Annotated in this window: 91 protein-coding genes and 1 tRNA gene (1 of these 92 running past the window's edge); 69 read left to right on the forward strand and 23 right to left on the reverse strand. The window is 36.5% G+C overall.

Annotated elements, in window-relative coordinates:
- The first annotated feature begins 730 nt into the window (after positions 1-730).
- From GF867_RS03265 to GF867_RS03295, 7 genes are all read left to right on the forward strand, one after another.
- The gene (locus GF867_RS03265; protein WP_153831692.1) at positions 731-1,138 is read left to right on the forward strand and encodes a hypothetical protein; all 408 of its coding nucleotides are present in this window, start codon (positions 731-733) and stop codon (positions 1,136-1,138) included.
- Positions 1,139-1,327: 189 nt separating this feature from the next.
- Positions 1,328-2,236: a LacI family DNA-binding transcriptional regulator gene (locus GF867_RS03270; RefSeq protein WP_172973946.1), complete on the forward strand. Its 909-nt coding sequence runs from the start codon at positions 1,328-1,330 to the stop codon at positions 2,234-2,236.
- 469 nt (positions 2,237-2,705) lie between these two features.
- Positions 2,706-4,445, forward strand: coding sequence for a glycoside hydrolase family 13 protein (locus tag GF867_RS03275; protein ID WP_153831694.1), 1,740 nt, complete (start codon positions 2,706-2,708; stop codon positions 4,443-4,445).
- 12 nt (positions 4,446-4,457) lie between these two features.
- Positions 4,458-5,690, forward strand: coding sequence for an extracellular solute-binding protein (locus GF867_RS03280; RefSeq protein WP_153831695.1), 1,233 nt, complete (start codon positions 4,458-4,460; stop codon positions 5,688-5,690).
- 134 nt (positions 5,691-5,824) lie between these two features.
- A complete protein-coding gene (locus tag GF867_RS03285; protein WP_153831696.1) occupies positions 5,825-7,114 on the forward strand; it encodes a carbohydrate ABC transporter permease in 1,290 nt (429 codons plus the stop codon).
- 2 nt (positions 7,115-7,116) lie between these two features.
- Complete coding sequence (locus GF867_RS03290; protein ID WP_153831697.1) at positions 7,117-7,962, forward strand: sugar ABC transporter permease; 846 nt, start codon at positions 7,117-7,119, stop codon at positions 7,960-7,962.
- Between the two features lie 6 nt (positions 7,963-7,968).
- Positions 7,969-8,742 carry a hypothetical protein gene (locus tag GF867_RS03295; RefSeq protein WP_153831698.1) on the forward strand — a complete coding sequence of 258 codons (774 nt, stop codon included), beginning with the start codon at positions 7,969-7,971 and terminating at the stop codon, positions 8,740-8,742.
- Between the two features lie 154 nt (positions 8,743-8,896).
- On the opposite strand, the gene GF867_RS03300 is transcribed toward GF867_RS03295, so the two are convergent.
- The 3 genes from GF867_RS03300 to GF867_RS03310 all read right to left on the reverse strand — a co-directional run bounded on the left by GF867_RS03300 (position 8,897) and on the right by GF867_RS03310 (position 12,472).
- Positions 8,897-10,240, reverse strand: a complete 1,344-nt coding sequence (locus GF867_RS03300; RefSeq protein WP_153831699.1) for an MFS transporter — start codon at positions 10,238-10,240, stop codon at positions 8,897-8,899.
- Positions 10,241-10,330: 90 nt separating this feature from the next.
- Positions 10,331-10,675, reverse strand: a complete 345-nt coding sequence (locus GF867_RS03305; protein ID WP_172972623.1) for an iron-sulfur cluster biosynthesis family protein — start codon at positions 10,673-10,675, stop codon at positions 10,331-10,333.
- A 345-nt stretch (positions 10,676-11,020) separates the two neighbouring features.
- Positions 11,021-12,472, reverse strand: coding sequence for an NCS2 family permease (locus GF867_RS03310; protein ID WP_366927739.1), 1,452 nt, complete (start codon positions 12,470-12,472; stop codon positions 11,021-11,023).
- 210 nt (positions 12,473-12,682) lie between these two features.
- On the opposite strand from GF867_RS03310, the gene GF867_RS03315 reads away from it, so the two are divergent.
- The 4 genes from GF867_RS03315 (at position 12,683) to GF867_RS03330 (ending at position 17,293) form a co-directional block, all read left to right on the forward strand.
- On the forward strand, positions 12,683-13,417 hold the full coding sequence (locus GF867_RS03315) for a metallophosphoesterase family protein (RefSeq protein WP_153831701.1): 735 nt from the start codon (positions 12,683-12,685) through the stop codon (positions 13,415-13,417).
- Positions 13,418-13,427: 10 nt separating this feature from the next.
- Positions 13,428-15,617, forward strand: a complete 2,190-nt coding sequence (locus GF867_RS03320; protein ID WP_153831702.1) for a Tex family protein — start codon at positions 13,428-13,430, stop codon at positions 15,615-15,617.
- A 154-nt stretch (positions 15,618-15,771) separates the two neighbouring features.
- A tRNA-Leu gene (locus GF867_RS03325) sits at positions 15,772-15,854 on the forward strand.
- 182 nt (positions 15,855-16,036) lie between these two features.
- Entirely contained in the window at positions 16,037-17,293 is a 1,257-nt protein-coding gene (locus GF867_RS03330; RefSeq protein ID WP_153831703.1) for a hypothetical protein, read from the forward strand.
- 786 nt (positions 17,294-18,079) lie between these two features.
- On the opposite strand, the gene GF867_RS03335 is transcribed toward GF867_RS03330, so the two are convergent.
- Positions 18,080-18,655 (reverse strand): TetR/AcrR family transcriptional regulator, encoded by a 576-nt coding sequence (locus GF867_RS03335; RefSeq protein ID WP_153831704.1) that lies wholly within the window; start codon positions 18,653-18,655, stop codon positions 18,080-18,082.
- Between the two features lie 186 nt (positions 18,656-18,841).
- On the opposite strand from GF867_RS03335, the gene GF867_RS03340 reads away from it, so the two are divergent.
- The 4 genes from GF867_RS03340 to GF867_RS03355 all read left to right on the forward strand — a co-directional run bounded on the left by GF867_RS03340 (position 18,842) and on the right by GF867_RS03355 (position 27,398).
- Positions 18,842-20,041, forward strand: coding sequence for a class I SAM-dependent rRNA methyltransferase (locus GF867_RS03340; RefSeq protein ID WP_153831705.1), 1,200 nt, complete (start codon positions 18,842-18,844; stop codon positions 20,039-20,041).
- A 36-nt stretch (positions 20,042-20,077) separates the two neighbouring features.
- Positions 20,078-20,779 carry an ABC transporter ATP-binding protein gene (locus GF867_RS03345; RefSeq protein ID WP_311454034.1) on the forward strand — a complete coding sequence of 234 codons (702 nt, stop codon included), beginning with the start codon at positions 20,078-20,080 and terminating at the stop codon, positions 20,777-20,779.
- 27 nt (positions 20,780-20,806) lie between these two features.
- The gene (locus GF867_RS03350; protein ID WP_153831706.1) at positions 20,807-25,006 is read left to right on the forward strand and encodes an FtsX-like permease family protein; all 4,200 of its coding nucleotides are present in this window, start codon (positions 20,807-20,809) and stop codon (positions 25,004-25,006) included.
- A gap of 481 nt (positions 25,007-25,487) precedes the next feature.
- Positions 25,488-27,398 carry a serine hydrolase gene (locus GF867_RS03355; RefSeq protein WP_153831707.1) on the forward strand — a complete coding sequence of 637 codons (1,911 nt, stop codon included), beginning with the start codon at positions 25,488-25,490 and terminating at the stop codon, positions 27,396-27,398.
- A gap of 696 nt (positions 27,399-28,094) precedes the next feature.
- Here the strand turns inward: GF867_RS03355 and GF867_RS03360 are convergent.
- Positions 28,095-28,589: an FUSC family protein gene (locus GF867_RS03360; protein WP_172973947.1), complete on the reverse strand. Its 495-nt coding sequence runs from the start codon at positions 28,587-28,589 to the stop codon at positions 28,095-28,097.
- 198 nt (positions 28,590-28,787) lie between these two features.
- On the opposite strand from GF867_RS03360, the gene GF867_RS03365 reads away from it, so the two are divergent.
- The 10 genes from GF867_RS03365 (at position 28,788) to GF867_RS03410 (ending at position 41,749) form a co-directional block, all read left to right on the forward strand.
- Positions 28,788-29,309, forward strand: coding sequence for a hypothetical protein (locus GF867_RS03365; RefSeq protein WP_153831709.1), 522 nt, complete (start codon positions 28,788-28,790; stop codon positions 29,307-29,309).
- Positions 29,310-29,388: 79 nt separating this feature from the next.
- The gene (locus GF867_RS03370; RefSeq protein ID WP_246168121.1) at positions 29,389-30,138 is read left to right on the forward strand and encodes a glycoside hydrolase family 73 protein; all 750 of its coding nucleotides are present in this window, start codon (positions 29,389-29,391) and stop codon (positions 30,136-30,138) included.
- A gap of 116 nt (positions 30,139-30,254) precedes the next feature.
- On the forward strand, positions 30,255-31,391 hold the full coding sequence (locus tag GF867_RS03375; protein WP_153831710.1) for an ATP-grasp domain-containing protein: 1,137 nt from the start codon (positions 30,255-30,257) through the stop codon (positions 31,389-31,391).
- A 569-nt stretch (positions 31,392-31,960) separates the two neighbouring features.
- The gene (pcrA, locus tag GF867_RS03380; protein WP_153831855.1) at positions 31,961-34,258 is read left to right on the forward strand and encodes a DNA helicase PcrA; all 2,298 of its coding nucleotides are present in this window, start codon (positions 31,961-31,963) and stop codon (positions 34,256-34,258) included.
- 130 nt (positions 34,259-34,388) lie between these two features.
- Positions 34,389-36,416: an NAD-dependent DNA ligase LigA gene (gene ligA / locus GF867_RS03385; protein ID WP_153831711.1), complete on the forward strand. Its 2,028-nt coding sequence runs from the start codon at positions 34,389-34,391 to the stop codon at positions 36,414-36,416.
- A gap of 4 nt (positions 36,417-36,420) precedes the next feature.
- Positions 36,421-37,653, forward strand: a complete 1,233-nt coding sequence (locus tag GF867_RS03390) for a CamS family sex pheromone protein (RefSeq protein WP_153831712.1) — start codon at positions 36,421-36,423, stop codon at positions 37,651-37,653.
- Positions 37,654-37,702: 49 nt separating this feature from the next.
- Positions 37,703-38,002: an Asp-tRNA(Asn)/Glu-tRNA(Gln) amidotransferase subunit GatC gene (gene gatC / locus GF867_RS03395; protein ID WP_153831713.1), complete on the forward strand. Its 300-nt coding sequence runs from the start codon at positions 37,703-37,705 to the stop codon at positions 38,000-38,002.
- Between the two features lies 1 nt (position 38,003).
- Positions 38,004-39,467 (forward strand): Asp-tRNA(Asn)/Glu-tRNA(Gln) amidotransferase subunit GatA, encoded by a 1,464-nt coding sequence (gene gatA / locus GF867_RS03400; RefSeq protein WP_153831714.1) that lies wholly within the window; start codon positions 38,004-38,006, stop codon positions 39,465-39,467.
- 11 nt (positions 39,468-39,478) lie between these two features.
- On the forward strand, positions 39,479-40,909 hold the full coding sequence (gene gatB, locus GF867_RS03405; RefSeq protein ID WP_153831715.1) for an Asp-tRNA(Asn)/Glu-tRNA(Gln) amidotransferase subunit GatB: 1,431 nt from the start codon (positions 39,479-39,481) through the stop codon (positions 40,907-40,909).
- Between the two features lie 216 nt (positions 40,910-41,125).
- Positions 41,126-41,749, forward strand: coding sequence for a DUF1054 family protein (locus GF867_RS03410; protein WP_153831716.1), 624 nt, complete (start codon positions 41,126-41,128; stop codon positions 41,747-41,749).
- Between the two features lie 1,093 nt (positions 41,750-42,842).
- Here the strand turns inward: GF867_RS03410 and uvrC are convergent.
- Complete coding sequence (gene uvrC / locus GF867_RS03415) at positions 42,843-44,699, reverse strand: excinuclease ABC subunit UvrC (protein ID WP_153831717.1); 1,857 nt, start codon at positions 44,697-44,699, stop codon at positions 42,843-42,845.
- A 35-nt stretch (positions 44,700-44,734) separates the two neighbouring features.
- Complete coding sequence (locus tag GF867_RS03420) at positions 44,735-45,034, reverse strand: hypothetical protein (protein ID WP_185150152.1); 300 nt, start codon at positions 45,032-45,034, stop codon at positions 44,735-44,737.
- A 194-nt stretch (positions 45,035-45,228) separates the two neighbouring features.
- Between GF867_RS03420 and GF867_RS03425 the strand changes: the two genes are divergently transcribed.
- From GF867_RS03425 to GF867_RS03485, 13 genes are all read left to right on the forward strand, one after another.
- Positions 45,229-46,935, forward strand: coding sequence for a M3 family oligoendopeptidase (locus GF867_RS03425; protein ID WP_153831718.1), 1,707 nt, complete (start codon positions 45,229-45,231; stop codon positions 46,933-46,935).
- A 74-nt stretch (positions 46,936-47,009) separates the two neighbouring features.
- Positions 47,010-48,020, forward strand: coding sequence for a Gfo/Idh/MocA family protein (locus GF867_RS03430; RefSeq protein ID WP_153831719.1), 1,011 nt, complete (start codon positions 47,010-47,012; stop codon positions 48,018-48,020).
- Positions 48,021-48,058: 38 nt separating this feature from the next.
- Positions 48,059-49,351 carry a DEAD/DEAH box helicase gene (locus GF867_RS03435; protein ID WP_153831720.1) on the forward strand — a complete coding sequence of 431 codons (1,293 nt, stop codon included), beginning with the start codon at positions 48,059-48,061 and terminating at the stop codon, positions 49,349-49,351.
- Positions 49,352-49,462: 111 nt separating this feature from the next.
- Complete coding sequence (locus GF867_RS03440) at positions 49,463-50,602, forward strand: glycosyltransferase family 4 protein (protein WP_153831721.1); 1,140 nt, start codon at positions 49,463-49,465, stop codon at positions 50,600-50,602.
- Positions 50,603-51,038: 436 nt separating this feature from the next.
- Positions 51,039-51,611 (forward strand): dihydrolipoamide dehydrogenase, encoded by a 573-nt coding sequence (locus GF867_RS03445; protein WP_153831722.1) that lies wholly within the window; start codon positions 51,039-51,041, stop codon positions 51,609-51,611.
- A gap of 13 nt (positions 51,612-51,624) precedes the next feature.
- A complete protein-coding gene (gorA, locus tag GF867_RS03450; protein WP_153831723.1) occupies positions 51,625-52,971 on the forward strand; it encodes a glutathione-disulfide reductase in 1,347 nt (448 codons plus the stop codon).
- A gap of 112 nt (positions 52,972-53,083) precedes the next feature.
- Complete coding sequence (locus GF867_RS03455) at positions 53,084-53,329, forward strand: GlsB/YeaQ/YmgE family stress response membrane protein (RefSeq protein ID WP_153831724.1); 246 nt, start codon at positions 53,084-53,086, stop codon at positions 53,327-53,329.
- 211 nt (positions 53,330-53,540) lie between these two features.
- On the forward strand, positions 53,541-54,347 hold the full coding sequence (locus GF867_RS03460) for an acyl-[acyl-carrier-protein] thioesterase (RefSeq protein ID WP_153831725.1): 807 nt from the start codon (positions 53,541-53,543) through the stop codon (positions 54,345-54,347).
- 29 nt (positions 54,348-54,376) lie between these two features.
- Positions 54,377-55,132 (forward strand): type I methionyl aminopeptidase, encoded by a 756-nt coding sequence (map, locus tag GF867_RS03465; protein WP_153831726.1) that lies wholly within the window; start codon positions 54,377-54,379, stop codon positions 55,130-55,132.
- Between the two features lie 219 nt (positions 55,133-55,351).
- A complete protein-coding gene (gene pyrR / locus GF867_RS03470; RefSeq protein ID WP_153831727.1) occupies positions 55,352-55,858 on the forward strand; it encodes a bifunctional pyr operon transcriptional regulator/uracil phosphoribosyltransferase PyrR in 507 nt (168 codons plus the stop codon).
- Between the two features lie 113 nt (positions 55,859-55,971).
- Complete coding sequence (locus tag GF867_RS03475) at positions 55,972-56,883, forward strand: aspartate carbamoyltransferase catalytic subunit (RefSeq protein ID WP_153831728.1); 912 nt, start codon at positions 55,972-55,974, stop codon at positions 56,881-56,883.
- Complete coding sequence (gene pyrC, locus GF867_RS03480) at positions 56,858-58,123, forward strand: dihydroorotase (RefSeq protein ID WP_153831729.1); 1,266 nt, start codon at positions 56,858-56,860, stop codon at positions 58,121-58,123. The genes GF867_RS03475 and pyrC overlap by 26 nt, the downstream gene beginning before the upstream one ends.
- Before the next feature lie 16 nt (positions 58,124-58,139).
- Positions 58,140-59,069, forward strand: a complete 930-nt coding sequence (locus GF867_RS03485; RefSeq protein ID WP_153831730.1) for a dihydroorotate dehydrogenase — start codon at positions 58,140-58,142, stop codon at positions 59,067-59,069.
- Positions 59,070-60,118: 1,049 nt separating this feature from the next.
- Here GF867_RS03485 and galU read toward each other — a convergent pair.
- From galU to GF867_RS03510, 5 genes are read right to left on the reverse strand one after another with little or no spacing between them, the layout of a single operon-like run.
- Positions 60,119-61,060: a UTP--glucose-1-phosphate uridylyltransferase GalU gene (gene galU, locus GF867_RS03490; RefSeq protein WP_153831731.1), complete on the reverse strand. Its 942-nt coding sequence runs from the start codon at positions 61,058-61,060 to the stop codon at positions 60,119-60,121.
- Positions 61,061-61,108: 48 nt separating this feature from the next.
- Entirely contained in the window at positions 61,109-62,224 is a 1,116-nt protein-coding gene (locus tag GF867_RS14305; protein WP_366927740.1) for a glycosyltransferase family 4 protein, read from the reverse strand.
- Positions 62,225-62,259: 35 nt separating this feature from the next.
- Positions 62,260-62,526 (reverse strand): DUF805 domain-containing protein, encoded by a 267-nt coding sequence (locus GF867_RS03500; RefSeq protein WP_153831732.1) that lies wholly within the window; start codon positions 62,524-62,526, stop codon positions 62,260-62,262.
- A 30-nt stretch (positions 62,527-62,556) separates the two neighbouring features.
- Positions 62,557-63,798 carry an aminopeptidase gene (locus GF867_RS03505; RefSeq protein ID WP_153831733.1) on the reverse strand — a complete coding sequence of 414 codons (1,242 nt, stop codon included), beginning with the start codon at positions 63,796-63,798 and terminating at the stop codon, positions 62,557-62,559.
- Between the two features lie 31 nt (positions 63,799-63,829).
- Positions 63,830-64,282 (reverse strand): flavodoxin, encoded by a 453-nt coding sequence (locus GF867_RS03510; RefSeq protein WP_311454054.1) that lies wholly within the window; start codon positions 64,280-64,282, stop codon positions 63,830-63,832.
- A gap of 262 nt (positions 64,283-64,544) precedes the next feature.
- Between GF867_RS03510 and galE the strand changes: the two genes are divergently transcribed.
- From galE to GF867_RS03545, 7 genes are all read left to right on the forward strand, one after another.
- The gene (galE, locus tag GF867_RS03515; RefSeq protein WP_153831734.1) at positions 64,545-65,561 is read left to right on the forward strand and encodes a UDP-glucose 4-epimerase GalE; all 1,017 of its coding nucleotides are present in this window, start codon (positions 64,545-64,547) and stop codon (positions 65,559-65,561) included.
- Between the two features lie 106 nt (positions 65,562-65,667).
- On the forward strand, positions 65,668-66,555 hold the full coding sequence (locus GF867_RS03520; RefSeq protein WP_153831735.1) for an LCP family protein: 888 nt from the start codon (positions 65,668-65,670) through the stop codon (positions 66,553-66,555).
- A gap of 44 nt (positions 66,556-66,599) precedes the next feature.
- Positions 66,600-67,988 carry an LCP family glycopolymer transferase gene (locus GF867_RS03525; protein ID WP_153831736.1) on the forward strand — a complete coding sequence of 463 codons (1,389 nt, stop codon included), beginning with the start codon at positions 66,600-66,602 and terminating at the stop codon, positions 67,986-67,988.
- 210 nt (positions 67,989-68,198) lie between these two features.
- The gene (locus tag GF867_RS03530) at positions 68,199-69,605 is read left to right on the forward strand and encodes a lipopolysaccharide biosynthesis protein (RefSeq protein ID WP_153831737.1); all 1,407 of its coding nucleotides are present in this window, start codon (positions 68,199-68,201) and stop codon (positions 69,603-69,605) included.
- Positions 69,606-69,630: 25 nt separating this feature from the next.
- Positions 69,631-70,980: an O-antigen ligase family protein gene (locus GF867_RS03535; RefSeq protein WP_172973948.1), complete on the forward strand. Its 1,350-nt coding sequence runs from the start codon at positions 69,631-69,633 to the stop codon at positions 70,978-70,980.
- On the forward strand, positions 70,977-72,050 hold the full coding sequence (locus tag GF867_RS03540) for a YveK family protein (RefSeq protein WP_153831739.1): 1,074 nt from the start codon (positions 70,977-70,979) through the stop codon (positions 72,048-72,050). Before GF867_RS03535 ends, GF867_RS03540 begins: the two co-directional genes overlap by 4 nt.
- A 30-nt stretch (positions 72,051-72,080) precedes the next feature.
- Entirely contained in the window at positions 72,081-72,848 is a 768-nt protein-coding gene (locus GF867_RS03545) for a glycosyltransferase family 2 protein (protein WP_253940718.1), read from the forward strand.
- Between the two features lie 269 nt (positions 72,849-73,117).
- Here GF867_RS03545 and GF867_RS03550 read toward each other — a convergent pair whose 3' ends face one another.
- The 5 genes from GF867_RS03550 to GF867_RS03570 all read right to left on the reverse strand — a co-directional run bounded on the left by GF867_RS03550 (position 73,118) and on the right by GF867_RS03570 (position 77,377).
- A complete protein-coding gene (locus GF867_RS03550) occupies positions 73,118-74,437 on the reverse strand; it encodes a metallophosphoesterase (RefSeq protein ID WP_153831740.1) in 1,320 nt (439 codons plus the stop codon).
- Between the two features lie 637 nt (positions 74,438-75,074).
- Positions 75,075-75,764, reverse strand: coding sequence for a YjjG family noncanonical pyrimidine nucleotidase (locus GF867_RS03555; protein ID WP_153831741.1), 690 nt, complete (start codon positions 75,762-75,764; stop codon positions 75,075-75,077).
- Positions 75,765-75,841: 77 nt separating this feature from the next.
- Positions 75,842-76,072 (reverse strand): DUF1858 domain-containing protein, encoded by a 231-nt coding sequence (locus GF867_RS03560; protein ID WP_153831742.1) that lies wholly within the window; start codon positions 76,070-76,072, stop codon positions 75,842-75,844.
- 90 nt (positions 76,073-76,162) lie between these two features.
- Positions 76,163-76,606, reverse strand: coding sequence for a threonine/serine exporter family protein (locus tag GF867_RS03565; RefSeq protein ID WP_153831743.1), 444 nt, complete (start codon positions 76,604-76,606; stop codon positions 76,163-76,165).
- Entirely contained in the window at positions 76,607-77,377 is a 771-nt protein-coding gene (locus tag GF867_RS03570; RefSeq protein ID WP_153831744.1) for a threonine/serine exporter family protein, read from the reverse strand.
- Between the two features lie 213 nt (positions 77,378-77,590).
- Here GF867_RS03570 and GF867_RS03575 point away from each other — a divergent pair, with 213 nt between their 5' ends.
- From GF867_RS03575 to GF867_RS03590, 4 genes are read left to right on the forward strand one after another with little or no spacing between them, the layout of a single operon-like run.
- Positions 77,591-78,451 (forward strand): RecX family transcriptional regulator, encoded by an 861-nt coding sequence (locus GF867_RS03575; protein WP_153831745.1) that lies wholly within the window; start codon positions 77,591-77,593, stop codon positions 78,449-78,451.
- A 29-nt stretch (positions 78,452-78,480) separates the two neighbouring features.
- Positions 78,481-79,686 (forward strand): A/G-specific adenine glycosylase, encoded by a 1,206-nt coding sequence (gene mutY, locus GF867_RS03580; RefSeq protein ID WP_311454064.1) that lies wholly within the window; start codon positions 78,481-78,483, stop codon positions 79,684-79,686.
- Between the two features lie 54 nt (positions 79,687-79,740).
- On the forward strand, positions 79,741-81,462 hold the full coding sequence (locus tag GF867_RS03585) for an ABC transporter ATP-binding protein (RefSeq protein WP_153831746.1): 1,722 nt from the start codon (positions 79,741-79,743) through the stop codon (positions 81,460-81,462).
- Position 81,463: 1 nt separating this feature from the next.
- On the forward strand, positions 81,464-83,212 hold the full coding sequence (locus tag GF867_RS03590) for an ABC transporter ATP-binding protein (RefSeq protein ID WP_153831747.1): 1,749 nt from the start codon (positions 81,464-81,466) through the stop codon (positions 83,210-83,212).
- 542 nt (positions 83,213-83,754) lie between these two features.
- On the opposite strand, the gene GF867_RS03595 is transcribed toward GF867_RS03590, so the two are convergent.
- Positions 83,755-84,198: a DUF1307 domain-containing protein gene (locus GF867_RS03595; RefSeq protein WP_153831748.1), complete on the reverse strand. Its 444-nt coding sequence runs from the start codon at positions 84,196-84,198 to the stop codon at positions 83,755-83,757.
- A 195-nt stretch (positions 84,199-84,393) separates the two neighbouring features.
- Here GF867_RS03595 and ntdP point away from each other — a divergent pair, with 195 nt between their 5' ends.
- From ntdP to GF867_RS13805, 6 genes are all read left to right on the forward strand, one after another.
- Complete coding sequence (gene ntdP / locus GF867_RS03600) at positions 84,394-84,945, forward strand: nucleoside tri-diphosphate phosphatase (RefSeq protein WP_153831749.1); 552 nt, start codon at positions 84,394-84,396, stop codon at positions 84,943-84,945.
- Positions 84,946-85,263: 318 nt separating this feature from the next.
- Positions 85,264-87,219, forward strand: coding sequence for a type I pullulanase (pulA, locus tag GF867_RS03605; protein ID WP_153831750.1), 1,956 nt, complete (start codon positions 85,264-85,266; stop codon positions 87,217-87,219).
- Between the two features lie 321 nt (positions 87,220-87,540).
- On the forward strand, positions 87,541-89,349 hold the full coding sequence (gene glmS / locus GF867_RS03610) for a glutamine--fructose-6-phosphate transaminase (isomerizing) (protein ID WP_153831751.1): 1,809 nt from the start codon (positions 87,541-87,543) through the stop codon (positions 89,347-89,349).
- Between the two features lie 314 nt (positions 89,350-89,663).
- A complete protein-coding gene (locus GF867_RS13795; RefSeq protein ID WP_216650251.1) occupies positions 89,664-89,990 on the forward strand; it encodes a helix-turn-helix domain-containing protein in 327 nt (108 codons plus the stop codon).
- Between the two features lie 17 nt (positions 89,991-90,007).
- A complete protein-coding gene (locus tag GF867_RS13800; RefSeq protein WP_216650252.1) occupies positions 90,008-90,376 on the forward strand; it encodes a hypothetical protein in 369 nt (122 codons plus the stop codon).
- On the forward strand, positions 90,319-90,936 hold the full coding sequence (locus GF867_RS13805) for an IS3 family transposase (RefSeq protein WP_216650253.1): 618 nt from the start codon (positions 90,319-90,321) through the stop codon (positions 90,934-90,936). The genes GF867_RS13800 and GF867_RS13805 overlap by 58 nt, the downstream gene beginning before the upstream one ends.
- 96 nt (positions 90,937-91,032) lie before the next feature.
- Here GF867_RS13805 and carB read toward each other — a convergent pair whose 3' ends face one another.
- The 4 genes from carB to GF867_RS03635 all read right to left on the reverse strand — a co-directional run bounded on the left by carB (position 91,033) and on the right by GF867_RS03635 (position 99,716).
- Complete coding sequence (carB, locus tag GF867_RS03620; RefSeq protein WP_153831752.1) at positions 91,033-94,227, reverse strand: carbamoyl-phosphate synthase large subunit; 3,195 nt, start codon at positions 94,225-94,227, stop codon at positions 91,033-91,035.
- The gene (locus GF867_RS03625) at positions 94,227-95,315 is read right to left on the reverse strand and encodes a carbamoyl phosphate synthase small subunit (RefSeq protein ID WP_153831753.1); all 1,089 of its coding nucleotides are present in this window, start codon (positions 95,313-95,315) and stop codon (positions 94,227-94,229) included. Before GF867_RS03625 ends, carB begins: the two co-directional genes overlap by 1 nt.
- A gap of 1,397 nt (positions 95,316-96,712) precedes the next feature.
- Positions 96,713-97,525, reverse strand: a complete 813-nt coding sequence (gene thiD / locus GF867_RS03630) for a bifunctional hydroxymethylpyrimidine kinase/phosphomethylpyrimidine kinase (RefSeq protein WP_153831754.1) — start codon at positions 97,523-97,525, stop codon at positions 96,713-96,715.
- A gap of 178 nt (positions 97,526-97,703) precedes the next feature.
- Complete coding sequence (locus GF867_RS03635) at positions 97,704-99,716, reverse strand: DUF438 domain-containing protein (RefSeq protein WP_153831755.1); 2,013 nt, start codon at positions 99,714-99,716, stop codon at positions 97,704-97,706.
- Positions 99,717-100,138: 422 nt separating this feature from the next.
- Here GF867_RS03635 and GF867_RS03640 point away from each other — a divergent pair, with 422 nt between their 5' ends.
- The 3 genes from GF867_RS03640 to GF867_RS03650 all read left to right on the forward strand — a co-directional run bounded on the left by GF867_RS03640 (position 100,139) and on the right by GF867_RS03650 (position 103,161).
- On the forward strand, positions 100,139-101,128 hold the full coding sequence (locus GF867_RS03640; RefSeq protein ID WP_153831756.1) for a bile acid:sodium symporter family protein: 990 nt from the start codon (positions 100,139-100,141) through the stop codon (positions 101,126-101,128).
- 17 nt (positions 101,129-101,145) lie between these two features.
- The gene (locus GF867_RS03645) at positions 101,146-102,213 is read left to right on the forward strand and encodes an iron-containing alcohol dehydrogenase family protein (protein WP_153831757.1); all 1,068 of its coding nucleotides are present in this window, start codon (positions 101,146-101,148) and stop codon (positions 102,211-102,213) included.
- A 462-nt stretch (positions 102,214-102,675) separates the two neighbouring features.
- Positions 102,676-103,161 carry a redoxin family protein gene (locus tag GF867_RS03650; protein WP_153831758.1) on the forward strand — a complete coding sequence of 162 codons (486 nt, stop codon included), beginning with the start codon at positions 102,676-102,678 and terminating at the stop codon, positions 103,159-103,161.
- Between the two features lie 191 nt (positions 103,162-103,352).
- On the opposite strand, the gene GF867_RS03655 is transcribed toward GF867_RS03650, so the two are convergent.
- Entirely contained in the window at positions 103,353-104,225 is an 873-nt protein-coding gene (locus GF867_RS03655; RefSeq protein WP_153831759.1) for a MurR/RpiR family transcriptional regulator, read from the reverse strand.
- Between the two features lie 143 nt (positions 104,226-104,368).
- Between GF867_RS03655 and gnd the strand changes: the two genes are divergently transcribed.
- The 11 genes from gnd to GF867_RS03710 all read left to right on the forward strand — a co-directional run.
- Positions 104,369-105,271: a phosphogluconate dehydrogenase (NAD(+)-dependent, decarboxylating) gene (gnd, locus tag GF867_RS03660; RefSeq protein ID WP_366927741.1), complete on the forward strand. Its 903-nt coding sequence runs from the start codon at positions 104,369-104,371 to the stop codon at positions 105,269-105,271.
- Positions 105,272-105,275: 4 nt separating this feature from the next.
- Positions 105,276-106,280: a D-isomer specific 2-hydroxyacid dehydrogenase family protein gene (locus GF867_RS03665; protein WP_153831760.1), complete on the forward strand. Its 1,005-nt coding sequence runs from the start codon at positions 105,276-105,278 to the stop codon at positions 106,278-106,280.
- A gap of 12 nt (positions 106,281-106,292) precedes the next feature.
- Entirely contained in the window at positions 106,293-107,405 is a 1,113-nt protein-coding gene (locus GF867_RS03670; RefSeq protein WP_153831761.1) for an iron-containing alcohol dehydrogenase family protein, read from the forward strand.
- A complete protein-coding gene (locus GF867_RS03675; RefSeq protein ID WP_153831762.1) occupies positions 107,406-108,230 on the forward strand; it encodes a PTS mannose/fructose/sorbose/N-acetylgalactosamine transporter subunit IIC in 825 nt (274 codons plus the stop codon).
- 28 nt (positions 108,231-108,258) lie between these two features.
- A complete protein-coding gene (locus GF867_RS03680; RefSeq protein WP_153831763.1) occupies positions 108,259-109,116 on the forward strand; it encodes a PTS system mannose/fructose/sorbose family transporter subunit IID in 858 nt (285 codons plus the stop codon).
- Between the two features lie 32 nt (positions 109,117-109,148).
- A complete protein-coding gene (locus GF867_RS03685) occupies positions 109,149-109,655 on the forward strand; it encodes a PTS sugar transporter subunit IIB (RefSeq protein WP_153831764.1) in 507 nt (168 codons plus the stop codon).
- 24 nt (positions 109,656-109,679) lie between these two features.
- Positions 109,680-110,525, forward strand: coding sequence for a hypothetical protein (locus GF867_RS03690; protein ID WP_153831765.1), 846 nt, complete (start codon positions 109,680-109,682; stop codon positions 110,523-110,525).
- Positions 110,522-110,968, forward strand: a complete 447-nt coding sequence (locus tag GF867_RS03695; RefSeq protein ID WP_153831766.1) for a PTS sugar transporter subunit IIA — start codon at positions 110,522-110,524, stop codon at positions 110,966-110,968. Before GF867_RS03690 ends, GF867_RS03695 begins: the two co-directional genes overlap by 4 nt.
- 761 nt (positions 110,969-111,729) lie before the next feature.
- The gene (locus GF867_RS03700) at positions 111,730-113,886 is read left to right on the forward strand and encodes an alpha-galactosidase (RefSeq protein ID WP_153831767.1); all 2,157 of its coding nucleotides are present in this window, start codon (positions 111,730-111,732) and stop codon (positions 113,884-113,886) included.
- Between the two features lie 16 nt (positions 113,887-113,902).
- Positions 113,903-114,475 carry a sugar O-acetyltransferase gene (locus GF867_RS03705; RefSeq protein WP_153831768.1) on the forward strand — a complete coding sequence of 191 codons (573 nt, stop codon included), beginning with the start codon at positions 113,903-113,905 and terminating at the stop codon, positions 114,473-114,475.
- Positions 114,476-114,512: 37 nt separating this feature from the next.
- A protein-coding gene (locus tag GF867_RS03710; protein ID WP_153831769.1) for a glycoside hydrolase family 2 TIM barrel-domain containing protein crosses the window boundary here: on the forward strand, positions 114,513-115,343 show its 5' end (the start). It continues 2,178 nt past the right edge of the window; only the first 831 of its 3,009 coding nucleotides appear in the window; its start codon is at positions 114,513-114,515; its stop codon lies beyond the right edge, outside the window.

A 115,343-nucleotide genomic window follows, 5' to 3' on the forward strand; every position in this document is an offset into this window, starting at 1 on the left:
TAAAACAATCAAGCGAAGTGGTTTTGGTTATCGAAACTTTGAACATTTACGTGCGCGTGTCTTTCTAAGTCAAAAGTTACTCGCTAGATCTAACAAACCGATTCGCCCCTTATACTTTTCAGATGAAGTAACCGCAGCTTAATATCTAATGATTATTCGACTATAAGACTCCATGAAAAAAAGCCAAAGTGATGACTCACTTTGACTTTTTAGGTCACCAACACTCAAAATTTTACAGCCCATTAAACTAGGGAACTTCGGTCTCCTAGTTTTTTTTAGGATTAGGGAACATAAGTTTTATGTTGATTTACCGCTTTTCGTGCTTCGCTCAATCCAAGACGCTGGTTACTTTCAAAGCCTCACTGACGTTCGTATTTTGCTCAATTTCCTGTAAAGAGTAAATTAATAAGGTTTAGCTTCTTAGGTAACTAGTGATTCTAATTCAATGTTTAAATTCGCGAATTGGAAAACCAACACAGTGAGCTATTTGTAATACTGTTGAGAAATACAATAGGATACTTGGTCATGTGGAATAGAAATTATTAAGAAAGTAGATTGAATGATTTCATTTAAATTGGCTACTTCGAGTTTTAATCTAATCGAAGGAAATTAAGTGTAAGATTTACTAAAGCGAACAATTATCTTACTTTACTATTTGGGCCAATTATTTTAAGAAAATATGGATAAGTGATATGTTTAAGAAAATAAAATCTACTATAGGAGGAAGTTTATGGATCAACATAAAGAGATGCGAGAAGTTAAACAACACACTGAAAAAGTTTTAGCGTTAATAGAAGAAGCTCTGAAGAAACTAAATAGTGCCAGTAATTGGGGATTGTACGATATTCTCGGGGGAGGTATGATTTCAAGCGTTATTAAAAGGAATCGTATGAAAGATAGCAATCAGTTATTAAAGGAAATAGAAGATACGATGCGAAAACTTCAAGACGAATATGTTCATATCGAACTATCTTTACCCGATAAATTTTATTTAGATTTTAGCACTGAGTTCCTTGATGTTTGGTTTGATAATATCTGGACAGATCTCTCGGTCCAGAATAATCTAAAGAGAACGAGAGAGCAGCTAGAAAGACTAAGAGAGAAAATATTTGAACTAGACCGAGTTTTAAAAAAATGATATCCTTTTAGAACAATAAAAAAATTCGAACTCCGTTTCACTTAATGCTCATTAACTTACTTTAGATAGATTAATTTATAATTACTTGATATACTTTTGATGGAAACAAGCACATACTCGAACTGGCTCGCTCTATCTAATCAACTGATCGAATGACTAATGGGGGAATTTAAGATGAAAAGACCTACAATGAAGGATATTGCAGAAAAAGCAGGCGTTTCGACTGCTACTGTTTCATATGTATTAAATTATTCTGAAAAGCAAACGATTAGTCATGAGATGCGATTGAAGATTTTTCAAATAGCTAAGGAATTAAATTATGTCCCTAATATGAATGCAAAATCGCTTGCTAAGGCGAGTGTTCAGAACAGAACATTGGGCTTCGTATATGAAAAAAAATTGCTCGAATCAGCTGCCTCAAAATATGTATTTAGTTTATTTTTCTCGCAATTACAGCAAGAATTATCTGCAAAAGGGATCGAAGTTATTCCTTTACAAGTCAATAATTTTATCGAAGATGTCCAATTAATTCATGATAAGTATTTTGACTTTTTGTTGGTATTGAATTTTAACGAAGAGACCTCTGAGAAATTTACATCCAATTTCTACATTCCGATCCTTTTCTTCGGTGGCAATGTAGCCTTTGAGATTTTTAGGAGGCTTAAAATCGATTATGAGGCTATTTTTACGGCTTTTTTAAAGGATACTCAAACGGAAGAACAACTATTAGTGATTGATTCTAGTGTTGATAAAGGTGTGGTTTCTCAGGCACAAGCGCTTTTTAAAGAGGGCCATGTAATGGATAGTAGTGAAGACTATTTCCAATATATTAAGGAAAAAAATATAAAAGCAGTCTTGGTTTTGAATGAAATTACTGCTTTGCAACTTGAGAGAGAGTTTGCAGAAACTCAACTAACATTATATAGTTTAATTCATGATAGTGAACAGAAGCTGTTAAGGGATTCAACCAAAAAGATTCTAATCGATAATAAAGAAGTAATCAAAAATATTCAAGATACAATGGTCTTTTTTACAGATTGGAAAAGTAATATTTGGGAACATAATAAAAAAGTGATTGTTCCAGTCTTTTTGTCCTAGGATCATGATTACAAAATACGACTAAGCATTGTTAAGCTCAAACACAGTTTTCCAAATGGAGAACTGTGTTTATTTTTTTTTGAGACTATCAAAGAGTGCAGGGGGAGGATCCAAACAGTTAGAGTTAGTAACTGAAATGTATATTTTTGTGAAAACGTCTACTCAAAATATTGACATTCTCAAAAGACTTGATATAATAAAATCACTTAAGCGCATAAGTTGTTAAGCAAAGAGTAAATTATACAGGTAATTCTAATTTTTTTTGCCTTCAACTTAAACGCTTAAGTTAAATCGGATTAAAGAATTACGCTGAGAAAAATAATCGAATCTAATGATTTGGAGATGTTGTCAAAGCATCAGCCAATAACAAAAAAGGCCATTCATCGATTAGATAATGCAAGTTAACACATTAAACTTAACAAGGTTTAATATGATTCAATGAATTATTTGAAACAAGTGGAGGGATTTTATGGATAAACAGTCCATCTTACATAAGACAAAGAGTAGCTATGCTTATGCTTTTAATGAAAATAACATTCATCTCAGAATTCGTTCAAAACGAGATGACCTAACCAATGTTTATGTATTAATGAGTAGCGAGGAGGGATGGAAAGAAAATTCGAAAGGGCAGTGGATTTGGGGAAAAAGCAAAGTTCAAATGGTAAAGGAATTTTCTACCGAACTGTATGATTATTGGTTTCTAGAAGTGACGCCACCTGAATTAAAAATGCGCTATGGCTTTTTACTTCAAAAAGATGAAAAAGAAGAATTATTTATTGAACGAGGCTTTTTCTCGGTCGATGATGATTATATTCAAAATGATATCAATAGCTATTTTTCCTTCCCTTATCTTCATACTAAAGATGTGTTTAATCCACCAAGTTGGGTGAAAGATACCGTTTGGTATCAAATTTTCCCAGATCGTTTTAATAATGGCGATCTATCGAATGATGTGCTGGGTACAAACTCGTGGGAAAATACAACAGCTCCTGCAGTGGGTGAATATGAATTTTATGGAGGTGATCTAGAAGGGATCATTGAAAAAATACCTTATCTTGAAGAACTAGGGATCACAGGTATTTACTTAACGCCAATTTTCAAAGCGCCATCGTCACATAAATATGATACAGAAGATTATTACGAAATTGATTCGTCTTTTGGTGATAAAGAAACATTACGTCGTTTAGTTGATTTAGCACATGAAAAAGGCATCCGTATCATGTTAGATGCTGTGTTTAACCATATTGGCAAGAATTCTTATCAGTTTCAAGATGCCTGGCAAAAAAGAGAAAAATCGATCTATTATGACTGGTTTTTCTTTGATGGCGATCATTATTTGAATTTCTCGCCAAATATGCCTAAATTGAACACTAATAACCCAGAGGTCATTGCTTACTTAATTGATATTGCGACATATTGGATAAAAGAAACTAACATTGATGGTTGGCGTCTGGATGTTGCCAATGAAGTCGATCATGAATTTTGGAGACAATTTAGACGCGCAACTAAAGCAATTAAGCCTGACACTTACATATGCGGTGAAATTTGGCATGACAGCCAAGCCTGGTTAAATGGTGATCAATTTGATGGGGTAATGAATTATCCTCTTGCTAAGCCTATTCAAGAATGGATAGCTGCTGGAAGAATTGATGGGATTGATTTTGTTGAACAATTTGTGCATGCGTATACTCGCTATTCCAAGAATGTTAATGATGGCATGATGACCTTATTAGATAGTCATGATACACAGCGAATTATTAATTGTGCCGACTATGATCAGCAAAAAGTGGATATGTGCTTTGCACTATTATCTACTGTTCCTGGATCAATTTGTTTCTACTATGGTAGTGAAATCTATCTGCAAGGTGAGGATGATCCAGATAATCGCCGTCCGATGATTTGGGGAGAAGTAGCATCAGAAAGTAATTTAAAACAGCTAATTTCTCTAAGAAATGAATATTCAGCTATGGGTTCAAGTGGTGATTATGCATTTCTATACTATGATAATTCCACTGTTATGTTTAAAAAATATTCTCAAACTGAAACAATTTATTTCCTATTTAATACACAAGAAAGCCAACAAGTCGAACTACCGCATGAAATGAAGAACAAATCATATCTAAATCTTATGGACCAAACAAGGATTGAATTATCCGAAACAATCATGTTAGAGAATTATAGTTACTACATTTTATTAGAAAAATATTAGGAGGAATATAGAATGAAAAGTTTAAAGAAAATAGCTAAGTTTAGTGCTTTGACAGTAGGTATTTTGACTTTGGCAGCCTGTACGAATGAGGAGCCAACAGTAACTGAGACGAAGGAATTAACCATTTCAGTTGGGACAGATTACATCGATTATATAAATGAAGTAAAAAGTGCTTTCGAAAGTGAGCATGATGTAACGGTAAAAGTTGTTGAAAAAGATGCTTTTGAGCAAATGGATGCATTACCATTAGATGGACCATCTGATTTGGGACCAGATGTGACAATGTCACCCTTCGACCGAGTGGGACAAGGTGGAGCTCAAGGTTATTTAGCGCAAATTTCATTACCTGATGACGGACGTTTTACAGAAACCGATGAACAACAAGTTAGCTTTGATGGCAAAACTTATGGTCAACCAGCAATGGTAGAGTCTCTCGTTTTATATTATAACCGCGACTTAATATCTGAAGCACCGACTACTTTCGAAGAACTAGAAGAGTTAGCAAAAGATGATCAATACAAAGATGGCGATTACAATGTTGGATTTTTAGCGAAATGGACGGATTTATACTTCTCTTATGGCTTAATTGCTGGTAACGGTGGTTATGTATTTGGAGAGGATGGCAGTAATCCACAAGATATTGGACTAGATAATGAAGGTGCGATTGAGGGAATTACTTATGCAACCGAATGGTATCAAAATGTTTGGCCAGCAGGGATGTTAGATGTTACTGCAAACAGCAACTTAATTTTAGATTATTTTACAAGTGGCAAAACGGCAGCCATTATTAGTGGACCATGGGATGCGAATAACTTTAAAGAAGCAGGTTTAAATTATGGAGTAGCCAAAATACCAACCCTTCCAAACGGCAATGATTATGAATCATTTAGTGGTGGTAAAGCATGGGTTGTAAGTAATTTTTCTAAAAACAAAGAGTTATCCGAGCAATTTGTTACATATTTGACGAATAAAGAAAATCAGTTGAAATTATATGAGATGAGAAGTGACATTCCAGTCAACGTCGAAGCTCAAGCAGAAATTGCAAAATCTGATGATGAATTAACGAAAGCAGTCATTGAGCAATATGCTGTTTCACATCCAATGCCAAATATTCCAGAAATGGCAGAAGTTTGGGCTGGAGCTCAAAACATGTTTTTTGATGCAGGCTCAGGAAATATGACACCTGAAGAATCTGCTCAGAATGCGGTTCAAACAATTAAGGAATCAATTGAACAAAAGCATTAATAAAACAGTATGGTTGACTCTATTCACGTATTTAAGGAATAGAGTCAACTATTTGGATAGGGCAGGGACATTTATGGCCAGCTTGCTATTGTCTTATCGAGAATTATAATGCTGGAAGAAAGGAACGATAAACAATGAAAAACAAGCAAAGTGAGTTATTAGCAGGGGTGCTCTCGATCATTCCAGGAGTAGGGCAGCTCTACAATCGCCAAATAATTAAAGGCTTTCTTTTTATGTTGATAGGTCTGCTGTTCTCGGTTGAGATGTATTTTTGGGGCTTTAATGCCTTTCAAAATTTTATAACTTTAGGCTCGACACCTTTTGTTGATCATTCTCTTTTTATGTTGATTCAAGGAACCATGCAAATGGTATTAACAGTCATTTTCATATGTTTTTGGTTATTTAATATTCGAGATGCTGTTAAGGTAGCTAAGCAGTATAATGCTGGCTTACCTGCCAATAAAAGTTGGAAAAGCACATTGAAGAGTGTCTATGAAAATGGCTTTCCATATTTACTAACAGGTCCTGCACTTATCATGATGGTTATTTCGATCGTTTTTCCGGTTCTAGTAACTATTTTTATGGCCTTTACTAATTATGATTTTAAACATATTCCACCAGCAAATTTACTTGATTGGATAGGCATAAATAACTTTAGTAATATCTTTACACTAGCCTCTTATCAAAAAACATTTGTCAAAGTATTCTCATGGACTTTGATTTGGACATTGCTTTCAACGAGTTTGCAATTAATTTTAGGCGTGAGTTTAGCAGTTGTAAGTAATCAATCTTTCATAAAATTCAAACGCCTTTTCGGGGTAATCTACTTACTACCTTGGGCAGTACCAGCTTTTATTACCATTATGAGCTTTTCAAACATTTTTAATGACACGGCTGGAGCCATTAATGTGCAAGTTATTCCATGGTTAAACCATTTACCTTTTGTTGAAATTGGAAGTATACCTTGGAAAACCGATCCATTCTGGTCAAAAACAGCCTTAATCCTTATACAAGGTTGGTTAGGTTTCCCATATATTTACGTGATGGTAACGAGCATACTTCAAGCAATCCCTGAAGAACTGTATGAAGCCGCCAAAATTGATGGCGCTAGTGCTTTTCAATCTTTCCGAAATATCACATTGCCTTCAATTTTCTTAGTTGCTGCGCCAACTTTCATTACACAGTATACGGGCAATTTCAATAATTTTTCGATGATCTATTTATTTAATCAAGGCGGACCAGGCAGTATCGGGAATAATGCAGGTTCAACGGATATTTTAATTTCATGGATTTATAAATTAACCACCGGTGGATCACCTCAATACTCAGTTGCTGCTGCTGTAACGTTAATGATTTCTGGAATTGTTATTGTTGTTTCAATGATTTCATTCAAGAAAACGACTGCTTTTGAAATGGAGGATTAATTATGAGAAGAAAATCAGCGAAGACTAAGCGATTGCTCGGCAAGTTTTTTACCTATCTATTTATGATTAGCGTTGCGATAATTGTTATCTATCCTTTACTCATTACGGTTGCATCGGCTTTTAAGTCAGGAAACCTGATTGCTTTCAAATTAGATTGGGCAACAAATTGGACATTTGAAAATTTCCGCCGTTTATTCGAAGATACACTCTATTTGACATGGTATAAAAATACGCTATTTGTGGCTGCTTGGACAATGCTTATCCAAGTTACCGTGATTATTCTGTCAGGTTTTGCTTACAGCAGATATCGCTTTTTAGGCCGAAAACAAAGTTTGATGTTCTTCTTAATTATTCAGATGGTTCCGACGATGGCTGCTTTGACAGCATTCTATGTTATGGCCTTTCTATTTGGCGGTTTGGATCAATTTTGGTTCATCACACTTCTATACGTGGGGCAAGGAATTCCGATGAATACTTGGCTAATGAAAGGTTATTTCGACACTGTTCCGATTTCCTTGGATGAATCAGCTAAACTGGATGGTGCAGGCAACCTTAGAATTTTAGTTCAGGTCGTTCTGCCTTTAGTACGTCCAATGATTGCGGTTCAGGCATTATGGGCCTTTATGGGGCCATTTGGCGATTATATGTTAGCGCGTTTTCTATTGCGCTCACCAGATAAAATTACAGTTGCAGTAGGCCTACAGACATTTATTAATGATGCAAGAAATCAGAAAGTGACGCTATTTGCTGCTGGAGCGATTTTAATATCTTTACCAATTGTTCTATTGTTCTTCTTTTTACAAAAGAATTTCGTTTCTGGCTTAACTTCTGGAGGTACGAAAGGATAGACAATAATGAAGCATTTTCCACTAAATTTTTTTAAAACTATTTTTTCAGTTAAGCAAATTCTTGCAAAACGTCAACAATATACTTGGTGGCAATTAATCGTTCTGCTCATTCTACTTACGTTCTTGTTTTTGTTACCGATTATAAATCAATCTCTAGGTCAATCAAAGATGTTAGTTGAACAGATTGTTCCAGAATCTATTTCGATACTAAGCTCAGAAACATTAAAAGAAGTAACAAATGCTTCTTTATCTGATGTCAAGGAAGCAAAAATTTTACAAGTGGAAAGTAATGTACTCGCTGGAGTAGGTCTTTCTGCTAAAGATTTTAAAGATAAAGTAGGGATAAACGCGAGCGATAAAATGTTATCTTTATACTTAGACTCAGAAAATAATCAGCAGCCTCTACAAATTAAATTAACAGAAGCGGATTCGATCACGAGTATCGAGAATTTAAAGCAACTAATCTTAAATAAAAATCGTGGCGCAATCTATTTAACAATTATGATTAATATTGGCTTGACGGGACTGATGATGAATTCACTATTTATATTTGGGGTAGCTTTTTTACTTTATCTCACTAAGAAAAAATCAGTGATTCGAGATTTTAAGGAGAGTCTATCGATAACTTTAAGATTATTAGCTGGTGGAACTTTATTAGCAGCCATTTGTGGCATTTTCTTAAAAGATATTTTTATTATGTTTGGAATCCAGTCTTTATGGTTAATTGTGATGTTTCTGAAATTCTTTTATCAAACTAAGTTTGCTTCAGCAAAAAAATAGCAAATACTCCTAAGTCATAGAAAAAGTATGATTTAGGTTTTTTTTTTTGAACTCACTAGTTGAGAATTAATAACGTAAAAAAAATAACTAGAACAAACTTTGTGATATTTATTGTGTATATAATTAATTAATTTGATTGAGAAATTTATGGTTATTATTTAAGCGTTGTTTCCTCTCCATGTTTAACAAATAATACGCTGATGAATGAAACAATAAAACATATGAGCGCAAAAACAAACAATAAGGCATCAGTTTTGAAAAAATCTTGCAAGAAACCATAAAAAATCGGACTGACAATGGAAGCAGAAAATGAAAACATATAATAATAGCCAGTAAAAGTGCCAATACTACTTAGGGTTGCGAATTCCAGTACCATTGGTAATGAATTGATATTAATAAATGCCCAAAAGAAACCGGCAATGATTAATAAAAATTGGAGTAACATCTGACTAGGTTTAGCAATTATCAATACAAAAATAATGATAAAACCTATCAAACCAATGAGAATTGTACGTTTGCGGCCGAACTTGTGCCCGATTCTTCCTGCTGGTACAGCAAATAATAAGAAAGCTAAAGAAAATCCAGCTAACATCATGGTAGCTTGTCCACCAGAAATGCCGTAAGTATTGGTTGCAAACAAAGTAAAAAAGGTTTCAATTGCATTATTACCCATAAACCAAGCAAAAATAGCAATCAGAAGGGCAGCCAAGCTTTTTTGTTGTTGGCTCGGTAAATCTAGAAAAGCTGTCAGACTAGTGCGTTGTTTAACAGTTGATTCAGTATTAAAATTCTCATCCACCAAGGCGGAATATTCTTCAGTAAATTGTTGTTGTGACAGACGAGCCCAGCGATTGGCTAAGGAATTTCGGATGGGTATTCCATGAGTTTCTTTATAGAGTAGAGAGTCAGGGTCACGTACAAATAGGAATAATAAAATAAGGGCAAGCAGCATAATAATTGAAGCCATAAAAAAGGCATAGAATTTATCTTCGGTTAAATCTGATAAAACGCCACCATAATAAAAGGCGATAATCGAGCCAACACCTCCCATTAAATTAATAATACCGTTAGCTTCGCTTCTTAAAGGTGAGGGCACAACATCTGGCATAATTGAAACAACCGGACTTCGCCAAAGTGCCATAATGAAGTTAAAAGAGACAATAACCAACATGAATTGCCATAAAACTGTTTGTAAAGGCACGAGAGTGAACAACAATGCACAAATTGGGAGTCCTAAAGCAATCCAAGGCAAACGGCGGCCAAATCTCGAATGAGTATTATCACTCCAAGTACCAATTAATGGTTGCAAAATAACACCAAAGAAGTTATCGATTGTCATGATGGTTCCAATAAGCGTACGACTTAAAGAAAAGCGCTCATCAAGAATGAGCGGTACTTGAGCGTTATAAACTGCCCAAGCTAAGCTAGATGCTAAAAAGCCAAACCCGATAAAAATAATTTGCCAATAATTCAAGCGTAGTTTTGTTTGTATTTCCATAACCCACCTCCACAAATGATTGTTATATCCGAAGTTAACGATTCCAAGGTAAAAGATTAGCCTCGAAATAATCGAGGCTATCAATACGTGTTATTTAGAAGCGACAGTTTCATTAGGTAATACTTTCAGTGATAAATTTAAATTTAGGAAACCACGTTCGCTTTTTAAAACAAATGAATGACGATCTGAGCTATAGTCAATGACGTTGTGTGCGTCCAAGTAAATCATTGCCCAGCCTTGAGCTTTTACTTGACCTAAGTTTGTGTCGATAATTGTGTCATAAGGGTCATTGTTATCATTAGCGATTAACCTAAAGACTCCCGAATTTGCACATGCACAAACTTCAGTTCCGGCATCATAAAATAGACTTAATTGGTTCACTGCATGGCGTTCAGATAAGGCAGAGACTGCTGCTTCAGTAAATGTTAATTCCATCATAATCACTCCTTTATATTCAGTTCAATTGTACACGAAAATTAGACATCCAGCTACTAATTAGAATAAAAAAAACTCGGACTTAGTCCGACGACTTTAAATTATGTTTAGCAGTATAAATTGATTATATCGATTTACTTTTGTTGGAATACTCAACGTAGTTCAGCGATTTGTTTGCTAAAGCGGTACCGATACAGTTAAGGGACAATCGATCGCTACTAATAGAATCGCTTGCTCTGCCTATCAATAAAGAAAGTGGAGTATAAAGCTTGGTAAATCAATATAAAAATTATAATCCTTTATACTAAAAAAAAGAGCTGACACAAGGTCAACTCTTAAATAAGTTTAAATAAAGGCCATTACAACATAGTTTAAGATGAATAATACAATTGATACCCAAATTAAAGGATGTACTTCTTTAGCTTCACCTTTAAATGTTTTAACAATACCGTAAGTGATAAAACCAGCAGCGATACCGTTAGAGATAGAGTAAGCTAAGCCCATAAAAATTGAAGCAAAGAATGCTGGAACAGCTTCAGAGAAATCAGTCCAGTTGACGTCATTCAATGAACCAACCATAAGAATACCAACGATGATTAATGCTGGCGCAGTAGCTTCAGTTGGAACAATTCCAATAATTGGTGATAAGAACATTGCTAATAAGAAACAGATAGATGTAACAACCGATGTCATACCAGTACGTCCACCAGCACCAATACCAGCAGCAGATTCAACGAATGTTGTAACGTTTGAAGTACCGAATAATGAGCCAACTAATGTACCAATTGAATCACCGAATAATGCTTTATCCATTTTAGAACTGAAACCATTACTGTTTTCAACAGCTTTTTCATCTTCTTCAGAGAAGATACCAGTACGACGACCAGTTCCAATAAATGTTCCGATTGTATCGAAGATATCAGATAGACTGAATGAGAAAATCGTAATTAGAACGATTGGCAACTTAGTTAAGTCAGAGAATAATGATGGTAAACCAGCTGGTGTAAAGATAACTAAGAACGTTTCACCTAAATCATCAAATGCGCTAGCTAATGAATTATCAACTAAGTTCACGCTTGAAAGATCAACTAAGCCCATTGGAATAGCTAGAACTGTTGTTGCAATAATACCGATTAAAATCGCACCTTGAACGTTGCGTAACATTAAGATGATTGTAATTACTAAACCGATTAATGCTAATAAAACTCCAGGTTCAGTAAAGTTTACTAATGCTGGCAGAGCACCACTGTTCGCAACAACTGAATCAATTGCACCTTCAAACGCTGTTGGGTCACCACCATTAATTGAAAGGATGTTATAACCATCAATTGTGAAGTTTAATAAACCAGCATTTTTAATTCCGATATAACCAATAAAAATCCCAATACCTGCTGAAATTGCATGTTGTAAAGCTTCTGGAATCGCAACAATTAACATTTTACGAACTTTTGTGACTGTGATCAGGATATTAACAACACCACAGATGAAAACCATTGATAAAGCTTCTTGCCAAGTAAAGCCTAATGAGAAGACTACTGTATAAGTAAAGAATGCATTTAATCCCATACCTGGTGCAACAGCGTAAGGTACGTTAGCGAACAAACCTAAAATTAATGTAGCAATTGCCGATGAAAAGATAGTAGCTAGGAAAACAGCTTGGCTAGGCATACCTGACAAAGCCAATAACGATGGGTTTACAAAAATAATATAAGACATCGCAAGGAAGGTTGTAATCCCCGCTGTAATTTCTGTACTAACTTTAGTACCGTTCTCTCTTAACTTAAAAAACTTATCCACAAAAAATCCTCCTAAAAAATATATCTATATAATTACGAAACTGAGTATAGCATATAAAAAAAGATAAAAAACAAAAAATGTTAACAATTGATATTTTGAAAAAGTTAACGTTCGTGTTTGCAGGAGAGGTGTCGTCGGGACGGTAAAAATGAGAGTTTAAGCAGAATGTGGTATAATGAAGAATGGTAAAGAGAGGAAGGAGGGCGCACGATGGAAGCCTTTGTAAATAATGATTTAAAGGAAGCTTTTGTGATTGGAGATATCCATGGAATGCACACGTCATTAGAGGAAATGCTAAAAAACTGGAAACCAGATTCTCAACAATTAATTTTTGTTGGAGATTATGTTGATCGAGGTCCGAATTCGGCAGAAACTTTGAATTTAGTTCGACAATTACAATTAGAACATGGTGCAATCTGCCTGCGTGGTAACCACGAAGAGATGTTTCTAGCGTTTCTCCATAATCCTATTAGTAATTGGGCGTCTTACGCGCGTAATGGCGGGATGGAAACCGTCGCACAGTTACTCGGTGAGAATAAGCAGACGATTAGTCAGTATTCACGTATAAAATTATCGCGTTTACTTCATGAACAACACCCATGGTTGGAAGAATGGCTGAGTGAATTGCCTTATTTCGTAGAGTTTGGTGAGTTTGTTGTTGTTCACGCTGGGTTAGATTTAACGCTGCAAGATTGGCGTAATACAAGTTCCCATGATATGGTATGGATTCGTCAAAATTTCCATGAAATGGCGAATAAAACAGGCAAAATAATAATTTTTGGGCATACACCGACGATGAATTTACATCATGATTGGAATGCAACGGGGATTTGGCATAAAGATAATAAATTAGGAATTGATGGTGGTGCCGTTTACGGCGGAAGTTTATTAGCTTTGGAAATCGACCATCATCAAGTTAAAAAAGTATATCAGGTTAAAGTTTAAGGAGATAGATATGACAGAAGTATCAGAACACAAACAATTAGTCGCGCAATTAAGTCGTGAAGTACAAGTAAAACCAACTCAAGTAGAAGCAGTGTTGAATTTATTAACAGAGGGTAACACAATTCCTTTTATTGCTCGTTATCGTAAGGAAGTAACGGGTTCATTAGATGAGGTACAAATTCATGATATTGAACAACGTTACCAATATATGATGAATTTGAAGCAACGTAAGGAAGAAGTGACGCGTTTAATTGCTGAACAGGAAAAGCTAACAGATGAACTTTCAGAGCAAATTGAACAAGCACTGACTTTACAACAGATTGAAGATATCTATCGTCCATTTAAACAAAAACGTCGTACTAAAGCGATGATTGCTCAAGAGAATGGTTTAAGTCCATTAGCAGAATGGCTAAAGGATTCTTCTGCATCAAATCAAGAACCTTTAGTAAAAGCAACAGAATTTATTAATGAACAAGTTGAGACGGCAGAAGCGGCCCTGGCAGGTGCTCATGAAATTATTGCTCAGGAAGTCTCAGATAATGCTACTTACCGTGAATTTATTCGTAAATACTCACGTTATAACGCATTGTTAACAACAAAAGTTAAAGATGAAGCGTTGGATGAAACGAAAGTTTACCAAATGTATTATGACTATTCAGAAGCGATTAATAAGTTACCAGAACACCGAATTTTAGCAATTAACCGTGCTGAAAAAGAAGGTGTGCTAAATGTAAAATTAGTGGTTGATGAAGCACCGGTTATTCGTTACATGGCACAAAGAACGCTTGTTGATAATTTACCAACTGCGAAGCGTGAGTTAGTACAATTAGCAATTGAAGACAGTTATAAACGTTTCATTGGCCCAGCAATTGAAAGAGAACTTAGAAATGAAGCGACTGAGCGTGCTGATAAACAAGCGATTCAGGTTTTTGGAGATAACTTACGTCATTTATTACTACAAGCCCCTTTAAAAGGTCGTGTAGTATTAGGATTAGACCCTGCTTATCGTACTGGATGTAAACTAGCGGTGATTAATGAAACAGGACGTGTTCTAGATAAAGGTGTAATTTACCCACATAAACCCGCTAAAGCTGATCAAAGAGCAGCTGCTAAACCAGCTTTAAAAGCAATGATAGAGAAACATCAAGTAGATGTCATTGCGATTGGGAATGGTACAGCGAGCCGTGAGTCTGAACAATTTGTCAGTGATGTTGTTCAAACACTGGATCGAAAAGTTCAATTTGTGGTTGTCAATGAGGCGGGAGCATCTGTTTATAGTGCGAGTGAAATTGCTCGTCAAGAATTCCCCGATTACCAAGTAGAAGAGCGTAGTGCCGTGAGTATTGCCCGTCGTCTACAAGATCCACTAGCTGAATTAATAAAAATTGATCCGAAGTCAATGGGTGTCGGTCAATACCAACACGACGTTGCACAGAATATGTTGACGGATGAGCTAGACTTTGTGGTTAATATAACTGTAAACCAAGTAGGAGTGGATATTAATACGGCTAGTGTACCTTTACTTCAACATGTTTCTGGTTTAACTAAAACGACCGCTAAGAATATTATTAGCTTAAGAGATGAAATTGGTCGTTTTGATACTCGTTCGCAAATTAAAGACGTGAAAAGATTAGGACCAAAAACTTTCGAACAAGCAGTTGGATTCTTAAGAATTTTAGGTGGGGAAAATCCGTTAGACCAAACAAGTATTCACCCAGAAAGTTACAAAATAGCAAAAGAGATTTTAAAAGTAGCAGATGTTTCTTTAAATGAATTAGGGAGCGAAACAGCGAATACGAAACTAAAAGCCTTAAAACATCAAGAGTTATTAACAACTTTTGCTGACTTAGGGGAAGCAACTTTAAAAGATATTATTGATGGCTTAATGCATCCAACTGCAGATGTACGTGATGGTCATGATGCGCCTATTTTAAGAGAAGATGTTTTAAGCATGGACGACCTACACGAAGGCTTACAACTTCAAGGTGTCGTGCGTAATGTTGTCGATTTTGGTGCCTTTGTCGATATTGGTGTTAAAGAAGATGGCTTAATTCATATTTCTAAATTATCGAAAAAATTTATCAAACATCCATCTGAAGCAGTTTCAGTAGGAGACATTGTAGAAGTTGAAGTAATTTCAGTAGATAAAGCCAAAAGTCGAATCGGTTTAAAACGACTATTTGCAAATAAAAAGAAATAACATTCAATGGTTAATTAATTAAGAATTGCGTCTGATATGAAATTTGTTTAGCAAATTTCATATCAGATTTCTAATTTATATTGTCATATATTGACTTAAAATCCATTTGACAAAACACGCTTACATGTCATACAATTAGTCTATTGTTAAATTAGCGGTCGTGGCGGAATGGCAGACGCGCCAGCTTGAGGGGCTGGTGGGCATTAGCTCGTGGAAGTTCGAGTCTTCTCGGCCGCATTTTGATTCATATTTTGTGAAAATAAAACTTTTCTTTGATCTGAACGATAAGAGCTCAGTGAAGAGGGAAGTTTTTTTATTTCAGATTTTCTTAAAAAACTTAAGAAATTAGTTTCTTGTAAATAGTTTTAAAATTAGCTAGACTAATATAGTAGAAATAACAAATGAATGGTGGTGAATAAGTGAAAATTAATAGAATTTTTTTAGTTTTAGCCTTATTCGTTAGTGTAGGTGCAATAAGACCTACAAAAGAAGCACATGCTAATACGATTTATCAAGCGCGTTTCAGAGATAAAACACAACGACTTATGGAAGACGTTAAACAGGAAGAGTCGATAGAGGACGTAGAAGCGAGTTCACAGGAAAGTTTAAAAGAAGAAGTCATGCCTGATAGTGAAACGCTAGAAGCTAATCAAGCAGAACAACAAATTAATGATTTTGTTAAAGCATTAGGCGAATTAGAAAATTTAAACTATTATCAAATATCGTATACTTTAACGGATGTACCGAAAAATGAAGTCATTTCTAAAGGGAAACTAGTAGGGAATCAAGAAGAGGGCGATTTATTAGGAACACTTAGTTACTTCTTCCCTGAAGCTTCTCCTAGTCAATATGATTTTGAGTTTATCAGCTACCGACATTTCGACTTAGCTTATGTTAAAATGTTTAAACTGTTAAATTCGATGGCTTTTTTTAATCAGCCATATTTTGCAGTGGATGTCCATCAACAAGTTGAAGAGTTAACGGATACGTTTGTTTCAATCGATAGTTCAGAGTTGAATCGTATCAATTTAAGCAGAGATCCTTACCAATCCTTAGTTTTATTACCAGACTTGAATCGTTTGAGTCGCATTTCAGCGGACAAACTTTACAAAATTAATGACATGTATTTATTGTCGTTAGAGCGATTAGAAATACCTGAATATTTATTTAGAACAAGTAATAACTTTGGGATGGCATTTCAATTAGGAATGGAAATTGATTCGTCAGGTGAAAATGAAGCTTACGCAGATTGGCAAGTTTCGACTGATCATCGCTTTGAGTTAACTGATAAAGGTAATAGCTTGAATTTCGGTGTGACAGTTAATTCAGAAATTACAGATTTATTATTACCACAAGCACCGGAAGGTGTTGAACGCTATGTTGAAAACTTCTCTAAAGTCTTAAACATGGATAGTAATGTTATGTTGGACAAGTTAACTAAAGTGAATATTGTGTATAATCCAACCACACAAACGTATCGAGTTAGTTTAGTGGGAATTGTCGAGAATATTGAATTCAATCTATTTAGTCATGAAGCGGCTGGTTTAGAAACAACCGAATATCGTTTAGATTATGAAATTAAACCAATTATTCATAAGATTCCACAGTTAGATGAAATCAATAAACTAACGGCTGCAGAAGCTGATTATTTACTAGAAGAATTATTAAATCCTTAAAGCGAAAATCGCCTGACTATGATATTTCATAGCTAGGCGATTTTTTTATTAGGGTTTAATAGTTTTATGTTTATTTAACGTGCTTTATACTTCGCTCAGCATATTGTTATTCTTATGCGGTGGTTGCTTTTATAGTTTCATTGGTGATCGTGTCGTTCGTGACTATCACGCTAATTTAGTTCAAACGGATAAGAAGCTATAATGAATCTTCAAGGTGTATTGTTAAGAAAATTTACTTTCATTATTTGCTCAATAAAATTGAAGAGCAAAAGTAGTGTCGTCCTGTATGCCGACACGATTTAACCGACTTGTGGATCTAATATAAACATCGTGGACTATAGGACAAGACACCGCCTGGGTTTCTTATTTTAATCGTGTTCCAGTTTTTGGAACTGAGACATGATTCCGTGATTTTTAGAAATGATCGTGTTCGAGTTCTCCAAACTGAGACACGACTCGTTCGCTATCATGTTCCAGTTTTTGGAACTGAGACGTGATTCCGTGATTTTTAGAAATGATCGTGTTCGAGTTCTCCAAACCGAGACACGACTCGTTCGTTATCATGTTCCAGTTTTTGGAACTGAGACACGACTTGTGGTAGTTCAACAAAAAGTCACAATCTGCTTCCAATGTGCCGACTGGCGAAATGAGTTGGCACATTAGAATGCATCGATATCAATATAATAATAATACGTAAAAATAAAATGATAGATTTAGCGATTCGTGTTCAAGTTAATTTAGTAAAGCTAGCTCAATCGGCGAAGCCCTGTCTAAAAACACCTTTACTCAGATGAATGGATCAACTTTAGAACTGTTTATGACAATCTGGTCCATTTCATTTGGTTGCTGAGTAGTAAAATTCATGCATAAAAAAGCCAACTCATCGGGAGAAATATCAAAGTCATGATTAATCCATTCAGTCATAACGTTAAAAGCTAAGCCAATCATGCCTCTTATATTATAGCGAGTGGTTGCTTTTAAAGAGTGACTTCCAAAGGCTTGATTAAGGTAATTTAAGATAAAATAACTCTGTTGCTCATTCCCCAGCACACGTTTGACTTCATCTTGATTAGTGTATAGAAATTCAAAAAGGTGTAACCAAAACTTGTGCCAATCACCACTTAGTATATAATGTTCGCCTTCTGCTAGAATGCGGTAAAACAATTGATTACAGATATCTTGAAAGATAGCCGTCATGGACTTGTAATTACGGTAATAAGCCATGCGTGAAACGCCTGCTCTTTGTGTTAATTCAGTAACAGATATCTCATCAAATGTTTTAGTTTCGAGTAATTGTACCATCGCGGTCATGATTGCTTCCCGCGTCAATTGATTGACTTCCTGATTATTTGTCGCCGTCATTTACCTATTCCTTTCTTCGCCGTAGCAAAACACTACCAACTGTCACATCGCACTGTGCTTCTATTGAAGTCGTCAATACTAGGTGTTACTATTGTAACATCAGGAAAAGGTAATTAAAAGTAGATGCGTTGTACTATAATGGAAAACGCATGAAATAAAAATACAAGAAATAATGAGGTTTATATAATGAAACGATATCGATTAAGACCATTAGCTACAAGTAGAATTTTAGCTGGTGAGCGTTTAGTAAAATTAGATGATTTTGAACAAACAGATCAAGCAGAAACTTTAGCAGAGGGAATGGTAATTGCTTTAACTGATGCGAAGCGTCAATTAAATGCCAAAGCACTAGTTGGACGTCAAAATAAAGGTCTAGCATGGGTATTTACTTTAGATATGAATGAATATTGGGATGAAGAATTTATCACTTATACGTTTGAAGAAGCTTTAGCAAAGAGAAAAGATTTACTGGCTGAATATCAAACAGCTACCACAGCTTTCAGAATATTTAATGGTGAAGGCGATGGTATTGGCGGATTAACAGCAGATTATTATGATGGATTTGTGCAATTCAATTGGTATTCAGAAGGTATCTATGAATACCGTGAATGGTTTGTAGAGGCATTGTTAAGTGCAATGCCAAGTATTAAAGGTGTATACGAAACAAAACGTTTTAAAGTGTCTAAAGATGAAGCAGCAATTAGTCATACAAAAGGTGAGCTAGCACCACAGCCACTTATTGTAAAAGAAAATGATATTCAATACGCTGTTTACTTAGGCGAAGATTGGATGACGGGAATCTTCCTGGATCAAAGGGAAGTAAGAAGTTTTGTTCAAACACAGGCACAAGATTTAAGCGTCTTAAACTTATTTAGTTATACGGGAGCTTTTTCAGTTGCAGCAGCTGTTGGTGGAGCAAAGCGTACAGTCAGTATTGATGTAGCTAATCGTAGTATTGATAAAACAAAAGAACAGTTTGCTTTGAATGGCATTGAAGGTGAGCCACCACATCATGAAATACGTGTCATGGACGTATTTGATTACATCAATTATGCGAAACGTCATGAATTACAATTCGATATGATTGTGTGTGACCCACCAAGTTTTGCACGTACTAAGAAAAGAACATTCAGTGCTGAGAAAGATTATGCCAAACTAGCGCAAGACTTATTTGATATTACGGCACCGAATGGTTTATGTATCCTAAGCACCAACCACAGTGGATATAAAAAAGAAGCCTTCATTAAAGAAATGTCTAAAGTGGGGAGTTCACATTCAGGTCATTTTCAATTGATACAATCATTTGGCCTACCATCTGATTTCCCAACTAGCCAAGATAGTGAAAGCCAATACCTGAAAGTATTAATTTTCTACCGTAATAACTAGCATCCAAATTATCATACAAGAAAGAGGTGTTAGCACGTGGCATATATTGAATTAAAAGATGTTGTAAAAGAATATCGTACAGGCGATGTGGTAACACGCGCTAACGATGGCATTAATTTTGAAATTGAAAAAGGTGAATTTGTTGTAATCCTAGGACCTTCAGGTGCAGGAAAATCCACCACCTTAAATATACTAGGTGGCATGGATCAAGCGACATCGGGAGATGTACTAATTGATCAAGAGAATATTGCGAATTATAGTCCGAAAGAATTGACGACATTCCGGCGCTATGGCGTAGGTTTTGTTTTTCAAAACTATAATTTAGTTCCCAATCTTACCGCTAAAGAAAATGTTGAGTTGATGATTCAAATAGCTGGCAGTGACGCTGATGCGGTTGAAACACTAGAAGCATGTGGTTTGGGGCATCGCTTAGACAACTTCCCAGCTCAATTGTCGGGCGGAGAGCAACAGCGTGTTTCGATAGCGCGAGCAATTGCTGGACAACCTAAGTTGCTACTGTGTGACGAACCCACTGGGGCATTAGACTATGAGACTGGAAAGCAAGTCTTAAAATTATTACAGGATACTTGTCTAGAAACGAACACGACCGTAATCGTGATTACACATAACCAGACAATTTCGCAAATGGCTAATCGTGTCATTAAAATTCGCAACGGTAAAGTCAGTGAGATGACTTGCAATGAACAGCCTTTGAAAGTAGAAGATATCCAATGGTAAGGCAATGGGAAAGTGAAGTGATTGACGATGAATTCAACAGTATGGAAAGATAATTTACGTGAAATTAAACAATCTTTTCCAAGATTTCTATCCATCTTCGCTATCATCTCGTTGGGGGTTGCATTCTTTGTCGGCATTAAAGCAACGGGACCTTCTATGGTTGAAACCTCTGCGCGTTACTTTGAAAAGTATCAAATGCCAGATGGAACAATTTTATCCACAAGCGGGATAACGGATGAAGACCTCGATATTCTTTCTGATATACATGGCGTCAGTTGGTTACCAATGAAAAGTTTTGATTCAAGTTTAAAACCTGGGACCGAAACAGCCAAAATATTTACCCACGACTACCAACAAAATAAGAACTTTTTTAAAGTAGTCGAAGGCCGTATGCCAGAAAAAACGAACGAAATCGCCTTAGATTCAGCTTTGTTAGGCGTAATTAGTCAAGGAGCAGGTGAACCATTTAAAATAGGGGACACGATAACACTCGAACAACCTAGTAGTTATGACGCTGATAATGAGAATGTTTCAGACGAAAAAAATTCCTTAACGATACAAGGCCCACATTTGTTGGAGCAAGAATTTGAAATTGTTGGCTTTGTTGAAAGTCCTTTGTATTTTGAAAGGATTTCACGAGGTCCCGGTACTGTTTCGATGTTTGCGGTGATTCCTGAAGAGAATGTCGCGGGTGATATTTACTCGGAAGTTTACTATTGGGTAGATGAGGCGGCAGCTTATGATGCGTATTCAGAAGAGTATGATGCAACGACTTTAGCGAGTAAATTAGCAATTGAAGAAAGTTTAAATGGCCAACCTTTAGCGCGATTAAATGAAATGCGTAAGGACTTGAACGAATTATTGCGTGATGGTCGCCAAGAGATAGCGGATGCTTATCAAGAAATCTATAATGGTGGTCGTTTGCTAGAAGAAGGTCGGCAAGAAATAGCGACAGGATGGCTTGAATATTACGATGGTCAGGTTAAAATAACGGAAGCTGAGCGAGAAATTTTCTCCGGTGAAGCAGAACTTGAAAAAGGGCAGGCTGACTTACAAGCTGGTTGGCTAGAGTTTTACGCTAATCAAAACTTATTATGGGAGAATGAACTTGCGTATCAATCAGGGCTTGAGGAATATAATTTAGCATTAGCTGCTTTTCAAGCTGGTATTGCGGAAGGTGAAGCAACATTAATAGCTGCTGAAGCTGAACTTGCTTCAGCCTATCAAGAACTTGAAGCAGGACGTCAGCAGTTAATTGAGGGACAGGCGCAAATAGATGCAGGTCGTGCTCAAATAGCGGCTGCTCGCCAACAAATTATTGATGAGCTTATTGGACAAATTCCAGAAGGGCTAGATAGTCCAGAAGCGATTCTTGCTTACCTAGAAGAGATGGGGATATCCGTTTCAGATTTAATTGAGAATCTTGAAAATCAACTTGAAACGTTACCAACGCAAATTGAGACTTTGATAGAAGAATTACAAAATGTTGAAGCGGAGATTACACTGTTAGAAGAAGAAAACGAAAATCTACGGGTGGAGCAAGCAGCGTTAGAAAATGAATTAGAGCTGTTAGCGCCAGTTTTAGCTGAACAGCAAGACGCTTTAGTAACTGCTGAAACGAGTTTAACCAATATGCAGTTGCATTTACAAAGTTTGCAAGATCAACTAGCGACAACTCCCCCAACATTAACCGATGAAGCAGGAAATGAGTCGCCAAATCCATCTTATTCTGAGCTTCAAATAGAAATTAGCAGTCTCGAATCAGAAATATCTGCACAGTCTTTAATCGTGGCGGATTTACAAAGTACCGTCACTGCTAGTGCAACCGAATATTCAAGACTTGAAGCAGAGTTGACAGCAAAAAAAGAAGAGATTGCGGCGAATGAGTTAGAAATTGAAAACTTAAGACAAACACAGTTAGATACAATTGCTGAACTAGATATCTTACAAGATGCTTTTGAGGATGTAGATATCGAAAAAATTCAAGCAGAAATTGAACGATTACTAGCTTCTAGAGAAGAAATAGAAGCGCAATTGCAACAACTAATTGAAGCGATTGAGGCCATTCAAGCAGCTGAAGCTGAATTAGATTTAGCACAAGCAGAACTTGATGCGGGTTGGCTAGAGTACTACGATGGTTTGGCGCAATATAATGCGGGACTTGCAGAAGTTAACGCAGGTTGGGCTACTTTAGAAGAGGAAAGAGCGAATGGACAGAGTCAATTAGATGCGGCAGCTTTAGAATTGCAAGAAGGACGTCTTGCATTAGACGATGCATATGCTCAACTTGAAGAAGGGCGCTTGACGTTGTTAAATGCTGATGCAGAATTAGTAAATGGTTTGGCAGAATTAAATGCAGGTCGTATAGAATTGCTACATGCAAAACGTTTAGCCTATGAAGGTTACTGGGAACTACGTGATGGTGAACAGGAATTGAGTGAAAAGCAAATGGAGTTTGCAGATGAAGCTGCTTCAGCCAGACTTGAATTAGCAGAAGCTGAAACCGACTTAGCCGATGCTGAGGCGGAGTTAGCAGATTTGGAAGGCCCTATTTATTATGTAAATGGGCGTGATTCTAATCAAGCTTATGAGAGTGTGTATGAGAATGCCGATAAGATCAATATAATTAGTAACATCTTTCCAGTATTCTTTTTTGCGATTGCCGTATTAGTAACCTTTACTACCGTTAAGAGAATGGGCAGTGAACAACGAAATTATATGGGAACCATGAAACAAATGGGATACCCTACTCATGTTATTCTATCTAAATTTGTCACTTATGCGGGCGTCGCAAGTTTTGCAGGAGTTCTGTTTGGTATTTGGGTCGGCTACGCTGTTTTTCCAAGTGTGATTATTAACGCTTATAATATGATGTATTATTTTGACGAGAAAATCATTTTGACTTCTCATGCAGTGAATTTAGTTGTAGCGCTAATTGCACTGAGTTGCGCAATTGTCCCAGCCATAGTAACACCGCTAAATATACTTAGAACACAACCAGCCATGTTGTTACAACCTGAACCACCGAAATCTGGTAAGAAAATATTATTCGAAAGAATCCCATGGTTATGGAAAGCGTTGAGTTTTAAACGTAAGATGACGATTCGTAATCTACTTCGCTATAAAGGTCGAAACTCAATGACCTTGTTCGGTGTTGCTGGGTGTACGATGTTGATATTAACGGGATTTGGGATTAGTGATACGATTTCAGGAATTATTGATCAGCAAATGACTGTAATTCAAACCTTTAATTCAATGGTTTACTTGCAGGATAATCAAACAGCAGAAGACGTTGAAGCATTTAGTCAGGAGTTGTTGGCTTCGGGGGAAGTCGAGAAAATTGTTCCGGTTTATACGACTCAATTGAATACGGATGACAGTGAGAAACTTGATCAGCCCATTTCGGTCGTCGTTCCTATGGTTGACAGCGATACGTTAAGTGAATTTGTTTCCTTGCATCGTCGTTCGGCTCCAGAGACTCAACTTGATTTGAAAACTAGTGGCCCAGTTCTAACAGAACGTATGTCAGAGTATTTAGGTTTAGGGGAAGGCAATACAATTCAATTAAAAGATGATACAGAACAATTGTATGATTTTGAAATTGGTGCGATTTCTGAATATTATATCGGGCATAATTTATATTTATCACCAGATGAATACGAAAAAGTATTCTTTGAAGAAGCTAGTGCCAATGCTTTTTATGTAAAATACGTCGATGGGATAGATAGTTTACAATTAGAGAATTCATTGGCGAGTGACGACAGAGTATTGACGTTAATTAATTTAGAAACAATCGCAGAACAAGCGGGGCAATCATTGGGCAGCTTGGATATCATCACGGTTGTATTAATTGTGTCAGCGGCTGGTTTGGCATTTGTTGTTCTTTATAATTTAACGAACATCAATATTGCTGAACGAATGCGCGAACTCTCTACTATCAAGGTATTAGGATTCTATAACACAGAAGTCAGTATGTATATCTTTGAAGAGATATTGGTGTTAACTTCGATAGGCTCAGTTATTGGTTTAGGTTTAGGAAACGTGTTAACGAGTTTCTTAATGAAGATGATGCAACCGAATAACTTGTTGTTTAATCCTCATATTCATTGGGATAGTTATTTGATTTCAGCAGCTTTAACCTTTGTATTTTCTAGCATTGTGATGTTATTTATGCATAAGAAGTTGAGAAATATTGATATGGTCGAAGCATTAAAAGCAGTTGAATAATATTATTTTAGGACTATTGGGAGTGATCTCAGTAGTCTTTTTTTTCAGGGATTATAAGTTTTATGTTGTTTTATCAAGCTTTGTGCTACGTTCAGCTTATTGTTTTCCAAGGCGGTGGTCGCTTCCGAAGTCTTACTGACGTTCGTGCTTTTTCAGCTCAATCGGCTAGAATCTGTCTATTTCGCTTTGAACACAGTCACAGCAGCTGTACCATTTGGCCTTATGTCACTATAGGCAAATTATCACATTGAGTTTCGCAAATGATGAGAGTGTTGTATTGAATAGTATTTTGGTAGAGTGAAGGGTATTTAATTTGTTGATGTCTAGGCGTATTAATATATTGATTGAAGTTTTATCGGTGAAGGAAGGTATTATAGCAAAATAGCCTTAATCAGTTTGTAATTGTTTATCTCGTTAGTTCTATGCTACAATAAATAGGACTAATAACAGAATCAGAGAAATATTTAGGAGGTACTTAAATATGAAATGTCCAAATTGTGGTCGTAATGTAAGAAGTAAAACACAATGTGCCTATTGTGGTTACGATTTTAAATCAGGCGACACAACAGCAAAAGAAACAAAACATTCAGAACGTGTTGAAGATACACAAGTAATCCCTACGGTTGAACCCGATTACGGTGAACGTAGAGAACGTATCGAACCGATTGTTACAGAACCAACTGACTTTAAAGAGGTGGATGATTTCCCTTCAGCTTCGTCAGATACTTATGAAACGCGTAGTAATCGTGAGCCTCAAGCTGTTATCCCGAAAACTAAACGTAAGGGTGGTAGTGTTGTTTGGGGAATCGTTAAGTTATTATTGGCTGTTGCAGTTGTATTCTTATTATTCCTATTTGGACCACGTTTAATTGGCCAAGTGATGGATTACTTCAATTCAGATGATAATATCTTTGTGCAAACTTTTGGTAACAAAGATGAATCAGATGAGATTTTAAGCGAAGTTGAAAGCGAAGGGTCTGTAGCAGAAAATGAAGAAACGACAGAAAGCTCTGAGGAATCAACAGAATCGGATAGTGCTTTAACTTTAATTAACCAATCTGTAGAGTTAGCTGAGTACCCAACGATTAATGTAACAATGAGTTTTGAAGAGGCTTTAGCAGCTGTTGATCAGTCTACTTTTAAATTCTATGTGGGATCAAATGGTGAAGAAACTGAACTCTCAGAATATTCATTATTTAAAGAAGGTAGTGACTTAGTATTAAGTTTTAATGATCCAACTTTAGAAGTCGTGGCTGTTTCAGAACAAGAACAAACATTACGTTTAGTATCTGAAAACTTGAATGTTGATGAGGCAGTAACTTATACACTTCCAAACGTAAATATTGATAAAGAACAAGCACAGCAATTTACAGATTCAATCAATAATCACTTAGGTGACTTAGGTGATGTTTCAGCAGTTTTCTTTGAAGCTGGTGCTGATGTACCGTTTACGTATGATAATCAATCTGTAGATGCAGATTCATTAATTGCTTGGTTTGTCATTGAACGTACATTTGAGGCAGTTGCAGAAGGACAAATCGACTTGGAAGCAACCGTAATGATTAATGATAGTCTAAAAGCTGAGAATGACAATGGCACAATTGCAACAACAGAGGCAGATGCTTCATACACTTATACTGAATTGTTGAATTATGTGATTCAAGAACGCGATGTTTCAGCGATGAATCATTTAATCCAAGAAACAGGTGGCTTAAATGAGTTTAATTTATGGTTAAATGAATCAGGTTATTTTGCTACTCGATTAACAGCACCACTCTCACTTAATGAAGCTGGTTTAATTACCGGAGCGATGACTAGCGCGCAAGACTTAGGCAATCTTTTAGGCGCTTTAGCTAATAATTCATTAATCGATGAAACAGGTGATGCGACAATTAAAGAAATGTTATTACAATCACCATTTAGTGAGAAATACCCAGAAGGTATGGAAGGGGTTGTGACACGTTTTGAGTTGATGTCTTCAGATGATAATGCAAGTCGTCAATATTATGCGGGAATCTTAGAAATGGAAGAAACTGCTTATGTAGTAGTAATGTTAGCGAACAATATTACTGATGCAGAAGCAACTGTTTCAGCTATTTCGACGACAATCAATGAATTGATAACTTACTTTACAACAGGTAGTTTAGAAGTTGAAGAAACTGAAGCTGAAAGTGAAGAAGAAGTTATAGAAGAAGCTGAGTCTTCTCAAGTTGAAATTATTGAGGAAACACCAGTTCAGGAAACAACCCCAACTGAAGAATTATCACCATCTGGAGAACCGACTACAGAGTTATATGACGGTAAGCCAACAGAGAATTATTACTGGTTTGGTGATGAATATCGTCAAGGAATCTGGTTCCAAGATGAATCAGGTAGCTGGAAATACCGTTAATCATACTGATTAAATGAAAAGACAATGACTGACAGTTTAATACTGTTGTCATTGTCTTCTTTTTTTGTATTCTGAAAACCTATATGTTGAGTGTTGATTGATTGTGGTTAATTCTTCGCTGAGCAAATTGTTTTTCCAAGACGGTGGTCACTTTCAAAGCTATCGCTGGCGGTGTAGGATTTTCCCATTCAATCGGCTAGGGTCTGTCTAATTCTCTGTGCTATACGTGGATAGTTAAATTGATACATTTAAAGTGTACCTCAAAAATCTCAGAAATTGCTCGAGTTGTTTTGCCACGAAAGTGTTAGGTTATAGAATTAGTAGCGTTTAACATAAAATTCGTCTTTGCTATTTGAGCGACGTGCTCAATAGGGGAGGAGAGTCCCCTCGCTCTAAGAACGAGAGGCCGTCATCAGATATCTTTTCTGACTAGTCGTTATTTACGAGAAAGAGACTCAAGTGATCTCGGGCGTGTTCATAATCAGACCAAGTGATTCTATTAATAGCGATAGATAGGTCTTTGTACTGCTTTGGCAAACAAATTGCTTAACTACGTATATCATTCCAACAAAAGTACTGCTGTATTATCAAATAAAAACTGCTAAACGGAATATAAAGCCCTCATACTCGTCCTAGTTTTATTTATCAAAATTCAAGATGATATTCAATTGTAGAACGAAAGATGGTATTTACGATTTAATAATTATCCTGCAAATGTGGGTTAGGTAAAACATAGTTAACCGCTAAAGAGATGAGTGAACCGATAATGGTATCTAAAACGCGGTTCAAACCATAGCCGATGACATCATTCCCATGATCACCTAGAATAACGACTAAATAGGCCGCCGATGCTGGAAACACTAGGTGAGATAAATTAAATAGGTTACAAAGATTAATTAATAGAATGATACCAACAGCTGTTCCTAAGTTTAAGGCGATTGCTTCTGGTAACCAACCACTCGTCTGAACTAGTAATATAAAGATTGCACAGAAGACCCCCAAAATATTACCAATAATTCGATTTTTTCCAAATGTCACACTTTGACTTGTATTCGTTTGGAGTGAATAAACAGCTGATAAACAGGCCAGTAGTCCAGAACCGCGGTTTAACCATTCGAAAAGGGTGATGACAATACCGACTGACGTAGCTGTTTTAATTGTTCGCCAACCTATTTTTTTATTGAAATTCAAACAAATACACCTCCTACTAAAAGTTACAAAGTGTATTATACCGATAGCACCTAAAATCATCAACATTTAACTCATATACTGAAAAGGGTCAAAGAGGTCAATGAAGCAAATCGAAATAAGTGAGATTATAAAAAAGTTTACAAACATCACGTAACAGGTGTATAATTAATATAAAATACACGTAAAGGGTGATGTTAAATGAGTCCGGCACTTATAGCAATCGTTGTACATGCAATTCAAGAGAAGTATGTTAGTGAAAAAGCTTTTTATTCAGAACAATTAGGAATCTCACCTCAAAGTTGGGATCGTTGGAAAAAAGGCGAGCAAGGCTTACGCTATGAAAATATCCAAATACTATCGACTTTATTTACGGATTATGAATGGATGTTGGTTCAAAAAGTTGTCAGAAATGCTGAAATAATGCCTGATGTGATGAACGAGCCAGTCAAAGAATATTTATATTTGAAGTATCAAATTGCTAAAACATGGGTACATCATGGCATGGTGCGTTTAGAGTGGCATCAAAGTGATGGAAACGAAGAAACGAGTAACCGTAAATCGAATATGACAATTCTTCAGTTAATCGCTGACTATAATTTCTGGGGCTATAATGATATTATAGAGATTAGATTGCCTGGCGTTATTCGTCAACAAATTGAAACTGATGAGATCAAGTTGTTGCAATGGTTTGATGATGAGAGCGAGAAATTAAAAGATTAACTATTATTTTACACCAACATTCCGTCTCTGGTAGGATGTAAATGAATATTAAAGCTTGATAATGTAAGAATAGACTTTAATGCTTACAAAAAGAATGAAGAGTGGTGATGAAGTGGTCAGAAAAACTACCAACAAAAAAAGAAAAACACAAAAGAAGTATCGGCCTAAAAAACCAAAGAAGACTAGAACTGCTCGACAAAAGAAATTTGATGCAGTAAAAGCAGCCTTTTTACAAAAAGTAGGTGGTGTCTCACTTTTTATCATTATTTTGGCAGCATTAATGGGTGCTTTGTTATTAAGAATTGTTTTCAACGAGAATTCAATATTTTTTAATCCATTTGATACTCAACAATCTCCTGAAAGACAGTCATTTGTTTCTGCGATTATTCCTACAGCTCAGAAACTGCAAAGACAATATGGCATTTTAGCTAGTGTATCGATGGCTCAAGCGATGGTAGAATCAGATTTCGGTCAAAGTCAATTAGCAGCTGATTATCATAATTTATTTGGGGTCAAAACGACTGCAGATGATCCAATGGGAGTAGCTTTTTCTACAGCGGAATATTTCGACGACGAGTGGGTTGAAATTGTGGATTATTTCAAAGTTTATCCAGATTGGGATGCTTCAATGACAGCTCATGCGGAGTTGATCTATTATGGTGTTTCATGGGATGAAAACTTTTACTCAGATGTTATTGAAGGGAATACCTACGTTGAACAGGCGCGTGGTTTGCAGATTTCGGGTTATGCTACAGATCCTGATTATGCGCAAAAGTTAATCAACATGATTGAAGAATGGGAGTTAACTCAGTATGACCAACCGCTTTAATTAAAACTAAGTTCACAGTCTACTTGTGGGTCTATTTTGTGGTAAGATATAGACGGTATTTAACAAGTAGGTTGTATCCATTTTTTGAAAGAATAATTATACAAAGGAGATAAGCAATGCCAGAAAAACATTATCCTGGTGAAACTGTAGGAATTATTGGTTCGTCAATTGCTTCGGCGCTTCTTGCTCAAGCCGCTGGTAAATTGGGTTACCGCGTAGCAAGTCTTGTATTGACAGACAATAATCCGGTACGTCAGTTTGCAAGTTGGCAAACTGTGACGACAAGTTATAATGAGCAAGCATTACGACATTTTGCGGAGCGCGTTGATGTTGTGATGAGTGAGACAGGCTTGTTGTCAAATCGAGATTTTCAAGTTCTTGCGGAGTTAACCGATTTGACGTTATCAGATGATTTAATTGCGATTACGACAGATCGTCTGATTGAGAAAGCGTACATTGATTCTGCAAAGTGTTTAGTCACACCATTTTCAATGATTACAGATTTAGCGGACGTGAAAGAAGCTGTCGAATATATTGGTTTTCCGTGTGTATTAAAGTCGACTCAGCGACATTTACCAGATTCACACAATCACGTTGTGCTATACAGCGAGGAAGATTATCCAACTGCTGAGAAAAAAATCTTTAACGGTACTTGTATCTTAGAAGCGTGGATTCCAACAGAGAAGAAAGCTACTTTAACTGTTGTCCGTAATGAACGTGGCGAACTTTTAATTTATCCAGTTTTTGAAATAATTCAAAAAGGTGATCAATTAGGCACGCAAGTTCGTTATCCTGCGATGCTTGATGAGATGGTCGAGCTAGAAATTAATCGCTTAGGTCAATTATTGGCAGAATCATTAGATTTAATCGGTTCTTTAACGATAGAATTTTTCATTACTTCAGCTGGTGTAGTCTATATTAATGAAGCAAGTATTGGACTTTCTGAAGAAGCTATCTTTACGATTGGTTCTATGTCACTATCGCATTTCGAGGCTTCTGTTAGAGCTTTAGTAGGTTTACCACTGCCAAACTTATTACCAGTAAGTGCGGCTGCCATTGCGATACCAGTTTCGCAATTAGAGATTGAGGCAGTTAAAACGCAATACATGTTAAGAACTGATTGGGGCTTTGCTTTATTTAATCCGGTTGGCAATGAGACAGGAGATATTATAGGGCAAGTGATTGTTACAGGTGATTCTTTGGCGAATTGTGAACGACAAATCGAATTGACTGAACTTTTAAAACAAACTTAAGTATAACAGCACTTTAGTAGCGACAAGCTATTAGAGTGCTGTTTTTATTATAAAATAAGGTTTTATAATTTTTATGTTGATTTATCAAGCTTTCTACTATGCTCAGCTGATTAATATCCAAGACGTTGGTCGCTTTCAAAGCCTAACTGTTGTGAGGGCTTTTCCAGCTCAAACGGCTAGGCTCTGTCCATTTCGCTGTGTTCATAGTTAGAACAAGCTACGCCGCTTGCCCATAATATAAATCGGTACAGTTTTTGAAAACCAATCGCTGCATTATCACATGAATACTACTAAACGAATTTTAAAGGTCAAGGTTTAAGTCCGTTTTTTTCATGACTTGTGCTTAGGAAGCCGAATACTTATTTAGTGTTAGAAAATTCTTAAGTACTTAACGAACTAAATTATGTCTTTTTAATAAAATTTTAGTGGAAACCATAAGTTACGAAGGAATTTTTGCTATAATAGAAATCGGTGTATTATAAGAAAAGCAAAGTTGTCTGAAGACAATGAGAATGCTTAGATCTGTTAATTAACAGATGAATGAATGGAGGAGTTTTTACGTGTCTTTAATGACCAATATCCAACAATTGAATGAAAAACAAAGAGAAGCTGTATTGACGACAGAAGGCCCACTTTTAATATCTGCGGGTGCAGGAAGTGGTAAAACGCGAGTCTTAACACATCGTATCGCCTACTTAATTGAACAAAAAAATGTTAATCCTTGGAATATCCTAGCGATTACTTTTACAAACAAAGCTGCGAATGAGATGAAAGAAAGGGTTCAAGCTTTAGTTGGTCCCGAAGCAGATGCTATTTGGGTATCTACTTTCCACTCAATGTGTGCACGTATCTTGAGACGTGAAGCCGAAGCTGCTGGCTATGAAAAGAATTTTACAATCATTGATCAAAGTGAACAACAAACATTAATGAAGCAAGTGTTGAAAGAGTTAAATCTAGATTCGAATCAATTTAGCTATAAAGATATGTTACAAGTAATTGATTCAGCTAAAAATAACAGTCAATCTCCAAAGCAATTTGAAGAAGTTGCGGAAGGTTATATGGGAGAAATACAAGCCAAGTGTTATACGTTCTATCAGAAAAAACTGAAAACAGCTAATGCAATGGACTTTAACGATTTGTTATTAGTAACGGTTAAGTTATTGGAAGAAAACGAACAAATTCGTATGTTTTACCAACATAAATTCCAGTATATTCATGTTGATGAGTATCAAGATACCAATATGACTCAATACAGATTAGTACAATTACTAGCTGGTTTATTAAAAAATATTTGTGTCGTAGGGGATGCAGATCAGAGTATTTATGGTTGGCGTGGAGCGAATATGGAGAATATTTTGAATTTTGAAAAAGATTATCCAAATGCTACAACGATTCTATTAGAACAAAATTATCGTTCAACTCAGAATATTCTAAAAGCAGCGAATAGTGTAATTGTAAATAATTCAAATCGCTTAGATAAAGCGCTGTGGTCAGATAAAGAAACCGGTGAGAAGATTCGTTTCTATCGTGCGGAGACGGACAAAGAAGAAGCACAGTATGTAGTTCAGCAAATTTATCAAGCGAAGCAAGATCACAATTTAAAGAATACTGATTTCGCGATTTTATATCGTACACAAGCTCAATCACGTGGACTCGAGGATTCATTACTAAGAGCTGATTTGCCTTACAAAATTGTAGGAGGTTTAAAGTTCTACTCACGTAAGGAAATACAAGACACAATGGCTTACTTGCGATTAATCGATAATCCTGCGGATAATATTAGTTTTAACCGTATTGTCAATGTACCCAAACGTGGAATTGGCCCAACATCAGTTGAGAAACTTGCTGATTTCGCTGGAAGTCTAAATCTAAGCTGGTTAGAAGCGATTGAACAAATTGAATTATCGAATATACCAAAAGGTACACAAGTAAAATTACAACGCTTTGCGGATATGATTAATCGTTTAAGACAACAGGCTGAATTCTTAAATATTACAGAGTTACTTGAACAAGTTTGGGAACAATCAGAATATACGGAAACACTTGTAAAAGCTGGTGACTTAGAGTCACAGAACCGCCTGGAAAACTTGGAAGAATTCGCATCTGTAACTAAGCAATTTGATGAAAGCGATCATGAATTGACTCAAGAAAGTGATCCGGATTATGCAATGCAAGATGCGAATGAAGCGAACCTAGACGCTGAAGCAGAAATGTCCTTATTAACACTATTCTTGACAGAATTATCATTGTTAACCGATACGAACCAAGAAGATGAAGGTAATCAAATTACGTTAATGACGATGCACGCTGCAAAAGGGTTAGAATTTCCATATGTTTTTATTGTGGGGATGGAAGAGGGACTTTTCCCACTCAGACGTTCTCTTGAAAATGAAGACGACTTAGAGGAGGAACGACGCTTAGCTTATGTCGGGATGACACGAGCTGAGAAAGTATTATACTTAACTGCAACGAAAAATCGTTTGTTATATGGCCGTTATCAATCTAACTTACCAAGTCGTTTTATCGATGAGATTGACCGTGACTTAATAGAGTTCGTGGGCCAATCATTCCAAAGCCGCGTCTTAAGTTCTAAAACATACACGCCGCATACCAGCTCACGTTCAGCACAAAAAGTTACCTTAACCTCTAAACGACCAACCAGACCTACTCGAACAATTGGGAGAACGACACAAGCTAGCAGTTCAGAAAATTGGACAGTTGGAGAGCGTGTTGATCATAAGGCTTGGGGGATTGGAACTGTTGTCAAAGTTGATAGTAGTAAGAAAGATATTGTATTAAGCGTTGCTTTTAAAGAACAAGGAATCAAAGAATTATTACCAAGCCTAGCCCCAATCAAAAAGGTTTAATGGACACTTTAATTAGCTTGTCAAAAAGCATCTTGAGTAAAGAAAATGATGATGCGACGCTATAATAGAAGTGGTATACTATTGGAATGACAATAATTATGTATTTGAAAGAAAATGAGGAGTAATCAAGATGGAGCAATCTACAACACCTGAGGCATTAAGACATCGCCTTGAGGATTTGAAGCAGACGCTTAACGAGTATGCTTATCAATATTATGTATTAGATAAGCCGACAGTAGCTGACAGTGACTATGACCGCTTGTATCATGAGTTAGAAGCCATAGAACAACAGCATCCAGAATGGATCACTTCCGACTCACCCACTCAAAGGGTAGGTGATCAATTATTAGAAGGTTTCGATAAAGTAACCCATTCAGAAGCAATGTACAGTTTAGGCAATGCCTTTAATCATGCAGATGTGGATGCCTTTATTGATCGAGTAACTAAACAAGCTGGTAGAGAGCATGTACAGTTTATGTGTGAGTGTAAGATAGACGGCTTAGCCGTTGCCTTAACTTATGAAAATGGACAATTTGTCCGCGGTGCAACTCGTGGAAATGGTGTAATTGGAGAGAATATTACGACTAACCTTAAAACAATTAAGTCGATTCCATTAAGATTACGACAATCGGTGTCAGCAGAAGTTCGTGGCGAAGTATATATGCCGAAACAGAGCTTTGTTGCATTGAATGAAGAACGAGATGAATTAGGACTTGAACCATTTGCTAATCCTAGAAATGCGGCTGCAGGCGGTTTGCGTCAAATTAATCCCAAAGCAGTAGCTAAACGTAATTTAAATGTATTTCTGTATGGTGCAGTATACACAGAAGATTTCATGCCAGAATCACAAGCTGAACTATTTACACAACTGGAAGAAATTGGCTTAAGAACAAATCCTTTACGACAATTATGCTCGACAAAAGAAGAAGTTAAACACTATATCGAAATCATTAGTCAACAAAGACATGACTTGCCATATGAAATTGATGGTGTTGTCATTAAAGTTAATGATGTAAACTTACAACAGGAATTAGGCTTTACAGTGAAAGCCCCACGTTGGGCAATAGCTTATAAATTTCCAGCACAAGTTGAAACCACGATTGTACGTGATGTGGAATGGACTGTTGGTAGAACAGGTGTTGTCACACCGACAGCTGTAATGGATCCCATAGCACTAGCAGGAACAACAGTTAGACGTGCTACTTTACATAATGTAGACTTTATTAATGCCTTAGACGTTCGTTTAGAAGATCACGTTACAGTGCATAAAGCAGGGGACATTATTCCAGAAGTTACGAGTGTATTGGTGGAAGAACGAACAGAAAAATCTGAACCGTTACCTATACCAACTCATTGCCCAGAATGTGAAGCTGAATTAGTTCGAGCAGAAGGTGAAGTCGCTTTACGTTGTATTAATCCTTTATGCCCAGCTCAGAAGTTAGCGCAATTAACGCACTTTGTTTCACGTAATGCGATGAATATTTCAGGCTTAGGAGTCAAAGTAATTGAACAATTACTGCAAAAAGAACTTGTAAAAGATCCCGCAGATTTATATTATTTAGCAGAAGATGATTTTTTACAGTTGGCGAATACTAAAGAAAAATCAGCTCAGAAATATTATGCGGCCATTCAATCTTCTAAAGACAATTCATTAGAACAATTATTATTTGGCTTAGGCATTCGTCATGTAGGTGCTAAAGCTGCTCAATTGTTAGCGCAAAAATTCGAGACGCTTGCAGCTATTCAATCAGCTACGGCTGAAGAAATCGAATTAATTGATGGAATTGGTGAGATGATTAGCCAATCAATCCTTAGTTATTTTAGTCAAACAGAGCACAACCTATTAATCGAACGTTTAGTTGCGGCAGGAGTTAACACAATGTATCAAGGTGTTAGTATCGAAGATCAAACCGAATCAGACAGTTTTTGGAATGGTAAAACTGTCGTATTAACTGGTACAATGGAAACTTTAGGTCGTAGTGAAGCTAAGAAAATGATTGAGGCATTAGGAGCTAAAGTAACAGGGAGTGTCTCTAAGAAAACCGATGTATTAGTGGCTGGTGAAGCTGCTGGAAGCAAGTTAAATAAAGCGCAAGAATTAGGAATTCAAATTATGGACGAAGCGGAATTTTTGCGATTAACGGAAGTGAGTGAATAAACCAATGAAAAATAAATTAAGCAAATTGTTTAGTTTAGCTGCAGTAGCCTTATTGCTATCGGGGTGTTTAAACAATTTAGAAGGACAGAATGAAACTGTTGAACTAGGACCTGATGAAGTAGTTGTTCAAACAACAGCCAATCAATTATCTAATGAATACTATCGTTCAGTCATCTTAGACAATCGCTATCAATTAAGTGCATCAGCTAGTGCAGATACTAGTTTAAGTTCTTCGGGCAATAGCTTTGCTTTTGAAGAAGGCTTGCTAAGAATTAGTCAGGATATCTTCCCGACAGATCAATACTATATGCAAGAAGGGCAATTAATTGATGGAGACACATTAACTAATTGGGTATCAAGAGAGTCTGAAACGAATCCAGAAGGACTTAACCCAGCGTTACCAGTAACAAGTACACAGGAAGAAACGACAACTGAGGAATCTGTTGACCCTGCGGATGATCCAGAGGGAATCGATGAGACAGCCGAGGTTACTGAAGAATCTAACCAAGTAATTGTAGATTTAGATTCAAGTCCTATCTATTTATCTCAAATCATGGAAAAAAATATCATGGTCGAAACGGATGAAGGTTTTGCTCTAGGTGGAATTGTAATTGGATTGGCAATGAACAGTGTCTACCAATATACTGATGCTGAAGGCGTAGTGTATGAACAAGAAATTTCACTTGGTGAAATGCGTGAACGTGGTAAAGCTTATGCTAATATTATTGTAGGTCGTTTACGTAATACAGAACAATTACGTTCAGTACCAATCGTTGTGGGTATTTTCCAACAAGCACCAAGTAATACCACGGTAGGTGGGAACTATGTATTAGATGGTATTTCACGTGAAGGAAATTATGTTACTGACTGGACAGAACGTAATGAATATCGTGTATCTTTACCGGTAATCAATAATACAGAAGCTGGTGACCAATATTTATTCTTTGATACCTTTAGACAAGATATTATAAATTTCTTCCCACACTTAAATGGTATTAGTGGTGAAGCCTTATACATTGATAATGGGCTAGCTACATTAGATATTGAGATTATCACACAGTTTTATTCTCAAACCGAAATTACAGCTTTAACACAGCATGTCACAGATGTTGCACAAAGAACTCTGCCTGAAGGTATTGGATTAGAAATTAAGATACAATCAGCAGATGGGACAGAGGCATTTGTTGGACGTCAACCTGGTGAGAGCCAAATCAGTTCTCATGTTTTCCGTCAATAACGGACATTAATAATTTAAGAAATCTTTGATTTAGAAAAGGAAGGTATAAATGAATATAACTCGTTTAGATGTTGAGCATGTTGCAAAACTTGCGAAACTAGAATTTAGTACTGAAGAATTTGCTGCTTTTTCAAAAGACTTTCAAGATATTGTTGGTATGGTTGAAACTTTAAGTGAAGTTGATACAACTAATGTTGAGCCAACTTATCATGGTAATAGTATTATCAACGCATTTCGTGAAGATGTGGCAATTGATAGCCACCATCAAGAAGCTTTATTGGCTAATGCGCCAAGCGCTGAAGATGGCTATATCCAAGTGCCAGTCATTATAGAAAGTGAGGAAGCATAGAATGTCAAAATTCCCAACTACAATTAAAGAATTAAAAGCCGGCCTTAAAGCTGGAGAATTCACAGCAGTTGAATTGCTTGAATATACTTATCAACAAATTGATGCATTGGAACCTAAAGTGGAAGCTTATTTAGAAATCGATGCACAAAGAGCAGTTGCCTTAGAAGCAGCCAAAGCGGCAGACGAACGTGGTTATGGTGAAGATGCACCATTATTAAACGGTATTCCAATTGCTGTTAAAGATAACATTGTTACACAAAACTTACGTACAACAGCGGCAAGTAAAATGTTAGAAAACTTTGTTCCAACTTATGATGCTACGACAGTTGAACGTTTAAAAGCTGCTGGTGCAGTAATTGTTGGTAAATTAAACTTAGACGAATTTGCGATGGGTGGAAGTAATGAGAAGTCTGCCTTTAAAGTAACGCATAACCCTTGGAACTTGAACAAAGTTCCTGGAGGATCTTCTGGAGCCTCAGCAGCGACTGTTGCTGCCCGTCAAGTACCTGCTTCTTTAGGTACAGATACTGGGGGAAGTATTCGCCAACCAGCTTCTTATAACGGCGTTGTGGGAATCAAACCTACTTACGGTTCAGTTTCTCGTTTTGGCTTGATTGCCTTTGGATCAAGTTTAGACACAATCGGACCGATGACTTTAACTGTTGAAGATAATGCACTTGTTTTAGAAGCAATTGCTGGTTACGACGAAAAAGATTCAACTAGTTTACAAGACATCGATACAAATTACTCTGCCAAAATAGGACAATCATTAGCGGGGATGAAAATTGCTTTCCCTAAAGAATTTAAGTCTGAAGAAATTAGTGAAGAAGTTCGCGAAGCAATGGAAGCAGCAGCAGACTTTTACCGCAACGAAGGCGCAATTGTTGAGGAAGTATCCTTACCATACTCTAAATACGGAGTAGATGTTTACTATATTATTGCATCAGCTGAAGCTTCATCAAACTTACAACGTTTTGACGGTATTCGTTATGGACATCGTTCAGAAGCAGCTGAATCATTAGAAGATGTATATGTTTTATCTCGTTCAGAAGCTTTTGGTGACGAAGTAAAACGACGTATTATGTTAGGAACATATAGTTTAAGTTCAGGCGCATATGATGCATTCTTTGACAAAGCAGCTCGTGTAAGAACTTTAATTAGACAAGACTTTGATAAAGTCTTTGCAGAATACGACGTCATCATGGGACCTGTTACAACAAGTACAGCTTTTGACATTGGTGGACGTGTAAATAACCCGCTTGAAATGTATGTAGCTGACTTATTAACAATTCCAGTTAACTTAATTGGCGCTCCAGCTATATCAGTTCCAGCTGGGTTTGACTCAGAAAAATTACCAATCGGCTTACAATTAATTGGTAAACCTCTTGATGAAGCAACACTTTATCAAGTAGCTCATGCTTACGAAGTGAAACATGATTATGCTTCACAAGCACCAGAATTATAGGAGGTAGTACATTGAATTTTGAAACTGTCATTGGTTTAGAAGTTCACGTTGAACTTAAAACTGAATCTAAAATGTTTAGTCCAGCTCCAGCTCATTTCGGAGCAGAGCCTAACAGTAATACAAATGAGATTGACTGGGGTTATCCAGGAGTCTTACCTAAAGTAAACCGTCAAGCGATTGATTTTGGTATCCGCGCTTCATTAGCATTAAACTGTGAAGTTGCACGTGAGATGAAATTTGACCGTAAAAACTATTTCTATCCAGATAATCCAAAAGCTTATCAAATTTCACAATTAGACCAACCAGTTGGATCTAATGGTTATATTGATATTGAGGTCGAAGGGCAACAAAGACGTATCCGTATTGAGCGTGTTCACTTAGAAGAAGATGCTGGTAAGAACACCCATGGTACTGATGGTTATTCTTATGTTGACTTAAACCGCCAAGGAACACCATTAATTGAAATCGTTACAGAAGCGGATATTCGTTCTCCACAAGAAGCTTATGCTTTCCTTGAAGCATTACGTGAAAAAATCATGTATACCGAAGTTTCGGATGTGAAAATGGAAGAAGGATCATTACGTTGTGACGGTAACATCTCTCTACGTCCTTATGGTCAAGAAGAGTTTGGTACTAAAACAGAAATTAAAAACTTAAACAGTTTTAACTATGTACGCAAAGGTTTAGAATTTGAAGAAAAACGTCAAGCTGAAGTATTACGTTCTGGTGGAATTGTGACTCAAGAAACGCGTCGTTATGATGAAGCAACAGGTCAAACATTCTTAATGCGTTCTAAAGAAGGGGCAGCAGATTACCGTTACTTCCCAGAGCCAGACCTACCACGTATTACAATTAGCGAAGAATGGATTGAAGAAGTACGTAATGCAATTCCAGAAATGCCAGATTTACGTCGTAAACGTTATGTTGAAGAGTATGGTTTACCAGAATATGACGCGATGGTCTTAACATTGAATAAAGGCATGTCAGACTTCTATAATGAAACTGTTGCGGCAGGAGCAGATCCTAAACAAGCTTCAAACTGGTTAATGGGTGAAGTGTCAGCTCACTTAAATAGTGAACAAACAACATTGGCAGGTACTGAATTAACACCACAAAACTTAGCTCAAATGATTAATTTGATTGCTGATGGCACAATCTCATCTAAAATTGCGAAGAAATTATTCAAAATACTCGCAACTGAAGGTGGCGATGCGAACGAAATCGTTCATGCCCGTGGTATGGCTCAATTAAGTGATCCTGCAGTTCTACAACCGATGATTGATGAAATTATTGCGAAGAACGAACAATCAGTTGTTGACTTCAAAAACGGTAAAGACCGTGCGGTTGGCTTCCTAGTTGGTCAAATTATGAAAGCATCACGCGGAAGCGCGAATCCACAAGTAATTAACCAATTATTAATGGACACACTAAACAAACTATAATCATTTTTTGGTTCAAACGACTTCATCAATAAAACAAGATGAGGTCGTTTTTTTGATAGTATAAGAGATTATAAGTTTAACGCCGATTTATCGATATTTATGCCTCGTCAGCTTTTGGTTTTCCAACAAAATCATCGTTGTATTATCAAAGTAAAATTGCTAAACAAAATTTAAGAGTTGCGGATTTGTCCAAGGTTTTCACAGGAGGTGATTGGAATGAAATTGATATTTGACCAATATGTGTTTGAGACATTTCAGATAGAGTCTGTTGAAGGTCGCATGACAGCTATTCAAGAACGAATTCAACCTTTATTCAGATATTATGGTGAAGAAATTCAAAAGCTATTAGCAGAACAAGGACTTTCACAACCTATTCATATTGCAAAGCATTTGCGTCGTAAGACACATCCTGCACCCAACACTTGGGTTGCGATTGGAGGGGATAAGAGAGGTTATAAAAAGTATCCGCATATTGAATTAGGAATTAATCCTGAGTATGTTTTTATTACACTTTCTATAATTGATCAACCACTGAATGAAATTGAAATAGCACAAGGATTTAGTCAAATGACGACACATTTTCAAAATCTACCAAGCGATATTATAATTATTCCTGACCATACTCAACTAGCGTTTATTAAACAAGACGAAGCTGATTATCATATAATACTGAATCGGTTAGAGACAGTAAAGAAAGCTGAATTTATGATTGGTCGTTTAGCTTTCAATGGTGAAGAACGACTACAAAATCAGGAAGCGATTAGCAGTTGGATTAGAGACACACTATTAGAGATTATGCCTTTTTATTTGGCTGCATTAAAAATTAGTCCGACACCATAGAGAAAAGTCTGGTTTAAGCAACTGGAATATAAGAGGTAGAATAAGATTATAATTAAAAAAACACTGTAGCTACTGATTAAACTAGCTACAGTGTTTTTATTATATTATATGGGATTATAGCATTCTGTTGATTTATCAGGCTTTATACTACGTTCAGCTAATTGTTTTCTAATGCGGAGGTCGCTTTCAAAGCCTCACTTACGTTCGTGCTTTTCCAGCTAAATCGGCTAGGGTGTGTCTAATTCGCTGCGCTCAAAGTCACACCAAGCGATTCTATTAGTAGCGAGGGATTGCCCTTTATACCGCTATGGAAAACAATTAGCTGATCTACGTTAAATAGTCCAACAAAAGTAAAACGATATAATCAAATTATACTGCTAAACAGAATTTAAAATCCTTGGACTTGTCCGAGGTTTACTTATAATATAAGGGTTTATATATTTTTTGCTTTACCAGGCTTTGCACGTCGTTAATCTTTTTTTCCAAGGCGATGATTGCTTCCAATCTGTCGACTGGCGAATTGAGTTAGCACATTAACCCATCCAATGCGTCGACTCAAAGTTTGAGTTAGCACATTAGAAAAAATTCAGAAATATTGGTGGATTTTAGCTGGAGTTTAGAGAATTTATTTGAGGGATAATAAAATTTAAGCTGGAAATTCATCCCAAAAGTCATTATTTACTTCCAATGTGTCAACTGGTGAATTGAGTAGGCACATTAACCCATCCAATGTGTCGACTCAAAGTGTGAGTTAGCACATTAGAACACTTGTAATCAATATAATGATAATTTTTTTAAACAAAATGATAGAATTGATATTACGTGTTCAAGTCAATTTAATAAATCCAACTGCATCTTACCTGAGACTATCCTAAAGTACTGGTTAAAAAGTATTTAAACACTAAGAAACGCATGAAATAAATGTTCCTAGAAACAGATTTCATGCGTTTTTCAATAATGATGATGTTGCAAACTCGACCTATTGCCAGACCCAAGTCAATTCCAAGAAGCCTAATGTTTCTCAATACATTAACAAACAGGGAAGTATTACACTATTCTATCCAACTTTTTGAAGTCTGAATTAACTATTTTATTACGTTGTAGCTTTTTCTTTATTAAGTGTTTCAAGAATTCTCTCAGCTGTCGGAATAGGCACACCAAGTTTTTTGAATTCCTCGAGTGGCGCGGTTTTTATCTTGGCAATAGATTTAAAGTGTTTTAATAGTTTATTGCGGGTTTTGGGACCTACTCCTGGGATTTCGTCTAAAATTGAACCGAATTGAGATTTACTTCTTACTTGACGATGATAAGTAATTGCATATCGATGGACTTCCTCTTGGACTCTTTGAATAAAGTGGAAAGCTTGACTTCTAGGATCAACATCAACGACTTCTTCGGAGTAACCGTCCATTAAAGCAGCGGTCTTGTGTTTATCATCTTTAACCATGCCTGCAACAGGAATATTTAGACCTAATTCATTTTCCAGAATATCTCGAGCGGCCCTAATTTGAATTTTACCACCATCCATTAAAATTAAATCAGGCAACTCTTTTTCCTCACGTAATAAGCGTAGATAGCGTCGACGAATGACTTCTTGCGTATGAGCGAATTCGTGTGCACCTTCAATTGTTTTGATTTTAAATTTACGGTAGTTTTTACGCTCTGGTTTTCCATCACGGTACACTACCATACCTGATACTGCATGGCTTCCTGAAATGTTCGAATGGTCAAATGCTTCAATGTAATTTGCTTCAGGAATTTGGAGTAGCTCAGCTAACTCAGCTACAGCACCCACCGTCTTTTGTTCACTCATCGCAATTAGACGGAATTTTTCATCAAGAGCTAGTTTACTGTTTTTCTCACATAATTCCAACATACTTCTTTTCTTACCACGCAAAGGTGTACTAACTCCGATTTCCAATACTTCTGTCAATAGTTCAGAATCAACGTCACTCGGAACAAGAATTGCTCGTGGTTTAATATGAGGTTGTTCTTTATAAAAACGTGCAATGAAGGTCGTGACTTCATCTTCAGTTTCGCCGTAAGCAGGGAAAATAGCTGCTTCACGTTTGAGAATGCTTCCTTGGCGTAACATAAAGACTTGAATTGATAGCCAACCTTTATCCATTGTATAGCCAAACACATCCATATTATCGTAATCTTGACTCATAATAACCTGACGTTCAATCGTTGTTTCAATATAATCAATTTGATCGCGATAATCAGCGGCTTGTTCAAAATCAAGTTTCTCAGCTGCTTTAGCCATTTTGATTTTTAATTCTTGTTTAATTTCAGCCACATCTCCGTTCAAGAAACGTTTGATATGACCAATTTGTTTACCATATGTTTCTGTGCTAATTTCATGATCACAACAACCGATGCATTGACCTAAATGATAATAAAAACAGGCTCTTTTTTCATTTTTATTGCAACGACGTAGTGGATAAACTTTATGCAATAATTGTTGAGTATTCGTTGCTGCATACACATTTGGGAAAGGACCGAAATATTGTCCACCATCTTTTAGGACGTGATTCGTAATAATCAATTGTGGATCTCGTTCATTGGTAATTTTTAAATAAGGGTACATGGTGCCTTCTTTAAGGCGAATGTTATAAATTGGCTTATACTCTTGAATTAAATTAATTTCCAGAATGAGTGCTTCTTTATTACTGTTCGTGACAATCGTTTCAAAATGATGAATTTCAGAAACTAACTTGGTTGTCTTAGCATCATGAGCACCGCGGAAATATGAGCGAACACGATTCTTTAAATTTTTAGCTTTGCCGACATAGATGATTAAATCATCGGCATTTTTCATTAAGTAACAACCTGGTAAGTCTGGGAGTAACTTTAATTTCTTTTCGATATTTGCTTTAATTTCAGCTTTTTCAGCAAGTATTTTTGCTTTCTTTGCTTGGATGATATTGTGATTTGACGGAGTACTCATTGACTCACCACCTTTTGGTTAATATTTTGATTTGGTTATTTGTTTTTGTAACGTTTTTGTTTAGGGTAGTTAAATGGTTGTTCATTTGTTTGAATCATTTTCTGCTTAATTAAGTATTTTTCAATAATAAACTGTTGGCGTTGATTATAGTGACCGTAAATCGAAATGATATCACCGACTTGAACTTCTAGCATAAAAGTGAGTGCTTTTCTAGCAAATATTGCCAGCATTTCTGTATCATTATCTAACATCAATTTTATTAAAATCATTGTCGGATTATCAGCTTGGATAATCTTTTGAGAAATAACTTTTCCAGTAAAATGTTCGTGCTCCATTTTAACGATCCTCCTTGATAGAATCACTTACTTCTATTATACATTATTTGTCAAATAATCGTTTCTAAAGTGCGTAATAGTAGGTGCTTGTGCTATACTTAGTGAGGACATAACTTGAGTTGGCGGCGATGAAATACAGTATCTTTAAAGCATAGCCCCGAGTCAAGAATACGTTAAGAAGGTTGTGTAAATCTATGAAATTTAATCAATATGAGTATCAAAGACCGGATATGGAACAAGTTGAAGTAAATTATACGAATTCAATAGCTGCAGTTCAGTCAGCAACTTCATCTGAGGAAGCCATTGAGGCAGTGAAACAAGTACAAAGCTTACAAAAGTCTTTAGATACACAAAATCAATTGGTAGGAATTAGACACTCAATTGATACACGTGATACATTCTATGAAGAAGAGTCTGCATTCTGGGATGAGAACAGCCCCTTGATAGAAAAATGGCAAAACGAATATTATCAAGCAATTTTAACTTCTGATTATTTAGAGGCTATCACTGAGTATGTTTCAAAACCATTTATCCAAATGGCAGAGAATAGCATGAAAGTTTTTGATCCAAAAATTATTCCTTTATTACAAACTGAGAATAAGTTATCAACTGAGTATAGTAAATTATTAGCTTCTGCTGCAATTGAATATAAAGGTGAGACTTATAATTTATCTGGTTTAGCAGCTTTCCAACAGTCAATGGATCGAGATGAAAGAAAAGCCGTGACACAGTTAAGTTCTAATTTCTTTAGTGATAATCTAGCTGAATTGGATCGTATCTATGATGAATTAGTGAAAACAAGAAATCAAATTGCGTTAGAATTAGGCTTTAAAGATTTTGTTGAAGTTGGTTATTTAAGAATGAACCGCCTCGATTATAATCGTGAAGATGTTGAGGTTTATCGTCAAGAAGTCTTGAAGCATGTTGTGCCACTTTCGGAAGAAATTTTCAAAAGACAGGCTAAACGTATTGGTATTGAAGATTTAAAATATTATGATTTAAATCTTGAGTACGTGGATGGTAATGCTAAGCCTATCGGGACACCAGAAGAAATTGTTCAAAGTGGTGTGAAGATGTACCATGAATTATCACCAGAAACTGGTGAATTTATTGATTTTATGGTGGAAAAAGAATTACTTGATTTAGTGACTAAACCAGGAAAACAAGGAGGGGGATACTGTACTTATATCCCTGATTATAAATCTCCTTATATTTTCTCAAATTTTAATGGTACTTCAGGCGATGTGGATGTGTTAACGCATGAAGCTGGACATGCTTTCCAAGTTTATCAATCACGTTGGATTGAAACGCCAGAAGTCATTTGGCCAACTTTTGAAAGTTGTGAAATTCACTCAATGAGTATGGAGTTTATTGCTTGGCCTTGGATGGAACTATTCTTTGGAGATCAGACTGACAAATATAAATATAGTCATTTAGCAAGTGGTGTTACTTTCTTACCTTACGGTGTTTTAGTCGATCATTTCCAACACGAGGTGTATGAGAAACCTAACATGACGCCCGAAGAACGTCGCCAAACATGGCGTAAACTTGAGAAAATGTATAATCCATGGAAAGATTATGATGGGGATACGTATTTTGAAAATGGTGGTTTCTGGATGAAACAAGGACATATCTTTGCTTCACCGTTCTATTATATTGATTATACATTGGCACAAGTGTGTGCGTTCCAATTCTGGAAGAGAACACAAATCGATCAAGATGAAACTGCCTGGGAAGATTATCTGAATATTTGTCGTTTAGGTGGAACCCAATCATTCTTACAAATTGTTGAAACAGCTAATTTAAAATCGCCATTTGAAGAAGGCAGTTTAACAGCAGTCATTGAAACAATCCGAGAGTACTTAAATGGAATTTCGGACGAGGCATTACAAACTAAATAATTTTAACGCTCACTATCAGAAAATAAGCAATCGTCGCTTTTTCTGATAGTGAAGCAATTAAAGGGGTTATCACTATGTTAAATTTAGGTACTATTGGAACTTCTTGGATAACTGAGCAATTAATTGATGCAGCACGTTTAACGCAACAATACCATATTAAAGGTATTTATTCGCGAGACGCAGCTAAAGGCAAGCAATTTGCTTCGAAAGTTCAAGCTGACTATTACACAGATTCAATTTACAATTTACTATATGATCCAGAAATCGATATCGTCTATATCGCAAGTCCGAATAGCTTACATTATGAGCAAGCAGTTCAAGCGATAAAGGCTGGTAAACATATTATTGTAGAAAAACCGTTGTTTACGTCAGTAAAAGAATGGCACCACGCTCATAATTTAGCAAAAGAGCATGGCGTTTTAATTTTTGAAGCAGCACTTCATTATCAAAATCGTAATTATAAACGCTTCAGACAATTGGTCATGACTAAACGAGAAGAAATGGAACAACCATTCTTAGGCGCTAATTTTAATATTGGTCAGTATTCATCACGTTATATGGCTTATTTGGATGCGGTAGAACATAATCAAACAGTACCAAATATTTTTAGTCCGGAATTTGCGGGTGGGTCGATTATGGACATGGGCGTTTATCCTTTGTATGTTGCTATGGATTTATTCGGCTTACCGAAGAGCGTTCGTTATCATACCGTAACGGGAGCTAATCAAGTCGATTTATTTGGGACAATTATTCTAAGTTATGAAGATCAGTTAGTCTCGATCTTTGTGTCAAAAGCGGTACATTCAGTTATGCCGAGTGAAATTTACTTAGACGATGAAACAGTCGTTATACGTGACATTACGCGTATGAACGATGTTCAACTAGTAAATAGAGCAGGAAAAGAAGTTCAAATTATTGATTATCAACCAGCAAATCCAATGTATGATGAGATGCTAAATTTTGCTGAGGCAGTTAATAAGTCTGATGAAATGCATCAACAACTTAAGTATGAGAGTTGGAAGCAATTAAGTTTACAAGTAGCTCAAGTGATGGAGATGCTTAGAAAGTCAGCTAACTTACTTTAGTCAGTATGTAGTTGTGTTAAAAGAGAGGAATTATATAAGTGATTACTGAAGTACTTAAAACACCATTAAAAGAATTGTGGGAGCAAAAAGCTTTTCCAGCTCCAACAGCTATTCAAAATAGAGTGTTTGAACCATTAAATAAAGGTGAATCTTTTATAGCGATTTCGCCAACTGGGACAGGGAAAACTTTAGCCTATTTGCTACCAATACTAAATAAATTGGAAGCTAATAAAGAATTACAGGCATTAGTTATTGCACCGTCGCAGGAATTGGCCAAGCAAATTGGAACAGTTGCTGAAGAATGGGCGAAACCACTTGGGATTAAAACGCAAATCATTCTTGGTGGTGCGAACTTTAAACGTCAACAAGATGCATTAAAAGATAAGCCTGAAATGATAATTGCGACACCAGGTCGATTATTAGAGTTAGCCAGTAAGTCTAATAAAGTTAAATTACATCAAGTTAAAACAGTTGTATTCGACGAGGCAGATTATATTTGGCACCGTGATAACCGCCAAGCAGCTTTAGATTTACAAAAAAAATTGATGCGTGATACAAACTATGTTTGGTTCAGCGCAACAGTTAGCGATGAACTACGTCAAATGATGATGGAAAGTGAGGGGGCGATCCAATTACTTCACAGTGATACAGATCATCAGACATTAAATATCGAACATCATTATTTATTGACACAAAACCGTCAAAAATTAACTCAATTAAAACGTTTAGCCCAAGTTGAAGATATGCAAGCTTTAGTTTTCTTTGAGCAGGTTAACGAGTTAGAATCGGTTGCGAGTCGTCTAATACATGATGACATTAAAGTTGGTTTACTACACGGACAATTAAATAAGTTAGAAAGACAAACTGCATTGAAGTTATTTGCGGAGAAAAAGCTGACGTATTTATTAACAACCGATGTTGCTAGTCGCGGAATTGATATTGCGAACGTACCGTTTGTTATCCATTATAATCGTGTGAGTGATGCGAACACATATTTACATCGTTCAGGTAGAACAGGTCGTATGGGTGAATATGGGCAAGTTATTTCATTGGTTAATGAACAAGAACATCGAGATTTAGAGAATATCCTGTCTGAAAAACAAATTGAATTAACTGAACGCTTTGTCTATGCAGCCCAATTTGTGGATGCAACAGAACGTAATATGTTAGCGAATGAATTGTTCGAGGATGAAGACGTTGTAGAAGTAAAACGTTCGAAAGCTGCACCAGCTAGAAACACAACTTCAGCACCTCAGCAAGCAGTTAAAGCGAAAAAGAAAAATCGTAAACGTGATACGAAAAACAAAGGTAAGCGTCGCACTAGCAATTAAACGAAATTTACACAAACTTTACATAAAATACGCCCTAAAATCAATGTAAGCTTTTTATACTAAATAGGTAGGCATCATTGATTAAACCGTATTGAATTAAGGAGTGTCATTATGAGAATTATGATCGTAACCGAAACTTTTGTCCCTGCAACTGATGGCATCTGCACACGACTTGCGAACATGATAAAAATAATGAAAAAACAAGAACACGAATTATTGATCATATCACCAGATCTTGGAATTGATGACTATTGTGGCATTCCTGTAATTGGAATGGATACTATAAGTTTTCCCTTGTATGGTTCGCGACCTTGGGGGATGCCTTCAAGGAAAATAAAGCAAATAATGACAGAGTTTAATCCAGATGTGGTTCACGCGGTTAATCCTTTTTTAATGGTGACATCCGCTGTGCATTACGCAAAGAAGTTAAACATTCCTTTACTGGCTTCATATCATACACACTTGCCGGATTATTTAGATCATTATCGCATGCCTTTATTGAAGCCGATACTGTGGGAGTACATTGCTCATTGGCATCGTATGGCCGATGTAAATATTACTGTTTCTGAAACTTTACGCAATGAATTGCTTGTACAAGAAATTCCCACTCTGGGAGTATTACCACGCGGAATTGATTTAGAAGCACGTCATCCTAATTTTTTTGATGAAAAACTATATCAGTCTTTAACGTTTAATTTAGACAACCAACATTTACTCGTTTATGTCGGTCGATTAGCCCAAGAAAAAGGACTTGAACAATTAAGAGTGATTTTTGAGCATCGAACTGATATTTGCTTGGTCATTGTCGGAGATGGGCCAGAACGCGAGAATTTAGAGACGCTCTTTGAAGGAACTAAGACAAGCTTTGTGGGCTTTCAACATGGCGAAGCACTATCAAAATATTTTGCTACAGCAGACGGCTTTATCTTCCCATCTATTTCGGAAACATTTGGTTTGTCTATTTCTGAGGCAATGGCTTCAGGTTTACCAGTCTTCGCGGCTGAGAATGGACCAACGTTAGAACAGATTAAACCAGGTGAAACAGGATTTATATTTGAAGCAGATAACGAAATGAGTTTGATGAAATCATTAGACTATTTGGACCATCCTATATTGTTGAAAAAAATTGGGCTGCAAGCTAGAAGAGAAGCAGAGCAATTTTCTTGGGAAAGAGCAACTAGAAGTTTGCTTGATTACTATGAAACAGCCATATTAGTTCATGAGAAAGTAAGTGAGCAAAAAGCTTACTAAGTTTAAATCGATTGATGAGGGTCTCTATAGCCTAGTGCTGTAGAGGCCTGTTTTGTAACATAAGGGTTTATAAGCTTTATGTGGATTTGTCAAGATTTGTACTACGCTGGCTTATTGTTTTCTAAGACGGTGGTCGCTTTCAAAGCCTCACTGACGTTCGTGCTTTTCCAGCTCAATCGGCTAAGGTCTGACTACTTCGCTTTCTTTATTAATAGCCAGAGCAAGCTACGCCGATTGCCCTTTTTACCGCTTTGGAATACAAGTCACTGAGCTATGTTGAATATTTCCACAAAAGTAACAAGAAATTTTTAAAGTAAAACATCTAAATCGGATTTAAGAGCCTCAAACTAGACCGGTTTTTCTCATATTAAGCATGGATGTTCTTAATTCGAGAGTTTTGTAGTAAGATAGAGGTATCGAGACAAAAGTAGGTTGAATGATGAAAAAAATAAAATGGCAGAAAAATTATAGTTATAAAGACCATCCTAAAGAATGGACTGGTTTAAATCCTTTAGAATTTAAAGCGTATCGAAAATATATTAATCGAATAAAGCCTGGTATTTGTGGTACTTATGTTAGTGCAGCTCTCGTACATTATATGATAAATAAAGATCGAGATTACGAGTTAGATATGGAACTCCTATTAACCGCCTTAAAACCTAAAATTGAAAATCGTCAGGCATATATCGGTACTTTTGCTTGGGATTTAAAGAATGGATTAAATGACTTACTTGCTGAGGATAAAACATATGAAGCGCATTATCATATGATAAGCAATCCGATTGTCATTCGTGAATTGTCTAAAGAAGCACCTCAACCGGTCATAGTAGGGACCACGCGTTTATTTGGAAGCAAGTATGGCAATCATTGGTTGTTGGTTTATGCATTTGGTTACAATGAGCAAGGTAAATTATTTTATCGCGCTTATGACAATCACGGTCGAACAATGGCAGTAATACCTGCAAGCCAAACCCTGGCTTGTGTGTGGTTAGAGAAATTTGAACAATAGTGGAGGTATTTAAATGAAGAAATTTGATTTAGTAACAATTGGTGGCGGTAGTGGTGGGATTGCGGCAGCGAATCGTGCGGCTGAGTATGGTGCAAAAGTTGCGGTGATTGAGAAAGATTTACTTGGAGGTACTTGTGTCAATCGCGGTTGTGTACCTAAAAAAGTATCTTGGTATGCGTCACGTGTAAATGAAGCGATTCACCGTTATGGTCCGGGCTATGGTTTTAAAGCAGAGAATGTGAGTTTTGATTACTCTGAATTCTTAAAAGCTCGTGATGGCTATGTCGAGCGCTCACGTGCTGGCTATACTGGACGCTTCGAAAAGAACGGTGTTGAATTATTCGAAGGACATGCACGTTTATTGAATAGTCATGAAATCGAAGTTAATGGAGAGACTATTTACGCCGAGAATATTATCCTAGCAACAGGAGGCCGTCCTAGTCTACCAGATGTAAAAGGAGTCGAATTAACGGATACTTCAGATGATTTCTTTAACTGGCAAACGTTACCAGAATCTGTGGCGGTAATTGGAGCAGGTTATATTGCGGTTGAATTAGCAGGTGTGTTACATGGTTTAGGCGTAGACTCGCACTTAGTTGTTAGGCATGATCGACCATTACGGAGCTTCGATGATATGATTAGTGATGCTTTAGTAGAAGCGATGGCTGCTAATGGCCCAACGCTACATACTCATACAAATTTTGAAGAGTATCGCCAAGAGGATGGTAAAATAGCCTGTTATCAAAATGGTGAAAGAAAGCTTTTAGTGGATCGTGTAATTATGGCAATTGGTCGCGAAGCTAATATTGAAAATTTAGGTTTAGAAAACGTTCAAGTTGAGTTGAATGAAGATGGAACAGTTAAAGTGAACGATGCTCATCAAACGGCAACACCTAATATTTATGCGATTGGTGATATGATTGATCGTATTGATTTAACACCAGTAGCGATTCGAGCTGGACGTCAAATATCAGAGTTTCTATTCAACAACGCTACTACTTCAGAGATTGATTACATCAATGTACCAACTGTGGTTTTCAGTCACCCAGCCATTGGAACGATTGGTTTAACTGAAAAAGAAGCGGTAGCAGAATACGGGGAAGATGATATTAAAGTTTACCGTAATAAGTTCTTTTCAATGTATGCTTCAGCTTCTTGGCACCGTGAACCTTGTTATTTCAAATTAGTTTGCCAAGGACCTGATGAAGTAGTTGTTGGCTTACACGGCATTGGTGAAGGTGTTGATGAAATGATTCAAGGATTTGGTGTCGCTATGAAAATGAAAGCTACCAAAGAACAGTTTGATTCAGTCATCGCCATTCATCCAACTGGAGCAGAAGAGTTTGTGACCATGCGTTAAAGAGTACTAAAGGTATATTGTTAGCTATTTCTGAAATGTTTTATTATAATTAGTTTATAGCAAGGCGATAAACCATTGCCTTGTAAAAAAAAAATTCAGAGAGGTGAGTAATATGGGTTGGTTATGGTCATTAATTGTTGGTGGTGTAATTGGCTGGTTAGCTGGTATGATCATGGGTAGAGATATTCCTGGAGGAGTAATCGGTAATATAGTAGCAGGTTTCTTAGGATCTTGGATTGGTAATATGATTTTCCCTAATCTAGGACCAATCGTAGGCGATTTTGCAGTTATACCTTCTCTTCTTGGAGCAATTATATTGATAGCCGTTGTATCTTTTGTACTACGACAAAAAAGATAATATTATTATTTAGTAAAACACCTACTTACTCTTCGGATTAAGTAGGTGTTTTGTGTTTTAAATGTTGAAACATTTAATAGTATTTTGGCGGAAGGATTGATGAAAAGACCTAAGGAGTTGAATCGTTCTTCTGATACGTTTTACAAAATCTTTCATAATTCTCTAAAATTGGCTATAATAGTAAGCGTGTAAACGGAAGGGGTCTTGTAAAATGACTGATTTAGAAAGAGTTCAATTGAACCAATTTTCAGCAAACTATACTGTAACAAACGATTATTTCTTAGAGAAATTCCCAAACAAAATCGATATCACGCGCTTGTTATCCATTGCATTAGAAACAGCTGGACAACATGATCGTGTTATCAATAATTATTTGGAAGAGCCCTTATTGAAAACGAATGAATCATGGGTGATTACACAAACAGCTGTGGAGATTGAACGATTACCAGAATTGAATGATGAATTAAAGGTCACTACTCGCGTTATTGAAGTGAATCGATTCTTTGTTAAACGACAATTTGAAATAACGTTTGCGAATGTACTTTTATTAACTATCCTCAGTCAATATGCAGTCATTAATTTAGAAACGAGAAGAATGAGTCGTATCGCCACTGAAGGGTTAGTGAGTGTTGATGCGGTTGATACGAGTGTTGTCTATCAGTTTGATAAATTACGTGTGCCAGAATCATTTCATTCAGAACACGTGGAAGCACGCGAAATTGTTGAAAGTGACATTGACTATAACCAACACGTTAATAATGAAGTTTATATTCGTTGGTGCCATGAAATGTTGCCAGCAGAATATAATAATGAGTATCAAGTAGCTAAAATTGAAGTCAAATATGGTAGTGAATTACGCTTTGATGAGGAAGCAGAGGTAGTTGCATATTTACCAGATGCGTCTATAATGAATAATGAAGCACAGGGAGACCTGTCACTACAAACTTATCAAGTGATTCGTAATAAGAGCAAAGATAAGGATGCGTGCTATGTCCGTATTAATTGGCGAGCACGATGAGAGTTTTTGAAAGAATAAGGAGAGCATTTATGATTACATTAAAATCAGCTAGAGAAATTGAAGCAATGCATGAGTCGGGTAAATTATTAGCAAGTATTCATGTCCAATTACGAGATTTCATTAAACCAGGAATCACAACATTAGATATTGATCGTTTTGTTCAAGAAAAAATTGAATCAGCAGGTGGGATCGCCTCTCAAATAGGCTATAACGGTTATGAGTTTGCGACGTGTACAAGTGTTAACGATGAAATTTGTCATGGTTTTCCAACAAATCGCGTTTTGAAATCAGGCGACTTAGTAAAAGTTGATTTCTGTATCGAACTAAATGGTGGTCTGTCTGACAGTTGTTGGAGTTATGCAGTCGGCGAATTATCACCGGAGCATGCACAATTAATGAAAGATACACATGAAGCCATGATGCTTGGAATTGAACAAGCCGTTATTGGTAATCGAATCGGAGATATTGGTCATGCTATTCAAACATTTGCAGAAGCAAAAGGTTATGGAGTGGTTCGTGACTTTATCGGACATGGCTTAGGCCCAACCATTCATGAAGAACCAGCAGTTCCTCATTATGGTAAACCAGGTAAAGGTTTGCGCTTGAAAGAAGGCATGACGATTACAATCGAGCCAATGATTACGATGGGGACTTGGCAAATGAACATGGACGCAAATGGCTGGACTGCTAGAACTCGTGACGGTGGTTATTGCGCTCAATACGAGCATACTTTAGCAATTACTAAAGAAGGTCCAATCTTATTAACAAATCAAGACGATATTTAAACCTGAACAATCAATGATTAAATACAAACTATTTACAAAATACGTTTGCATATCATTTTGAATCAGTTATAATGAAATTAATATAAAACCTTTAACTTGCGTCCAGAGAGGCGAAGAAGGAATTTAGACGGTCAATTTGTCGAATCGGACAGACCTCTTCTTTTGCGAGCAAGTAAAAGGAGAGGTCTTTTTTTGGTAGGAAAATTGAGGAGGATTAGAATGGCAAAAGTTGTAATGAATGAAATGGAAATGAACCGTGCACTGACAAGATTAGCATACGAGATTATCGAACGAAATCGTGGTGTGGAGAATATTATCCTAGTCGGCATCGAAACGCGAGGTGTACCCATTGCAAAACGCTTAGCAGCTAAATTAGAACAACTAGAAGAAGCAGTCATCGTTGAGAGCTTAGACATTCGCCCTTATCGTGATGATATTAAAAGTAGTTATCAAGCACCGGCAGATGCATCAGATTTTTCGGGTAAGAAAATTATTTTAGTAGACGATGTTTTATATACGGGTCGATCTATCCGTGCAGCAATGGATGCTTGTATTGATCGTGGTCGTCCTTCAGAGATTTCCTTAGCCATACTTATTGATCGTGGTCACCGTGAATTACCAATTCGTCCAGATTATATCGGTAAGAACATACCAACATCAAAATCAGAACGCGTAAGTGTTCATGTTAAAGAGCTCGATCAAGTTGATCAAGTTATCATTCATTAATCAATCGTTATTTCACTTTAATTAGATCCGAGAGATCAAAAGCGAAACAGCCTATTTAGGTGCGCTCAGTCTCGGGATTGGACGCACTTTTTTTAGGTTATTAGGAGGATGTTATGAGACATTTTTTATCAGTAGATCAATTTACCAATGAAGAATTTATGATGTTAGTGAAACGAGCGCTCGATTTTAAATACGGACGAGATACGTTTCGTAGTGATCGAACAGCGGTTAATATGTTTTTCGAAAACAGTACACGTACGAAACATAGTTTTGAAATGGCAGAGCATAAAATTGGCATGCACCAAGTGAATTTTGAAGTCAGCAGTTCATCTGTTAAGAAAGGCGAAACCCTTTATGATTCGGTCTTAACCATGCAAGCAATTGGAGTAGATGTCGCAGTTATTCGTCATCCGGATCCTAAATATATGGATCAATTGATGAACTTAAATATCCAAATTGTTAATGCCGGAAGCGGGAGTGGTCAACATCCTTCTCAGTCATTGTTAGATATCATGACGATTTACGAAGAGTTCAAATATTTCAAAGGATTAAAAGTAGCGATTATTGGGGATATTAGTCATTCGCGTGTAGCCATGAGTAACATGATGATGTTAAACAAGTTAGGCGCAGAGGTATATTTTGCCGGACCACAGGCTTATTTTGATCGTACATTTGAGCGTTACGGTACATTAATGAGTGTTGATGATGCAGTCAGAGAAGCAGATGTCGTCATGATGTTACGTGTGCAATTGGAACGTCATGATGAATCGGAACAGGACTTTACTAAAGAAGCCTATCACCAAGAGTATGGACTAACTCGCGAACGCTTTTTAACAATGAAAGATTCAGCGATTATTATGCATCCTGCTCCTGTTAACCGGGATGTTGAACTTGCAGATGAACTAGTAGAATGTGAGAAAAGTAGAATTGTAAAGCAAATGAGTAATGGTGTGTATGCAAGAATTGCGATTCTAGAATGGGTATTGAAAGGAAGATACGATGAGCTTAATTCTGAGAAATGGTAAAAGACTGGTTAATGGTAATGACTTAGAAGTGGTCGATGTTGTGATTAAAGAGGGAACAATTACCGCGATTGGTCAATCTTTACCTGGAAATTTTGAAAAAAGTGTAGATTTAGCTGGGAAATTAATTACTCCAGGCTTGATTGATATTCATGTGCATTTTAGAGAACCTGGCTTTACTGATAAAGAAACAATCAAAACAGGCTCTTTAGCAGCAGCGCGAGGAGGCGTAACCACTGTAGCGGCTATGCCGAATACAAATCCTGTTCCAGATACTCCAGAAAAATATGCAGCTATTCAAGACATTATTGAGAAAGATGCAGTTGTAAATGTCTTACAATATGCTCCAATTACTGAAGAATTACACTCTGAAACATTAGTTGATATGTCAGGCATTGATGCTTTTGCCTATACGAACGATGGAGTTGGTGTTCAAACCGCGGGTACTATGTACTTAGCAATGAAAGAAGCGGCTAAATTAAACAAACCAATCGTGGCGCATACAGAAGATGATAGCCTCCTTTTTGGTGGAGTCATGCACGAAGGTAAAAAGAATATAGAATTAGGTTTGCCTGGCATACTAAACGTTGTAGAGAGTAGCCAAATTGCAAGAGATATTCATTTAGCTGAAGTAACAGGTGTTCATTACCATGTATGTCATGTGTCGGCTGAAGCGTCAGTTGCGGCAATTCGTGAAGGTAAAAGACGTGGAGTGAACGTAACAGGTGAAGTAACCCCTCACCATTTAATTTTATGTGAAGAAGATATTACGCATGATGATGCTGTATTTAAAATGAATCCACCTTTGAGAAGTAAAGCCGATCAAGAGGCCTTGATCGAAGGATTACTTGATGGAACCTTAGATTTTATTGCGACTGACCATGCGCCACATACTCAAGCTGAAAAGTCACAAGGTTTTATAAAGTCACCGTTCGGAATTGTTGGCATTGAGACATCATTTGCTTTAATGTATACGTATTTTGTCAAAACTGGGCGTATGACGTTAGAATTTTTATTGAGTCGAATGGGTAAAAATGTTGCCAAAGTGTTTAAATTGCCATATCAAACGTTAGAAGTTGGTGCCAAAGCGAATCTAGCAGTTTTCGATTTGGAATCCAACTACGTCATCAGTCCAGTAGATTACTTATCTAAATCAAGTAATACACCCTTTAATGGATATGAGGTCTATGGTATGTGCGTCTTAACCTTAGTTGATGGAAAAATTGTTTGGAAAGCCAAGTAAAAAGGAGTCGATTATAATGAAAAAATTAGCTGTAAACTTACCCGGTATCGCTTTAAAAAATCCGATCATGCCTGCATCAGGTTGTTTTGGTTTTGGTGAAAACTTCGCAAAGCATTATGACTTAGGAAAATTAGGAGCCCTCGTTATTAAGAGTACAACCTTAGAGGAAAGAATTGGAAATCCCCAGCCGCAATATCATCATGAAGGCAATCGTATTCTAAACTCGGTTGGTTTGAAAAATCCGGGTGTTGAAGCGGTGTTAGCCCATAAATTACCTTATCTAGAACAGTTTGATGTGCCGATTATTGCGAGCGTTGCGGGTTCGAAGGAAGAAGATTATATTGAAATGTGTCAGCGTATTACAGCTGCGCCAAATGTCAAAGCGATTGAATTAAATATATCATGTCCAAATGTCAAAGAAGGTGGGGTTGCTTTTGGTACAAGTCCAGAAGTAGCAGCACGACTAACAGCTCAATGTAAAGCCGTCAGTTCATTACCAATCTATGTTAAGTTGTCACCGAATGTAACAGACATTGTTGAAATAGCAAAAGCAGTCGAAGCAGCGGGTGCGGATGCAATCTCGATGATTAATACAATCACTGGTATGGCTTTCGATTTAGCATCAAGGCAGCCAGTCTTAGGTGGGAATACAGGGGGATTGTCCGGTGCAAGCTTGAAGTTTGTTGCTTTAAGAATGGTTAGGCAAGTAGCTCAAGCAGTATCAATTCCGATCATTGGTATAGGTGGAATTCAAACTGTAGATGATGTCCTTGAAATGATTCTAGCTGGTGCAACAGCTGTTCAAATTGGTTCTGCCAACTATAAAAATCCATTAGTTTGTCCTGAAGTCATTGCTGGCTTACCACAAAGGATGGAAGAGTTAGGGATTGAATCGATTCAAGCATTTATTGAAGAAAGTCAAAAATTAATTAAAGCACAAAACTAATTTCAAAATACGAATGGCAGTGCATCTCATTAAGAGACGCGCTGCTGTTTTGTTTGTTACATAAGGGATGATAAGTTTTATGTTGATTTACCAAGCTGCAAACTTCGCTCAGCATATTGTTTTCCAAGATGGAGGTCGCTTCCCAAGCCTCACTGATGTTCCAGCTTTTCCACCTAAATCGGCTAGGCTCTGTCTAATTCGATTTCTGTATTGATAGTTAGAGCAAGCGGTGTGTCGGTCGTATGGTTGATCGACACGATTCCAAAGGTTTGAGGCTCTTATAGATTCGTCGTGAACGATAGAGAACGACACCGCCTTGATTCCCTTGCAATAAAAAACAATGGGTGAGTGAGTATGACTTAATCTAGTCGAAGGTCCTTGAGAATCGGCTAGAAAAAGAATTAATCTAGCCGAATGTATGAGACTATCGGCTAGCATAAATGATAATCTAGGATGATTCGAGACAATCGGCCAGAATAAATTCTCAATTAGCCAAATTTTCTTGAGAATTGGCTAAAAAAAGAGCTAATCTAGCCGAAGGTCCTTGGGAATCGGCTAGAAAAAGAGTTAATCTAGCCGAATGTATGAGACTATCGGCTAGAATAAATGCTAATCTAGTCGAATGTATGAGACTATCGGCTAGCAAGTTCTCACAGCCCTTAGCAAAGCACGAAGATGAGCGCAGCGTACATGACATTGAGTAAACCTCTAACGAGTCCGAGGTCTTTAAAATACGGTTAGTAGTTTTAACTTGATTATATAACTTTTACTTTTGTTGGAATACTTAACGTAGCTCAGCGACTTGTTTTCCAAAGCGGTATAAAAGGCAATCGGCGTAGCTTGCTCTGACTTTGAGCATAGCGAATTAGACTGAACCTAGCCGATTGAGCTGGAAAAGCCCTCACAATCGTGAGGCTTTGAAAGCGACCACCGCCTTGGAAAAAATAAGCAGAGCGTAGTACAAAGCTTGATAGATCAACATAGAACTTATAAACCCTTATATTACAAAAAGCTCTCCGAAAAATCGGAGAGCTTTTCTATTAAATTAATTATTCTGCAAGTTCCTCAGTTTCTGAAACTACTTTAGCATTAGCTTTTACAGAAGTTTGATCTTCCGCTTCTAATTTTTTACCTAAATCAATGATGTATTGACGTAGATCATCACCAATTTGTGGATGTTCTAGTCCATATTCAACACTCATTTCTAGGAATCCTAATTTATTTCCAATGTCGTAACGTTTACCGTCGAAACGAGTCGCAAAAACGCGTTGAGTTTGGTTTAATGTATCAATCGCATCTGTTAACTGAACTTCATTACCAGCACCAGGCTCTTGATTTTCAAGGATTTCGAAAATTTCAGGTGTTAATAAATAACGCCCAATAATTGCTAAGTTACTTGGTGCATCTTCTGGATTAGGTTTTTCAACAAATTTATTAACGTTATATACCCCATCACGAATCTCTCTTTCAGGATCTACAATACCATATTTAGATGTTTCTTCATGAGGTACTTCCATCACAGCTAAGTTAGAGGCGTGCGTATCGTTATAGACATCAATTAACTGCTTAGTTAAGGGAACTTCACCAGTCATGACGTCATCACCTAGCATGACAACAAAAGGTTCATTACCTACAAATGCTTTAGCTTGAAGAACTGCATCCCCTAGACCTTTAGGATAAGATTGACGAACGAAAAATAAGTTTAAATTCGTTGTTTCTTTAATCAAATCAAGCAACTCTTGTTTGCCTTGTTGGCGTAAGTGTTCTTCTAATTCAATATTCGCATCGAAGTGATCTTCGATTGGGCGTTTGCTTTTACCTGTTACAATCAGAATATCTTCAATACCTGAAGCGATCGCTTCCTCAACGATAAATTGAATCGTCGGTTTATCGACAATTGGTAACATTTCTTTTGCCATCGCTTTTGTAGCTGGCAAGAATCGAGTCCCATAACCTGCTGCGGGTATGACTGCTTTTCTAACTTTAACCATAGTATAATACAAGCTCCTTTTTATAAAATTATTTTAAACCGAAGTATATTAACGAGTTTCTTTAATCGATTGATAAAGTGTTTCGTATTTGGCACTAACTTCATCCCATTTGAAATGCTTAATACCTTCTAGAGCATTCTGAACGGTTTTAGGGTAGTGGTTTACAATATACTCAACGGCTTCAGTAAAACCGATCTCATCTGTTTTTTCAACACTGACGCCTACGCGATAACTTTCAAAAAAGCTATCAAAGCCTTCAGATTTAGTATAAATCACAGGAAGACCTTGGCTCATTGCTTCGGGATAAACTAAACCAAATGTCTCTGGAAAAGAAAGAAGGGCGAAAATGTCCATCTCGCGATATAAGTCACGCATTTCTTCTTTTGATTTAGAACCATGATATATGACATGAGAAAAACTTTCTAGTTGCTCTGCTGTATTCTTATCCCATGTAGGGCCAATAATATGCAGTTCTGCTGGAAGAATATGATTGAGTTTACCAACCATTTCAGCCAAAGTTACAAAGCGTTTTTCTCGGAAAACTTTACCTGTTGAAACGATTTTTAATGGTTGATGCAAGATTGGTTGTTTGTCTGAGTAGACATTCTCGTGCCAAAAATCATCAATGCCATTTGCGATAATACTTGTTTTACTCTTCATAGGCTCTTGAAGTGAACGAGGTATATAGTTCTCAAACACTTCATTATATGAGTTTCTTGAAATAAAAACGACGTGTTGTGCATTTTTCATAATGTTTAAGCCCATGCTACGAAGCCAAGGCATACGATTGAAAAAAGTTCTCACATCCGCATTTCTAACTGCGACAACATAAGGAATTCCATATGCTTTATGTAATTTCCATGCCAACCAACCATTTGAAAAGAGTGAGTGGGCATGGAATAAATCATAACTTTGGAAATCATAGTGTTGAAGTAAGTCTTTATGTATTTTGCGATGTTTATAGTGGAATAACCAACGGTCCAAGTGATTGTGGTTGCGACTGACAAGCGTATAATCTCCATTTGTCGCTAGACGATCTTCGGGATATTGATGGGAAACCGGTACATAAACATCAATTTCATGACCGCTTTTTACTTGGCGATCGAATAGTTGTTTAAATAATCCAGATGTCTGGAAATAAGAATTAATATGTAAAATTTTCACTGAATAGCTGCTCCTTATAGATTCTTTAACGTCATTTATTCAAAATCTTCAAGTAAAGATTCTAGTTCTAGAACGCGACTTTCCAAATTTTGAATGCGTTCTTCAGTAACTGCTTGTTCAGTAGATTCTTCTTCACTAGTAGGAATACTAAATATTGTGACTGTCAAATAAACAAGTAGGAAGAAAATGACCAACACTCCTACTAAGTAAAACCATCCACTACGATCTAACCGTCGGTCGATTTGTTGGATTTGTTTGGCAATTTCTTGTTCTAGATTGTTGGTATTTTTAGAGTTTGACATGCTCTTTTCTCCTTTTCTAAATAGCGAGGATTAAATCGCCCATTCGCCATTTCTAAATACTGGAATGACTTTACCATCTGTTGTTATACCGTCAATATTCATTTCAGCATTTCCGACCATAAAGTCCACATGAACATTAGAGCGGTTTAAGCCGGCTTCTTTTAACTCATCCTGAGACATTTTTGTTCCACCTTGAACTGAAGTAGCGTAAGCTTGTCCAATTGCTAAGTGGTTTGATGCATTCTCATCAAATAAAGTATTGTAGAAAATAATACCTGATTGTGAGATTGGTGATTGGTGCGGTACTAAAGCAACTTCACCTAAAGAACGTGAACCATCATTGTCTTCTACTAACTTACGTAATGTTTCTTCACCTTGTTCAGCTTTTACATCAGTGATTTGACCATTTTCGAAGTAGAATGTCATACCGTCAATAACTGTACCACCATAACTTAATGGTTTAGAACTTGTAATATGACCTTCAGCGCGGTTTGCATCTGGAGCAGTAAAGACTTCTTCAGTTGGCATATTCGCAATAAATGCTTCGCCTTTTTCGTTTACGCTTCCAGCACTTTCCCAAATGTGATTTTTAGGTAAACCAAGTTTTAAGTCGGTGCCAGGTCCAGTATAGTGTAAGTGATCAAATTGAATTTCGTTTAAGAAATGAGCTTTTTCGTTTAATTTTGCTTCATGCTCGTTCCACGCTTTTACTGGATCCGCTTCGTAAACACGGGTTGTTTTAAAGATTTCATTCCATAGCGCATCAACTTTTTCTTCAGTAGTAGACAATTCTGGGAAAACTAATTTAGCCCACTCTTGACCAGCACCAGCAACGACTAACCAGCTCACAACGTTAGCTTGAGTCGCAATTCTTTGTTCTTGTAAAGCTTCAGAAGCAGCTCTTTGAGCAGCACTGATTTTACTTGGATCGATACCACTTAAAGCATTTGGATTACTTGAACGTAATGAAATGCGTTTTGCACGTTTTGCAATCCAGTCATTTGACTCATCGATTGTATATTGTGGAATATCTGTTAAAGTTTCAACTGATTGATTTTCATAACCAATACGTGTTAAAGCATCATCAGCCCATGTAACTTTAACTTTCTTAGCACCTGCTTTATAAGCAGTTTCAGCTAATAAACGTACTAAGGGAGCTTGTTCAATATCAGCATTGATTAATAAATAATCATCTGCCGCTACTTGGATACCTTTATGAATAATCACATCAGCATATTTTTGTAATAATTGGTCAAAGTTTTCTAAAGTCATACAATACCTCTTTCTGTTTTTAAAATAGTTATTATAAATCCGCTGCTTTTTCAGCAATTGAAGCTGCAAGAGCGTGTAAACGCTCAATATCCTCTTCTTCAGCATTCAGATTAATTTTTACACTTTCTCCACCTTGTGTAGCACCTGTTTTTTTGAATTGATCTTCAAAAAAGTCAATCGCTGCACAGAACACTTCATAAAAATCATCACCCGAACCGAACACACCAAAAATCTTATCTGTTAAGTCCAATTCGCCTAATTCTTCATGGAAATCAATCATTTCGTCAGGAAGTACGCCATCCACACCGTAAGTGTAACTACCGACAAGACAAATGTCATAATCAAGAAAATCTTCAGCATCTGCTTGCATGACGTCTAAAATTTCAACATTAATATCGTTAGCCTCTAACTCAGCGGCGACAATCTCAGCCATCTCTTCCGTATTACCTGTTAAGCTGGCGAAAATAATTAATGCATCTGCCACAATTTCGCCTCCTTTACTTTTAAATTAGTGCCAAAATATACAAAATACTTACGCTCTGCATACTTTTTCACTTTAATCTTTACCATTATAACAAAATTAAGACTTGCTTACATTAGAAAGCACAATATTATATTATCCGGTCATTAATTAAGTGTAATAAAATCCAAAATTTAATATTTCTAATACAAAATCTCTCGCTAAATTATGGTATACTACAACGTGAATCTTTAAATAATAAATCATTTACTTAGGGGGAACAAACATGGCGATTTTAGTTACTGGAGGAGCGGGCTATATTGGTAGCCATACCGTAGTCGAATTATTGAATTTAAATCAAGAAGTCATTATTGTTGATAACTTTTATAATAGTAAACCAGAAGTATTAGAAAGAATTAAGAAGATATCAGGCAAAACATTTAAATTTTATGAAGCTGATATACTAGATCGAGTTAAAATGGCGGAAATTTTTGAGGAAAATACTGTAGAATCAGTTATTCATTTTGCTGGTTACAAAGCAGTAGGGGAATCTGTCGAAAAACCGTTGATGTATTACCATAATAATATAGAAGGAACCGTTGCTTTGTTAGAAGAAATGAATAAAGCAAATGTGAAAAGTATTGTGTTCAGTTCATCAGCAACAGTCTATGGTACTGAGAACGTGGCACCATTTTTAGAAGAAATGCCAACGGATACTTCAAACAATCCTTATGGATATACAAAAGTTGTGATTGAACACATGTTGAAAGACTTATCAGTGGCCGATTCTGATTGGTCTGTGACTTTACTACGTTACTTTAATCCAATTGGAGCCCATGCGTCAGGTAGAATTGGAGAAGATCCACAAGGAATTCCAAATAACCTAATGCCTTATGTGACTCAAGTAGCCATCGGTAAACGTGAAAAATTAAGTGTATTTGGTAACGATTATGATACACATGATGGAACTGGCGTAAGAGACTATATTCATGTGGTTGACTTAGCTTTAGGCCACATTAAAGCCTTAGAGCACAATAAAGCAAATAAAGGTGTGGGCGTCTTTAACTTAGGGACAGGTATTGGCTACAGCGTTCTTGATTTAGTAAAAGCTTTTGAAGAAGCTAACGATATTGAAATAAAGTACGAAATAGTAGATAGAAGACCTGGAGATAATGATATTGCATATGCAGATGCTAATCATGCAAAAAATGAACTAGGTTGGGTGGCTACACGTAATTTAGTGGATATGTGTCGTGATTCTTGGAACTGGCAATCGAATAACCCTAAGGGCTATGACCAATAGTTGGAAAGGGTAGGTTTGCTTAGTGAGAAGAAAAGATATACATTCCAGTTCATCGTTAACTACACTTAAGAAACAAAAACCAAAGCGTTTTTTGACGAAACGTATTTTGAGTTTATTTATTATTATGATAATTGGTGTAGCAATTTTCTTCTACTTATTTACACTCTATCATGATATTGGTGAAGCTTACCGAACATCAGTAGAGGATGTATCACTTAAAGAGACCGATACTCCGATAGATTCGCCAATCAATCATCATGAGACAGTGACTTTTTTAATCGTTGGTGTTGACTATGGACACGCTGGAAGATTAGATGAGAAGAGGGCTAATGTGATTACAACGTTAACCATTAATCCATCGAAGAAACAAAGCATACAAGTTAATGTGTCAAGATTGTTGAAAGATACTCAGCAAGATGTTACACTAAGCCACGTCTATAAAAACGGCAATGTAATGGAAATAAAGCAATCAGTTGAAGAGTTGTTGCAAATTCCAATTCATCATACAGTAAAGATTGAATTATCAGAATTACGACCACTACTTGATCAATTAGGTGGTTTAAAAGTGAAGATTGAGTCCCCAATACAAATAGGTGATCAAACTTATGCCGCCAATCAAGAAGTACAGATGAGTAGTCGCGAAGTCATGTTATATATGCAAGCTCAAACAGATGAGTCTGAATGGGAACACAGTAAACGAGAGACTCAAGTTTTAGAACAAATTAGTATCGCATTGTTTGATAAGTTTTCAAATGTTAGCCGCATTACCGAATTAGCTGCAACATTAAATGAGGCAGAGTCTTGGTTAATTACTGATTTGAAGTATGAAACATTTTTCAATTTTATAAGAGAAAACTATATTAAAAACCTAGACCAACGTTCAGTTATAAGTTTACGTGGTGATTATCAAGCCGATGAGTCACCTTGGGAAAAAATAAATGAACAGTGGTTAGATCGAACACGATCAGATTTACAAGAGCTAGTAGGCCAGTGATTCCATATTGTCGTTTGTACTAGGTAGGGAAGTGAAGGCACCACATGAAGAAATATTTTACAAACGCAGAAGGAAACTTTAGTTATTGGAAGCTAATCCGTAATATCTTAGTGCTGTTAGTATTAATAACAGCCGCAGTAGCTGGTAAAGCAGTGAATGATATTAATGAGACACTTAATAATGTTTCACAAGATGTCGAAATAAAAAGTATCCGTCAAACTAAAGTTGACATTGCCGAAGGTGATCCAATAAATGTGTTATTAATTGGTACTGACGGTTCGGTTGAAAGAACGGAAAATAATGGTGATGTAAGTCGATCTGATACGCTGATACTAGTTTCCTTAAATCCACAAACAAAAAGTACAAAATTATTGAGTATACCTCGTGATGCAATGACTTTAATTGACGGTGTAGACACACCAGATAAAATTAATCATGCTTATGCATATGGTGGTGCTCAATTAACGATTGAAACAGTTCAAGATTTTTTAGATGTACCGATTGATTATTATGCAGTCATCAATATGGACGGTCTAACCGAATTGATTGATGCGATTGGTGGTATTGAAGTAACAAGTCCATTGACTTTTGAATACCGCGGAACAGGATTTGTCGAAGGAGAAACTCGAGAGGTAAATGGATTAAAAGCGATGAACTTTGCTAGAATGCGTTACGACGATCCAGAGGGAGAAGTTGGTCGCCAAAATCGTCAAAAGATTGTGATTAAAGCAGTCATTGATAAGGTATTATCATTAGATACTTTAACGACTTACCCTGAAATATTAAAAGTAGTGGCGTCGAATGTTCAAACAAATGTTGATTTAACAAATGCAGTAAGTATCGCGCAAGATTATATTCCAGCTTTAGAGAATATTAGTTCAATTTCCTTTGAATCGCTTGAAGATATGTATTTAGATGAGATATTCTATTTCTATATTCCATTAAATTCACGCGTCAAGGTTGCGAACGAGATACGCCAGCACTCAGGTCTAGCTCCAATAGGATTTGCGGATTTGATTGATCCAATTGGTGAGAACGGATCAAATGCGACAAAAACATTATCTATTGTTTTAAATCAGTATCCAAGCGGTTTAACCAGTGAGCAATTAGCGGAACTTCAAAGTTCTCAAGATTCCTTACAATCGATTCGTGAAAATGAATATAATACGGTTCCTGTTGCACCTACTTATCCAGAATCGAGTTACGTGCCACCGACATCTTCTGTGCCAGAAGTGCCGAATCCAGAGCCATCTCAGCCAGTTGAACCTGTGGAACCAATCGAACCAATCGAACCAATTGAACCACCTGTTGAATCAGAAGTTCCAAATTTACCTGAGCCGCCTGTGGAACCAGAAGTTCCTCAAGTGCCGAGTGAATCTGTAACTCCACCGACTGCGCCTGAAGCTAACACCGCTCCACCGGCAACGGAGTAATTTAAGAATCAGAAAACAATATCCACTTACTAACATTTAGCGATATTAAATGTTAGAAGTGGATATTTTGTCGCATTGCCCATTAATACCATTGAGGACACCGTGGTTAAATAGGCTGATTATGGTATAATTGTACAAATTATGTCATACTTTTCGTAGTTAAGAGATAACTAGCTATCGACTATAAGTTGATATAGATAGGAGAACTTTATGAAACATTTTTTAAAAAGGTTGATGGGTTTTAGTTTAGGGCCAATTTTAGGAGCAGTCATCTCCTTAATACAGATACCGATTCTAACGACCTTACTTTCAGAAGCAGAATATGGTATTTCAACGCTTTTTAGTACATTAATTGTTAACATACCTAATTTTTTGTATATCGGATTAGATCAAAGTTATACGAGAGAATATAATCGTTATAAAGATAAACAAAATTTATTTCAACAGGCAGCTTTTTTACCGATGATTGTCGGGATTTTAATGTTTATGGTAACCATTATGTTTGCTAGTCCCATATCAAATTGGTTGTTTGATAGTCCAGAGTATACTTATATTGTTTGGTTAAGTGGCGTATGGGTGCTTGCTACAGTTATTGAACGTTTTATTTTATTAACGATTCGAATGGAAGAAAAAGCAATCGAGTATTCAAAATACACGGTATTATTGAAAATTAATGTCTTTATCGTGTCAATTCTATTAATATTATTTGGCATGAGAGATTTTAGAGTTGTCGTATTTGGCTTAATATTCGGACAATTACTGGGTGATGCCATTTTATTTTATAACTATCGTTCATTCTTGAATGTAAGTCAGTTTAAATTAGATCCAAAGTTACTAAAAACGATGTTATTTTTTGGTATTCCACTCATGTTATCAGCGTCTTTAAATTCAATACTAAATTCAGTAGATACCACGATGCTAAGAAATTATAGTACGTTAAGTGAGTTGGGTGTCTATGGTGGTGCTATGAAAATAGTGAGTATTATCGGAATATTAAAAACTGCATTTGCAAGTTTCTGGGTTCCGACTGCGTACCGTTGGTATGAAGAAGATAAAGATATTAAACACTTTAAATTTATTAGTGACGCTTTGTTATTTATTTTAACAGCTATTTTCTTTGGCTTACTGGTATTCAGACCGATTGTGATGTTGTTCGTGGGCTATGAAGGTTCTAAATATTTGATTGGACTCTTAAGTTTCCCACATTTAATGTACGCTTTATCCGAAACAACAACATTGGGAATTGTTTTCTCAAGGAAAACATATTTGAATATATTTGTTAGTTTAGCTGCCTTGGTACCAAGTTTGTTAATCAATTATTTGTTAACTCCACAATATGGTGCAATTGGTGCGGCTTTTGCATCGTGTGGTTCATACATTATGTTATATCTATCAAGAACTTATTTCTCAAATCGTACTGGATTTGGTTTTAGTCAACGCAAACAAATTTTAACAATTATTTTAATGACAATTGCAGCTGGTTTAAATGCTTTTGACATTCAATATCGTGTCGGAATTACGTTTGCAATCGGCTTAATCTGTTTAGTTATTCAATGGGGAACAGTCACAGACATGCTAGCAATTAAACAAAATCCGAATGAGTGGGATTTCACTTAATATTAAAGAAAGGATAGGTCGACAAATGTACGTCTATTTATTGATACTAGTGTGTAGCGTATTTCTAGGTACTGAAATATTTGCTATTCAAACACCAGTTGCTCAAGTGACGATTTATCGAATATTTGCGCTCTGTACGATTCCCTTATTAATTTATCAAGTGACGCGTCCTAAACAACAATTAAAAGTTTTAGCGAATAGTACCGCGACAAACGTACTGGTCTGTTTTATTACTTGGTGGATTTTAGCCTCGTCTTCTATACTGTGGGCGGTGAGTTTAAAAGGCTGGTTCCAACATTTATTTTTAATGTCTATTGGCATGTCTGGAATTATTGCTTTGTACTTTTGGGTAAATGATTTGTATACATGGAAAAGATTACTGTCAGCGGCCTGGGTTAGTTCAACTGGCTTAGTTGTTTGGGGCTTTTTCGAAATACTTACGAACGTCTATGTATTTGCTGATTTAAATAAATTAGATAAGTATCATACTTTTACGTCGCAACCCGGAACGAGAATTCCGATTACTCATTTTGAAAACCAGAATGACTTTGCGACAATGTTATTAGCTTACATAGCAATGTGCTTAATTATGTATTATTACAGTCGTTCTAATGTGAGAAGAATAATCTATGCGCTTAGTTTTATGGCGGCGAGCTATCTCATTTATCGCAGTGGATCAAGGTTATCATTAATCTGTCTGTTTATTTTTATTATTATTCACGCTTTTAGTTATATACGTCTAGATTTCAAAATTAAACATTATCTTATGCTTGGCTTAACTGCAGTTGTAGGTGTTAGTAGCATCTTGTGGTTGAAACCATCATTAATTACTAAAGTAACGGACTTGTTTTACTTTGGTCATCAGTATCAACAATTATCTGGAGATACTGTAAGAATGAATTTGTGGCGGAATGGGTTACTCTTTTTGGGTGAAACATTTGGACTAGGTGTAGGATTAGGTAATGTTGAGACGTGGATGCTAGAAAATGCTTTTTGGACAACTGATGGACAACAACTAATTGTCAATATGCATAATTGGTGGTTGGAAATATTAGTAGGTCATGGACTCATCGCATTTTTGGTTTATGTATTAGCTTATGGATTGTTACTCATTAGGCTTTATCAGTTTGCGTTACGTTCAAGTAAAGCGAGCGCACGTTCAGCTCATGTACTGTTTAGTTTTATGATTATATTTATATTCGCAAGTATAACAAGTGCCAATAATATGTTAATTGAATGGCATTGGTTATTTTTTGGATTAATTATTAGTTTTGTAAAATGTTGTGAGCTTAAAAGAAACGTCAGTGACAAAAAGGTAGTTGGAAAACTATCTGGATATTATGTAAATAAATGGAAAGAGAAGGTATATCTATGAGCCTATTAACTATTATTCGCGAATTATGGCGATTTGTTAAAGACTATATTTTGAGAATTATTCTAGGAGCAGTTTTAGTTGCGATTCTGGCAATGGGAGGGCGCTATTTCTTATCTACGCTTACTGAAGAGGAAACGCAAGTTGCTTATGAGTATTTAACAGAAGTTTATAATCAAACACCCGCTTCGCTAGAAATGATTGTTACAATGGAAGACGGTAGTATTTATACAAATAGTCATATCTTTGATGAGTACTTTAGTAATCCAACTATAATTAAGCAAGTGGAAGAAAAAACCGGTATTGAATTTTCTCAGTGGCGTGAAGCAGAGAAAGAATTGGGCTTATATAAAACCGGAGGCTTTCGTGGAGGATTAGCAAGTATCCGAGATTCAAGCAGTAATATCTTTACCATTCGATTTTTAGTGGGTAGAAGTGCTGAAGAGAACTTGGCTATTGCACAAGCATATGCAGATATCTTACGTGAAGGAGAGTTGGCATTTTTAGGCAACAATTCGATTTCGATTATTACGGAACCAACCTTAGATGAATTACTGCCATTAGAAATTTATAAATCACTCGCAACTTCTGAAACATTAAATCCATTTAAAAGTCCAGGTGCCCCTTCTTATGTGATATATGGAGTAGCAGGTTTTATTGTAGGAGGAATATTGACGTTAATACTAATCTTCCTATTCAGACTGGCTAAAAAGAAAATAACTTATGGATTTGATTATGCTTGGTCAGTGGATAATTACCATTTACTATATGATCATCAAAAAGAAAATCATGCTAATGCATTAAGAGAATTTTTACGTGTGCCGGTTATGGAAAATCGAGTAATCGTATCTCAAACTAATACTGAAGCTGTAATGCAACCAGTACTAGTTGATGCAGATTTCGAAGGATTACTCATTGTCAGTGCATTACAAGAACTGTCAGAAATTACAGTGAAACCAGAAGAAATCGTACTATTAATTCATAGTAACCATACTGACAAAGTTTGGTATCAAGAACAAGCAATTTTAGCGGAACTATATCATGTTCCAGTTAAAATAATTCATGTGATTTAACTAAAAAGAACTACCAAAGGTTGTGAAGAAATGTCAGTAGAAATGCAATTGAATTTAGTTTCAATCATAACACCTGTTTATAATGCTGAACGTTTTATTAGTGAAACGATTGATAGTGTTACTAATCAGAACTATCAAGATTGGGAGCTCATTCTAGTAAATGATTGCAGCTCAGATAATAGTGTTAAGATTGTCGAAGATTATGTAGCAAAAGATGCAAGAATTAAACTTATAAATTTAAAAGAAAATAGTGGGGCAGCTGTAGCGCGTAATGCAGGAATTGAGGCAGCCAGAGGACAGTATATTGCTTTTGTTGATAGTGATGACTGTTGGGCCCCTTCTAAATTGATGGACCAATTAGACTTCATGCAAAGTCAACATATTGCGTTTAGTTATACTAACTTTGCTCTAGTTTCAGAATCTGGAGTCGTCGTAAAGGATGCTGTAAAGTTGCCTTTAAAACTAGACTACTCGGGTTTATTAAAAAATACAGCGATTGCCTGTTCAACAGTAGTGATTGATCGCATGCAAACTGGAGATTTCAGAATGCCACTCGTGCGTAAAGGACAGGATACTGCTACTTGGTTAAAGTTAATGCGAGAAAGACAAGTGGTAGCTTACGGTTTAGATAAAGTTTTAAATTATTATCGACAAGTTGAAGGTTCAATTTCAAGTGATCGAATTGGCGCTTTAAAAAGAACTTGGAATACCTATCGTAATTTAGAAAAATTACCTTTACCTAAAGCTGTATATTATTTCGCTCATTATATCCTTCAAGCGATTTTAAGAAGATTATAATCGATATTAAATAAAGATAAACCCAAGTGATTTAGAAAAGTCACTTGGGTTATTTTTTCTTTTAGTATAAGAATTAAAAGTTTAGTGTTGATTTAGCATTCTTTGTACTTCGCTCAGCCTATTGTTTTCCAAGGCAGTGGTTGCTTCCAAAGCCTAACGAGTATGCGTGAGGCTCGGGCTTTTCCAACTCAATCGGCTAGGCTCTGTCTACTTCGCTTTATTTATTGATCGTCGTATCAGCTACGCTGACCGGTTATGCTTAACAACACTTACCAAATGATATCAAGTTGACGATGATTTTCCGTATGCATATCCAGCATTTCGAGTACATTTGAAATAAAAAAGTCGTTTTGATATTCGGCTAATTCCTCAATTAACTCTCCATAGCGCTCAATAATTCCTGTGTATTCGGCTTGCATATTGCCAGTAAAAGTTGCTAAGTTTACTTCTCTAAACATATCCAAAGTATTCTGTTTCTGGGTTTCAGAATAAGCATGTCCAACAATTATATTATCTAAGGCGACTTGATTGGAGGTAGCGCTAAACAAATCAAGCATATATTGATGATAAGCGACTAAGTCTTTATTTAAGTTGTCTTGATCTGCCAACCAACTATCCATATCTAACGTACGAAAATCATACTGAAATTGTTGTTTATCTATGGTGATTTCAGCGAATGGATTAGGATACACAGCAAAAGCACCGGTTACAATGTCTGTTAGGCTGGCTGACTCTGTTATTTGTTCAGTTGTAATATGCTGAGCGTGTAAGTGACCAGATAAAGTCAATGGCACATTAAATTCTGCGAGTAGTTCCTGTAAATCATCAGCATTATCAAGTGTAAATTGCTGATGCAGGGCAGAGAAATGAATTAAGCTATTGTGATGAATCACTACCAATGCCTTTTGATGACTAGTTTCTAAGTCAATTAGCTGTTTTCGTAACCAGTTTAATGTTGAATTTGAAAGGTTGCCATTGGTTTTAGGAGCATACATTGCAGCTCCTTTAGAATAAATATTAGAGTCCAGCATAAAAAGGCGCCAATCATCATTTAAATTAATGACATAACTTAGACTATCTTTATCTCGACTGATTGCTTCATCATAACCAAAATCCGCAAATAATTGTTCAAAATCATTCGCTAACACTTGCTGTGTCCGTATAATTTGATCTCCAATATAACTCGAAGCAAAAGCATTACTTATATCATGGTTACCAGGAATAACATATACATCAGTTCCGAGCGCTTCAACTGCTTGGAAAAACAAACTGATTTCAGTCATACTTTGATATTCTCCGTTTAATGTTAAATCACCGGCAACCAGTAAAACAGAAGGGGATTCCTGCTCTATTTGTTGGAGTAAGGAAGACAATCTTTGACTACTATACCTTAAGTCAACACCAGCTGATTGATTTTGCATTTCTTGCAATTTACTACCTTCGTCAAAGAGAGAAGGAGAAAAATGATGAATATCTGTCAACAGCCATATTGTGGCTGTGGTTGCTTTTGTGCTAATAGAACTCATTGGGAATAACATCAATAATACGATTAAACTGATTAAACGATACGTTAAGTATTTTAAGTTCATTTGCCACCGCCTAACTACTTCATTATATGTCTTAATTGTATACCAAATTGACTTGTAGTGAACATTATATTGTATCAAATTTGTAAATCGTACTTAAAGCAACCACTGTCAAAATACTAACTTATAACATTCCTAAACATTTGAATTTTCTATAGCCATGGTAAACCAATAAGATGATCGATACATAGACAGAATTTAATCAGCTATAATCTGATATTTCAAGAAAACTTTGAACGAGACCAAAACCATTAAATTATATTTACAAGTTTTAACTTGATAATACAGCCTTACTTTTGTTGGATTACTAAGCGAAGCTTGAATGATATTAATCTTATAATACAAAAAAACAGTTATGAGACGCTCAAGCGAACTCAATAACTGTTCTTGTTTACCTTTTCATTAAAAACTAGTCCAATCTCCTCGGAAACATTGTAATAAGAATACGAGTGATAGAATAACGACTAAACTACTAGTAAGCATGCCTATATTTTGTAAATCAGAACGTTGGAATTTCGGAATTTTTAAAAAGCCTATGATTCCAATAACAGATACAACGATAATTCCGATTAAGATAAAAGGCAATATATCTAACAAAAGCGTCATAACACGTAACCTTTCTGTATGTTATGGAAAATTTCTATAAATCAAGGATGTCATATAAATGCGTTAAGTCACTGATTTGATAATCAATTGTTAAATCCTTTGGTGCAGATATATTATTAGGGTTAAACCAGACAACTGGTAGCTTAACAGCATTGGCCCCTTTAATATCTGAACTAAGACTATCTCCAACCATAATACTTGAATCAAATGAAGCCGGTTCAAGTTGTTTGAAAACTTGTTCGAAAAATCCCGCATGTGGTTTATTATAACCAAGTTTTTCAGAGATAAACAATTCGTCGAAATACTCGATTAGGTTTGCTTGTTCTAAACGGCTAATTTGAGTAGTGTATATACCATTTGAAGCGGCATATACTTGTTTACCTGCTTTTTTCAAATCGATTAGTAGTTGTTGTGCGCCTGGAACTACATGTGCACCAGTTGCTAAGTAATCTCGAAATAAGTCATCAATCTCTTGTCCAATCAGATTATGAATACCATACTGACTAAAGAAGCCAGGAAAACGTTGCGTCATCAGCTCGGCTTTGGTCAATTCATTTTTCTCGATTTTATGCCATAAACTTTGATTGTAGATTTTATAATGGTCTAACAAAGTTTCCGAATAGGTGACACCTAAATCTTCAGCGACTTTCTGAAAAGCGAAAGTTTCGCTAGCATTAAAATCTAAAATTGTATCATCTAAGTCAAGTAAGATGTGCTTATACATGGTTTAACTCCTCAATCGATATGGACTAAAGTAACAATTATTACGGACTGCATGAAAGAATATCAGCGTTTCTAAAACTAATTGTCTTTAACAATATAGCCATTCCACTCTAAAGTTTGTTTGATTTCATCCAAAGAAAGGCCAATCAATTTTGCCCCTTTTTTGATGGTAGTTGTACGTCCAATTGAGTTTAACATCATTGGATTTTTCAAAGGCTTAAAGCCTAATTCTACTAATAAATCAATCACTTCAGGATTCTTTTTCACGACGTCATAGACAGCGACATTTAAATCAATCGTTTGATCCAACGGAAATTCCTCCATTAAATATTTTATGCTTATAATATATCAAAAACACATTGCTTCTTCTAGTCTTTTTTCACTTTATATAAATATTACTTATATCTGTTCACGTTTATTCTTTAAGAATTTATAGATTTCAAGTGAAGAGTCCACTAGAAAAATAGCCAGGGCAATTGCACCAGCAATTAATATGGCTTGAACGAAACTCAAAGCAGCTAATTGTGAATCACCATTAATAAAGTGGAAGGCAGTATGATACATAGCAGAACCGGGTACTAATGGGAAGAAGGCGGGAATATAGAAAATTGTTACCGGCGCTTTGTAGTAGCGTGCAGACGCTTGTCCCATAATAACAATTAAAATACTTGCAAAGAAAGTTGCCAAACTTGCATCCATCGAATCGATCGCTAATAAGTAAACAATATAACCTGCAGCTCCAGGAATACCCGTTTTCATAATAAGAGATTTAGGTGCTTCAACGGTAATAGCAGCGGTGATGGTCGCTATATAAGCACCGATAACTTGAATAACAAACCCCATTTATAACACCACCCTTACAAGAGATAGACCCAGAGCTACTCCGAGCGCTAAACTGAGCGCAACCACTAAAGCATCTGCAATACGAGCAACACCTGAATTATAATCTCCTTTTAACATGTCACGAATTGCATTGGTGAATGCAGTCCCAGGATAGAGAGGCATCAAAGCGGCAATAATAATAACATCGCTTGAAAGGTTATAAGGAAGTAATTGAACAATGGACGTTATGACAAATGACGTAATAGTCGTAGAAAATATCCCATAAATAAATTCATTCATACCAATCTTCTCTTTACCAATTCTTGAAAGGGCGACGATAACACCAGCAATAAAGGATAAAAGGGTTTCCCAAATATTACCACCTAATAAGACTGTAAACGCAACAACTAAGAACATAGTTGCCATATCCTTGCTGTAAACTGTATATTCTTCTTCGTCGACAACCATTAATCGATCACGTGCCTCATCAAGACTAATTTCTTGATTCGTTAATTGGCGAGAAATATTATTCACACGGTAAATCTTTCTTAAATGATTACCGCGATCTGTAATGCGTCGGACTAAAGTAATCGGTTCAATCTCAGGATCAGTATCATCTAATGTGATAAATAAACCAGTAGTATAAGTAATAACTTCGGTAATATTTAACCCACTTGTCTGCAAGATGCGTCGAGTTGTGTCCTCAACACGATAGCTTTCAGCATGCGATTCTAGCATAATTCTACCTGCTAGTGCTGCTACCTCTGCTATTTTTTTATATTCTGTTTTCAAAAAATCACCTCAATAAAGCTTTAAAATTCTAGTTGGGTTAGTTGCTAACTAATGGTAACATAATAGAGGACTTAGGACTAATGTTTTTATATAAAATATAATGTTAATCCTATGATTTTTATTTATATTTTGGCTAGATTTTGAGTCTTTCCATTGGCACGATTTTGAAATATAGCTTATGGTAATAGAGTATAAAAAGAAAGGACGTTCTCAATGATTATTTCTAAAATTGAAAGGCAGAAAAAAGACAAAGAACGTTATTCTTTGTTTGTTGAAGACAAATTTTTAATAGGAGTTTCAGAAGCTATCCTGATTCATTTTGCACTTTATAAAGGTCAGCAAATTTCAGAAGACTTATTAGTAGAAATCAAAGAAGCGGAATATAATCACAAAGTATATAATAAAGCGATTCATTACTTGTCATTTGGGCTTAGAACGATTAAGGAGATGAGAGATTATTTAGCAGAGATCCCAGCTTTTAACTCAGAAGAGGCTCAGAGTAATTCTGAAGATAGTCAAGAGAAATCAGTGATTGACGAAACTTTAATACAGAGTGTTATTCAGCGCTTGTCGGATCAAAATTATTTAAATGATTTAATTTACGGTCAAAGTTATGTACGAACGCATGCTTTAATTAATCGCAAGGGACCTAGTCTGATGAAGCAGGAACTCTTGAACAAAGGATTGACAGAAGCGACTATTTTGACAGCATTAGAAGAATATTCAGAGGACCAACAAGTTGAAAATTTATTCTATCTGGGTGAAAAATTTATTCGAACAAAGAAGAGTTTACCTCCAAAAATGTTAAGGAATAAATTACAAGAATATCTGCTCAAGAAAGGTTTCGATCGCGATTTAGTTCAAACTTCCTTAACAGAATTTTCATTTGAAGATGCAGAAGAACGGGAAAGCGACTTGTTAAATAAAACCGCTGAAAAATTATTGCGGACCCGGCAAAAGAAATATTCTGGTTACGATTTACAGAATAAAATGAAAGAATCTTTGTACCGCAAGGGATTTGACTTTGAAGCTATTAATCAATGGATTGCAGACCATTCAGCGTTATTTGAATAAGTAAATGAGTTTAGAAAGAGTGAAGCAGTGTGACATATATTCAAGGTGACCCAAGTCTATACGATATAAACTGGTCAACAGATAAAATTCAAGCGTTCAGGCAAACCTTATTAGCCTGGTACGATGAAACAAAGCGTGATTTACCATGGCGTAATACCAACGACCCTTACAAAATATGGGTTAGCGAAATTATGTTGCAACAAACACAGGTTGCGACCGTTATTCCTTATTACGAAAGATTTATTGAGACTTTACCGACGATTCAAGCGCTAGCGAATGCAGAGGAAGAAACTTTATTAAATCTGTGGCAAGGTCTAGGTTATTATTCGCGGGTACGTAATATGCAAATAGCTGCCCAGCAAATTGTGGCAGATTATGCAGGCGCCATGCCACAAACTATGAAGGGACTTTTAAGTCTTAAAGGAATTGGACCTTATACAGCGGCTGCTATCGGTAGTATCGCTTTTGGTTTAGTCGAGCCAGCAATTGATGGCAACTTAATGCGTGTAACTGCAAGGTTATTTGAATTGGATGCGGATATTAGCCAGCCAAAGTCACGCAAACTATTTGCAGCCATTTTATATCAATTGATAGATGCTGAAAGACCAGGCGATTTTAATCAGGCCTTAATGGATATGGGAGCGACTATTATGACGCCAGCCAATTTAAATCCTGAAGCTAGTCCCATAAAGGAATTTGATCGATCCTATCAGAATGGAACGGCTCATCTTTATCCAGTTAAGAAAAAGAAAGTTAAAGCAACGGAGCATCAATTAATTGCTTATGTTGTACAAAATTTGCAAGGTGAATGGTTAATTAGAAAGCATGATGAGCAAGAATTATTAACCGGCTTATGGCATTTCCCGTTATTAGAACAATCAGTGGTAATGGAGGCTGTTTCTGAAGAAGAATTGATTGAGCCATTTAGTGATTGGTGGGCAGAACAAAATAGTCTATTAAATGATTATGCATTTGAGACTGAACCTTCGATTACAATCAATCAGCAGTTAATGCCTTTTGGAGATTTGAGCACATTAACCTTACTTCCAAAAGTTAAGCATGTATTTAGCCACCGTGTTTGGCATGTTCAATTAGTCCCACTTATGATGAAAATTGATCAAGCTGGTTTACAAGAAAACGAGAACATGCGTTGGCAATCTCCGAAGCAAATTCGAGATTTGCCTGTGTCGACATTACAGCAGAAATTATTAAAAGCATTGGAAAGCTATTTATAGATTTTCAACAATAAGCTTAACAAAATTAAAATTTAACAGTATAAGAGGTAAGTCATGAAACAATTATTAGTACATTTCAAAAATTATCGACTATCGAGCTTCTTCGGTCCTTTTTTTAAACTGATTGAAGCATTATTAGAACTAACAATACCAATGTTTGTAGCAGTCATTATCGATGAGGCCATCCCGTCTGGAGAGGTAAGCAATGTGATTCGTTATATTGCGATGATGTTCGGAATTGGTTTAACAGGTTTTCTTTTCTCGATTACTGCCCAATATCACTCCGCAAGAGCAGCTATTGGAGTGACACGCAGCATTGGGAATGATTTATTCAAACACATTATTCATTTACCGAAAGCTGAGCGCGACGACATAACACCAGCTAGTTTGGTGACAAGAATGACCAGTGATATCTTCCAAATTCAATCCGCAATTAATATTTTCTTTAGATTATTCCTGAGATCACCCTTTATTGTATTAGGTTCAATGATTATGGCGATGCAAATTGATTTAAGAATGACCAGTTATTTTCTTGTCATGATCCTACTATTAACGGTAGTAGTTGTTGGTTCTTTATATATTACAACACCAGTCCATGCTCAAATTCGTCGAGAATTAGATCGTTTGGTTACCTTGACTCGCGAACAGGTTCAAGGCATTCGTGTCATTAGAGCCTTTAGACAAGAGGATCGAGAAAAACAAGAATTCAAAGAACAAAATGAAAGTTTAACTTTTAATCAAATTAAGGTAGGTAAATTATCAAATTTTACCAATCCACTTACTTATGTAATCGTGAATATTGTGTTACTTCTGATTATTTGGCAAGGTGGCCACTTTGTAAATGAGGGGACTTTGCAGCAAGGTCAATTAGTTGCACTAGTCAATTATTTACTAGCAATCTTAGTCGAATTAGTCAAAATAGCAATGTTCGTCATGCAGATAAACCGTGGTTTAACGAGTGCTAATCGTGTAGTTGATGTTTTAAACCGCCCATTAGAAGACACAGAATTCAATAATCCTGAGCCAGCTCAAACTAGGGACTCCATCGTTTTTGAAGATGTAGCCTTTACTTATCCAGATGCAGCTGAAGCATCGTTAGAGGATGTATCTTTTGCGATTCAAACTGGCGATTTTGTTGGTATTACAGGGAGTACAGGTTCTGGTAAATCAACCTTATTAAGTTTATTAACGAAGACTTATGACCCAACTTCTGGGAAGTTGTATTTTGATACGGGGGTTTTTGATGTGACGAGTCGTCAAAACCTAAGAAATCAAATCAGTGTCGTTCCTCAGTCTGCAACTTTATTTAAAGGGACGATTCGTTCGAATTTAATGCAAGGTAATCCTCGAGCAAGCGAAGCAGAATTATGGGCTGCCTTAGATGCTGCTCAGGCAAGTGAGTTTGTTAAAAGTAAAAAAGGTCAATTAGATGCTGAAGTTGAATCATTCGGTCGTAACTTTTCTGGTGGTCAACGTCAACGTTTAACGATTGCCCGAGCTTTAGTTAAGCCTGCTAAAGTATTAATTTTAGATGCTGCGACATCAGCTTTAGATTATGTTACAGAGTCTAACTTCTTAAAAACTTTGCATGAAAACTATCAAGACATGACGATTGTGATGGTATCAGAACGTACAAACAGTATTAGGCAGGCAGATAAAATAGTTGTTTTAGAACAAGGTAAGCAAATTGGTGTGGGAAGTCACGAGGAATTATTAGAACAAAATGAAGTGTATCGTGAAATTCATGCATCGCAACAAGTATTGGAGGTAAATTAAGATGACGAACATTAAACAGAAATCAACCTTAACACGCCTTGTCCAATTACTTTTCAATCGTAAACATTTATTAATTTTATCTTTACTTGGAGCCATTATTCAAGTGGCTCTAACTGTTTATATCCCGGTTTTAATAGGGAATGCCATTAATCAGGTTATTGCAGAAGGTCAAGTTAACTTTGATAATTTAAAACCCATACTATTGCGTATGTGTATCGTCATTCTATTGAATGCCTTCATTCAATGGTTAAACCCATTACTTTATAATAAGATGACCTTTGAAACAGTGCAAGGACTTCGTCAGGATGTTTTAAATAAATTGCATTCGGTTCCTTTGAATTATATTGATCAACACTCTACTGGTGATTTAGTGAGTCGTATATCGACCGATGCTGAGCAACTAAGCGACGGGATTAACATGATTTTTAACCAGTTTTTAGTTGGGATTCTAACAATTGTGGTAACGGTCATAACAATGGGAAAATTAGATTTAGTGATGATGTTTTTAGTGGTTTGTTTAACTCCATTATCTTTATTGGTAGCCCGCTTTATCGCAAATAGAAGTTATAAATATTTCCGTTACCAAACTTTAACGCGTGGTGTTCAAAGCCAGATTGTTGAAGAGAGTATTCAACAAGGGGAATTGGTTCGTTTATTTAATACACATGAAAAAACGACGGAAGATTTTGTGAAAGCGAATAATGAGTATATGGAAAATTCACAGAAAGCTATTTTCTATTCTTCTATTACAGCACCCACAACGCGTTTTATTAATGCGATGATCTATGCAGTGATTACTTTCTTTGGTGCGGTACGAATTCTAAGGGGAACATTCTCAGTAGGAGAATTAACAACGTTCCTGAATTATGCCAACCAATATACGAAACCATTTAATGATATATCAAATGTATTATCCGAATTACAAAGTGCTTTAGCTTGTGCGGAAAGATTATTTGATGTAATCGATCAAGTTGATGAGGTTGAAACTGGCCATGCGAAATTGAATGACAGTACAATCCAAGGGAAAGTCAATTTCAATAAGGTAGCCTTTAGTTATGTTGAGCACCAACCTTTAATTGAAGACTTAACTTTATCAGTTAAACCAGGTATGCGAGTTGCGATCGTAGGGCCGACTGGTGCCGGGAAATCAACTTTAATTAATTTATTGATGCGATTCTATGATTTAAATAGCGGTCAAATTTTATTGGATGATCAACCGACCACCGATTTCACACGTGAGTCTGTAAGGGCTCAATTTGGGATGGTGCTCCAAGAAACGTGGCTTAAGTCAGGAACAATTCATGATAATATTGCTTATGGTTATCCGAACGCAACGCGTGAACTCGTAATCGAAGCGGCGAAAGCTGCTCATGCCGATCATTTTATTCGTCAATTACCCAATGGTTACGATACGTTAGTAACGGATGGGGGAGATTCATTAGCGCAAGGGCAGCGTCAATTACTGTCCATCGCAAGAATTTTCGTAAAAGTTCCACACATGCTAATTCTTGATGAAGCAACTTCATCAATTGATACGCGTACTGAAATTTTAATTCAAGAAGCATTTAATAGTTTAATGGAAGGCAGAACAAGTTTCGTAATTGCCCACCGTTTATCAACCATCCAAACAGCTGACTTAATCTTGGTGATGAATCAAGGTAAGATTATTGAACAAGGTAATCATCACAATTTAATGCAGATGAAAGGCTTCTATTATCAAATGCAACAAACCCGTCAATCAGTTGACTAAAATAATACCGTATCAAGTGAGGAAGAGCTCGCTTGATACGGTTATTTTTATGGTATAAGGATTATATGTTTTAGAGTAATTTAATAGCCTTTGTGCTTCGCTCAGCTTATTGTTTTCCCAAGGCGGTGGTCGCTTCCAAAGCCTCACTGAAGTTCGTGCTTTTCCAGCTCAATCGGCTTGAAACTGTCTACTTCGCTTTCTTTACTAATAGGCAGAGCAAGCGATTCTGTTAGTAACGTTGGATTGCCCTTTGTACCGCTATGGAAAACAATTCGCTGAGCTACGTTAAGTATTCCAACAAAAGTAAAGCGATATAATCAAGTTATACTGCTAAACAGAATTTAAAGTCCTCGGCTTCGTCCGAGGTTTTCTGATTAATTCTAATTCAATGTTTAAACTCGCGGGTTGAGTTTGTACATTGAGGGCTTCAATCATCAAACTCAGAAGCCGAGTTTAAACATTGAAAGAGAAAGATTGCCTGTAAAAGGATTAAACAAAAAAAGTGCCGTCATTAAAGAGGGCACCTTGAGATAACTAGCTAATTAATCTTTAACGGGTTGAAAACCTTGTTGGAACAAAGCCTGTTCTAATTGACCGAAACTTAAGACACCATTTGTAAAGTTTGCTAAGTTCGGTTCATCAGCTAATTCACTCGCGACCATTTCATCGAAAACTAACGTTTGGGTTGTAATCATATGGTTATCTACGATTTCACTAGCCATTGTCACGCCAGAGTAACCTGAGAATTGCTCCACTGTAGCTTCAGCACTCGCTACCATTTCATCGCGAGCGTCTTCTGAAAACTCAATGTCGGTAATAGCGGTGTAAGTCACTAATTTATTATTCTGATGTTCAATTGTTAGGTTTACGGTAATCGTGTCTTGTTCGAGTAAATAATGACTTTCTTTTAGTTGTCTAGCGTCAATTAATGTATAAATACCCGCAATTCCAATAATTAGCAAAAATAAATAGATAATCTTTTTCATAAATACCTCCAAAATATACTCCACTTCGTAAGCTTCATTATCCTATTAAATGAATTATAGCGCAACTACAATTTGTGAGATTTAAAGTGCCGTAAATGACACATAAAATAAAATCTATGCTATAATACAACAGTATGAGTTATCGGTCATTAATTGACTGTATCGTAAACACACAAACAGAAAGTGGGTCAAGTGATGAAACAACCTAAAGAAGGTGAATTCATCACTATTAAAAGTTATAAACATGACGGTTCATTGCACCGAACTTGGCGTGACACGATGGTTTTAAAAACGAGTGATCAATCCATAATTGGCTGTAATGACCATACTTTAGTAACTGAATCCGATGGACGCAGATGGGTAACTCGCGAAGCGGCGCTTTTGTATTATCATAAGCATTATTGGTTCAACATTGTGGCCATGATTCGCAAACGTGGTGTGACTTATTACTGTAACTTGGCTTCTCCTTATCTGATTGATAATGAGGCGTTAAAATACATCGATTATGATTTAGATATTAAAGTCTTTCCTGACGGTGAGAAACGTTTGCTTGACGTTGATGAGTATGAGATTCATGGACGGAGATATCAGTATCCACCTGAAATTGACCGTGTTCTTAAATATAATATCCAAGAACTTGTTCGTTGGATAGATGAGAAAAAAGGGCCATTTTCACCAGAGTTTATTGATATTTGGTATGAAAGATACTGTCAGCTCAGTCATCGTAAAAAAACAACCAATAACTAAATAGTAGTGAATTCGCTGTTTGTAGCCTAAAGTTGTATTTAGGCATTTATTTATCACGTATTATGCTAGTGAGTTCATAGTAAAAGGGAGGCAACTCTTAGAGGATGGGTTGGAAAATTGGAGAGGTATTAAATCCTTATTTAAACCTATTGCTTTGTTACTGGAACTAAGCAAGTCGTGTAGGTGAACATTATGTGTATTTTGTTTTGAAACTAAGCTAATTATTAGATTGAATTGGCACTTGTTTGAACCTGATGCAGTAATGTTCGCTTTTTTGTATATCATTGCAATCGTCAAAGAGCTCTAGGAAGTGAGATTATGAAACGTGTAAATCAAAATTTGAATACAGAAACTAATACGTCACCACTTGAAATTATTAATTTATTAAAAGAATATAGTCATGATACGCATATTATGGATATGCGTAATTACAGTGGTCCCTTGGGTGCTTTATATCTAAAAGACTTTACTGAATTTCGTTTATGGGCACCCTCTGCTTCGCAAGTAGAGCTTATATTATTTGATGGTTATTATGGACGTCCCAAAGAAAGTATTAAAATGACACGGAGTGGCGACCTCAAATATTACACTCATAAACTTCAAGGCGATCAGCATGGCTTAACTTATCGTTATCGACTGACTTTTATCGATTCGACTGTAACGGAGTCTGTTGATCCTTACTCAAAAGCAGTTACAGTAAATGGTCAACGTTCAGTCGTTGTTGATTTAGACAGAACAAATCCAGAAGGTTGGGGCAAGAGAATGTCGCCATTTCCTTCTGCAAGTGAAGCGGTTATTTACGAAATGCATGTAAGAGATTTTACTGTCAGTAGTAATAGCGGTATGCTCCAACGCGGAAAATTTTTAGGTGTAGCAGAAGAGGGGACAGTTAATCCAAACGGTTCGGCCACAGGTATCGATTATTTGAAAGAGTTAGGCGTTACGCATGTGGAACTTTTGCCGATCTTTGATTTTCAAACGGTTGATGAGACCAATGAAAAACCAAAGCAATATAATTGGGGCTACGATCCTCAAAACTTTAATGCACCAGAAGGCTCTTATGCAACTGATCCCTATGATCCGTTTTGTCGAATTATTGAATTAAAGAAAATGATTCAAGCACTACATGATGCAGGCATTCGTGTCATTATGGATGTGGTCTTTAATCACGTTTATGAAGTAGAATCTCATAGTTTTCATAAAACTGTACCGGGCTATTTCTTTAGATATAATGACAAGGGAGAATTTACATCTGGAACAGGTGTAGGGAATGATACAGCATCAGAACGTTTTATGATGCGGAAGTATATTCTAGACAGTGTTAAATATTGGACCGAAGAATATCATATTGATGGTTTTCGTTTTGACTTAATGGGCATACATGATATCACCACAATGAATAGTATTCGAGGAATGTTGGATGAGATTGATCCATCCATTTTACTATTTGGAGAAGGTTGGGATTTATACACACCGCTTAGTCATACTGAAGTGGCAAATCACAATAATGCTGCTTTTATGCCACGAATAGGTCAATTCAATGACGGCTTACGAGATGCATTGAAAGGTAATGACTTCGATGCGGGAGCACGTGGTTTTATCAATGGTGCTTGGCATATGGAAAATAAATTAGCCCGTAATTTTATGGGTGGTGTAGATTTTGGTACGTATAATGATCCTTTGCAGTTGATTCAATACGTCGAAGCGCATGATAATTTTACTTTGTACGACCGTTTAATTAAAGCAGACCCTTATTTAGATGAAGATACTATTATAAGACGTCACGAATTAGCGACGAGTATTATTTTGCTTTCGCAAGGCATTCCGTTTATACACTCAGGACAGGAATTTCTAAGAACTAAACAAGGGGTGCGTGACAGTTACAATAAACCAGATAGTATCAATCAAATTGATTGGTTGCGTCGGGACAAGTACGCTCATTCTGTACAATTAGTCAAAGATTTGATTCAATTGAGGAAATCGGAACCACTGTTTAGATTGACCTCTTATGAGGCCATCCGTGAAACGATGAATGTGGTTCGCCAGGATTATCAGATAATGTCTTTTGAATATCGTTGCCCAGAATATACTTTACATGTTGTTTTTAGCGCTCAGAATAATTTATTGAATTATAAATTACCTAAAGGCAATTATATTGTCAAACTTGCAAACGGGCAGGTCAATTTGACGGATGATGTGATGACAGGTGAAATAGAATCGTATCCAATTGAGCGTTATACTGCACTAGTTCTAAAAAAACACTCGAACAAATAAGTAACGTGAAGCCTACCTTCTTAGTATTCTAACTAAGGAGGTAGTTTGTTTTTATAAAAAAAAGTTTTGACACATAAATATTTTTAGTGTATTTTTAAATAGCTTTTAGAAAATATATTACTAGGAGGATAGAAGTTTAAAACAGGATAGCGCCAGACCTTAAAAATTTAAGGTGACGAGGATTGGGTTTATCGAAAGTTCGGCGGATGACTCAAGGTTGTGCAATCTACAGACAGTGTTAAAAACCATATGCGAGTATGAAACAAAGACACTGACAGCACCTAAAAGCTAAAATAAAATAGCGAAAAGAGGAAGACTGACATGTGTGGAATTGTTGGGTTTATTGGTCATGGAAACGTGCAGGAAGTTTTAGTAAATGGATTAGAAAAATTGGAGTACCGCGGATATGATTCGGCGGGGATTTATGTTGCTGAAGAAAAGGGCAAGGGTCACTTATTTAAAGAAGTCGGTCGAATTGCTGCTTTAAAAGAAATCGTTGATTTTGAATTGCCAGCTACTGTCGGAGTAGGGCATACACGTTGGGCGACGCATGGGGCTGCTTCACAGCAAAATGCACATCCCCACCAATCAAGTAGTACACGCTTTTCGTTAGTTCATAACGGAGTAATTGAGAACTATCAGCAATTGCAAGCAGAGTATTTATCTGATGTGGTATTGAGTTCTGAAACTGATACAGAGATTGTGGTCGCATTAATCGAATATTTCTTAGTAACTGAAGGCTTGACAACCAAAGACGCCTTTAAACGTACTTTAGAAGTGATTGAAGGTTCTTATGCTTTAGGTTTAGTGGATGTTGAAAATCCGACTGTACTATACGCTGCAAAGAATAAAAGTCCTCTATTAATTGGACGCGGTGAAGGTTTTAATGTCATTGCTTCTGATGCGATGGCGACGATTGATGTCACAAGTGAATATGTCGAAATAAAAGATAAAGAGTTAATCACTCTAACGCAAGATGCGGTAATCATTGAGAATTTCGCGGGTGAAAGGGTTGAACGTTCAAGTTATGTAGCTGAGATTGATGCGAGTGACTTAGATAAAGGTGCTTACCCATTCTACATGTTAAAAGAAGTTGATGAGCAGCCTGCAGTCTTACGTCGTTTACTTCAAAACTACCAAGGTGACGATCAGCAATTTGCCTTTGAAGCGGATATGATGAAAACTTTATTAGCCAGTGACCGTGTGTATATCGTGGCTTGTGGAACGAGCTATAATGCTGGCTGGATCGGTCGTTCATTGTTTGAAAAATTAGCCAAAATACCAACCGAAGTGCATTTGGCGAGTGAATTTGCATACGACTTACCTTTACTGAGTGAAAAACCATTCTTTGTGTTCTTAACTCAAAGTGGCGAAACGGCAGATAGTCGTCAAGCTTTAGTAAAAGTGAATGAACTGAATTATCCATCTTTAACGATTACTAACGTCAAAGGCTCAACCTTATCACGAGAAGCCAGCTTTACTTTATTATTACATGCTGGTCCAGAGATTGCGGTTGCTTCGACTAAAGCTTATACAGCTCAAATTACCTTGATGGCAATGTTGGCAGATGCCCTTAGAGCAGCTAAAGGATTTGAAGCGAGTTTTGATATGGAACGCGAACTTAGCTTGGTAGCTTCTATTATGGAATCAATTTTAGCAGAAAAAGCAGAAATAAAAGCTTGGATTGATGCGAATCTAATGGAGACGCGCAATGCTTTTTATATCGGCCGTACATTGGATTATTATGTTTCAATGGAAGCAGCTTTAAAACTAAAAGAAATTTCATACATTCAAACAGAAGCCTTTGCTGCGGGAGAATTAAAACATGGAACGATTGCTTTAATTGAAGAAGGCACTCCTGTAATTGCTTTAGTCTCTGAAGAAACTGTTGGTGCTCATACACGTGGTAATGTGGAGGAAGTTAAAGCACGGGGTGCTAATGCGATTGTGATTAGTATGCAAGATGTGGCACGTGAAGGCGACACCTTTGTAATTCCAAAAGTTGAAACTGCCTTATCACCATTAGTAATGGTAGTAGTGACACAATTATTAGCTTACTATACAGCACTTGGACGTGGATTGGACGTTGATAAACCACGTAACTTAGCTAAGAGTGTAACGGTAGAGTAGAAGAATTAAAGGTTCGAATTAAAGTGTAGCTTTATAAAAAAGATTGATCATTTATAATAAAGTTCGTTCATTTAAAACAAAGTTTGATTATTTATAATAAAGTTTGATTAAAGCAACCTCTATGGGTATGATTGAATCTCAACCCGAAAACTGAACACTCAAAAAAAGAGTGTTGTAAGTTTTCGGGTTATTTTTATGCAAAATTTTCGGTATACTCTATTTGAGTTATACAGAAGGGAGTGGACAGGATGAGTAAAAAGATATATAGCTAAGCTGAGATTCAAGCTTTAAGAAACAATCCTAATGTGAAAAGTGTGACAGAGAAAAGTATTACCTATTCATCAGAATTCAAAATAAAGGCCATTAAACAAAGCAAACAAGGCATGAAATCCACTCAGATATTTGAACTTGCTGGACTTCCGTCTCATTTAATCGGAAAAGGAAAATCCGATCAATCACTATCACGTTGGAAAAGATTATATAAAGATCACGGAGAAGATGTATTATTACAAGAGACTCGTGGTTCAAAAAATAATGGTCCCTATGGACCAAGAGAACAATTATCGTTACAAGAGGCGCTAGACAAAGCAAATGCCCGTATAGCCTATCTAGAGGGGAATCTTGAACTAGAAAAAAATTAGAACAGCACGAGAGGAGCGTGAAAAACGACAAAAGAAACGACTTAAGTAAACAAGAACGCTTTAGATTAATTAACCAAATTATTCGTGAGAATCAACTTGCTGGAATGGTGAATCATTTATGCGACCTTGCAGGGGTAAGTAAAAGCGGCTACTATTACTGGCTAAATAGTAGCGATAAACGTGCTGAGCGTGATCGAAATGATTGGGAAGATTTCCAATTGTTATATAGAATTTTTCTGGATAAGAAGAAGTGTGGGATTGATGAAATAAAAATGGCGTTAGAAACTGAATACGATGTAGTAATGAATCATAAAAAATCAGAAGAATTTTGCGCAAGAATAACATCATATCATCAATACGAGCAGCGAAACCATACCGTAAAATGATGAAGGCAACCCAAGAAAATGCTACCAAGAAAAACCTTGTCAATCGTCAGTTTGATCAAGGTATCCCGTACAAAGTATTTCTCACAGATATCACTTATCTTCCTTATGGAAGTGGACAATGGGCCTATCTTTCAGCGGTTAAGGATGGTGCTACCGGCGAGATTGTTGCACATCACTTCTCAACTAGCTTAAAAATGAATTTAGTTTATGAAACGCTAGATAAATTAAATAATGTGATTAAGGATATGCCAGTAATGGAAAGGTATATCCACTCAGATCAAGGGGTTCATTATACCTACCCTGTTTTCCAGGAAAAAGTTGAGAATATGGGGCTAATTCAGTCTATGTCGAGGCGCGGTAACTGTTGGGACAATGCACCTATGGAATCATTCTTTGGTCATATGAAGGACGTTGTATTATCTGAAAGAACAGAAACACTACAAGATCTTTGGTATGCAGTTGAAGATTATATTGAATTTTACAACAATCGTCGCTATCAGAAAAAATTAAAAAAGATGACCCCGACAGCTTATCGGGATCATCTTTTGTGGGTAGCGTAACTCTCTTTTTTTATTTGTTCAGTTTAACGGTAGGGTTTCACATGTACTTTCGGACTACCTTTTTATTTTGCCTAAAGTTTCAAATCAGATGGCGGTTTATACTAACGCATTGATTTGGAAACCGCGGTCTTCCAATACGTATAGAATTGCTTCTGCTGTATCGATGGATGTTAATAGTGGCACACCACGCTCGATGGCAGCTTTACGAATTAATTGACCCGAGTTTTGGTCGTGTCGCGCGCGACCCCATGTATTAATGATAATTTGTGCACGTTCTTCGGTAATCAAGTTCACTAATGTTTGCTCAATTTCTTTTTCGTCTGTTACTTCATTTGATGTCACTGCAACAGTATCAATACCTGCAGCTTCAAATTCCGCTTGCATGTCGCCCGTTACCATGACACTGAAGCCAATTTGACGGAAACGTTGTGCCAATGCCAAACTTTCTGCTAGGTCAGCCTTGGTAATTGTGAACAAGACATTACCGAAATCATTGACGTGGATGTTGCTACCTGCAAAGGCCTTGTATAGTGCTTTTTGTAGGTTGATATCTGAACCCATCACTTCACCAGTTGATTTCATTTCTGGTCCTAATTGCGGATCAACTAGGTTCAATTTAGTGAATGAGAATACTGGTGCTTTTACATGAACCATGTTGCCTTCAGCGTAAAGACCTGGTTGGTAACCTTGGTCAATAATGCTTTCGCCAAGGATAGCACGCGTTGCTACTTGTGCCATTGGAATACCCGTTACCTTACTCAAGAAAGGTACTGTACGGCTGGCACGTGGATTTACTTCAATCACATAAACTTGGCCATCTTGAACAATGAATTGAATATTCATCATACCCAAGCAATTTAAGCCAAAAGATAGACGTTCAGTGTAATCGACGATGGTCGCCTTCACCTCATCAGATAGACTTTGTGAGGGATAAACGGCCATAGAGTCACCTGAGTGGACCCCAGAACGTTCGATATGTTCCATAATTCCTGGGATTAAGACATTTTCACCGTCACAAATTGCATCGACTTCGACTTCGGTACCCACTACATAATGGTCAATCAAAATTGGACGGTCTGGAGAGGCAATCATGGCATCTTCCATATAGCTGCGTAAGTCGGCATCGTTATCCACGATTTCCATACCACGCCCACCTAAGACATAACTTGGACGTACTAAGACTGGATAGCCAATCTTACTTGGGATTTGTAAAGCATCTTCTACAGACATTGCTGTAAAACCTTCTGGTTGAGGGATTCCTAAGTCTGTTAAGGCTTGCTCGAACAAGTCACGGTCTTCAGCACGATCTAAGTCTTCTACGGTTGTCCCTAAGATAGGAATACCTAATGCATGTAATGGTTCAGCTAGATTTATCGCTGTTTGACCACCAAATTGTACAATAACCCCTTCTGGTTGTTCAAGGTCGATGACATGTAGTACGTCTTCTAAAGTAAGTGGTTCGAAGTAAAGTTTATCCGAAATAGAGAAATCAGTTGAAACTGTTTCTGGGTTGTTATTCATGATAATCGCTTCGTAGCCGGCTTGTTGGATTGCTTTAACAGAGTGAACTGTGGCGTAGTCAAATTCTACCCCTTGACCGATACGGATGGGACCTGAACCTAATACTAAAACAGTCTTTTTGTCTGAAGGCATACTTTCGTTATCAGCACTATAGGTTGAATAGTAGTATGGTGTGTTCGATTCAAACTCGGCCGCACAGGTGTCAACGGTTTTGTAGACTGGGCGAATGCCGTTTGCAGCTCGTAAGTCACGTACATCTGCTAAATCATTTTCCCATAGTCTAGAGATGGCTAAATCAGAGAAACCATAACGTTTTGCTTCTTTTAAGACAGCAACATCTTCTTTATTGGCTTCAAGTGTATTTTCTAATTCTACAATGTGCATTAAAACATCTAAGAAATAGAGATTAATTTTTGTCATGTCATGCAATTGTTCAATGGTATATCCGCGGCGCAAAGCTTCAGCTAAGTAGAAGATACGGTCATCTTGTGCACGTGTAATCTTATCAATTAAGGTTACTTCATCAGCTTCGCGACTAGCAGTTGTTGCCATGTGTTCAGCACCAATTTCTAGTGAACGGACAGCTTTTAACAGCGCTTCTTCAAGGTTCGTACCAATAGCCATGACTTCACCAGTGGCTTTCATTTGAGTACCTAACTGACGATCACCTTTCTCGAATTTATCGAATGGCCAACGTGGAATCTTCGCAACCACATAGTCCAAAGCTGGTTCAAATTCGGCTAAGGTTGTACCTGTTACAGGGTTGATCATTTCATCAAGTGTTAACCCTACTGCGATTTTGGCTGCAATTTTGGCGATTGGATAACCAGTTGCTTTAGATGCAAGCGCTGAAGAACGGCTCACCCGTGGGTTTACTTCAATAACGTAGTAATTGAAGCTGTTTGGATCTAAGGCTAATTGCACATTGCAACCACCTTCAATACCTAAGGTACGGATAATCTTTAATGATGCATCGCGCAACATTTGGTTTTCGTGGTCTGTTAGAGTCAAGGTCGGTGCGAAAACAATTGAATCTCCTGTATGAATACCAACTGGGTCAAAGTTTTCCATGTTACAAACAACCAAAGCATTATCTGCGCTATCACGCATTACTTCGTATTCGATTTCCTTGTAACCAGCGATTGAAATTTCAATCAAACATTGGTTTACAGGCGATAATTTAAGGCCCTTAGCAACAATTTCACGTAATTCAGCAGGGTCATTACAAATCCCCCCACCTGTTCCACCCATGGTAAAGGCAGGACGTACAATTACTGGATAACCAGCCTGTTCTGCGAAAGCTAGTGCTTCCTCAACTGTATGTACAATATCACTCTCAGGAACTGGTTCATTCAATTCACGCATTAGATTACGAAAAAGGTCACGGTCTTCAGCTTGATCGATAGCTGATAATTTTGTACCCAATAATTGGATACCTAATTCATCTAAAATACCATCATTGGCTAATTCAATCGCCATGTTTAAACCTGTTTGGCCACCTAAAGTAGGTAGAATCGCGTCTGGACGCTCTTTACGTAAGATGCGTGATACAAATTCTAGCGTAATCGGTTCAATATACACTTTGTCAGTAATTTCCGTGTCAGTCATGATAGTTGCTGGATTGGAGTTAACTAATACAACTTCATAACCTTCTTCACGTAAAGATAAGCATGCTTGTGTACCAGCATAGTCAAATTCTGCTGCCTGTCCGATGATAATTGGACCAGATCCGATAACCATAATCTTGTGAATATCAGTACGTTTTGGCATTAAATAGTCCCCTCCAAGTTCTTGTTGTTATCCATTAATTCAATAAAACGATCAAATAAGTGGTCTGCATCATGTGGTCCTGGTGCTGCATCAGGATGATATTGCACACTAAAAGCAGGTAAAGTTTTGTGGCGCACACCTTCTACCGTTTCATCGTTGATTTCGATATGAGTGATTTCTAAATCTGTATGCACTAATGAATCAGCATCTACCGCATAACCGTGGTTTTGAGAAGTGAAATCAATACGACCAGTAGCAATTTCACGTACAGGGTGGTTAAAGCCACGATGGCCGAATTTCATTTTGAAGGTTTCGCCACCATTCGCTAAACACAACAATTGGTGACCAAGACAGATACCAAACAAAGGTATTTTACCTTGAATTTCATTAATCATGTCTAAAGCTTCTGGAATACTCGTTGGATCCCCAGGGCCGTTGGTTAACATGACGCCATCAGGAGCTAAACGTAAAATTTCTTGGGCAGTTGTATCATATGGTACCACCGTTACATTACACTCACGTTTGTTTAATTCACGTAAAATTGAATGTTTCAAACCAAAGTCTACTACGACCACATTCTTACCAGCATTTGGATTCACATATCGCGTTTTAGTTGATACTTGCGCTACTTGGTTTGTAGGCAAGTCTGTCGCGCGAAGTGTCGCAAGCGCAGCTTCAATGTCAGTCCCCTCATTTAGTAAACTAGCTTTCATCGTTCCGTGACTACGGATTGTTTTGGTTAATTGACGCGTATCAATATGTTTAATGCCTGGTATATCATATTCCACTAAGAGCTCATCCAAGCTCATTTTTGATCGCCAGTTAGATGGGAAACGTGCAACTTCACGACAAATGATAGCCTTCACGGTAGGGTCTACAGATTCAAAATCATCAGCATTTACACCATAGTTTCCAATTAATGGAAAGGTAAATGTTAACATTTGACCGTTATAACTCTGGTCAGTTAATGATTCTTGATAACCTGTCATTCCTGTTGAAAAGACTACTTCGCCAATAACCTCTTTCGTAGCACCAAAAGCTTCACCATAAAATGTTTCACCAGTTTCTAACAACAATATTTTTTCCATTTTTTCACTCACCTTCAACGAACATACCGATTATGACCATTTACATTTACACTATAAAAAAAAGCACTTAGCCCGAGGGCTAAGCGCTTTACGACACTACAAGTAAATTGAAGATATAGTAAACAAACCATTCGCATGGTTTCACTTGACCCCTTGAAAGCCTCACAGGACTTGACTTAAAGGTTGCTTTGTTTTTTCTAAGATTACGCTATTGACTATGCAAAGTCAACAAAATTATGTAAAAAACTATCATTTTTCTCAATTATATATACAATCTACTTTGTGCAAAAAAGCCAGTGATTTCCTTTAACATATAGGCACCACAACCATCAAAAAAAGAATTCACTTGGAATCTAAATATAGTATCGCAAAATTTATCAAAACTAAAACAACAAATTTTGGATGAGGGGATTAAGTAGACACACAGTTGCTTAAAAGAAGGACCTAGTTCTTTTGAATGCCTCTGGATCTCTTGGGGTGAGAAACTCCTGTTGTTCGATGCCGACTGTTGCGATGACTTAGAAACATTCTGTGGATAATTATTTAAATCCTGAGAAATAATTATAAATCGTTCGCTTAGGTGCACGACACTCTTGAGTGGTCAGATAGTCAAATGTATCCTTTTAGATAGACTTTGATTGAGGCATTCTAAGCAATCTTTTAGATACTGACTAAGTGTTTGAAAGCGGATATCTCGTTTTGATAAGACTTTTGCATCGCCTTTAGTATAATGACTCACCGCAAGATATCTCATTTCCAGGGGACGTAGTAATTTACTTTGTGAACGTCATTCTTCTAAAGCTACTTGAACTTGTTGAAACAGATAGTATTTCTTTGGCTTGAAGATGAATACATCAATTTAATTTAATGAGCCATTTTGTTTGATCACGGGCTAATGAATTACTTGCCTGCTTAAGGTAAGTATAACTGACTTATAGATTAAAGGATGAATTGTCTTTTAGGATTCAATAACTTTTGATGAAGATGAAATCGAACGGCGATCTGCATGTTATCGGATAATTCTTCTTTCAAAACGTAGGTATAAGCCGTTGCGTCATAACGTGTGCCCACTTTAACTTACTGATTTTGTTTGAGCCAATTTCTTAATGTTATGCCAAAGTGCCCATTATAAAGTTGATTACAAGCCGCGACATAATAAATAATTGAGCAACTGATTTTTAGTTGCAAAGCGAATATATAACACTCTAATTAATGATTCATATTCAATTTACTTTACCCTCACTTTGGGGATTTACTTCTATCTCAATTGAATATATTTTTCCAGTTGTTCTTCGTAGTGTTTTTGTTAGAACGCACAAATATCCCCCTAAGTAGATTACTTTTTGTAGTTTCTACTTAGGGGGACATATCAAGATATTGTTCAGGACCTTATTAGATTATTTAAAACGAACGGCACTGTGGTAGACTGCACCGACATATTGATTGTAAGCAAAACCAGAGGCGATAGCTGCTGTCACAAAGTCTTTAGCTTGATGAATCGCATCCTTGACTGACAAATCATTTGCTAAACCTGCCGTAATTGCAGCAGCGAAGGTACAACCCGCACCGTGATTATGTCCATGGTTTACTTTATCTGTAGCTAATACTTCAAAAGTTTCGCCATCATAATATAAGTCGATAGCTTGTGCATCATCTAAGGCTTTACCACCTTTAATCACGATGTGTTTAGCTCCCAATGCATGAATTTTCTTTGCAGCTTCTTCCATATCTTCAATAGACTTAATTGGATCAGTTTGGGCTAATACCGCAGCTTCAAATAAGTTAGGCGTCACCACATCAGCTAGCGGAACTAATTTTTCACGTAAAGCATCAGCTGTTTCCGGATTAAGTACTTCATCTTCTCCCTTACATACTAAAACGGGATCAATGACTACATTTTTTAATTGATTAAGTTCAATTGTTTCAGCTACTAAATGAACTAACTCAACTGTACCAATCATTCCAGTTTTAACAGCAGCTAAAGGTTTTTCACTAACTAATACCGTTGTTAATTGTTGTTTCACAACATCTAATTCAATCGGAAACACATTGTGGGACCAGTTATTGTCAGGGTCCATCGACACGAGTGTTGTCACAGCTACTTGACCATAACAACCAAATTCAGTAAATGTTTTTAAATCAGCTGCTAAACCAGCCCCACCAGAGGAATCGTTACCAGCAATTGTTAATGTACGTTTAATTTCAGTCATCACTTATTACTCCTTTTCGGCTTTTGCATTTTCTATACTAGCATTATTTAAAGTTGAATTAAAGAACTTTGAAGTTTGATATGATCTAAAAGTATGAAAGTTCGACTTTAACAAGTTAATTTAAATAAATCAAAATAATAAAACAAAAACCGCAGTCATTAAGACTACGGTCAAATGATTACAACGTTTGTTGTGCTTGTTTTATATCCATAAACGGTTGGATATCGATGACGGTTTCGATCATTCCAGTAAAATCACCTTCAATGTCATAAGTAGCTTGATAAATGATATAAATATATTCATTATTGCCAGTCGGATACCAAAGTTCTTCGAAATATCTTTTAAGCTCTCTAAATGATTGGATTAATTGACTAATCATTGGCCACAAGAAAGGCGGGTGGCACAGCTCTAAATTTCGTTTGATTTGGGCCGGGGTTCTAACAAAAATCATATCTTTATAGGTAACGGCTATATTGTTGAAATATTGGAAAATATCCTCATGATCCACAAAAGAAATTTCAAATGGCACTAAGTTAAGCACTACTTTTAATTGATCAAGTGAAAGCTGACCATTTCTTAATTTGAGTGGTATGTCATAATCAAGGAGCTGGTCTTCTTGAATCGTATTGTGGCTATTCTCCCAAGTTAACATAAGTGAACCGTCACTAAAGTTTAATTTATGGGATGTTAAGGATGTTTCTGATGTCGTTGGAAATTCGTGTTTGGTTTCGGTTTGTTTTAACGGCTTAACATCTGAAAGATAGAGTGTTTCGTTCTCATAAGCTTCAATGGGTGTTAGCTCACGTTTCATTCGTGTATTGACGCGGTCGATATAATCTAGGTTTATCAAAAATTCTACGTAACCAACATATTGCCCGCTTTGAGAATATTGTGGATAAAGGTCAATTTTCACAAGTTTATCACTCATTGTGTGGATGATCGTTTCGTCTTTAGCATTGCCTTTTCTAAATTGTTCCACCAAAGCCATGACTTGACCTTTTAAAGGTCGTTTATAAAGGGTTTCGACAGAACGACCTAAAGTATTGTATTGTCGAATATTAAAGGTTCGATTTAACCACTTTTCGTTAAAGTTGCTGTATATAACAATATCCTGCTCATTCACTACCGTAATTTCCATAGGGGTATAGTCCAGCACTAAATTTATTTGATCACGGTTTAGAAAGCCGTCACCAATTTTAATTTCGGTGAAACGGTCAAGTCTATTTGGATCGAGTCGAGTAGATGCGGAATCTGGTTCGAACGTTACGGTAATATAACCACCGTTGACAGCAATCTTACGCGATTCAAGCGTCGCATCGCTTTGACTGACGACTTGTTGTATTGGAAGTGGCATGTTTGAAGTAGACAAATCCTTGATAACTTTTTTGTCATCTTCAGCTTCGTTCAACGAATCTGGTACCCACTCTTCAGAAGGGCGAATAATTGCAAAGCCATAAGCATCACTTTCTTGTGCGATTTGATACCAGTCTTCAACAGTTAAGGCCTCTAACAGAATATTGATTAAAATGGCTTCTTCTTTAAATATCATTTCGTTAAATTCAAACTCAAATTCTGCAAAAGCTTCTTTAACTTCTGACATTGGAATGTTAGGGAATTGTTCCATTTTCTTGTAAGCTGCTTTAAATTGATCCCGAATTTCATCGTCCTTTGCCCACATAACTTTAGGTGGGGCGTCGTGACCATAATGTTCCATCTTAGGGAAAAAAAGTTTTTCTTTACGTTCATAGTGGACATCAAATTGTCCAAGTAAATCAAATTGACGTCGTAACCCTCTCAGCATACCGTCCTCTAATTCTTCTTTAGGTAGTTCACCTAATACATTTAAAAGATTGTTAATCCTCATTAAAGCCGCTCTAAAGGCATTGTTTTCATCTTTAAATACTTGAACAGGGTGGCCTGGTTTATCTGCATCAGGTGTTTCGCCATCTTTCACAGCGTTTTTAAATAAATTTGCATGGACGTTACATAGTTTGAGCACATCTTCAAAAGTTATCTCACTATCACCATGCATTAATTGGTGCTCCATCATCGAAATCTCAATGGCACTTACACCCGTAAAGTGTTCATCAAAATCAGCTTGAACTTCCTCCGGACTAGCACCGTGGTGTAAGCGTAAAAGAATGTTTTCAAGAATATCAATACGTTCTTGTGGTTGTTGGTTATTAGACATAATAGTCTCCTTTCACGAACGAAATAGTTATATTAGTTGAGGCATAAAATCATAAAGCTTTAGTATTACAATCTTAACGTCTCCAAAAGCAAAGAACGATGTAAGCGTAATTCTATTTGTTATTATAGCATGTTTTAAGCATTTTTCTTAAATATGAATCATTCTACTTGCAGATAATTTTTTTGTGTGTTAGATTATAAATAGGTTAAAAATTCATTAGAAAGAGGTGCAATGATGCATACTTCTCACACTTCAATCATTATTATTATTAGAACCAGGACTTCCTTTATATAGTTGATACTATATGTGGTAGTCCTATTCGTGATTGATGAATGGGAATTACCTCGAGAGGCCTTCCCGTTTATTAAGTGGGAGGGCCTCTTTTTTTGAGTATTTAATAAAAATAAGGGAGAGTGAAAGAAATGAAATTTGTTATGAAGGCCAATCAGTTATTTAAGGATTATCTATCGTGGATTGTTTTACTATCAGCAGCTGCAGCCCTAATGTTTCCGAATGCTTTTAGTTGGTTAGCTGTTTGGATCACACTAATGTTGCAATTTATCATGTTTACCATGGGCGCTACTATGAAAGCATCTGACTTCGGCGAAGTATTCCGTCAACCTGTACGCGTGCTAGTGGTGGTAGCGACTCAATATTTATTCATGCCATTATCTGCTTATGTATTAGCCAATGTTTTCCAATTACCAGCCGAAATTGCGTTAGGACTTATTCTTGTAGGGGCGGTACCGGGAGGTACTTCATCGAATGTCATTACTTATTTAGCTAAAGGCGATGTGCCTTTATCGATTACAGCAACCTCTATTTCAACCTTACTTTCGCCACTATTAACACCATTAGTCCTTTCGTTCTATGGTGGAGCCTTTATTGAAATTGAATTCTGGCCGATGTTTTTATCTATTGTACAAGTTGTACTAGTACCCATTGTGTTAGGACTAATCGTCAATCGATTATTTGGAAAATATACTGAAAAAACCGAAGTTTTCTTACCTACTTTATCATCCATTGCAGTGTTAATGGTCTTAGCAGGGACTGTGGCGGTTAACCGTGATAACTTGATTTCAACCGGGTGGGTAATTTTCTTAGTAGTCTTCTTACATAATTTATCAGGATACGGTGCGGGTTATGCAGTCAGTATGTTACTGGGGTATTCAAAAGAATCGACTCGTGCCATTGCAATAGAAGCAGGAACTCAAAACACTGGTTTAGCAGCGAGTTTAGGTTTGGCACATTTTACCCCTTTAGCTGCATTAGCCGGAGCAACTGGAGCGATGGTGCATACATTATTTGGTAGTATGTACGCAAACTTGTGCAGTAAATACGATGAGAAAGTTGCCAAACGCAAAGAACAAACTCAACAAAATACGTCAACCGTTCAACAAGCAAACTATTAAAAGAAAGAGGTTTTAATATGAGATTAAGTCAAGTCGTTCGCCCAGGGGCAGGACAATTCATTTGTGAGCAGGGAGCATTGTCATTATTAGATGAAAAATTAGCAGTCTTCAAACAACCGGTAATGATAACTGGGGAGAAATCCTATGTAGCTTTTAAAAAGCACTATAAAGGGCAATTAGATTTGCCAGTATATCCTTATAATCGTACTGCATCTAATGAAGATATGGCGCGATTAGCCAATGAATTACCTGAAGGAACGGATTGTATTGTGGGGGTAGGAGGAGGGATGGTGTTGGATACCGCCAAAGGTACAGCTGATCTCTTAAAGATTGATGTTGTAACAGTTCCAACAGTTTTAGGAACCTGTGCTGGTTTCACACCATTATCTGCAGTCTATCATCCGGATCACACTTTTAAAGCAGTCGATTATTATGAGCGAGCGGTTTACTTATGTTTAATGGATTTAGACTTATTAATTGAAGCACCAGAGGCCTATTTAATGGGAGGAATCGGAGATACATTAGCGAAGTGGTATGAAGCACAAGGAATTGTTGAACATGTTTCTGGGGATTTACCTACAATGGCAGAAGTAGGCTTGAGTACGGCCAAAGTTACACAAGAAGTGTTATTAAGAGATACAGCTGATGCGATTGCTAGCTTAGAAAAAGGCGAAGTAACACCAGCTTTTAAACGAGTAGCTGAATCAATCGTTGCTGTTGCAGGTACGGTGGGAGGTTTTGCCGGTGAGTATGGTCGAATGGCAGGTGCCCATGCTGTTCATAATGGAATGTCATTAGTATCCGAAACGCATGATTTTGAACATGGTGTAAAAGTAGCTTATGGTGTATTAGTTCAGTTAGTGGCTGCGAATAAGATGGATGATGTGGCGAAATTACTACCATTTTACCGTGACAATGGTTTTCCATATAAACTATCCGCGTTTAATGTGACAAGCGGTTTAGAAGATAAAATGCGCCAAGTAGCGGAGTTTGCTGCCTCGGATAAAGAAACGTTTAATCTAGCTGTTCCTGGTGTAACAACCGAGCAAGTTTTTCAGGCGATGCAATATTTGGAACAAGTTTAATTTGTGAAAATAGGTTAAGTATTGAGAATTATTTTGTTGAAGTTTTTGAAGAGAATAATTAAGCGTTTATTTTTTTGTAATATAAGGTTTTATAAGTTTTATGTTGATTTATAAGGCTTTGTACTGCGTTCAGCTTATTGTTATCCAAGGCGGTGGTCGCTTTCAAAGCCTCACTGACGTTCGTGCTTTTCCAGCTCAATCGGCTAGGCTCTAACTAATTCGCTACGCTCAAAGTCAGAGCAAGCGATTCTGTTAGTAACGTTGGATTGCCCTTTGTACCGCTATGGAAAACAATTCGCTGATCTACGTTAAATATTCCAACAAAAGTAAAGCGATATAATCAAGTTATACTGCTAAACAGAATTTAAAGATCTCGGTTTCGTCCGAGTTTTCTGATAGCTTGTAATGTTTTGTCGAAATTTTCTCAAGAATGAGCTATTATTAATAGTGGAGGTGCTTAACTTGCAAATTAAACGTGATCAGCAAATTATTAACATTGTCGGTCCTACGATTGAAGTAGGCGATTTATTACCAAATGCTCAACTAATTGATCGAAATCATCAAAAGGTTGAATTAAAAGATTATTTAAAAGGAACGACGGTTGTAAGTATTGTACCAGATATCAATACGAAAACTTGTGATATTCAAACAAGTCGTTTCGCGAGTATTGCTCTGGAACAAAACTATACATTCGTAACAATCAGTACAAATTCTCCAGAAGATATCATGAACTGGTGTCAGGCAGCGAATGTCGATATGATTTATTTATCAGATGTTGAGCGTCATTTTAGTCAAGCAGCAGGCTTATTAATGGCTGAGTATGACAAATTAGCACGTACAGTTTTAGTTATTGATGGACAAGGTGTCATCAAATATATGGAAGTTGTGCCAGATATGCGCGATGAACCGAACTATACAGCAGCTTTAGAAGCAGCAGCTAAATTATAAACAATAAAAAATAGCCTTGGTCTCTACTAATGAGCACCAAGGCTATTTTTATTGTATGGTAGGGCATTATAAGTTTTATGTTGATTTACCACGTTTTGTACTTAGTTAAGCTAATTGTTTTCCAAGTCGGTGGCCGTTTGTAAAGCCTGCCGATTTGGGTACATTTTCTGCTCAATGAGCTTTTTTTGAGTTTAATCTCCATCATATTTTGTAACGGAGAGCGCTCGTCGAATATCTAATAAAGCTTTACGGTTCTGGTCTTCACCAACATACATCATCGAAGTGTAAATAATATCAATGATTGTTAGATAAACTAAGCGTGAAGTTAACGTTTCAGAACGAAATTCTGATTCTTTTGACAGAACGACAAATGCCACATTTGCTAGTTTAACTAAAGCTGAACTTGGATCTCCAGTAAGAATAATCATTTTGACTTTGTTCTGATGAAGTATCTTAGCTACTTCAATAGTTTCTTTCGTATTACCTGAATGAGAGAAGAGTATCGCACAATCGTTTGGTCCTAACTTTGTTGCATAAGTTAATTGAATATGATAATCCTGTGCATATTGACAGTGAAAATCAGTTCTTAAAAATTTATGATAACTATCGTAAGCTACAATTGATGATGCGCCTTGTCCGAAGAAATTAATCGTGTCAGAACTAGTAAGTAACGCGATGGCTTCTTCTAACAGTGCTTCATCTAATGTCGCGATTAAATTTTCAAGTAATTCAATGTTGGTATTAACAACCTTTTGGGCCACAACGTAAGGTGTGTCATCTTTACTTATATCGGAGAAGACAACTAGCTCATTACTTCTTTCCTCAAATGTTCTAAAATTTGATGCAACGGAAATTTTAAAGTTTTGGAAGCCAGAGAAGCCAATTTTTTTAACAAACTTAAAAATAGTTGCTTCAGATAAGCCTGTTTCTTCAGATAGATTCGCTAGCGTTTTATTGACTACTTCACTACCCAGTTCAATCATATGATCGGCAATTAATGTTTCGGTACTATTTAATGATTTCCTATAAGGGAGAATCAATGTTTCTAAATAATTATATGTCATTTAATCCCTCCTGTTTTTAATAGCTTAAATAAGTTGTATTTCCTTATTATTATTATAAAAAATATTTTTTACTTTTGCAAGCCTTTACAAATAAAAAATTTTTTTGTACAATGAATATGAAATAAAAAAAGGAGGTCGTTTAAGTGAAAGTTGGAGTAATCGGATTAGGAAAGATGGGCCTAAATATTGCACTGAATTTGCTTGATCATAAAGTAGACGTTGTAGGGTTTGATGTGTTTGAGGGAGCGCGTCAATCAGCAAGCAACCAAGAGGTTCCTGTAGTGGAGTCAATTGAATCACTGTTAAGTAGTCTAGATGACAAAAAAGTAGTGTTGTTAAGTGTACCTTCAGGCGACATTACAAATGATTTAGTGGCAACTTTAGTAGATGCTTTAGATGCGGATGATATTATCGTTGACGCAGGTAACTCAAATTACAAGCATAGTTTAGCTAACTATAGTCTGGCTAAAGCTAAAGGGATTGGTTTCTTAGATTGTGGAACATCAGGTGGTATGGAAGGTGCTCGTGAAGGCGCTTGTCTTATGATTGGTGGCGATGAAGCTGTCTTTAAAGAAGTTGAATATCTATTCGATCATCTATCTACTGATAACGGCTACCTATATTCAGGAAAAGCTGGTAGTGGACATTACTTAAAAATGATTCATAACGGTATTGAATACGGAATGATGCAAGCAATTGGCGAAGGATTCGATATTTTACATGCTAGTCAATACGATTATGATTACGAACAAGTGGCTAGAGTTTGGAACCACGGTTCAGTTATTCGTTCTTGGTTAATGGAATTGGTTGAGAAAAGTTTCTCAGAAGATCCACAATTGGACGAAATCAGAGGTATTGTGGACGCAAGTGGTGAAGGTAAATGGACTGTACTCGAAGCACTAGAATTAAATGTTCCAGCACCAGTTATTACAGAATCACTCTATGCAAGAAGTGCTTCTAAAATTGATGATAGTTTCTCAGCAAAAGTTGTCGCAACGATGCGTAATCAATTCGGTGGACATGCCGTAGTTGGTAAAGGAGAGTAATAGTATGAGCAATGAACATAGAATTGCAATAGTAAACTCTAGTAGTTTCGGTAAAATATTTCCTGATCACTTAGAGCGTTTAAATAAACTTGGAGAAGTTAAAAGCTTTAACGTAGATAGTGAGATTGATGGTAAGAGCCTAGCAGAAACGCTAAATGGCTTTAATGTCATCATCTCAAGCGTAACACCATTCTTTACTCAAGAATTTTTCGAGCATAAGGATGAACTTAAATTAATTTCTAGACACGGGATTGGTTATAATAACATTGACTTGGAAGCAGCGAAAGCACATGATACAATTGTTTCGATTGTACCTGCTTTGGTGGAGCGTGATGCAGTAGCTGAAAACAATGTGACAAACCTTTTAAGTGTAATGCGTCAAACTGCACCAGCAGCCCAAAGAGTATTAGATGACAAATGGGAGGAAAGAGCAGAGTATGTAGGTCATGGCTTGAGTGGCAAAAAAGTTGGTGTAATTGGTGTTGGAAATATCGGAAGTCGTGTAGTTGAAATTTTAAATTATGGTTTCCGTTGTGAAGTGATGGCATACGACCCATATAAATCAGCAATGGAACTAGAACAATTCGGTGCACGTAAAGTCGAAGAGTTAGATGAACTATTAGAAAATGCAGATGTTATTGCATTATGCGCAAGTTTAAACGAAGGCAATTATCATATGTTATCTGAAGCGCAATTCGGTAAAATGAAGGATAATGTTTATCTATCTAATACGGCTCGCGGTGCATTGATAAAAGAAGAAGCTTTAGTAGCTGCTTTGGAATCAGGAAAAGTTGCAGGTTTTGCAACGGATGTACTGGAAGAAGAACCAGGACGCGCGAATCATCCATATTTATCATTCAAAAATGTCTTAATGACACCGCATACTTCAGCATATACAATGGAATGTTTAGAAGGAATGGGAGATAAATGTGTGACGGATTGTGAGGATATTGTTCAAGGTAAATTACCAGGTACAGCCGTTCAAGCAACGAGTCGTTACGTTAAGTAAGGAGATGTTTAGATGATAGATGCAATTAATGTTAAAGTAGGACCTCAGTTTTATCGTTATAGTGAGGGAGCGCTGGATTTGATTCCAGAACTATTCGAAGAATTTGACGTTAAACGTGTGATGGTTATACACGGAACAGTCTCTTGGGATAAGGCACAACCTTACTTAACAGCTTTAAGCAACCATTCATCCGTAGTTCATTATGAACGTTATAGTGGTGAATGTAGTTATAATGAAGGGAATCGCATCGCAACTCTAGTTAAAGAACACAATATTGATTTTATTGTTGGTGTTGGTGGAGGAAAACTGGCAGACGTTGTATTATATGCTTCGCATTTAGCAAATGTGCAATTTGGTGTTGTACCAACTTTGGCAAGTAACTGTGCAGCCTGGACACCGTTATCTGTTATGTATAAAGATAATGGTTTAGCGGAAGGGAAGACAGAACATGTAAAACGACAAGCAGCGTTTCTGCTAATGGATCCACGTTTAGTAATCGATTCGCCAATGGAATATTTCATTGCGGGTATCGCGGATACATTAGCTAAATGGTACGAGTCAGATATGATCTTAGAGCAAGAGACATTTAGTAAAGAACCTTTCCCAATGATGGCACGTCATGCAGCAAGAATGTGTAAAGACGTTATCTTGGAAGAGGCATCGAAAGCAATTGAAGATATGAATAATGAAACTGTTTCAGCTGAATTTATTCATGTTTCAGAAATTATTGTTGCGGTTGCTGGTTTAGTGGGTGGACTAGGAGATAAATATGCTCGTAATACTGCTGCACACGCAATGCATGATGCAATTTCTGCTTATTTACCAGAGGTACATAAATATTTACATGGTGAAAAAGTAGCTTACGGTATCTTTTACCAATTAGCTCTAGAAGAAAAATGGGCAGTCATTGATGAGTTGCTACCACTATATCAGGAGCTAAGCTTACCAATGTCACTTACACAAATGGGTGTTTATCCGATGGCTGACGAAACTTTAACGGATATTATCAGTTTAGTTAACGGAAAACAAAAAGTTCATTTGTTACCGATGGAAATCAATGAAACCGTATTAACCAAAGCTTTAGTCGAATTAGAAGAGTATTTAAACAATAAGGAGGTAATTTAATTGGCTACATTAACAGTATTACAAAGTTTAATCATTGCCCTTTGGGTAGCAGCAGTTATGTCGCGTTCATTCTTAGGGGGAGCAACACTAACGTTACGTTTCTCACCTTTAATGACAGGTTTAGTAGTAGGGATTGTTATGGGCGACGTTGCACAAGCAATGGTCATCACGGCATCAATTCAACTAATTTATATGGGGGTATTCTCACCAGGTGGGACAATGCCATCAGAACCATCTATCGCAGCAGCGATTGCAGTATCAGTTGCTTTATTAGGTAACTTATCGCCAGAAGCAGCGATTGCGGTAGCAGTACCAGTAGGATTATTAGGATCTTATTTATACCAATTCCGTTTCTTCTTAAACACATTTATCGGAAAACGTACAGATACAGCGGTTGAAAACTTAGATCATGCAGGTATTACTCGTACAGTTATTTGGTATCCAACATTAGCATCATTCTTATTATTCGTACCATTAGTATTCGTTGCTTTATACTGGGGAGCTCCGGTTATCGCTGACGTAATTGCAGCATTAGAAGGTACTGTAGTGATTCATATCTTAGAAGTAGTAGGTGGCGGTTTAGCAGCGATTGGTATCGCAACTACTATTTATGTAATTGGACGTAAAGAATACTTAATTTTCTTCTTATTAGCTTATTTCTTAAGTGTAATTTTTGCAAGCTTAGGCGTAACAATGGTTACTTATGCTATTTTAGGAACTTTAATTGCAGCAATGTTTGTATTAGCGACATCTAACTCGAATAACGCTTCACCTGCAACAACAGGTAGTGTGGACTTTGACGACGATGACGATGATGACTTCTAATTAGCCAATACGAAAGGAGAAATTTATAATGACAGAACATAACTTAAATCCAAAATTAGCACCAGAAGAAATTACAATTAAAGATGTTAGTAAAGCTTATTTAAGATGGCACTTTGCTAACGAGATTCCTCACTCTTTTGAACGTTACTTAGCTCCATCTCTTTTATGGGCTTTGATGCCAATCTTAAGAAAATTGTACAAAGACGATGATCGTTTGCGTGCAGCTTACGAAAGACAATTACTTTTCTTTAACACTCAATTAACTTGGGGTGGGGGAGTTATTACAGGTTTAATGTCTTCAATGGAACAAGAACGTGCCCGTCAAGAGTACAATGATGAAGAAATTACTATGTCAGATGATTTAATGTATAACACTAAAGCTGGTTTAATGGGAGCTTTAGCTGGTATCGGTGACTCGATTGACTCTGGTACAGTTCAATATATCTTTATTGCGATTGCTGTTCCTTGGGCACAAAATGGTAACCCAATGGGTGCTTTATTCCCATTCATCGGTTTCGCATTGTATCAAGTGTTAATCGGTTTGTTCTTTGCACGCCAAGGTTTCACAATGGGTCGTAACGCAACTGGTTTAATGCAAAGTTCAGGTGTTAAAAACATCATTGAATTGTTATCAATCTTAGGTATGTTTATGATGGGTGTATTAGCTGGTAACTACGTTAAAGTATCTTCAAGTTTAGCGTTTGATATTTCAGGACGTCCATTCGTATTACAAGAAACATTAGATACTATTATGCCAGGTCTTTTACCGTTAGCGGTTGTTTTAGGTGTGTATTACTATTACACTAAGAAAGGGCTTAAAGTTACTCGTGCTTTAGTTGGGTTAACAATTGTTTTAGCCGTATTAGCAGGTGTAGGAATCTTATAGTTCCAATTTTTAATTAAGAAAGGTGATTTATAATGGGAGTAGTAAACTTAGCTCGTGTAGACGAGAGATTAATCCACGGTCAGGTAATGATGACCTTATCTAAACGTAATGGAGTTGACTCAATCTTTGTAGTTGATGACGTTGTGGCAAAAGATAAATTTATGAAAGATTTATACAAGAGTGCAGGTAGTAGAACAGGTCAAAAAACTATCGTAATGACACTAGATAAATGTAAGTACTACTGGGATGAGTTTGAATTCAAAAACTATAGTGCAATCGTTATTGCAAAAACAGTAGGTCATTTCTACGAATTAGTTAAACATGGTGTGCCAATTAAAGAATTAAATATTGGTGGAATTGCTCAAAAAGATCAAGAAAAAGATCTTTTAGTGACAAAATCTGTTTACTTAAACAAAGAAGATGCATTGAAATTAAAAGAAATGAACGAGCAATATGGTGTAGAGAATATTTACTTCCAGGCAACACCATCAGCACCAAGCACAAGCTTGAAAGATGTACTAGCTAAATTTGATTTATAATTTTTAGAATGAAGGAATGAGAGAATGAATCAACAACAATTAATTAAAGATTGGTACATTCGGTATCATTCAATATTTAAAACTCGTTATACAGTAAAGCGTAAAGATAAGTTTCTACAAAGTTTAGAAGCTGATGTTAAACAATTTCGTAGCGATACGAAAGTCGATCATTTCAAATTCTATGAAAAAAGTGCGACTGAATATCGTAATTTGTATATCGGGAATATCAAAAAAGCTAAAGTAGTGTTTAGTACATATTACGACACGCCAAGTGCTCATATTGATGCATATAAGTTTTTCGATATAGAATCACGAAAGCGTAATAAAACTAAATTGATTTTAGTTAGTTCGTTGTTATATTTATTAGTAGGTCTTGCGATAACATTGTTTATCGCAATGCCTATTTTTAAAAATTATGACACATTTAGTTGGCAGTTTATTTCGATGATAGTTGGTATTGTAGTGTATTTCTTCTTCTTGGGGAAGATAACTCAAGGGTGGCCAAGTCGTCATAATTTGGTTCAGAATACATCTTCTTTACTTGCATTGTTATTGGCAATTAGTTCAATGAGAAAAAATAAGCAAGTAGCTTATGCGTTTTTAGATGCTGGTTGCTTGAATAATGGTGGTCTGGATCGTTTGCGTGAAGAGACTTCAGCGAAGATTTATCATTTAGATAGTATTGGTTCGACTCAAGAACTCCATTTATTATCTACCCATGATGCTTTGTACCATTTAATTAGTGCAGAAAAAATAGAAGCGAATTATCAATTATCCAAACAAGACTTAAATTCACAGCAATTAAATGAAGCGAATATGAATCAAGTTTTAGCGATTATAGAACAAGTATCTAAGGAGGTTTCTAGATGATTGGAATTATCATAGCAACACACGGTAAGATGAGTGACGGCATTAAAGATGCTGCTGAATTAATTATTGGTGGGACTGATAAAATTGAAACATTGAACCTATTCCATGGTGATGATGTCTCAGAATTAGGGAATCAGTTAACGGATGCCATTAATAAAGTTGATGAAGGTAATGGTACTATTATTTTCGCTGACTTATTTGGTGCAAGTCCATATAACCAATCAATGCTTGCAATTAACAATTTACCAGCAGATAAGAAAGACAATGTATATGTAATCACAGGCGTAAACTTGCCAATGATTCTCGTTGCATTAACACAAAATATGGTCGGAGCTTCGATTGAAGATGCTGTAGCAGCTATCTTAGAAGAGGCTGGCAACAGTATGGTTGTTTGGCCAAGCAAGGACAACGATGACGAAGACGATGATGAAGAAGATTTCTAATGATTAAGATAAGAGTTACTGATGTGCGTTTAATCGCAGTCAGTAGCTTTTTTTTATAATATAAGGTTTTATAAGTTTTATGTTGATTTATCAAGCTTTATACTACGTTCAGCTTATTGTTTTCCAATGCGGAGGTCGCTTTCAAAGCCTCACTGACGTTCGTGCTTTTCTAGCTCAATCGGCTAGGGTGTGTCTAATTCGCTGCGCTCAAAGTCACACCAAGCTACGCCGATTGCCCTTTGTACCGCTATGGAAAACAATTAGCTGATCTACGTTAAATATTCCAACAAAAGTAAAGCGATATAATCAAATTATACTGATAAACAGAATTTAAAGGCCTCGGACAAAGTCCGAGGTTTTTTTATTGCTTCACTCAGCGAAGTGTTTTCCAAGGAGGTGGTCGCTTTTAAAGGCACACTGAAGTTCGCTCTTTTCCAGTTCTATCGGCTAGCTTCTGTCTAATTCGATTTGGTCATAATTAAAGCAAGCTACTAATATTAGTAGCGATGGTTGCCTTTTGTAACGCTTCGGTAAATTAAAAAATGAACTGAGCGAGGTGATTACAATAGGATTCTTGAATTGTAATCTCAAGGAAAAAGCTTAACAAATAAAAACCACTTCGGATTTAGTTCGAGGTATTATAATATAAACTTTTACGAATCGTATGTCAAAATGTTGCATAAAATCTCGGAAAGAGTTCACATAAATCCATTTAGAAACAAAATTGAATGCGTTATCATTAAGAGGAAAGGGGCGAGATGATGTCAATTTATAAAAGCGATCAGCTATTTTATCTACATGCCAAAGATTTAACAATGATTATCGAAGAACAATATGGTTATTTGTTCTTAAAGTATATTGGAAAGAAAGTTAAGCGTTATCACGGATCTAATGCTGTTATACAAAAAGATCATGCCTTTTCAGGCAATCCTTTCCCTGAAAGAAGAGAGTTCTCTCTTGATACTCAAAGAATGTTGTTAGGACAACATGGCTTAGGGGATTTTCGTCAACCATCCATTCGTATTCAGCATGATAATAATGAAGTAACGGATTTTAGATATGTATCTTATGAAATTAATCAAGGTGTAAGAAATGCTAAAGGCTTACCTTCTCCCTACGCTAAAGAGAGTGAAGCGACGACCTTAACCTTGAACTTAAAAGATGAAGTTGCACAATTGGAACTAAAACTCCACTATACCGTATATAAAAATAGCAATACGATTACAAGTTTTTCTGAAGTGTCGAACTTAAATGCTGAAGATGTGGTAATTCATCAACAACATAGCTTAATGCTTGACTTACCCAAAAATGATTATGACTTAATTTCATTTCAAGGAGCGTATGCACGCGAGAAAACGGTAAGAAGACATTCGCTTAACCAAGGGATTTTTAAAGTAAATTCAAATAGAGGAGCATCAGGTCATGGACAAACACCAGCTGCCATTTTAGTTGATCAAGAGACAACGGACGACGCTGGTAATGCGTTATCGATTCAACTAATGTACAGTGGAAATTTTGAAATAGTGTGCCAGCAAAGCCAGCTTAACGATTTACGATTAGCAATTGGTATAAATTCAGAAAATTTCCAATGGAAACTTGCAGAAGGTGAGTGCTTTACGAGTCCTGTTGCTGTCATCAACTACTCAGATAAAGGACTTAATCAATTGAGTCAAACGAGTCACTCATTTATACGTCAACACATAATCCCAGATACATTTTCTGAACAAGAACGCCCGATATTAATTAATAACTGGGAGGCAACGTATTTTGATTTTAATCGCGATAAGTTACTCACGATCGCTGATCGAGCAAGTGAGCTAGGTATTGAATTGTTTGTTTTAGATGATGGTTGGTTTGGCCAGAGATCGGATGACAATAGCTCTTTAGGTGATTGGCAAGTAAACGAAGAGAAGATTCAAGGTTCATTGTCAGAACTGATTGCAGCGGTCAAAGCAAGAAATCTTAAGTTTGGAATTTGGATTGAACCCGAAATGATCTCGGAGAATAGCGATTTGTATCGCACTCATCCAGAATGGACAATTCAGTTACCTAACCGAGCACATACTTATTCACGTAATCAATTAGTATTGAACTACGCCAATCCAGAAGTTGTCACTTATATGAAGGAATTATTTGATAATTTGTTATCGCAACACGATATTGACTATGTTAAATGGGATATGAACCGTAATTTAACAAACATTGGAAATGGTGATGATTACTTAGAAACAATGATGCAGTCACATCGTTATCAGTTAGGTGTTTATGAATTAGCAGATTATTTAACAAGTCGTCATCCTCAGATTCTGTTTGAAAGTTGTTCTGGTGGTGGAGGGCGAAATGATTTAGGCATGATGCGTTACTTCCCACAAGTTTGGTCAAGTGATAATACTGATGCGATTAGCCGTCTACAAATCCAACATGGTAGTAGCTACTTACATCCTGTTATCTCGATGGGAGCTCACGTTTCAGCTGTGCCTAATCATCAAATGAATCGTATAACTGATTTAAAAACTCGTGGTGATGTCGCAATGATGGGGAATTTAGGCTATGAGCTAGATTTGGACATCTTAACACAAGACGAAAAGAAAGAAGTTAAAGAACAAGTTGGTCGGTATAAAATGTTACGTCCAATTGTCCAATTCGGTCAACAATATCGTTTGATGCATACGAGTAACGAAACGGCTGTTCAATTCAATTACGATAATCAAACCGTCATGACATATGTGAGAGTGTTATCGACCTATGAAGATATGGAAACAACCATAAAAATGAAACATTTAGAAGAAGATGCATTATATCGATTAGAAGATAGCAACCAAGTCTATTCAGGGGCTGAATTAATGTATGCAGGACTTACAATGGATGTTCCGAAAGGTGACTTCCAAAGTCTTCAGTTTTTATTCACTAAAATTTAAGAAGGAGCTAGAGTTAATGGATATTTTTAAAAAAATGAAATCCGGTGAAATGTACAATTCTGCTGAACCAGAATTATTAGAAATACAAGCTAAAGCTAATCAGCGAGTGTTTGATTATAATCACACGCCTCTATATGAAAAAGAAAAGAAACAAGCATTACTGAAAGATATATTTGCGTCAGTTGGTGAAAACGTTCATATTGAAACACCATTTAATGCTAATTGGGGCATTAATACGAGTCTCGGTAAGAATTTTTATGCAAATTTCAATATGAGCTTAGTTGATGATACGGATATTATAATTGGTGACTATGTAAAATTTGGCCCGAACTGTGTTTTAACGACAGCTAGTCATCCGATTGATCCTGAATTACGCAAGCAAGCCTATCAGTTTAATCGACCGATTGTGATCGCAGATAATGTTTGGCTTGGGTCAAATGTAGTTGTTTTTGGTGGGGTAAGCATTGGTGAGAATAGTGTGATTGGTGCAGGTAGTATTGTGACAAGAGACGTTCCAGCTAATGTAGTGGCTTACGGGAATCCGTGTCAGGTGATTCGTTCGGTGAACGAGCGCGAATTTGAAGATTAATGACAAAATATTAATGCAAAAAAGAAGGAGCAAATAAATGATTATTCCAAATTATTTTGAAGATTTAAATACTTTCCATGTTAATACGTTGCCTCGTCGTAATTACTATGTCCCTTATACTAATTTAGAAGCTGCGCAAACAAAGCAAAATCGTAGAGAGTCTGAAGTCTATACTGATTTAAATGGGACGTGGGATTTCCATTATTTTGATAATGTGCGTTTGATTGAAAACGAATATTGGCTAGCTTCTCAAGCAGCTGAATTAGATTATGATCAAATTACTGTTCCGAGTTGTTGGCAATTACAAGGTTATGGTCAAATTCAATATACAAATACTGAGTATCCAATTCCATATGATCCGCCTTATGTTCCGTATGATAATCCTGCTGGCTTATATCGCCGTAATTTATCAATTGATGAGTTAACGCCAGGAGAAAGTATTCATTTAAACTTTGAAGGTGTTGATTCAGCTTTCTATGTATGGGTTAACGATCAATTTATTGGGTATTCGCAAATTTCACACGCAAATCATGAGTTCGATATTACCGAAGCACTTCATGTTGGAAACAATCAACTTTCTGTATTGGTTATTCAATGGAGTGACGGAACATACTTCGAAGACCAAGATAAGTACCGTTATAGTGGTATTTACCGCGATGTTTATTTATTAAAACGACAAGCACAGCGATTAAATCATTTCAGAGTTAAACCAGATGTTGCAGCTAATTTACAGACAGCAAGTATTGCTTTAGAAGTTTTAGATGCAGTGGATACCAATGAAATAACCGTTAACCTCTGGTCTCCTGAAGGTGTACTATTGAATGAAACGAAACACGCGATTAAAGACGAGATTGTTTTTGAAATTGAG

The organism is Fundicoccus ignavus (assembly GCF_009659375.1).
In the GTDB taxonomy this organism is placed as follows: Bacteria; Bacillota; Bacilli; order Lactobacillales; family Aerococcaceae; genus Fundicoccus; species Fundicoccus ignavus.

Coding starts and splice junctions, on each gene's coding strand:
- GF867_RS03265 (WP_153831692.1), top strand. CDS start 731: ATGGATCAACATAAAGAGATGCGAGAAGTTAAACAACACACTGAAAAA.
- GF867_RS03270 (WP_172973946.1), top strand. CDS start 1,328: ATGAAGGATATTGCAGAAAAAGCAGGCGTTTCGACTGCTACTGTTTCA.
- GF867_RS03275 (WP_153831694.1), top strand. CDS start 2,706: ATGGATAAACAGTCCATCTTACATAAGACAAAGAGTAGCTATGCTTAT.
- GF867_RS03280 (WP_153831695.1), top strand. CDS start 4,458: ATGAAAAGTTTAAAGAAAATAGCTAAGTTTAGTGCTTTGACAGTAGGT.
- GF867_RS03285 (WP_153831696.1), top strand. CDS start 5,825: ATGAAAAACAAGCAAAGTGAGTTATTAGCAGGGGTGCTCTCGATCATT.
- GF867_RS03290 (WP_153831697.1), top strand. CDS start 7,117: ATGAGAAGAAAATCAGCGAAGACTAAGCGATTGCTCGGCAAGTTTTTT.
- GF867_RS03295 (WP_153831698.1), top strand. CDS start 7,969: ATGAAGCATTTTCCACTAAATTTTTTTAAAACTATTTTTTCAGTTAAG.
- GF867_RS03300 (WP_153831699.1), bottom strand. CDS start 10,240: ATGGAAATACAAACAAAACTACGCTTGAATTATTGGCAAATTATTTTT.
- GF867_RS03305 (WP_172972623.1), bottom strand. CDS start 10,675: ATGGAATTAACATTTACTGAAGCAGCAGTCTCTGCCTTATCTGAACGC.
- GF867_RS03315 (WP_153831701.1), top strand. CDS start 12,683: ATGGAAGCCTTTGTAAATAATGATTTAAAGGAAGCTTTTGTGATTGGA.
- GF867_RS03320 (WP_153831702.1), top strand. CDS start 13,428: ATGACAGAAGTATCAGAACACAAACAATTAGTCGCGCAATTAAGTCGT.
- GF867_RS03335 (WP_153831704.1), bottom strand. CDS start 18,655: ATGACGGCGACAAATAATCAGGAAGTCAATCAATTGACGCGGGAAGCA.
- GF867_RS03340 (WP_153831705.1), top strand. CDS start 18,842: ATGAAACGATATCGATTAAGACCATTAGCTACAAGTAGAATTTTAGCT.
- GF867_RS03350 (WP_153831706.1), top strand. CDS start 20,807: ATGAATTCAACAGTATGGAAAGATAATTTACGTGAAATTAAACAATCT.
- GF867_RS03355 (WP_153831707.1), top strand. CDS start 25,488: ATGAAATGTCCAAATTGTGGTCGTAATGTAAGAAGTAAAACACAATGT.
- GF867_RS03365 (WP_153831709.1), top strand. CDS start 28,788: ATGAGTCCGGCACTTATAGCAATCGTTGTACATGCAATTCAAGAGAAG.
- GF867_RS03370 (WP_246168121.1), top strand. CDS start 29,389: ATGCTTACAAAAAGAATGAAGAGTGGTGATGAAGTGGTCAGAAAAACT.
- GF867_RS03375 (WP_153831710.1), top strand. CDS start 30,255: ATGCCAGAAAAACATTATCCTGGTGAAACTGTAGGAATTATTGGTTCG.
- pcrA (WP_153831855.1), top strand. CDS start 31,961: ATGACCAATATCCAACAATTGAATGAAAAACAAAGAGAAGCTGTATTG.
- ligA (WP_153831711.1), top strand. CDS start 34,389: ATGGAGCAATCTACAACACCTGAGGCATTAAGACATCGCCTTGAGGAT.
- GF867_RS03390 (WP_153831712.1), top strand. CDS start 36,421: ATGAAAAATAAATTAAGCAAATTGTTTAGTTTAGCTGCAGTAGCCTTA.
- gatC (WP_153831713.1), top strand. CDS start 37,703: ATGAATATAACTCGTTTAGATGTTGAGCATGTTGCAAAACTTGCGAAA.
- gatA (WP_153831714.1), top strand. CDS start 38,004: ATGTCAAAATTCCCAACTACAATTAAAGAATTAAAAGCCGGCCTTAAA.
- GF867_RS03410 (WP_153831716.1), top strand. CDS start 41,126: ATGAAATTGATATTTGACCAATATGTGTTTGAGACATTTCAGATAGAG.
- uvrC (WP_153831717.1), bottom strand. CDS start 44,699: ATGAGTACTCCGTCAAATCACAATATCATCCAAGCAAAGAAAGCAAAA.
- GF867_RS03420 (WP_185150152.1), bottom strand. CDS start 45,034: ATGGAGCACGAACATTTTACTGGAAAAGTTATTTCTCAAAAGATTATC.
- GF867_RS03425 (WP_153831718.1), top strand. CDS start 45,229: ATGAAATTTAATCAATATGAGTATCAAAGACCGGATATGGAACAAGTT.
- GF867_RS03430 (WP_153831719.1), top strand. CDS start 47,010: ATGTTAAATTTAGGTACTATTGGAACTTCTTGGATAACTGAGCAATTA.
- GF867_RS03440 (WP_153831721.1), top strand. CDS start 49,463: ATGAGAATTATGATCGTAACCGAAACTTTTGTCCCTGCAACTGATGGC.
- GF867_RS03445 (WP_153831722.1), top strand. CDS start 51,039: ATGATGAAAAAAATAAAATGGCAGAAAAATTATAGTTATAAAGACCAT.
- gorA (WP_153831723.1), top strand. CDS start 51,625: ATGAAGAAATTTGATTTAGTAACAATTGGTGGCGGTAGTGGTGGGATT.
- GF867_RS03455 (WP_153831724.1), top strand. CDS start 53,084: ATGGGTTGGTTATGGTCATTAATTGTTGGTGGTGTAATTGGCTGGTTA.
- GF867_RS03460 (WP_153831725.1), top strand. CDS start 53,541: ATGACTGATTTAGAAAGAGTTCAATTGAACCAATTTTCAGCAAACTAT.
- map (WP_153831726.1), top strand. CDS start 54,377: ATGATTACATTAAAATCAGCTAGAGAAATTGAAGCAATGCATGAGTCG.
- pyrR (WP_153831727.1), top strand. CDS start 55,352: ATGGCAAAAGTTGTAATGAATGAAATGGAAATGAACCGTGCACTGACA.
- GF867_RS03475 (WP_153831728.1), top strand. CDS start 55,972: ATGAGACATTTTTTATCAGTAGATCAATTTACCAATGAAGAATTTATG.
- pyrC (WP_153831729.1), top strand. CDS start 56,858: ATGAGCTTAATTCTGAGAAATGGTAAAAGACTGGTTAATGGTAATGAC.
- GF867_RS03485 (WP_153831730.1), top strand. CDS start 58,140: ATGAAAAAATTAGCTGTAAACTTACCCGGTATCGCTTTAAAAAATCCG.
- galU (WP_153831731.1), bottom strand. CDS start 61,060: ATGGTTAAAGTTAGAAAAGCAGTCATACCCGCAGCAGGTTATGGGACT.
- GF867_RS03500 (WP_153831732.1), bottom strand. CDS start 62,526: ATGTCAAACTCTAAAAATACCAACAATCTAGAACAAGAAATTGCCAAA.
- GF867_RS03505 (WP_153831733.1), bottom strand. CDS start 63,798: ATGACTTTAGAAAACTTTGACCAATTATTACAAAAATATGCTGATGTG.
- galE (WP_153831734.1), top strand. CDS start 64,545: ATGGCGATTTTAGTTACTGGAGGAGCGGGCTATATTGGTAGCCATACC.
- GF867_RS03525 (WP_153831736.1), top strand. CDS start 66,600: ATGAAGAAATATTTTACAAACGCAGAAGGAAACTTTAGTTATTGGAAG.
- GF867_RS03530 (WP_153831737.1), top strand. CDS start 68,199: ATGAAACATTTTTTAAAAAGGTTGATGGGTTTTAGTTTAGGGCCAATT.
- GF867_RS03535 (WP_172973948.1), top strand. CDS start 69,631: ATGTACGTCTATTTATTGATACTAGTGTGTAGCGTATTTCTAGGTACT.
- GF867_RS03540 (WP_153831739.1), top strand. CDS start 70,977: ATGAGCCTATTAACTATTATTCGCGAATTATGGCGATTTGTTAAAGAC.
- GF867_RS03545 (WP_253940718.1), top strand. CDS start 72,081: ATGTCAGTAGAAATGCAATTGAATTTAGTTTCAATCATAACACCTGTT.
- GF867_RS03550 (WP_153831740.1), bottom strand. CDS start 74,437: ATGAACTTAAAATACTTAACGTATCGTTTAATCAGTTTAATCGTATTA.
- GF867_RS03555 (WP_153831741.1), bottom strand. CDS start 75,764: ATGTATAAGCACATCTTACTTGACTTAGATGATACAATTTTAGATTTT.
- GF867_RS03565 (WP_153831743.1), bottom strand. CDS start 76,606: ATGGGGTTTGTTATTCAAGTTATCGGTGCTTATATAGCGACCATCACC.
- GF867_RS03575 (WP_153831745.1), top strand. CDS start 77,591: ATGATTATTTCTAAAATTGAAAGGCAGAAAAAAGACAAAGAACGTTAT.
- GF867_RS03585 (WP_153831746.1), top strand. CDS start 79,741: ATGAAACAATTATTAGTACATTTCAAAAATTATCGACTATCGAGCTTC.
- GF867_RS03590 (WP_153831747.1), top strand. CDS start 81,464: ATGACGAACATTAAACAGAAATCAACCTTAACACGCCTTGTCCAATTA.
- GF867_RS03595 (WP_153831748.1), bottom strand. CDS start 84,198: ATGAAAAAGATTATCTATTTATTTTTGCTAATTATTGGAATTGCGGGT.
- ntdP (WP_153831749.1), top strand. CDS start 84,394: ATGAAACAACCTAAAGAAGGTGAATTCATCACTATTAAAAGTTATAAA.
- pulA (WP_153831750.1), top strand. CDS start 85,264: ATGAAACGTGTAAATCAAAATTTGAATACAGAAACTAATACGTCACCA.
- glmS (WP_153831751.1), top strand. CDS start 87,541: ATGTGTGGAATTGTTGGGTTTATTGGTCATGGAAACGTGCAGGAAGTT.
- carB (WP_153831752.1), bottom strand. CDS start 94,227: ATGCCAAAACGTACTGATATTCACAAGATTATGGTTATCGGATCTGGT.
- GF867_RS03625 (WP_153831753.1), bottom strand. CDS start 95,315: ATGGAAAAAATATTGTTGTTAGAAACTGGTGAAACATTTTATGGTGAA.
- thiD (WP_153831754.1), bottom strand. CDS start 97,525: ATGACTGAAATTAAACGTACATTAACAATTGCTGGTAACGATTCCTCT.
- GF867_RS03635 (WP_153831755.1), bottom strand. CDS start 99,716: ATGTCTAATAACCAACAACCACAAGAACGTATTGATATTCTTGAAAAC.
- GF867_RS03640 (WP_153831756.1), top strand. CDS start 100,139: ATGAAATTTGTTATGAAGGCCAATCAGTTATTTAAGGATTATCTATCG.
- GF867_RS03645 (WP_153831757.1), top strand. CDS start 101,146: ATGAGATTAAGTCAAGTCGTTCGCCCAGGGGCAGGACAATTCATTTGT.
- GF867_RS03655 (WP_153831759.1), bottom strand. CDS start 104,225: ATGACATATAATTATTTAGAAACATTGATTCTCCCTTATAGGAAATCA.
- GF867_RS03665 (WP_153831760.1), top strand. CDS start 105,276: ATGAGCAATGAACATAGAATTGCAATAGTAAACTCTAGTAGTTTCGGT.
- GF867_RS03670 (WP_153831761.1), top strand. CDS start 106,293: ATGATAGATGCAATTAATGTTAAAGTAGGACCTCAGTTTTATCGTTAT.
- GF867_RS03680 (WP_153831763.1), top strand. CDS start 108,259: ATGACAGAACATAACTTAAATCCAAAATTAGCACCAGAAGAAATTACA.
- GF867_RS03685 (WP_153831764.1), top strand. CDS start 109,149: ATGGGAGTAGTAAACTTAGCTCGTGTAGACGAGAGATTAATCCACGGT.
- GF867_RS03690 (WP_153831765.1), top strand. CDS start 109,680: ATGAATCAACAACAATTAATTAAAGATTGGTACATTCGGTATCATTCA.
- GF867_RS03695 (WP_153831766.1), top strand. CDS start 110,522: ATGATTGGAATTATCATAGCAACACACGGTAAGATGAGTGACGGCATT.
- GF867_RS03700 (WP_153831767.1), top strand. CDS start 111,730: ATGTCAATTTATAAAAGCGATCAGCTATTTTATCTACATGCCAAAGAT.
- GF867_RS03705 (WP_153831768.1), top strand. CDS start 113,903: ATGGATATTTTTAAAAAAATGAAATCCGGTGAAATGTACAATTCTGCT.